This is a genomic window from Trujillonella endophytica (genome assembly GCF_900110555.1).
GTDB lineage: Bacteria > Actinomycetota > Actinomycetes > Mycobacteriales > Geodermatophilaceae > Trujillonella > Trujillonella endophytica.
On record NZ_FOEE01000020.1, the window covers coordinates 1 to 83242 of the forward strand.

Below are 83242 nucleotides of genomic sequence, written 5' to 3' on the forward strand. Positions count from 1 at the left end.
GCCATCGACGCCGTCGGCGACACCCAACGCAAAGCCGACGAAGCCATCGACGCCGTCGGCGACACCCAGCGCAAGGCCGACGCCGCCATCGGCGCCGTCGGCGGGACGATCGAGCGGGCCGGGGGCGCCGTGGGCCGGGCCGAGGCCGTGATCGCGCGGGTGGACCCGCTGCTGGCCGGTTTCGAGGGACCGCTGCGTCAGCTCGTCCCGGTCGTGCAGCGCCTCGCCGAGAGCCTGTCGGCGCAGGAGATCGAGGCGATGGTCGCGATCATCGACCGCCTGCCCACCCTGCTGGGACACCTGGACGACGATGTGCTGCCGGTGCTCAAGACCCTCGACGGGGTCGGCCCCGACGTGCACGACCTCGTCGACACGATGCAGGACCTGCGCCAGGTGGTGAAGGGCTTCCCCGGCTCCAAGCTGTTCCGGCGCCGGGGCGCCGAGGAGATCGCCGAGGACGACCAGGAGGAGGGGGAGGCGGAGGAGCGGGCCGGGTCCTGAGCCGGCCCGCCCCCCTCGCTCACGTCTCGGTCGGGTAGCCCAGCGCACGGACGACGTCGCCGATGCGCTCGTAGGTCTCGCCCTCGGGCAGCCGGCGCAGCTCGTCGATAACGGCGTCGGGGGCGCGGTGGTCGAGCGCCGCCTCGACCAGGGCGGGACCGCTGCTCGGGAAGTCGGCCCGGTCCAGCCAGCGCGCGAGCTCGGCCCGGGCGAGGACGGCGTCCCCGGTCGTGCCGGCCGGCACCCCACCGACGAGCGTGCCGCTCGGGTCGGCCGTGAGGTCGGGGTCGCCCTCGGCGACGGGCTCGACCTCACGCCACTCCTGCGAGCGGGTGGCGTGGTCGGATCTGAGCATCCCCTGGATCTCGTGCTCGAGCTCCTCGTCGAGGCGGGGGTTGTGCTTGGTGCTGCGCGACGAAACGCCGGCGAACTGGTCGTCGCTCTCGCTCACGGGTGCCTCCTGTGTGCTGGTCGATCCGGGGATCCGGGGGATCACGTCTTCTTCAGCGCCGACGGCTTGTGCACCGCCGTCCCGCCGCTCTTCTCGCTCTGCACCTCGTACTGCGGGTCGTCCGAGCTCGCGCGGACCGTGCGGCCGGCCGCCTCTGTGTCCGTGGTGATCTTCTTCCGGACGGTGCCCTCCGCCTCGCCGCCGTGGCTCTTCCAGGTGACGTGGTCACCCTTCTGCAGGTCCTTCGCCATCTGGTCCTCCCGGTGCGGACGGGCCGGTGCCCGGCCCGTCCTCGTGCCGTGCCCCCCTGGTCGCCCGGACACACATCACCCGGGCGTGCTCCAGGTTCACCCCTGCGGGCGCTGCTCCCGACCGACCCTTCACCTAGCGTGGTCGTCGACGGGCGTGAGAGCCGGAAAACCGCGGATCGATGCGGGTCCTGCGACTACCCACGGTGATTCCGCCGTCCTCGATCGCCGGCTCGGTCGACTCCATTCCCCCGGGGTCGGCCGGGTCGGCCCACGTCCGGCCCGAGGCGCTGCACCGGGCGTGCGGCCGCTGCCTACCCTCTGCCGTGTGACTGCTCCCGACGACGGCCCGCGCGCCGTGGACGTGCTCACCGCCGTCGCGGTCGCCGTCCCCACGCCGACCGTGCGCCGGGTCACCCTCACCGGGACGGCGGAGGCGGTCGCGGCCGCCGGACCGACGGTGAACCTGCTGGTGCCACGCGTCGGCGATCCCGCCCCCCGGTGGCCGACGGTGGCGCGCGACGGCCGCGTCGTCTGGCCGATCGGCGCCCACGGGGTGGCCCTGCGCAGCTACACCGCCCGCCGGCAGGACCCCGCCCGCGGTGAGGTGGAGATCGACTTCGTGCTGCACGGCGACGGCCCGGCGGCGGCGTGGGCCGCGGCCGCCGCCCCGGGCGCTCTCCTCGGCATCGCCGGCAGCGGCGACCTCGGGATCCGGCCGGCCGCCTCCCTCCTGCTGGTCGGGGACGAGACCGCGCTGCCCGCGATCAGCCGGATCCTGGCCGAGGCCGCGCCCACGACGACCGGCCTGGCCCTCGTGGAGGTCGAGGGCCCGCGGGAAGAGCAGCCGCTGGCGGCACCGGCCGGTGTGACCGTCCGGTGGCTGCACCGCGACGGCACCCCGCCCGGGGAGGGCACGCTGCTCGCCGACGCGGTCGCGGCGCTGGAGCCGCCGGCCGCGGACGACGTGTTCGCGTGGGTGGCCGCGGAGTCCGCCGCCGTCCGGACGATCCGCGCCGACCTCCGCGCACGCTGGGGGCTCGGCCGCGCCGGGCACCACGCCATCGGCTACTGGCGCCGCGGCCGGGCGATGAGCCCCGCGGGCTGAGCCCGAACCGCCCGCGCGCCGTCGCCCCGTGCAGAAGCGCGGAATTGCACCGGGCAGAAGCGCGGAATTGCACGGCGCGGAAGCGCGGAATTGCGCGGCGGCGCGGCGTCCAGGGAGTTCACAGGTAGCGTCCAGTCCGGGCGCAGCCGCCGGACCGACCCTCGTGTCATGACGACGGCATCGGTGCGTTCTGTGGGAGGAGCCGTGCAGGGGACCCGGGATCAGGGCGGCTCCGCCGGGCGCGCGCCGGAGGCGCGGTTGCTCGTGGTGGACGACGAGCCCAACATCCGTGAACTGCTGTCGGCGAGCCTGCGCTACGCCGGCTTCGAGGTGGCGACGGCGGCCGACGGTCAGCAGGCGCTGGCCATGGCGGCGTCCTTCAGGCCCGACCTGCTCGTGCTCGACGTGATGATGCCGGGGCTGGACGGCTTCGGCGTCGTGCGCCGGCTGCGGGAGACCGGCCGGCACACCCCGGTCCTGTTCCTCACCGCCCGGGACGCGCCGGAGGACAAGGTGTCGGGCCTGACCCTCGGCGGGGACGACTACGTGACCAAACCCTTCAGCCTCGACGAGGTGGTGGCGCGGATCCGGGCGGTGCTGCGCCGCACCAGCGCGGGCGCCCAGCGGGCGGCGGAGGCGCCGCGGCTGACCTTCGCCGACATCGAGCTGGACGAGGAGTCGCACGAGGTGGTCAAGGCCGGCACCCTGATCGGCCTCTCCCCCACCGAGTTCAAGCTGCTGCGCTACCTGATGGCCAACGCCGGGCGGGTGCTGTCGAAGGCGCAGATCCTGGACCACGTGTGGAACTACGACTTCAACGGCGAGGCCAACGTCGTCGAGTCCTACATCTCCTACCTGCGCCGCAAGGTCGACACCACCGAGCCCCGTCTCCTGCACACCATCCGGGGGGTCGGCTACACCCTGCGGCTGCCGCGGGGCGCATGACGGGTCGTCCCGCGCCCGACCCGCGGGGCCCCCGGGTTCCCCTCCGGGTCACCCTCGTGGCGCTGATGGTCGCGCTGCTGAGCGTCGCCCTGCTGGCGACCGGCTTCGCCACCGCCTCCCTGCTGCGCGACTACCTGCAACAGGAGCGGGACGACGAGCTGCGCGGGACGGTCGCCAACCTCGGGGGGCCCGAGCTGATGGCTGCCTGCCTGCACACCGCCTATCCGCAACCGACGCCGTACTACATCGCGTGCGTGCTGCCGGACAGCGACGAGCCGGTGGTCATCGGCGCCCCCCAGGGGCAGGCCGACGGCGGGCTGCCGGAGCTGAGCGAGGACGAGGTCGAGGAGCTGCGGGAGGACCGGCGCCCGGTGACGGTGCACACCGACGGCGACGCGTGGCGGCTGGCGTCGAGGGAGCTGCGCGGCGGCTACACGCTGGTCGTCGGCGTCGACCTCGAGAGCGACGAGAAGGCGATCGCCCGGCTCGTGCGCATCGAGCTGTTCGTCGGGCTGGTGGTGCTGGCCGTCCTGGGCGCCGCCGGGTACATGCTGGTGCGCAACAGCCTGCGCCCTCTCGCCGAGGTGGAGCAGACCGCGCGGGCCATCGCCGCCGGAGACCTCTCCCGCCGGGTGCCGGCGGGGAACGAGCGGACCGAGGTGGGCCGGCTCTCGGCCGCGCTCAACGGGATGCTGGCCCGCATCGAGAGCGCGTTCTCCGCGCAGCGCGCCTCGGAGGAGCAGGCGCGCGGCTCCGAGGGGCGGATGCGCCAGTTCGTCGCGGACGCCAGCCACGAGCTGCGCACCCCGCTGACGTCGATCCGGGGCTTCGCCGAGCTCTACCGCCAGGGCGCCGTCCGCGATCCCGACGACGTCGGCCGGCTGATGCAGCGCATCGAGTCCGAGGGCGCCCGGATGGGCGTGCTGGTCGAGGACCTCCTGCAGCTGGCCCGGCTGGACCAGCAGCGACCGCTGACCGTCACCCCCGTCGACCTCGCGGAGGTGGCCGGCGACGTCGTCCACGACGCCCGCGCGCTGCAGCCGGACCGGCCGCTGGAGCTGGTCCTCGACCCGGCGCTGACCGAGCTCCCCGTGGTGCTGGGAGACGAGGCGCGGCTGCGCCAGGTCGTGGGCAACCTCGTCACGAACGCGCTGGTGCACACCCCCGGCGACGCCCGGGTGACGGTCACGCTCGGCGAGGAGGCCGGCCTTCCGGACCAGGAGGACGACGGCGGGTGGGTGGTCGTCACCGTCGCCGACGAGGGGCCGGGCCTGGCGGCCGGAGACGCCGCGCGGGTGTTCGAGCGCTTCTACCGCGCCGATCCCAGCCGCAACCGCGCGGCCGGGGGAACGGGCCTGGGCCTGGCGATCGTCGCCTCGCTGGTCGCCGCGCACGGCGGCACGGTCGACCTGACCACCGCGCCCGGACGGGGGTCCGTGTTCACGGTGCGCCTGCCGCGCAGCGGTCCGCCGGAGCCGCCCGGAGCGCCCGCGGGCACCGGGGTCCCCGCCTGAGCCCGCAGCCCCGCTGGCTACCGTCGGAGACGTGAGCACGCACCCCGAGGAACCGCCCTACGACGCCGAGCTGATGGCCGCCGTCACCGACCTGGGCGAGGCCCTGCGGGGGCTGGTCGACGCATCGGTGCGCACCGACGTCCCCGCCGCCGACCTGCGCGCCGCCGCGGCCGGCGCGCGCGAGCTGACCGAGCGGCTGGCGGCGAGCCGCCGGCCCGCCGGCCACCTCTCGCCGCTGGACGACGTGCTCGCGTTCCGCCAGGTCTTCAACATGGTCAGCGGGGTGGGCAGCGCGCTCGCTCCGCCGGTCGTCCTGCGCGTGGTCGACGGCGGCGTGATCGCCGAGACCGTCTTCGGGCTGGCCTACGAGGGGCCGCCCGGCTATCTGCACGGCGGCATGAGCGGTCTGGTGATGGACCAGGTCCTCGGCGGGGCCGCGATCCACGCCGGGTTGTGGGGGATGACCGCCCGGCTCGAGCTGGACTACCGGGGGCCGGTGCCGCTGGACACCCCCGTCGTCCTCGCCGCGCGGGTCGGCGAGTCCGCCGGACGCAAGACGATCGTCACGGGGAGCATCGCCCTGGCCGCGACTCCGGACCGCCCGCTGGTCGAGGCGCGCGGCGTCTTCGTCACGCCGCGCACCGAGACCGTCGACAGCTACTTCGCCGGTGTCACCGACGGCTCCGGCCGGCACACCCAGCCGGGCCGCAAGCCGGTGCAGATCCGGCCCACGGACGCCACCGCGCCCGTCGTGGCGCCGTGACCGACGTCGCGGTCGCCGTCGCGGCGGCCCGCGCCGCCGCGGAGGTCCTGCTGGAGCTGCGCGGGGGCGGGCTCACCGGCCGGGAGCTCGGCGACGCCGGGGACGCGGCGGCGCAGGAGGCCATCGCGGCGGTGCTGCGGCGCGAGCGGCCCGACGACGCCGTGTTCAGCGAGGAGGCCGCCGACGACCCGCGCCGGCTCGCGGCCGACCGGGTGTGGATCGTCGACCCGCTCGACGGCACCCGCGAGTACGGCGAGCCCGGCCGGGTCGACTGGGCGGTGCACGTCGCCCTCTGGGCCGCCGGCGGGCTGGGCGCCGCCGCCGTGGCCCTGCCCGGGCTGGACGAGGAACTCGTCACCGACCCCGCGCCGGCGCTGCCGGGGACCGTGACCGCTCGCCCGCGGATCGCGGTGAGCCGCAGCCGGCCCCCCGCCGTCGCCACCGCGGCCGCGCGGGCCGTCGGCGGCGAGCTCGTGCCGCTGGGGTCGGCCGGCTACAAGGTGACCGCCGTCGTCCGGGGCGAGGTCGATGCCTACGTCCACGCCGGAGGCCAGTACCAGTGGGACTCGGCCGCCCCGGTCGCCGTCGCCCTCGCGGCGGGGCTGCACGCGAGCCGGCTCGACGGCTCTCCGCTGCGCTACAACGCGCCCGACCCGTGGCTGCCCGACCTGCTGGTCTGCCGCCCGGAGCTGGCCGCCGACCTCCTGGCCGCCGTGCGCTGAGCGTCATGGCGGACACTGGTCGGGGAATCCCCTCCGATCCGGTGCGGTTGCTGCTGGATCGAGGTGCCTCCACCTGTCCGCCGTCCCCCAGCTCGGGAGCCTTGAGTTCGTGACGAGTCCTGACTACCGGCTGACGCAGCTGGAGACGCTGGAGGCCGAGTCCGTCCACGTCATCCGCGAGGTCGCCGCCGAGCTGGAGCGCCCGGTGCTGCTCTTCTCCGGCGGCAAGGACTCGATCGTGATGCTGGAGCTCGCCCGCAAGGCGTTCGCGCCGGCGCGGATCCCCTTCCCGGTGATGCACGTCGACACCGGGCTGAACTTCCCCGAGGTGCTGGACTTCCGCGACAAGCGGGTCGCCGAGCTCGGCGTGCAGCTGGTGGTCGCCTCCGTGCCCGACGCGATCGCGGCCGGCACGGTCAAGGAGGAGCCCAACGGCTCCCGCAACCGGATCCAGACGCCGGTACTGCTGGACGCGGTCGAGGAGCACGGGTTCACCGCGCTGTTCGGCGGCGCCCGCCGCGACGAGGACAAGGCCCGCGCCAAGGAGCGGGTGTTCTCCTTCCGCGACGAGTTCGGCCAGTGGGACCCGAAGAACCAGCGCCCCGAGCTGTGGGACCTCTACAACGGCCGCATCCACATCGGCGAGTCGCTCCGCGTCTTCCCGCTGTCGAACTGGACCGAGCTCGACATCTGGCAGTACATCGCCCGCGAGAACATCGCCATCCCGCCGCTCTACCTCGCCCAGGAGCGGGAGGTCGTCGAGCGCCAGGGGATGCTCTACGCGGTCAACGAGTTCATCCGCCCCCGCGACGGCGAGCACGTGTTCCGCGAGACGGTCCGCTACCGCACCGTCGGCGACGCGAACCTGACCGCCGCCGTCCGCTCGCACGCGGTCACGGTCGAGGAGGTCATCGCCGAGATCGCCGTGACCCGGATGACCGAGCGGGGCGCCACCCGCGGCGACGACAAGGTGAGCGACGCGGCCATGGAGGACCGGAAGAAGGAGGGTTACTTCTAGGTGCGCAGGCTGGAGGGCAAGGGCGTGCTCGTCGCCGGTGGCGGCGGGATCGGCGGAGCGCTGGCCGCGCGCTTCGCGAGCGAGGGTGCCGGCGTCGTGCTGGGGGACCTGGACCTCGCGGCGGCCCAGGTCGTGGTCGACCGGATCGTCGCCGACGGCGGCCGGGCGGTCGCGGTGCACCTGGACGGCGCCGACGAGGACTCGATCGCGTCGGCCGTCGCGACGACCGTCAGTGCCTACGGCGGGCTGGACGGTCTGCACGTCAACTTCGCCAGCTTCGTGGACAGCGCGGACGGCGTCGGCGTCGTCGACCTGCCGCTCGAGGTCTTCGACGAGGCGGTCCGGGTCAACCAGCGCGGTCACCTGCTGTGCACCAAGCTCGCGCTGCCGCCGATGATCGAGCGCGGCGGCGGGTCGATCGTCTACACCAGCTCCGCCGCCGCGTACCTGGGCGAGACGACCCGGCTGCCGTACGCCATGAGCAAGGCCGCCGGCCTCGCCCTCATGCGGCACGTCGCCTCCCGCTACGGCCGCAACGGCGTCCGGGCGAACGCGATCGCACCGGGGCTCATCGTGCACCCCCGGGCCCTCGCCGAGCTGCCGCCGGAGTTCGTCCAGAACGCGGTGAAGCGCACCTGGATCAAGTCCCGGCTCGGCGCTCCCGAGGACGTCGCCGCCACCGCCGCGCACCTCATGTCCGACGACGGCGCCTACATCACGGGCCAGGTGATCAGCGTCGACGGCGGCGCCACCCGTCGGGCCTGACCCCGGTCCCGCGGGACGCATCGACCGGCCCCCGGACGCCGTCGCCGCGGAGCCGGGGGCACCGTCGGGGATGATGGGCCGCATGAACGACCGAACCGAGGTGGACGGCGTCGTCGACGTCCACTCCGCCGTCGCCGAGCACGCCGCCGAGATCGCCACCGCGCGCAAGGACATCTGCCGCATCGCCACCGCCGGCTCGGTGGACGACGGCAAGAGCACGCTCATCGGCCGGCTGCTCTACGACAGCAAGGCCGTGTTCGAGGACCAGTACGAGGCGGTGGCCCGCGCCAGCAAGGGCGACTACGTCGACCTGGCGCTGCTGACCGACGGGCTGCGCGCCGAGCGCGAGCAGGGCATCACCATCGACGTCGCCTACCGGTACTTCAGCACCCCGCGGCGCACCTTCATCCTCGCCGACACCCCCGGGCACGTGCAGTACACCCGGAACATGGTCACCGGCGCCTCGACCGCGGACCTCGCCATCGTGCTGGTCGATGCCCGCAAGGGCCTGCTCGAGCAGAGCCGCCGGCACGCCTTCCTGGCCTCCCTGCTGCGGGTGCCGCACCTGGTCGTCGCGGTGAACAAGATGGACCTCGTCGACTGGTCGGAGGAGGTCTTCGAGCGGATCAGCGACGAGTTCAGCGCGTTCGCCGCGAAGCTGAACGTGCCCGACCTGACCGTCGTCCCGATCTCGGCGCTCAACGGCGACAACGTCGTCACGCACTCGCCGAACTCGCCCTGGTACGAGGGCCCGACGCTGCTGCACCACCTCGAGCACGTGCACGTGGCCGGCGACCGCAACCTGACCGACCCGCGGTTCCCGGTGCAGTACGTGATCCGGCCGCAGTCCGACGCCTTCCACGACTACCGCGGCTACGCCGGCACGGTCGCCAGCGGCGTGCTGCGCACCGGCGACGAGGTGCAGGTGCTGCCGAGCGGGCTGACGACGACGATCGCCGCAATCGACGGCCCCCGCGGCCCCGTCGAGGAGGCCTTCGCGCCCATGGCGGTCACCGTGCGGCTGGCCGACGACCTCGACGTCTCCCGGGGCGACCTGATCTGCCGGCCCGCCAACGCCCCGCAGGTGACCCAGGACCTCGACGCGCTCGTGTGCTGGATGGCCGACGAGCCGCTGCGGCCCCGCCAGCGGCTGGCGATCAAGCACACCACCCGCTCGGTGCGCGCCGTGGTCAAGGAGCTGACCTACCGGCTCGACGTCAACACGCTGCACCGCGAGCAGGGGGCCACCGAGCTCGGCCTCAACGACATCGGCCGGGTTCAGCTGCGCACCACGCAGCCGCTGTTCGTCGACGACTACCTGCGCAACCGGGTGACCGGCCGGTTCATCGTGGTCGACGAGGCGACGAACGCCACCGTCGGCGCCGGGATGCTGACCCCCGCCGGCTGACGGCGTCCGCCGCGGTCCGCCCCTGCGCGGCCCCGGAGCCGGGCTTCCCGGAGCCGGGCGGCGTCCCCCTCCCGCGCGGTCGTGCTCTGCCCACACCACCGGGCAGAGCACGAGCGCCGCGGCGGTGAGAGGGCGACCTCGCCCTTCGTGCTCTGCCTACCCGGGTGGGCAAAGCACGACGACCGCGAGACCGCCGGGGCCCGGCCCTGCCGCCGGCCGGACCGTGTGGTGGGCTCGTCGCGATGGCGCACGGGCGGGCGGGTCGATCGCGGCTGGGCACGTGGCTGCTGGTCGCCGCGATCGTCGCGGTCGCGCTCAACCAGCGCCCCGCCGTCGTCGCGGTGGCGCCGCTGCTGGCGGACCTGCGCGCCGACACCGGGCTCTCCTCGGCCCTGGCCGGGCTCCTGACCACGGTCCCGGTGCTCTGCTTCGGAGCGTTCGCTCCGGTCGCGCCCCGGCTGGCGCAGCGGGTCGGGCTGGAGACGGCGGTCGGCGCCTCGCTCCTGCTGCTCGCCGCCGGCATCGCGCTGCGGCTGCTGTCGCCCGTCGCCCTGCTCTACGCCGGCAGCCTGCTGGCCGGCGCGGCGATCGCCCTGGCCAACGTGCTGCTCCCGGCGTACGTGAAGCGGGAGTTCGCCCGGCCGGGCGCGGTGATGGGCGCGTACTCCGCCGCGCTCAACATCGGCGCCGGAGCCGGCGCCGCGCTGACGCTGCCGCTCGCCGACGCCCTGGACGTCGGCTGGCGCACCGCCCTGGGCCTCTGGCTGTTCCTCGCCCTCGGCGGCCTGGTGCTGTGGCTCCCGGTCGCCGGCACGGGCCGGTCCCGGCGCGGCGCCGACGTCCCGCCCGGCGGGTCCTGGTCGCTGCTCCGACACCCCCTGGCGCGCCGGGTGTGCGCGTTCCTCGCGATGCAGAGCGTGCAGTTCTACGCCGTCGCCGCCTGGCTGCCGACGCTGCTCGCCGACGCCGGGGTCCCGACCGGCGAGGGCGGCTGGCTGCTGGGGCTGTCCAACGTCGTGGGGGCCGCCGGCGCCCTGCTCGCCCCGGCGCAGGCGGGCCGGATGCGCGGCCAGCGGCCCCTCGTCGCCGTCGTGGTCGCTGCGTACGCGATCGGGCTCGCGGGGCTGCTGCTCTCCCCCGCCTCCGGGACGCTCGTCTGGGTCTGCGCCTGGGGCGTGGCGCAGGGGTCGGGCTTCGCGCTGGCGCTGACCCTCATCGTGCTGCGCAGCCCGACGCCGCTGGTGGCCGCGCGGCTCGGCGGGGTGGCGCAGTGCCTGGGCTATCTGGTCGCGGCGTCCGGCCCGCTCCTGCTCGGCGCGCTGCGCGACCTCACGCGCGGCTGGACGTGGCCCCTGCTCCTGCTGCTGGCCGCCGTCGTCCCGATGGCGTGGGCCGGGTGGGGAGCGGCCCGCGACGCCGTCCTGCCCGTGGACGAGCGCGCGCCGGAGCCGGTCAGCGCAGGCTGACCGGGAGCACCTCGAAGCCGCGCAGCGTGCGCAGGTCGCGGCGCACCGGGAGGCCCGCGATGCGCAGCCGCGGGAAGCGCTCGGACAGCGCGCGCAGCGCCACCTCCGCCTCCAGCCGCGCCAGGCCCGCCCCCAGGCAGTAGTGCACCCCGGCGGAGAAGGCCAGGTGCTCGCGGGCGTTGCGCCGGGTGACGTCGAAGCGGGCCGGCTCGGGAAAGACGTCGGGGTCGCGGTTGGCCGCGCCGAGCAGCAGCGTGACCCGCGTGCCGGGGGACAGCCGCCGGCCGGCAACCTCGACCTCGACCCGGGCCGCCCGGCTCGTGAGCTGGACCGGGCTGTCGAACCGCAGGGCCTCCTCGACGGCGTTCGCCCAGCCCGCCGGCTCGGCGCGGAGCGCGTCCCACTGGTCGCGGTGCGCGTCGAGCGCGACGACGGCGTTGCCGAGGAGGTTGACCGTCGTCTCGAAGCCGGCCCCGAGCAGGAGCAGCACGGTGGCGTGCAGCTCGCGCTCGGTCAGCGCCTCCTCGCCGGAGAGGCCCACCAGCCGGCTGACCAGGTCGTCGCCGGGGTCGCGGCGGAGGTGGTCGAAGTGGTCGCGGAGGAAGCCGTGCATCGCCCGCAGCCCGCGCTCGGCGGCCACGTAGCGCCGCAGTGGCAGACCGGGGTCCAGGGTGGCCGCGGCGGCCGCGCCCCAGCGCAGGAAGTCCGCCCTGCGGTCGGTGGGCACCCCGAGCAGCTCCGCGATCACCAGCACGGGCAGCTGCGCGGCGTAGCGGTCGACGAGGTCCACCGGGCCGTCGGCGCCGGTCAGGTCGTCGAGCAGCGCGTCGGCGGTGCGCCGGATCATCGGCTCGAACGCCGCGGTGGCCCGCGGGGTGAAGGCCCGGCCGACCAGCCGGCGGTACCGGGTGTGGTCGGGTGGGTCGACGACCAGCATGGACGGCCGCTCGGCGACGCCGCTGGCGTCGAGCTCGTCGGCGAAGCGCAGCGCCCGGCCGAGCAGGCCCGGGACGGCGGAGCCGTCGAAGCCCACCCCGAAGCGGTCGGAGCGCAGCACCTCCTGCGCCACCGCGTGCGACGCCGTCACCAGACCCAGGGCGCTGGGGACCAGGGGGCCCGCGGCACGGAGCCGGTCGTGCACCGCGTACGGCTGCTCGCGGAGGTCGCGCTCGCGCAGCATCCGCGCGACGGGGTCGCCGGCGCGGGCGGCGCGGGCCAGGAAGCGGCCGGGCAGCCCGTGCCGGAGGGCGTAGCGGGTCAGCGTCCGGGCGGGCCGTAGCAGCGGCGACGGCGCGGGAGCCGCTGCCGGAACCTGACGTGGGGCGGTCAGCGAGCTCACGGGCGACTCCTCCTCGGGCGGTCGACCGCGCGAGTCTGTCAGCCCCCTCCCGCGCCCCGGCGCCGCCCGGTCACTGCCGGACGGCGCCGTGTGGAGGATCGCTACTCGGTCGGGGCGGGAGCGGCGGAGGGGTCGCCGTCCCAGTCCTTGCCGGCGACGTCGGCGTGCTCGGAGGCGCTGTCGGTCTGCTGGGCGACGGTCTCGACCATCTCCTCGTCGGACAGGCCCTCACCGGCGCTGTGGGTACCGGGTTCGGTCATCGCGCGTCTCCTTACGATTGCGGGAACGGATCGTCCCTCCGGCCCTCCCCGGCGGCCGCCGGGGTCAAACCCCGAGCGCGTGGCGTCACACCCCCGGACCGCGTCCCCGCGATCAGCAGCAGCAGGCACGCCACGATCAGCGCCGGCTCGACCCCGAAGGCGGCGACCAGCCCGAGGTGGTCGGCGAGCAGGCCCAGCGAGTAGGGCGCCACGACGACCACGACCCCGCCGAGCAGCTGGGTGCGGGCGTTCACCTCGTCCTCACGGCCGGCCGCGGCGCCGAGGGCCAGGGCGAGCGCGAGCGGGTAGAGGTTCGCGACGCCCACCCCGGCCACGAACAGGCCGGCCACGGCCAGGGGCGGGGAGGAGGTGAGCCAGAACAGCGCGAAACCCCCGCCGGTGACCGCGAGGGAGGCGTACAGCAGCGGCGCGGTCCGACCGGGCCGGCGGGTCGCGCCCACGCCGCCGACGCGGCCGATCAGGAGCCCGAGGCAGTGCCCGCTCATCGCGGTCGCGGCGACGGCCGGGGACAGCCCGATCGCCCGGAGCTGCTCGGCGCCGAAGTACACGAGGCAGAACTCCACGGCCATGCTGCCGGCGACCAGGCCGGTGAACAGCCGCGCGGCCCGGGGAAGCCGCCCGTCCGCCCGCGCCGGCCCCGGGGTACGCCGCGCGGCCGGAACCGGCAGCACCAGCCGCCGGTAGCGCAGGTGCAGCACGAGCAGGCCCAGCGCCGGCAGGGCGAACGCGGCGCGCCAGCCGAGCGGGCCGGCCGCCAGCGCGCCGAGCAGCAGGGGCGCGAGGACGGCGCACGCGGCGGCGCCGATGTTGGCCTCGCCGAGCGCCCGCTCGCGCCGCGCGCCGTGCCGGTCGGACAGCACGGCCTGGACGACGGTGAGCAGCATCGTGCCGCCGAGGCCCAGCACGCCGGCACCGGCCAGCGTTCCCTCGACCCCGCGCCCGGCGACGAACAGCGCGGCCCCGGCGGCGGCCGCGACCGCTGAGGACCACAGCAGCGTCGCGCGGGAGAACCGCCGGGCGGCCGCGGGGAACACGGCCCCGGCCACGATCGAACCGCCGGACCAGATCGCGGTGTGGACGCCGATCAGCGTGTACGAGAAGTGCAGCTCCGCCCGCAGCAGCGACAGCGCCGGCCCGAAGGCGTAGAGCCAGAACGTGAAGCAGACCAGCGTCGCGTAGGACAGCACGGTGGGCGCGTCGCGGCGGAACGCCAGACCGGCGGCAGGGGCATCGTCCCCAGCGCTTGTGTATCGATACACAACTAGACTGTACGAGTGCCCCGGCCCGCCGACCACCCGGTTGCGCGGGCGACGATGCGCGAGGTGGCCCGCGCCGCCGGGGTGTCGCCGATGACGGTGTCCTACGTCTACTCGCGGCCCGAACGGGTCTCCGCCGAGACGGCGGCGCGGGTGCGCGCGGCGGCGCGTGCGCTCGCCTACCCCGGCCCGGATCCCACCGCCCGCTCCCTGCGCCGCGGCCGCGTCGGAACGCTCGGCGTGGTCCTGGGCGAGCGGCTGACCTACGCCTTCGACGACCCCCAGGCAGCCCGCTTCCTCGCCGGGGTCGCCGACGTGTGCGCCACCGAGGGGGTCGGCCTGACCCTGCTCCCGACGACCGGCGGACCGGGCGACGTCCAGCGCGTCGCCGAGGCGGGGGTGGACGGCTTCGTCGTGTGGACGACCAACGACGACGACCCGGTGCTGGACGCCGTCGCCGCCCGGGGCCTGCCCGCCGTCGTCCACTCCGGCCCGAGCGGGCGGGGCCTTCCGGTCGTCGGGATCGACGACCGCGCCGCCGCGGCGGAGGTCGGCCGGATCGCCTGGGCCGGCGCCCGGCGCCCGGTCGTGCTCGCGTTCCCGCTCGATCCCGGCCGCACCCGGCAGCTGCTGGAGGGACCCGACGTCGGGGAGATCCGCTTTCCGGTGACCCGGGCCCGCTGGGAGGGACTGCGGAGCGCGTGGACGGCCGACGGCCGGGCGCCGGGCCACCTCCGCCTCGCGGTGTGCCCCGTCAACGACGCGCGCGAGGGCGAGTCCTTCACGGCCGACCTGCTGGCCGGCGCCGCACCACCGGACGCGATCGCGGCGATGAGCGACGAGCTCGCGTCGGGCGCCCTGCGGGCCGCGGCCGCGGCGGGGCTCGCCGTACCCACGGACGTCGCCGTCACCGGCTGGGACGACGGCGAGGCCGCCGAGCGGGCCGGGCTGACCACCGTCGCGCAGTCGCTGCGCGAGCAGGGTGCCCACTGCGCCCGCATCGCGCTGGGCCGACCCCCCGCCTGGCCGGAGGTGCCGGGCTGGCGCGTGGTCGTGCGCGCCACCACCCGCCCCCTCGGGCACTAGGGTCGCAAGGAGGCCCTTGCCACCCGCCCACGAGGAGGCGCCCCATGTCCGATCCGCGGGAGCACGACGTGGAGATCGCCCACCCCGAGGCGCTGTTCGTGGACGGGGCCTGGACGGCGCCGGCCGGGACGTCGTCGTTCGAGGTGGTGGACGCGACGACCGGGACGCCGTTCCTGACCGTCGCCGAGGCCGGGCCCGCCGACCTGGACCGGGCGGTCGCGGCCGCGCGCCGGGCCTTCGACGCCGGCCCGTGGCCGCTGCTGGAGCCGGCGGAGCGGGCGGAGCACCTTCGGGCCCTGGCCGCCGGGGTGCGCGCCCGCGCCGACGACCTGGCCCGGCTGTGGACCCGGCAGACCGGGGTCGTGCACGCCATGGCCGCGGCGCTGGTCCCGGCGCTGGCCGCCGACTACGACGTGCACGCCGACCTGGCGGCCACCTTCGCCTTCCGGACGCCGGTCACCAGCGCGCTCAGCGGGGTGCGGGCCTGCCTGGTGCGCGAGCCGGTCGGCGTGGTCGGCGCCATCGTGCCGTGGAACGCGCCCCTGCCGCTGATCACCAGCAAGCTCGCGCCGGCGCTCCTGGCCGGCTGCACCGTCGTCCTCAAGGCCTCGCCCGAGGCGCCGGGCGAGGCCTACGTGCTCGCCGAGATCGCCGAGTCGATCGGGCTGCCGCCGGGCGTGCTGAACGTCGTGGCCGCCGACCGCGAGGTGTCGGAACGACTGGTGCGCGACCCCCGCGTGGACAAGATCGCCTTCACCGGCTCGACGGCGGCCGGCCGGCGGATCGCCGCCCTCGCCGGGGAGCGGATGGCCCGCACCACGCTGGAGCTGGGCGGCAAGTCGGCCGCGCTGATCCTGGACGACGCCGACCTCGCCACCGCGGCGCAGACCCTGGCCGGCGCGCAGTGCTTCCTGAGCGGCCAGATCTGCGGGGCGATGACCCGGCTGGTGGTGACCCGCGCCCGGCACGACGAGTTCGTGGACGCCCTGGTCGCCGCGGCACAGGTGCGGCTGGGCGACCCGTTCGACCCCGGCACGCAGATGGGCCCGCTGGCCACCGCCCGCCAGCGCGAGCGCGTGGAGACGCTGGTGGCCGCGGGCGTCGCCGAGGGCGCGGACGTCGTCGTCGGTGGCCGGCGCCCGTCCCACCTGGACCGCGGCTGGTTCTACGAGCCCACCGTGCTGCGCTCGGTCGACAACGGCTCGACGATCGCCCGCACCGAGGTGTTCGGCCCCGTCCAGTGCGTGATCGCCGTGCGGGACGAGGACGAGGCGATCGCCGTCGCCAACGACTCGGAGTACGGGCTGAACGCGGCGGTGTTCACCGACGACCCGGCCAAGGCGCTCGCCGCCGCCCGCCGGATCCGCTCGGGAACGGTCGGCTTCAACGGTGTCCGGGGCGGCCGTGGGCTGCCCTTCGGCGGGGTGAAGATGTCCGGCATCGGGCGCGAGGGCGGCCCGGAGGGGCTGGCCGGTTACCTCGAGCCCAAGACGGTCGTGCTGGACGGCGCCCCCTTCGACGCCGCCGCGATCGGCCTCCCCACCACCGGCTGAGGCGCAAGGGCGGTCTTGCGTCGCGGGCTAGGCTCCGGCCCACACGCAACGGCGCGGAGGGGTGGACATGAGCGGTGGGCTGCAGGGGAAGGTCGCGTTCATCACCGGGGTGGCCCGGGGGCAGGGGCGGGCACACGCCCTGCGCCTGGCCCGCGACGGCGCGGACATCATCGGGCTGGACTCGTGCACCGACATCGGCTCGATCAACTACCCGAACGCGACCGAGGCCGACCTCGCCGAGACGGTCCGGCTCGTGGAGGCCCTCGACCGGCGGATCGTGGTGTCCAGGGCCGACGTCCGCGACTACGCGGCGGTCACCGCCGCGTTCGCGAAGGGCTTCGCCGAGTTCGGCCGGGTGGACATCGTCATCGCCAACGCCGGTGTGCTGCGGCTCGGCCCGGAGTCCGACGACTTCCTCGCCGACTGGAACGACGTCATCGACACCAACCTGACCGGCGTCTTCCACACCGTCCGCGCGGCGCTGCCGGCGATGCGCGAGGCCGGCCGCGGCGGCTCGATCGTGCTGACCAGCTCGAGCGCGGGCCTCAAGGGGCTGGAGAGCATCGCGGCCAGCTCGATGGCCTACGCCGCGGCCAAGCGCGGGCTGGTCGCGCTGATGCAGACGCTGGCGAAGGTGCTCGGGCCGGAGTGGATCCGGGTCAACACGGTGCACCCGACCGGGGTGCGCAGCGGGATGACGCAGAACCCGGTCGCCGAGGCGATGATGGCCGCCGCCGCCGCGGGCAGGAAGACCGAGGTCTCGAACGCGGTGAACGTCCTGCCCATCACGATGCTCGAGCCCGAGGACGTCGCCAACGCGGTGGCGTTCCTCGTGTCGGACGAGGGCAGGCCGATCACCGGCGTCCAGTTCCCCGTGGACGCCGGGTTCGCCGTCCGGTGAGCGCGGCCGGCGTCAGCCGGCCGGCGAGAACCGCAGCGGGATGGACGCCGGACCGCGCGCCATGCGCCCGTCGTAGGTGACCTCGGCGCCGTCCGGGACCGAGAACGGACCCAGGCGGGCCAGCAGCTGCTCCAGCGCGATCCGCATCTGCAGCCGGGCGAGGTTGGAGCCGATGCACCGGTGCACGCCCGCCCCGAAGCTGAGGTGGCGGCAGTGCGGCCGGTCGAGCTCGATCTCCCCGGGGCGGTCGAAGACCTCGGGGTCGCGGCCGGCCGCACCGAAGATCAGGCAGACCTTGTCGCCCTTGGCGATGCGCTGGCCGGCGACCTCGACGTCCTCGGTCGCGGTGCGGAAGACGATGGGCAACGGCGACTGGGTCCGGACGACCTCCTCCAGGAAGCCGGGGACCAGCGACGGATCCGCGCGGACCCGCTGCTGCAGCTCCTGGTCGCGGGCGAGGGCCAGCATCGCCGAGCCGATGACGCTCGCCGACGTGCCGATGCCCCCCTGCACGAGGATCTGCAGCCCGGACAGCCGGTCGGAGTCGGTGAACATCCCGTCGTCGACCCCGTCGGCGCGACCGAGCTGCATGATCGCCTCGACGATGTCGCCGCTGCCGGGACGGGCCTCGCGCGCGGCGAACTCGTCCGCCGCCCAGGACTTGAGCTGCCCGACGGCCTCGATCAGCTTGCCCTGGTCCTCGTTCTCGAAGCTGATGACGTGGGCCGACCGCTCGGCCCGGACGAAGGCCTCGTCGGTGGAGTGCACGATCAGCCGGAAGAACACCGTGCCGGGGAACCTCCGGGCGAACTCGACGGCGATGTCGCACGACCCGCGCTCGACGAACGCGTCGATCAGCTCGTCGGCGATGGCCCGGATCGGGCCGTCGAGCCCGGCCAGCGCCTTGACGGCCAGGTGCGGGTTGACCTGCTTGCGGTAGGCGCGCTGGTCCGGCGGGTCGGTCTCCAGCGGCACGATGCGCGGCATCTGCTCGAAGGTCGCCCGCTGCAGCCCGACGCCCTCGGCGGAGCTGAACCGCTGCCAGTCCTGGGCGATCGCGAGGATCGTCTCCTGCGACGTGGCCGCCCAGAAGCCACCGCCGGTCTCCACCCACACCAGCGGCCCGACCCGCTGCAGGTCGGCCACCGCGTCCCAGAACGGCGGGCCCATCAACTCCGGCGCCGTGTGGTCGAACGTCAGGACGGGGGACGCCGGCCGTGTCGGTGCACTGGACATGAGGCCTCCGGGAGCTCAGCGCCGAGCATGCGTCCGCCCGCGATGCAAGGCTGGTCTTGCTACGGTCGCACGCCTCGTGCTAGACACGCAAGCGGCCCGAGTGGCCCAGATCACTGCACGGGAGTTCCGACCCAGACGACAGGAAACCCGCAATGGCTCGCACGTTCGACGAGATGATGCAGCTGGGGCAGGGCATCGCGCACCGGCCCGTGACGTTCCTGCCCGACCCCGAGCCGCAGCCGCGCACGTACCTCCTGTACTCGGTCGACGACCACGTCTGCGAGCCGGGCGACCTGTTCACCCGCCGGGTCGATCCCCGCTACGGGGACGACGTCCCGCACGTCGTCGGCAACGACGACGGGGCGCAGGCGTGGCTGGTGGCCGGCGAGCTGCGCACCTGGACCGGCGCGGACTCCACCGCCGGCCGCCGGATCGACGACCTCGACGACCTGCTGCGCAACCTCTGGTTCGCCGACATGCGGGCCGGCACGTACGACGTGCACGCCCGCATCCGCGACATGGACATCGACGGCGTCTACGCGACGGTCACGTTCCCCTCGATGGTCTGGGGCTTCTGCGGCCAGAAGATCTGGGGCCTCCCCGACCCCGCCCTCGCGCTGGCCTGCGTCCGCGCCTACAACGACTGGATGGCCGAGGAGTGGGCCGGTCCCTATCCGGACCGGATCATCCCCGCCTCCCTCTGCTACATGCGCGACCCGGTGCTGGCGGCCGAGGAGGTGCGCCGCAACGCCGCCCGCGGTTTCAAGGCCGTGCACTTCTCGGAGAACCCGGAGAAGCTCGGCCTGCCCTCGATCCACACCCGGCACTGGGAGCCGTTCTTCGCCGCGTGCGAGGAGACCGACACGGTGATCAACCTGCACCTCGGGTCGTCCTCCACGCGCCCCAGCGTCTCCAGCGACACCCCGGTGACGGTGACCGGCCTGCTCTGGCCGGCGCAGACGATGTCGGCCGCCGCCGACTGGGTCTACTCCCAGGTCGCGATCCGCTTTCCCCGGCTGCGGATCGTGCTCTCCGAGGGCGGCATCGGCTGGGTGCCGATGCTGCGCGAGCGCATGGAGCGCGCGGCGCAGACCCGCGGCGCCGTCATGGACTGGACCGGGGAGCTCAGCCCGGCCGAGCTCCTGATGCGCAACTTCTGGTTCTGCGCCATCGACGAGCCGCGCAGCATGGAGGCCCGCCACCACATCGGCGTCGACCGGATCCTGCTCGAGGTGGACTACCCGCACAGCGACACCAGCTGGCCGCACACCCAGGCCGCGGTCGACCGCATGCTGTCCGGGCTGCCGGCCGACGAGATCGCGCAGATGACGCACGGCAACGCGGCGCACGTCTACCGCCACCCGGTGCCCACCGATCCCGCGTGGGCCAGGTGAGCGGCGCGGGCAGCGGCGGGCCGACGCCGTGACCGACACCGGGGAGTGGGACCTCACCACCGACGTGGTCGTGGTCGGCAGCGGCGGAGGCGGACTGTGCGCCGCGCTGGCGGCGCGCTCGCACGGGCTCGACGTCCTGGTGGCCGAGAAGGCAGAGGTCGTCGGCGGCTCGACGGCGATGTCCGGGGGCGGCATGTGGATCCCGGACAACCCCCTCATGCGGGCCGCCGGGGCGCCCGACTCGGCCGACCGGGCGCTGACCTACTTCGAGGCGGTCGTCGGCGACGTCGGCCCGGCGTCCTCCCCCGAGCGGCGGCGCTCCTACGTCGAGAACGGGCCGCGCCTGGTGTCGTTCCTGCAGGACCTCGGCGTTCCGTTCCGCTTCGCCGACGGGTACGCCGACTACTACTCCGGCGCGCCGGGCGGTTCGGAGCGCGGCCGCACCATCGAGGCCCACCCCTACGACACCCGCGCGCTGGGCGACTGGGCGCCCCGGCTGCGCCCGGGCATGAGCACCGGCCTGGGGCTGATCGGCTTCGGCACCGAGCTGAGCGCGATGACGTACTACAACCGCCACCCCCGCAACCTCGCCGTGGCGGCGCGGGTCTGGCTGCGCACCCGGCTGGCGAAGCTGCGCGGCCGCCGGATGGTGGCCAACGGCGCCGCGCTGGTCGGGCGCCTGCTCGAGCTGGCCCTGGCCCAGGACGTGCAGGTCCGGACGCAGGCGCCGCTGCGCGAGCTCGTGGTCGCCGACGGCGCGGTGGTCGGCGTCGTGCTCGGCGGCGAGGACGGCGGTTCGACGCGGGTCCGCGCCCGGGGCGGAGTGCTCCTCGCCGCCGGCGGGTTCTCCCGCAACGCGGAGCTGCGCGCGACCTACGGCGGCAGCCAGGCGCGCTCGGCGCAGTGGTCGATCGCCAATCCCGGCGACACGGGCGAGGTGCTGCTCCAGGCCATGGCCGCCGGCGCCGCGACCGATCTGATGGACGAGGCGATCTGGCTGCCGATGGCCTGCCTGCCCGACGGCCGGCTGCCGGCCTACCCCTCGCGGCAGACCAGCGCCTTCGGCCGGGCCCGCTGGCGGCCGGGATCGATCATCGTCGACGCCGCGGGGCGCCGGTTCGCCAACGAGGCCGTGTCGACGTCGGAGCTGGCGCAGCGGATGTTCGCCCACGACGCCGAGTCGCGCTCGGTGCCCGCCTGGCTGGTTTTCGACGACGCCTTCCGCCGGCGCTGCCTGTTCGGTGCGGTGCCCGGGCGGTTGCCGCAGAAATGGCTGGACGACGGCTTCGTGCAGCGCGCCGGCAGCCTGGCCGAGCTGGCCCGGTTGTGCGGCATCGACCCCGACGGGCTGGCCGAGACCTGCCGGCGGTTCAACGGCTTCGCCCGGGACGGCGTCGACGCCGACTTCTCCCGCGGCGAGTCCGCCTACGACCGGTTCATGGGCGACCCGCGGCACGGCCCGAACAACTGCCTGGCGCCGGTCGAGCGCGGACCGTTCTACGCGGTCGCGGTCTACCCCTGCGACGTCGGCACCTGCGGCGGGGTGCTCACCGACGCCGACGCCCGCGTGCTGACGGCCGACGGCGTGCCGATCCCGGGCCTGTTCGCCACCGGGAACACCACGGCGAGCGTGCAGGGCCGCGCCTACCTGGGCGCCGGCGGGAGCATCGGCCCGACCTGCACGTTCGGCTACGTCGCGGCCAACACGATCGCGGCGCAGCGGGCCGAGACCACCAGCGCGGCATCGTGAGGAAAGAGGCCAACGTGGAGTCCAGCGACCGGGCGCCGGCAGCCCCGCTCACCTTCGCCGGCGACGTCGTCGTCGTCACCGGCGCCGGATCGGGGATCGGCCGCTCGCACGCCCTGGAACTGGCGCGCCGCGGCGCCCGGGTCGTGGTCAACGACATCGGGGTCGACCAGAGCGGCCGCAGCGCGGCCACCCCCGTCGCGCAGGCGACCGTCGACGCGATCGTCGCCGCCGGCGGCGAGGCCGTGGCCAGCCTGGACTCGGTCGCCGAGGCCGACGGCGCGGCGGCGATCGTGGCGACGGCGCTGGACACCTGGGGGCAGGTGGACGCCGTCGTGCACAACGCCGGCTTCTCCCGCGACAACCACTTCGAGCTGATGACGCCCGACGAGTGGCACAGCGTGCTCGACGTGCACCTCAACGGCTGCTTCTACCTCGCCCAGTCGGCGTACCGGGCGATGAAGGACGGCGGACGCGGCGGGCGCTTCGTGTTCACCACCTCCACCGGCGGGCTGCTGGGCGCCCCGCTGATGAGCAACTACGGCGCGGGAAAGATGGGCGTCGTCGGCCTGGCCCGCTCGATCGCGCTCGAGGGCGAGCGACACGGGATCAAGGCCAACGCCCTGTCCCCCGGCGCCGTCACGCAGCGGGCCGAGGACCCCCATGCCTTCCGCTTCGCCAACCGCGCCGACCCGATCGACCCGTCGACGCAGCCGGGCATGGACCAGCTCACCCCCGAGCGGGTCTCGCCGATGGTCGTGGTGCTGAGCCACCGCTCCTGCCCGGTCACCGGGCAGATCCTGATGGCGCGGGCCGGCTGGTTCGCCCGGGCGTGGGTCGCGGCCAGCCCGGGCTGGATCGCCGACCCCGGCGAGGTCGCCGCCGAGCAGCTCGTCGAGCACTGGGACGAGATCTACGGCGCCACCCCGTGCGCGGACGAGCTGCCGCTGGACGGCCCCGGCTGGGCCTCGCGCTTCATGTTCGAACGCGTCAAGCCGATGCTCGACGCCCAGCCCCGCGCCACGCCCTGACCCACCCGCCGGCCCCGAGAAGGAGACCCGTGCCGCCCTCGCGCAACATGCAGACCATCGACCGGCTGCGCAACCGCTCGAACTTCGACGACCTCACCAGCGACGAGGCGCACGCGGCGTCGCTGGCCGAGTACACCGAGGACTTCGTCGTCGTGGAGCCCCCGTCGCTGCCCCAGCGCGGCGAGCACCACGGCCGCGAGCAGTGGCTGGCGATGCACGAGATCATGCGCGCGACCTGGCAGCAGAAGCTGACCGTGGAGCACGCGTGGGACGTGCCCGAGCACGACGTCGTCGTCCTCTACTCCCGGATGGACTGGACCGCCAAGGAGACCGGGCGCTCAGCGATCTGGCCCACCGTGCAGGTCTTCCACTTCCGGGACGCCAAGATCTGCCGGGTCGAGATCTTCCACCAGGACACCCAGGTCATCCTCGACACCCTCGAGCCCCGCGAGGCCGCAGCGACCGCAGCCGGGGGCGAGCGCTGATGGCATCGGCCAACCTGCAGGCCTACGAGCAGTTGATGAAGGCCGCCGAGTTCGAGCACGACATCACCAGCGACCGGTCCCGCAACGCCATGTGGGACGCGTTCACCGAGGACTACGAGATCGTCGAGCCGCCCTCGCTGCCGCACGGCGGCGTGTACAAGGGCCGCGAGGAGTGGGCGCGCATGAACGCGAAGATGCGTTCGCTGTGGGCCCAGAAGGTGACGCCGCTGCACATCTGGGACCTGCCCGAGCAGGACCTCATCATCCTCTACACCGACATGGAGTGGACGGCGCACGAGACCGGCCGCACGGTGCGCTTCCCGGCCGTCGAGCTGCTGCACTTCCGCGACGCCAAGATCTGCAGGGTGGAGATGTTCCTCCAGGACACCAAGGTCATCCTCGACACGTTGGGGCCCGGTGCCGGCCGTCCGTAGGCTGACTCCGGTGACGACCGAGTCGCGGCCGCCGAGCACCCGCGAGCGCATCCTCGAAGCGGCCATGGACGTGTTCGCCGAGCAGGGGTTCACCGGCGCGACGATCAGCGAGGTCGAGCGCCGCGTCGGCCTCGCCGTGGGCACCGGCAGCCTGTACCGGCACTTCCCGTCCAAGGAGGCGCTGCTGGCGGCCGCCGTCGAGCGAGAGGTGACCCGCCTGCGCACCGAGATGGCCGCCGCCGAGGAGGAGGCCGAGCAGCACGTCGCCCCGGGCGACGAGGCCCAGCGCCGCCGCCGCGCCTACGAGCAGCGGCTGCACCACCTGCGGCGGTTCGACCGGCTCTTCCGGCTGATGCTCACCGAGGGCGAGCGCGTCCCGGAGCTGCGCCAGGCGATCTGGGCGGTGCTGCAGGTGCCGGTGAAGCCGGACCCGGACGACAGCGACGTGCTGCGCGCCATCGCCGAGTCCGCACTGGGCGGCTACCACCTGTTCTCGATCATGCAGGGGCGGCCCTACAACGGCGTCTCCGAGGACCGCTTCCTCAGCGCCCTGGTCGCGGTCACCACCGCCCCCTGACCGCAGGGCCCGCGGGAGGGCGCGAGGCAAGTATATCCTTGCACCACCACGTGCCTCGGCCACGACGGGAGATGCGGACATGGACGCGGTGCCCTTCCACGTCGGCATCACCACCGGCGACCTGCACGCCTCGATGGCCGACCTCGGCGACCACCTCCAGGTCACCTGGAGCGAGCCGTCCGCCCGCGAGGAGGTCTTCCACACCGTCGACGGCGTGCCGCAGCCCCGGCCGCTGTCGTGCGTGTCGAACGAGGGGCCGATCCACGTCGACCTGATCCAGGGCGCCCCGGGCACGATCTGGCACACCGACGCCGGGCCGCGCCTGCACCACTTCGCCTACTGGACCGACGACCTGGCGGGCGACATCGACCGGCTGTCCTCCCAGGGCTGGCGGCTGGAGCTCACCCGGCCCGACGGGCAGGGCCGCCCGACCCAGTTCGCGTACCTGGTCCGCGACGACGGCTTCCGCCTGGAACTGGTCGACGACGCCGGGCGCGCCGACTACGACGGCCGGCGCACCGCGCGGGGCTGACCGCTCAGACCGACCGGCCGAGCGTGCGCCGCAGGGTCACCGCCATGTGCTGCATCACCGGCTCGTTCCGGCCGAAGACCAGCGTCCTCGGCCGGAACGGCGCGCGCAGCCCCTCGCCCGCCTTCGCCGCCATCGCGTAGTCCTCGCCGTCCACCACCGTCTGGCACGCCCACCGCACCTGCTCCTCCAGCTCGGCGGCCTCCGCCTCCGTCGCCGGCGCCTCCCGGCGGTAGGCGTGGTGCAGCGCGACGGTCTCGTGCACCGAGTCGCCGGGGTGGACGGTGAAGATCTCGAGCCGGGTCCCGAAGACGACCGAGAAGCTGAGCCCCGGGAACAGGCGGTAGTTCAGGCTGATCTGGCCGTCGTCGACCGGGGCCCACTGCTCCTCGGGGGTGTCGCGCAGGGCGTCGACCGTGCGCATGGTGGAGGTCATCAGCGCGTGGTCGCCGTAGATGTCGGCGACCGAGGTGTTGCCGTAGACCAGGGGCCGCGCGGTCAGCTTGTGCAGGCTGGCGAAGTGGTAGGTCTCGCAGTGGGTGCCCCACACGACCTTCCAGTTCGTGGGCACGCGGTGCTCGTGCACCGCGGCGATCGACTGCCAGGTCTCGAAGCCGAACGAGGCGAACTGCTCGGCGAGCTCCGGGCCGAGGTAGCCGTCGATGGTGAAGGGCGCGTCGGGGTTGGCCGCGGCGAAGACCAGGCCGTACTTCTCCTCGGCCGGCAGCTCGATGAGGCCGCGCTCCTCGCGCCGCATGTCCGAGAAGCCCTCCGCGCCGGGGATGCCCACCAGCCGGCCCCGGGTGTCGTAGACCCAGGCGTGGAACGGGCAGGTGAACCGGCGCGTGCTGCCGCAGCCGGGCTCGACCACCCGCACCCCGCGGTGCTGGCACATGTTGAGGAACGCGCGCACCCGGCCGTCCTCGTCCCGGGTGAGCAGCATCGGCGTGCCGGTGGCGTCGAACGTCGTCCAGGAGCCGGGACCGGGGAGGTCGCAGCTGAGCCCGACGAACATCGGCGTGCGGTTGAACAGCACCCGACGTTCCAGCTCGTACTGCTCGACGGAGGTGTAGCCCTCGAGCGGCTCCTCCATCGTGGCGGGCGCCATGTCCGTGGTCCGCCCGTCGAGCAGGGCCAGCGTGCGGCGGCCCAGTTCGCGCTGCATCTCGAGCTTCATCGCTCTGCCTCCGGTTCGGAAAAGACGACCATCTGCGCGATCCGCCCGTCCGCGACGCGGACGACGTCGCAGCCGACCGCGACCGCGTTCGGAAAGGTCCAGCGGACGAGGCCACGGCTCCAGCCGTGGTGGGTCTCCGGCGGCCGCACGAGTTCGGCGGTGACGCCGTCGGGCCAGGCCGACGTGTACTCGGCGACGTGCGCGACCAGCGCGTCGCGCCCACGGACCACCGGCCGGTCGTCGGGCGGCACGAACTCGACGTCGGGCGTGCAGCAGGCCTCGAGGTGCGCCCGGCGGCGCGCCGGGTCCCGCGTCACCCAGCCGGCCGACCAGTGGGTGAAGAGCTGTTCGGGCTCCATGCGGCGGCTGCTCCCGGGGCGCGGTCGGTGGGCGGGTCAGTCGACGGTGTCGATCACGGCCAGCGCGGTGAACACGGGCACCGTCACCTCCGGCTCCACCAGGATCTCCACGAGCGTGCCCGACTCCGGCGCGACCACGATCACCGTCGCCTTCTCGGCCTCCACCTCGGCGATGTCCTCGTCCTCCACGACGGGGTCGCCCACGGCCTTGAGCCAGGTCAGCACCGTGCCCTCCGTCATGCCCATGCCGAACTGGGGCAGGTTGACCTCGACCCTCATCGGCCGATCAGCTCCCCGGCCGCCGCCGCGGTCGCCGCCGTGGAGGCGTTGCGCAGGACCGCCCGGACGGCGGCGTGGATGCGTTCGGGGGTCGGGTACATGAGGCGCTCCAGCACGGGACTGAACGGCGGGTGCACGTCGGGAGCGGTGACCCGGACGATGGGGGCGCGGAGGCTGTCGAAGCCCTCCTCGGCGACGCGGGCGGAGATCTCGGCCGCCGCGCCGCAGGTCCGGTGCGCGGGGTCGGCGACGACCAGCCGACCGGTCTTCGCCACCGAGTCGAGGATCGCGGCGGTGTCGAGCGGGACCAGCGTGCGCGGGTCGATGACCTCCACCTCGATCCCCTCACCCGCGAGGTGCTCGGCCACGGTCAGCGCGGCGGGCACGGCGTCCCCGATGGCGACCACCGTGACGTCGCTGCCCTCCCGGGCCACCGCCGCCCGGCCGATCGGCACGAGGTGGTCGCCGTCGGGCACCTCGCCCTTGCGGCCCCACAGCATCAGCGGCTCGAAGTACACGACGGGGTCGTCGTCCCGGATGGCGGACTTCAGCAGGCCGAGGGCGTCGGCCGGGGTGGACGGCACGACGATCTTCAGCCCCGGCACGTTCATCAGCTGCGGATAGGGCCGGTCCGAGTGCTGGGCGGCGGTGGCGTTGGCGTACTTCATCGCCGCGCGGAACACGATCGGGACGCTGGTCTGCCCGCCGAACAGGTAGCGGTTCTTGGCTGCGTGGTTGACCAGCTGGTCCCACGCCACGTACATGAGGTTGGAGATCGTGTAGTCGACGATCGGCCGGAGGCCGGTCATCGCCGCGCCGATCGCCGCGCCGGTGAAGCCCTCCTCGGAGATCGGCATGATCGGCACCCGATCGGGCCCGAACTCGTCGACGAACCCGTTGGTCGGCATCGTCCAGAACCGCGCGTCCTCGCAGAAGACGACGACGGCGGGGTCGCGGCGCATCTCCTCGAGCATCGCCGCGCGGATCGCGTCGCGGTAGCTCATCGTCCTCATCGCGCGGCTCCTGCCACCGGGACGGCGTCGCGCCGCGGGCTCGGCTCGATCGGGGTGGCCCAGAGGTCCTCGTACAGCTCCTCCGGCGCGGGCATCGGGCTGCGCTTGGCGAAGGTCACCGCGGCGGCCACCTCCGCGGCGACGTCGGCGTCGAGCTGGTCGAGCAGCGCCACATCGACCCCGGAGTCGAGCAGCCGGGCCCGCAGCAGGTCGATCGGGTCGCGGGTGCGCCACTGCTCGAGCTCCTCGACGGCCCGGTGGCCGAGGTCGAGGGTGCCGTACTCGGCGTGGTCGCGATATCGGTAGGTCCGGGCCTCGACGAGGGTGGGGCCGCCGCCGGCGCGCCCGCGCTCGACCGCCGCCGACACCGCTTCGTGCACGGCGCCGACGTCCTGCCCGTCGACCTCGATGCCGGGCATGCGGTAGGCCGCTGCGCGCGCGGCGATGCTGTCGGCGGCCATCGTGTCGGCCAGCGCCGTCGACATCGCGTAGAGGTTGTTCTCGCAGACGAAGACCACGCCCAGGTTCCAGGCGGCGGCGAGGTTCAGCCCCTCGTGGAACGAGCCGATGTTGGCCGCGCCGTCACCGAAGAAGGCCAGCGCCACCTGGTCGGTGCCACGGACGCGGGCGCTGTAGGCGGCGCCGACGGCCTGCGGGATGCCGGCCCCGACGATCGCCGTCTCGCCCAGGCTGCCGACCGAGAAGTCGGCGAGGTGCATCGAGCCGCCCTTGCCGCGGCAGACCCCGGTCGCGCGGCCCATCAGCTCCGCCATGAGCGGCCCCATGTCGGCACCCTTGGCGATGGGGTGCCCGTGCGAGCGGTGGTAGCCGACCATGTAGTCCTCGCGGCGCAGCGCCAGGCAGGAGCCGACGATCGCGCCCTCCTGCCCGATGCAGATGTGCACCGAGCCGGCGATGCCCTGCCCCTTGCGGACGATGCTCATCGCGGCCTCTTCGAAGCGGCGGATCCGCACCATCCGCCGCAGCGCGTCCAGCTGCAGGTCGGTATCCATGCCACGTCCGTCCCGGGGGTCGAGGGCGATGCAAGAACAACCTTGCGTACCGGTCGGGCGATGTCAACGCGGCGGCCGCCTCGCAGGGGCCCGGCCCGAGCGGCGTGAGGGGCGGGGTCCTTCGTCAGGCGAGGGCGGCGTCGATCGCCTTGTAGATCCGCTGCTCGGAGACCGCGCGGGCCGTGCCCAGCTGCTGGGCGAACAGCGCCACCCGCAGCTCCTCGATCATCCAGCGCACCCGGGTCACCGGGTCGTCCGGAGCACCGCTCGGCGGGCGCTGCCGGCGTGCCTGCTCGTACTCCGCGGTCACCGCCTCGACCTGGTGCATCCCCAGCGCGTCCCGGACGGCGTTGGCGGGCAGCCTCTCCAGCCGGTGCGCCATCCCCGCGAGGTAACGGACGACGTCGGGCAGCCGGCGCCGGCCGATGGCGACGACGAAGCCCGTGTGCAGCAGGCCGGCCATCTGCCGGCGGAGGTCGGCGACGGCGGCGTCGGGCACCCGCCGGCCGGCCGCCCCACCCAGCGCCACGGCGACCTCGCGGGCCTGGGTGAGCACCGCTTCCACCCGGGTCACGGTGTCCTTCGTCAGCTGCGGCAGCTGCGCCTTGGCGGTCGCGACGAGCGCGCCGAAGGCGGCCTCCTCGCGCGGCGGGCCGCCGGCCGCGGTGATCAGCTCGTCGGCGGCGGCCTCCACGCAGTCGGCCACCAGGTCGGGGATCTCGCCGTCGGGGTTGAACTGCAGCGCCAACCGCGAGCGCGGGCCCAGCCCCTTGACCACCTGCCGGGCCGGGGACCCGGCGGCCAGCACGAGCAACCGGCGCACCCCCCGCCGGTGCAGCCGCAGGGCCTCGGCCTCGGTGGCGACGACCCGCACGCCGGCGGTCTCCCCCTCGTCGACGACCGCGGGGAAGGCGTCGACGACGTGGCCCCCGCGGCGGACCTCCACCGTCCGCGGCAGGTCGCCGATCGTCCAGGCGGTCAGCCCCGTGCGCTCCAGGTCGACGGCGGCCCGGGCCAGGCTCGCCCGCGCCTGCGGCGCCACCTCGGCGCGCAGCGCCTGCAGGTCCTTGCCGCTGGCCAGCGTCCGATGGCGGTCGTCGACCACCCGGAAGGTGGCGCGCAGGTGATCGGGCACCTGCGCGGGAGCCCACGCATCCGGCGGCACGACCGTCCCCGCGGAGCGCCGCAGCTCCCGCTCGAGCGCGGGCAGCAGCGGCTCGGTGAGCTCGATCCGCGGCAGGATCTCGCGGACCCGGTCGGGGATGGGCACCAGCGCGCGCCGCAACTGCTTGGGCAGCGTGCGCAGCAGCGCCGTCACCAGCTCCTCGCGCAGGCCGGGCACGGTGAACGCCAGCGAGCTGCTCGCCGTCCGCTCGGCGACGGCGTCCAGCACCGCCAGCGGGACGTCGACGGTGACGCCGTCCTCCGGCGCGCCGGGCGCGAAGGCGTAGGACAGCGGCAGCGTCAGCCCCTGCGTCAGGGGGACGGCGTCCGGGAAGTCCTCCTCGCGGACCTGCCCGGCGGCCGCGGCGTCGGTCAGGTCGTCCGGCGTCAGCGTCATCAGGTCCGGCGTCCGCCGCCGGGCCTCCTTCCACCACCGGTCGAAGTGCCGGGTGGAGACGACGTCGGCCGGGATCCGCGCGTCGTAGAGGTCGAACAGCGTCTCGTCGTCGACCCGGATGTCCCGGCGGCGGGCACGCTCCTCGAGCTCCGCGACCCGCTCGAGCGCACGCAGGTTCTCGGCCCAGAACCGGTGGTGCGTCGTCCACTCGCCCTGCACCAGCGCATGCCGGATGAACAGCTCGCGGGAGACGACCGGGTCGATCGAGCCGTACTGCACGCGGCGGCCCACGACGAGCGGCAGCCCGTAGAGGGTCACCCGCTCGGTGGCGACGACGGAGCCGCGCTTGGCGTCCCACCGCGGCTCGGAGTACTCGCGCTTGACCAGGTGGCCGGCCAACTCCTCGACCCGCTCGGGGTCGATCCGCGCGACCGTGCGGGCGAACAGCCGGCTGGTCTCGACGAGCTCCGCGGCGACCACCCAGCGCGGCGGCTTCCGCGCCAGCGGGGTGCCGGGCGCGATCACGAACCGGGCGTTGCGGACGCCGAGGTACTCCCGACCGCCGCGGCGCCGGTCGCCGTCCTTGGCCTTGCCGTCCTGGCGCGCGCCCTCCTCGATCTGCTGCCCGATCTGCGACAGCAGCCCGGCCAGCAGCGCGGTCGTGATGCCCCGCTCGTCGGGCTCGGGGGCCGGCTCGCCCAGCGTCATGCCGAGCCGGCGGACGGTGCCGCGCAGCTGGCCGTAGAGGTCCTGCCACTCGCGGATCCGCAGGTAGTGCAGGAACTCCCGCTTCACGGTGCGCCGGAACGCGCTGCCGGACAGGGCGTCCTGCCGCTCCTCCAGGTAGCGCCACAGGTTGAGCAGGGCGAGGAAGTCGGAGTTCTCGTCGGCGAAGCGGGCGTGCATCTGATCGGCTGCCTGCTGGTGCTCGGCCGGCCGCTCCCGCGGGTCCTGGATGGTCAGGCCGGCGGCGATGACCAGCACCTCGTCGAGCACGCCGCGGCGGTCGGCCTCGACGACCATGCGCGCGATCCGGGGGTCCAGCGGCAGCGCGGCGAGCGCCCGCCCGGTCGGGGTCAGCGCCCCGGCCGATCCCTCGGAGGCCCCGTCGAGAGCCCCCAGCTCGGTGAGCAGGGCGAGCCCGTCGGCGACCGCTCGGCGGTCCGGCGGGTCGATGAAGGGGAAGTCCGCGACGTCGCCCAGGCCCAGCGCTGCCATCTGCAGCAGCACCGCCGCGAGGCTGGTGCGCAGGATCTCCGGGTCGGTGTACTCGGGGCGGCCGTCGAAGTCGGCCTCGCTGTACAGCCGGATCGCGATGCCGTCGGAGGTGCGGCCGCACCGGCCGGAACGCTGCCTGGCCGAGGCCTGGCTGACCGGCTCGATCGGCAGCCGCTGCACCTTCGTCCGGGCGCTGTACCGGGAGATGCGCGCGGTGCCGGGGTCGACGACGTAGCGGATGCCCGGAACCGTCAGTGACGTCTCGGCGACGTTGGTGGCGAGCACGACCCGGCGGCCGGTGTGCGGCTCGAAGACCCGGTGCTGGTCGGCCGCCGACAGCCGCGAGTAGAGCGGCAGCACTTCCACGCCCGGAAAGCGGTCGGTCAGCGCGTCCGCGGTGTCCCTGATCTCCCGCTCGCCGGCGAGGAAGACCAGGACGTCACCGTGCCCCTCGCCGACCAGCTCGTCGACGGCGTCGCCGATGGCGGTGACCTGGTCGCGGTCGGGATCGGCGTCCGGGTCGTCGGGGTCCACCACGGGCCGGTACCGGATCTCCACCGGGTAGGTCCGGCCCGAGACCTCGACCACGGGGACCTCCGCGCCGCCGTCGTCCTCCCCCTGTGCAATTCCGCGGAATTGCCCAGGGGCACCTCCGCGGAATTGCCCAGGGGCGGCGTCACGGTTCTGCCCGGAGCCCTGCCCCTTCCCACCGAGGCCTGTGAAGTGCTTCGCGATCCGCTCGACGTCGATGGTCGCCGAGGTGATCACGACCTTGAGGTCGGGACGGCGGGGCAGGATCCGGGCGAGGTAGCCCAGCAGGAAGTCGATGTTGAGGCTGCGCTCGTGCGCCTCGTCGATGATCAGCGTGTCGTACTGGCGGAGCAGGCGGTCGTGCGCGATCTCGGCGAGGAGTACGCCGTCGGTCATGACCTTGACCAGCGTCGAGTCCGACACCTGGTCGGTGAACCGCACCTTCCAGCCGACGACGTCGCCCAGCGGACGGTCGAGCTCCTCGGCGATCCGCTCGGCCACGGTGCGGGCCGCGATCCGCCGCGGCTGGGTGTGCCCGATCCGGCCGCGCACCCCCCGACCGAGCTCGAGCGCGATCTTGGGCAGCTGGGTGGTCTTGCCCGACCCGGTCTCGCCGGCGACCACGACCACCTGGGAGTCGCGCAGGGCCGCGGCGATGTCGTCGCGCCGGGCGGAGACGGGCAGCTCGGCGGGGTAGGTGATCGGCGGGACGGCGGCGCGGCGGCGCGCGATCCGCTGCTCGGCGGCGACGAGGTCCGCGACGACCCGCTCGCGCTGGCGGGCCCGCGCCTCGGGGTCGCGGGTGCGCCGCGTGCCGTCCAGGCGGCGGGCCAGGCGGTGCTCGTCCTCGACGGTCAGCCCGGCCAGGCGCGCCCGGAGGTCGCCGGCGGCAGGAGCGTCGGCAGCCACGGTCGCTCTCCTCTCCGGTGCTGGTGGGGTCGCCCCCATCGGGTGGCGGGCGCGGTCCGGGCAGGAGTGAGGAACCTGTCCCCGGGTATCGGCACCCCAGGATCCCACTCCGCGCGGCGGGGCATCCGCCCCGCGTCCGGACGCGCCGCCGGACCCGGCGCGCAGCCGCATGCAGGGTGCAACCGGTTGTACGATGCATCTGTTTCCGGCGTCCGCCGATCCCTGCTGCCCCCGGGAGCGCTCGTGACCAGATCCGCCGGCGGCGACCGGCAGGCACAGCTGCGCACCATCGGCGAGGTGATGCCGCGGCTCGTCCGGCTGATCCACGCCTACAAGACCGCGACGACCGGGCAGAGCCGGGACCGGGCCGCGCACGTGCTGCTCTTCCCGCTCGTGCGCCTGGGCCCGCTCCGGCAGAGCGCGCTGGCCGACCTGGTGCATGCCGACCCGTCGACGATCAGCCGCCACGTCGCGATGCTGGTCGAGCACGGGCTCGTGCGGCGCATCGCCGACGAGACCGACGGCCGGGCCAGCCGGCTGGTCGTCACCGACGCCGGCCACGCCACGCTCGCGCAGCTGCGGGCCGAGCGCGAGGGACACCTCGCCCAGATCACCGCCGACTGGGACGACGCCGACCTGGCCACGTTCACCGCCCTCTTCGGCCGCCTCGTCGACGGGATGGCCGCCCTGCTGCCCGACGACGCCGCGCTCGCCGACGACCCCCCGCTCCCGGACGACGCCGTCCCCTCCGACCCGGAAGAGGCCCGATGACCCAGACCACACGGGGAACCGCCGCCCAGCGCAGCGAGGCCCGCGCGGCCGCCGCCGCGCCGGACGCCTCCGGCCAGTTCAGCCACCGCCAGATCGTCACGATCATCGTCGGCCTGATGGTGGCCATGTTCCTGGCCGCGCTGGACCAGACCGTCGTCTCCACGGCGATCCGCACCATCGCCGACGACCTGCAGGGTTACGACCTCCAGGCCTGGGCGACCACGGCCTTCCTGATCACCTCGACGATCACCACGCCCCTGTACGGGAAGCTGTCCGACATCTACGGCCGGCGGCCGTTCTACCTGTTCGCCATCGCGGTCTTCGTGGTCGGCTCGCTGGCGTGCTCGTTCGCCGCCTCGATGTACCAGCTGGCGGCCTTCCGGGCGGTGCAGGGCATCGGCGCCGGCGGCCTGATGTCGCTGGCACTGGCGATCATCGGCGACATCGTGCCGCCGCGTGAGCGCTCGAAGTACCAGGGCTACTTCATGGCGGTCTTCGGCACCTCCAGCGTGCTCGGACCGGTCATCGGCGGCTTCCTCGCCGGCCAGGACTCGGTGCTGGGCCTCACCGGCTGGCGCTGGATCTTCCTGATCAACGTGCCCCTGGGCCTGCTGGCCTTCGCCGTCGTCGTGCGCGTGCTGCACCTGCCGCACACCCGGCGCGACCACCGGATCGACTGGCCCGGCGCGCTCGCGCTGGTCACCTTCCTGGTGCCGCTGCTGATCGTCGCCGAGCAGGGCCGGATCTGGGGATGGGGGTCGCCCGCGGCGCTGGCCTGCTACCTGATCGGCGCCCTCGGCTTCGTCCTGTTCATCACCGCCGAGCGCGCCTACCGGGACGAGGCGCTGCTGCCGCTGCGGATGTTCCGCAACCGCACGTTCGCGATCGCCGGCATCGGCAGCGTCGTGATGGGCGCCGGCATGTTCGGCGGCATCCTGCTGCTCCCGCAGTACCTGCAGATCGTGCACGGCTCGAGCGCGACGGTCGCCGGCCTGCAGATGATCCCGATGGTCGCCGGCATCATGACCGGCGCCGTCAGCTCGGGCATCGCGATCTCCCGGACGGGCAGGTACAAGATCTTCCCGCTCGTCGGGATCGTCTTCATGGTCGTGGCGCTGGTGTCGCTGTCGTTCGTCGTCGAGGCCGACACCTCGATCTGGGTCCTCTTCCCGTTCATGGTGCTGCTGGGCCTGGGGCTCGGGTTCAACTTCCAGCCCGTCATCCTGGCGGTGCAGAACTCGGTCTCGCCGACCGAGATGGGCGTGGCCACCTCGTCGGTGACCTTCTTCCGGCAGATGGGCGGCACGCTCGGCGTCGCGGTGTTCCTGTCGCTGCTGTTCTCCCGGCTGCCCGTCGACATCGCCGAGGCGTTCCGCTCGGCCGGCCTCGGCGGCGCGGCCGAGTCCATCGACGTCGAGGGCGCCCTGAGCGACACGACGTCGATCTCCTCGGCGCCGCCCGCGGCGGTGCAGGCCTTCAAGGTCGGCTTCTCGGACTCCATCGACCTGGTGTTCCTCATCGCCGCCGGCGTGGTGGCGATCGGCTTCTTCGTGCTGCTGTTCCTGCCGCAGCTGGAGCTGAGCAACAAGTCGGGCATCCAGGCGCGGCAGGCCGCGGAGGGGACCGCCGGGGCCCCGGACGGCGACGACGCCGGGGAGCAGGCCACCCAGGCCGCCGGCGCCGCCGCGCCGACGTCCACGGCACCTCCGACGGGCCGCCCCGGCGGCGCCGGCACCGCCTGAGGTCGGTTGCCGAATCCGCCCCGAGTCCGGGCCCGCTCCACCCTGCCGGCGGGTTCCCGGCGTTGCCGGCGCGATGCGACCGGCACCGTCGGGAACCCGCCGGTATCGCGGCCGAGAGGGGCGCGGCGGTGACGCCGACGCGGGTCGGGTGACCGGCCTACGGTGGACGGCGTCCGATCCGTCGCCGTGCTGGAGGCACCGTGCCCGCGTCCTCGCTGATCCTCAACCGCCGGGACCTGGACTTCCTGCTCCACGAGTGGCTCGACGTCGAGAGCCTGGTCAAGCGCCCCCGCTACGCCGAGCACTCCCGCGAGACCTTCGACGCGGTGCTCGATCTCGCCGAGCAGATCGCCACCGAGCACTTCGCCCCGCACAACCGCACGGCCGACGAGAACGAGCCGCGGTTCGTCGACGGCCGGGTCGAGATGATCCCCGAGGTGGGGCGCGCCCTGGCGGTCTTCGCCGGCGCCGGGCTGCTGGCCGGCGAGTTCGACGAGCGCTTCGGCGGCATGCAGCTGCCGCACACGGTCGGCCAGGCGGTGTTCGCCTGGTTCAAGGCCGCGAACGTGGGCACCTCGGCCTATCCGTTCCTCACGATGGCCAACGCCCGGCTGCTCATCGCGCACGGCAGCGACGAGCAGGTCGAGACCTACGTGCGGCCGATGGTCGAGGGCCGCTGGTTCGGCACGATGGCGCTCTCGGAGCCCCAGGCGGGCTCGTCGCTGGCCGACATCACCACCCGGGCCGAGCGCCAGGACGACGGCACGTACCGGCTGACCGGCAACAAGATGTGGATCTCCGGCGGCGACCACGAGCTGACCGAGAACATCGTCCACCTCGTCCTGGCCAAGATCCCCGGCGGTCCGCCCGGCGTGAAGGGCATCTCGCTGTTCGTCGTCCCGAAGTACCTGGTGGACGCCGACGGCTCCCTCGGCGAGCGCAACGACGTCGTCCTCGCGGGGCTCAACCACAAGATGGGCTACCGGGGGACGACGAACACCCTGCTCAACTTCGGCGAGGGCGGGCACACCCCCGGCGGGCGGGCCGGAGCGGTCGGGTACCTGGTGGGTGAGGAGCACCGCGGCCTCACCTACATGTTCCACATGATGAACGAGGCCCGGATCGGCGTGGGGATGGGCGCGACCGTCCTCGGCTACACCGGCTACCTGCACGCGCTGGAGTACGCCCGGACGCGCACCCAGGGCCGCCCACCGGCGGCGAAGGACCCGACCTCTCCGGCCGTTCGGATCATCGAGCACACCGACGTCCGACGGATGCTGCTCGCGGCGAAGTCCTACGCCGAGGGCGGGCTCGCGCTCGGCCTCTACTGCGCGCGCCTGGTCGACGAGGAGCAGACGGCGGAGGCGCCCGAGGCCCGCGACCGCGCGCACCTGCTCCTGGAGATGCTGACGCCGATCGCGAAGGCCTGGCCCTCGCAGTACGGCCCGGTGGCCGACGACCTGGCCATCCAGGTGCACGGCGGGTACGGCTACACCCGCGACTACCCCGTCGAGCAGTTCTACCGGGACAACAGGCTGAACCCGATCCACGAGGGCACCAACGGCATCCAGGGCCTGGACCTGCTCGGGCGCAAGGTCCTCATGCAGGACGGCGCCGGGCTACGACTGCTCGGGGAGACGATCACCGCGACGACCGCGCGGGCCGCCGGCACGGCCTGGGCCGGCTTCGCGGCCGACCTCGACGCCGCCGTCGCCCGCCTCGGCGCGGTGACGGCCACGCTGTGGGGCGCCGGCGACCCCGCCGTCACCCTGGCCAACGCGACCGCCTACCTCGAGGCGGCGGGCCACGTCGTCGTCGCGTGGCTGTGGCTGGAGCAGGCCCTGGCCACCCGGGAGGAGAGCACCCCCTTCTACGAGGGCAAGCGCGCGGCCGCCCGCTACTTCCACCGCTACGAGCTGCCCGCGGTGCACACGCGGCTGGACCTGCTGGAATCCCTCGACCGGACGGTCCTGGACACCGACGAGACCTGGCTCTGAGCCGCGACACGCCCGCGCCCCGCGGCTCCGGGAGGAGCAGCGGGGCGCGGTGGGCGGGGAACGGTCCGGGGGACCGATCCGGGGATCAGGTCAGGCGGTTCCGGCGGTGACCGCCACCGGCTCGGGCGCGGACTGCGCCGCACGGGGGGCGCTCGCGGCGCGCTCGCGCTCGTAACGCGCTGTGCTGGAGGATCCCATCACGATCACCAGCCCGGTCAGCACCAGGAACCCGAGCAGGGTCACTGCCGGCCAGAACATCATCGTGCGAACTCCCCCTGTCGATCTCTTCTCTCGCCCGCCGCAACCGCGGGCGGCACGTCGTCGGGACCTGTGTCCCCCGTCGATCTACATCTCAATCGTCGATCTGTGATCGTTTCCTGACTGTTGGTGACACGACTCACATCGCCGCTGCGGCGCGGCACCGTCCTGCTCATCGCGGTCATGGTGTCCCGCCGCGCGGGATCGGCCGGTCCGACGGCGGTCCGGCGCGTCCCGGCCCACCGGCGCGTCCGGGTCATGGGTGCCGACATCGGCACTCCGCGTCACCGCGACACCCCGCCGGCGCGAATGGAACGCGACCGTCCGGGGCAATCGACGGCGAGCACGTTCGCAGACCCCGACCGGAGGACCCCCCCGATGGCCCGTTCCACCGGATCCCGCAGCGCGGCCACCACCGCCGCCGCCAAGGACACCCGCTTCTCCGGCAACGTCGCCGGCGACCCCGTCCCCCAGGACGACGCGGTCAGCTCGACCCGGTTCGACAACGCTCCCCGGGGAGCGGACCGCACGCCCACGACGATGGGCACCATCAAGCGCACCCTCAAGGAATTCAGCGAGGACCAGCTCACCGACCGCGCTGCGTCACTGACGTACTACGGCGTCCTCGCGCTGTTCCCCGCGCTCATCGCGCTGCTGTCGATCATCGGTCTGCTGACCGATCCCCAGCAGCTGTCCGACGCGCTGACGAAGGTCGTCCCGGCCGACGCCGCGGACACGCTGAACCCGGTCATCGACCAGATCGCCGGCAACACCGGCACCGCCGGGTTCGCGCTGATCATCGGTCTCGCCGCCGCCATCTGGTCGGCGTCGGGCTACGTCGGCGCCTTCACCCGCGCCGCGAACGTGGTGTACGAGACGCCCGAGGGCCGCAAGATCTGGAAGCTCAAGCCGCTCCAGCTGCTGATCACCCTGATCGGCGTCCTCATGGCCGCGCTCATCGTCGCGATGCTGGTGCTCAGCGGCCCCGTGGTGGAGGCCGTCGGCAGCGCGATCGGGCTCGGGGACACCGCGGTCAGCGTGTGGAACGTCGCCAAGTGGCCCGTGATGGTCGTCGTCCTCGCCCTGATGATCGCGATCCTGTACTACGCCACCCCGAACGCGAAGCTCCGCGGCTTCAAGTGGGTCAGCCCCGGCGCGGGCGTGGCCATCCTGGTCGCCGTCGTGGCGTCGGCCGCGTTCGCCTTCTACGTCGGCAACTTCGGCAGCTACAACAAGACCTACGGCGCGCTCGCCGGCGTCGTGATCTTCCTGATCTGGTTCTGGCTGATCAACCTGTCGCTGCTGTTCGGCATCGAGCTCGACGCCGAGATCGAGCGGACCAAGGAGCTCAAGGAGGGCGTGCCCGAGGCCCACAAGGAGATCCAGCTCGACGCCCGCGCCGAGCCCAAGCCCCGCCACACGAACTGAGCCGAGCGGAGTCGCTCGGTGACGGTTTCCGTTCCCCGGCGACTCCGCTCAGCCGTGCCGGGCCGGGGGCGTCCGCTCGACGAGCGCGGCGACCCCCGCGAGCCCCTTGCTGACCGCCTCCCCGACCGGCGCCAGCCGCGCCGGGCCCAGGCGGACGCCGGAGTCGATCAGGTCGCGGGTCCGGTCGATCACCGACAGCGGCAGGGTCGAGAGGGCGTTGCCCGGCGGACGGCGGGCCACCGTCGGATGCGGGCGCGTCGGGGAGATCCGCCGCACGAGCTCCCAGTGGCGACCGAGGCGGCGCAGCTCGTGCGGGTCGAGCCTCTCCTGCAGGCGGGGCAGCAGGAGGTCCTCCTCGTCGCGGACGTCCGCGCGCAGCACCTCCACCAGCCGCGCCAGCCGCGCCGGCCGCCGCGGATCGTCCGGCCCGCCCTCCTCCAGCGCCGCCACCAGGTCGCTGACCACCTGGTGCTCCTGCTCGATCCGCAGCGTGAGCGCCTCGCCGTCGGCCAGGACCCTCCGGGCGACGGGCCACAGGACCGCCTCCTCGGCGAAGGCGTGGGCGAACACCAGCCGGTCGATGCGCCGGAGCACCGCCTCCTGCCCCCGGCCGGTCGTGCCGTCGAGCTCGTGCAGCAGCCCGTCGAGCCGCGCGTGGTCACGGCGCTGCCTGGTGAGGACACTGCCGGGACCGCCGAGCTCGGACTCGGACTGATCGGCGAGGGTTCGGGGCACGGGAACACGACCTCTCGGTGCGGGACTGAACCGTCCGGTACTTCCCCGCGCCGGCGGGCCGCATGCCAGGGCCGGCGCCGGTTGCCCGCCCCGGCCCCGGGGGTAGGGCCACGGGGCCGCGGGCGACGGAGCCCGATCGCCCTCCAGGAGGCCCCATGACCCCGCCCGTGACCTCGGATTTCTACGAGCTCGAGGCGCTGCTCGACGACGCCGACCGGGAGCGGCTGTACCGGGTCCGCGACTTCATGGACACCCGTGTCCAGCCGGTGATCAACGACTACTGGACGCGCGGGGAGTTCCCGCACGAGCTGGTCCCCGGGCTCGCCGAGCTGGGCGTCGCGGGAGCGCAGTACTCCGGGTACGGCTCCCCCGGCCGCTCCTCGCTGTTCGACGGCATGGTCGCCATGGAGTTCTCCCGCGGCGATCCGTCGATCGCCACCTTCATGGGCGTCCACGGCGGCCTGGCGATGGGGACCATGCACCTGTGCGCCTCCGAGGAGCAGAAGGAGCGCTGGCTGCCGGCGATGGCGCGGATGGAGCTGATCGGCGCGTTCGGGCTCACCGAGCCCGAGCACGGGTCCGACGTCGCCCGGGGGCTGCAGACCACCGCCCGCCGCGACGGCGACGAGTGGGTGCTCACCGGCGAGAAGAAGTGGATCGGCAACGGCAGCTTCGCCGACCTGGTGATCATCTGGGCCCGCGACGACCGGACCGACGCGGTGCTCGGCTTCGTCGTCGAGAAGGGCACCCCCGGCTACTCCGCGGTCGACCTCAAGGACAAGATCGCGCTGCGGGCGGTGCAGAACGCGCACATCACGCTGGACGGCGTCCGGGTGCCCGAGGCCGACCGCCTGCAGGGCGCGAACTCCTTCCGGGACACCGCGCGGGTGCTGCGCGCGACCCGCGTGGGCGTCGCCTGGTCGGCCGTCGGGTGCGCGCGCGGCGCCTACGAGCACGCCCTGCGCTACGCGGAGGGGCGCGAGCAGTTCGGCCGGCCGATCACCGGCTTCCAGCTGGTGCAGGACCTGGTCTTCCGGATGCTGGGCAACATCACCGCCTCGGCCACGCTCTGCGCCCGCGCCTCCCAGCTGCAGGACTGCGGCCGGCTCCGCGACGAGCACGCCTCGATGGCCAAGGCCTACAGCACCATGCGGATGCGCGAGACCGTCGGCTGGGCCCGCGAGCTGATGGGGGGCAACGGCATCCTGCTGGAGAACCACGTGGGCCGGTTCGTCGCCGACGCCGAGGCCATCTACTCCTACGAGGGCACCCGCGAGGTCAACAGCCTCATCGTGGGCCGCGCCGTCACCGGCGAGAGCGCGCTGGTCTGAGCTCGGACCCTCCGACGGAGCGGCCCCTCGCTAGCCGGCGGCCTCCCACCACTGCGCCGCAGCCTCCGCGGGCGTCCGCCCGTCGAGCGCCACGACCCGGTTCAGCTCGACGAGGTCGGCGGTCGTCAGGCGCGCGCTGACGCCGTCCACGGTCGCCGCCAGCTCGTCGCCGGCGGCCCGGAGCACGTCGGTCGCGACGATCGGGACGACGTTCTCGTGCGGCTGCAGGCCGCGGTCGTCCTCGAGGAGGAGCAGGGACCGGTCGGTGAGGTGCGGATCGGTGGTCTCGAGCAGGCCGACGTCGATCCCTCCGGCCAGCAGCGTGTCCACGGTGGCCGCCCGCGACGGCATGCTGAGGACGGCGCCGAACTCCAGCCCGTACACCGCTCGCAGGCCGACCAGGCAGTGCTGCCGGTCGGCGCACTCCGGCGGACCGCCGAAGGTGAGGTCCGGGGCGAGCGCGGTGAGGTCGGACAGCCGGCTGATCCCCTGCTCGGCGGCGAAGCGCGCCAGCACGACGAACCCGTTCTGGTCCTCGGCGGCAGCGGCGGCGAGCACGGTCAGGCCCCGCGGGGCCAGGATCTGTGCGAGGTCGGCGTGCAGGTCGTCGACGCCGCGCCGCGCCGTGTCCGCGTCGGGCCGGAAGAACTCCCCCGCGGTGCCGAGGTACTCCACGACGACGTCGACCACTCCCTGCTCCAGCGCGGGCAGGACCACCTCCCGGGTGCCGACGCCGTGCTGCACCGCCACCTCCAGGCCGGCCCGGCGCAGCCCCTCGGCGTAGAGCTCCGCGAGGATCTGGTTCTCGGGGAAGTCGTAGGACGCCACGCGGACGGTGCCGGCCGGGACAGCCGGGGCGTCGTCCTCGGTGGTCGCGCACCCCACGAGCCCGGCGGTCAGCAGGAGCACGGCGGCGAGAGCGCGAGAGCGCATCGCGGACTCCTCCCCGGAGCCGGTGCCCGGGCCCCCCGGGCACCGCCACGCTAACGGCCCGACCGCCGCGGCGAACGGGACCAAGGGTCGTTGTCCCCGAACCCGATCGGGGGGACCATCGGCCGGCATGGCGGCAGCCACGCACGCGGCGGCGGGGCGGGTGTCGGGTGCGTCCACGTCCGAGCTGGGCGCGGCCCCGCGGCCCGCCCCGCCCGCGATCCAGCGCGTCCGACGCCGCCGCCGGCCGTCCGGGGAGGCCCCGCCCCTGCCGCGGCACCTCGCCACGTCGGGCAAGTTGTGGCTGGCCCTCAGCGGCGTCGTCCTCGCCGTGTGGGCCGTCGTCTTCGTCACCGACAGCATCGCCTACGTCGACGTCGCCGACACCCGGATCCTGCAGGCCGTCGCCGAGGTGCGCAGCGATCCGCTCACGCAGGTGGCGGAGGTGGCGGGGGGCCTGGCCACCTCCGGTGCCATCCACGTGATCTGGCTGGTCAACCTCGTCGTCCTGGTGCTGGTCCGGCGGTGGCGGCACCTGTTCGTCTGGCTCGTCACCGGGCTGGTGGTGGTCAACCTGACCGCGGTGGCGGCCGCCATGCTGCAGCGGCCGCGGCCCTTCGAGGTGGAGATCATCGGCCGGTGGTCGGGCTTCTCGATGCCCTCGCTGCCGGTCACGGTGCTGGCCACGTTCCTGGTCAGCACCCTCTACGCGCTGGTCCCCGCCGGCCGGCCCCGGGAGATCGGCAAGTGGGTGGTGTGCGCGCTGCTGGCGGCCACCGCCGCGTCCCGGCTGTACCTGGCCCAGGACCATCCGACCGACGTCGTGACCAGCGTGGTGCTCGGCGTGGCCGTGCCGCTGGCCGCCTTCCGCCTGCTGACGCCCAACGAGGTCTACCCGGTGCGCTACCGGCGCGGGAGACCGGCACACCTGGACGTGACCGGGGCCCGCGGCGCGGCGATCGTCCGCGCGCTCCAGGACCAGCTCGGCGTCGTCGCCACGAAGGTGGCGCCGTTCGCCCTGTCCGGGTCCGGCGGCTCGACGCCGCTGCGGATCACGGTCCGGGCGCACCCGTCCGCGGCGGCGGAGGAGAGCTGCGTCTTCGGCAAGCTGTACGCCGCCACGCACGTGCACTCCGACCGCTGGTACAAGCTCGGCCGCACGCTCCTGTACGGGCGGCTCGAGGACGAGAAGCCCTACCACAGCGTCCGCCGGCTGGTGCAGTACGAGGACTACGTGCTGCGGGTCCTGTGGGACGCCGGACTGCCCGTGCCCCATCCGATGGGCATCGTGGAGATCACGCCCGAGCGCGAGTACCTGCTGGTCGCCGAGTTCGTCCAGGACGCCGTGGAGATCGGTGACGCCGAGATCGACGACGCGATCATCGACCAGGGGCTGTCCGTGGTGCGCCGGCTCTGGGAGATCGGCATGGCGCACCGCGACATCAAGCCGGCCAACCTGCTCGTGCGCGACGGCACGCTGTTCCTCATCGATCCGGCCTTCGCCGAGGTCCGGCCCAGCCCGTGGCGGCAGGCCGTCGACCTGGCCAACATGATGCTGGTCCTGGCACTGCGCACCGACGCGGCACGGGTCTACGCGCGGGCCCGGAAGCAGTTCTCCGACGAGGAGATCGCCGAGGCCTTCGCGGCCACCCGCGGGCTCACCATGCCCTCCCAGCTGCGCCGCATGATCCGGGCCCAGGGCCGGGACCTGCACGGGGAATTCCTCGCGTTGCTGCCCTACCAGCTGCCGCCGGTGCCGATCCAGCGATGGACCCTGCGCCGCGTCGGGCTGAGCCTGATCACCGTCGCGGGGCTGGCCCTCGCCGTCGCCGTCGGCGTCGACCTCGTGGGTTCCCCGCTGTGAGCGCCCCGCGCGCGGGCCGGGCGCCGATCGCGCTGGGCGCCGTCGGCGCGCTCGTGCTCGGCGGGTGCGCCGCCGAGGAGGCCAGCGTCAGCCGCGAGGTGCCCGCGTGCTCCGACGACGACGGCGAGGCCGCCAACGGCGTCGTCCTCATGGCGCAGGCCGTGCCGAGCGCGACCTGGGTGCCGTGCGTCGAGGGCGTGCCGCTGGGCTGGGGGTTCGGCGGGCTCGACGCGGCCGGCGGATCGGCCCGGTTCTGGCTGGACTCCGACCGCGACGGCCCGCGCGCCATCGAGGTTCGGCTCGACGAGTCGTGCGACACCGCGGGCGCGACGGAGATCCCCACCGACCGGGAGGGGCTGCGCCGCCTGGAGCGCGTCACGCAGGTGACCCCGGAGTTCCACGGCAGGCGCTTCTACCTGTTCGAGGGCGGCTGCCTGACGGTCGTGTTCACCCTCGGCGGGGAGTACCGGGGCGAGCCCCTGGCGCTGGCCACTCAGGGGATCGGCGTCGTCAGCCGGGCGGACCTCTCCGCCCAGGTGCGCGGGGACACCGGCGGCCGGCTGGAGCTGGACCCGCCGGCCGACGACGACGAGGGGGCATCGCCGTGACGACCGCCCGCCCGCTGATCCCGCCGGAAGCCCCGGCCGGTGGTCCGCAGCGCACGACGCCGCGCTGGCGGCGGGTCGTCGCGCCGCTGCTCTCCCTCGCCCTGGTCGCGGCCGTGTTCGCCTGGTTCCTGCCGCAGTTCACCAGCCTCTCGTCGGTCTGGTCGGCGGTCACCGCCATGTCGTGGGCGGAGCTGACCGTGCTGGGCCTGGCCGCCGCGTGGAACATCGCGACGTACCAGTTCGTCATGATCACGACCATGCCCGGGCTCCGGCTCCGGGAGGCGACCGTCTCGACCACCACGACGACCGCGGTCTCCAACACCGTCGTCGGCGGGGCGGCCCTCTCCCTCGGCCTGACCTACGCGATGAACTCGTCCTGGGGCTTCTCCCGCTCCCGGACGTCGGTCTGCCTGCTGCTGTCCGGGCTCTGGAACAACTTCGCCAAGCTGGCGCTGCCGGTGCTCGCCCTCGTGCTGCTGGCCTTCTCCGCGCCGCCGACGCCCGGGCGGCTGGTGGCGGGGCTGGTCGGCGTGGCCGGGCTCCTGGTCGCCGTCGTCCTGCTGGGCCTGCTGCTGCGCAGCCGGGAGGGCGCCGCCCGCATCGGGATCGCCGCCGGCACCGTCGCGACCGCGCTGCGCCGCCCCCTGGGCCGGCCACCGGTGCAGGGCTGGGACCGGGCGACGACGAAGTTCCGCGACCGCACGGTGCTGCTGCTGCGGGCCCGCTGGCACTGGCTGACCCTGGCCACGGTGGTCAGCCACCTCTCGCTGTTCGCCGTCCTGCTGCTCTCGCTGCGCGCCGTCGGGGTGGACGCCGAGGAGGTCTCCGCGGTGGAGGCCCTCGCCGTCTTCGCGTTCGCCCGGCTGCTCACCGCCATCCCCTTCACCCCCGGCGGGCTGGGCGTCGTGGAACTGGCGCTGATCACGGGCCTATCCGCCGCCGGCGACGAGCGGGCGCTGGTGGCTGCCGCCGTCCTCGTGTTCCGGGCCCTGACCTACGTCCTCCCCATCCCCCTGGGCGTCGCCACCTACCTGTTCTGGCGGCACAACCGGTCCTGGCGGCGTCCGCCGAACTCGGCCCCGCGGACGGACCTGGTGCCGGAGGAGGCGTGAGGGCCCGCACGCGGGCCCTGCCCGGCCGCCTGGTGCGGACCGGCGGGGACGCCGCACTGCTCGCCGGCGGCGCGGTGGCGCTCGTCCTCGCGTCGCTGCCGGTCGAGGCGACCCGGGTCCCGGCCGCCGAGGCGGCGGTGTTCCGCGCCGTCAACGGCGTCGACGTGCTGCCGTTCGCCCTCGTGTGGCCGGTCATGCAGCTGGGGAACCTGCTCGTCGTGCCGGCCTCGGCCCTGCTCGCCGCCGCCTACCGGCAGTGGCGGCTGGCCGCGGGACTGCTGCTGGCCGGCGCCGGGACCTACTACGTCGCGAAGGTGGTCAAGCGCATCGTCGAGCGCGGCCGGCCCGACGGGTTGCTCACCGACGTCGTGATCCGGGGGGCGGCGGCGGCCGGCCGCGGCTACCTCTCCGGCCACGCCGCGGTCGTCGCCGCGCTCCTCGCGACGGCGTGGCCGTGGCTGGGGCGCCGCGGGCGGATCGCGGGGCTCGCCGCCGCGACGGCCGTGTGCCTGACGCGGGTGCACGTGGCCGCCCACCTGCCCCTGGACGTCGTCGCCGGGGCGGCACTGGGCGTGGCGGTCGCCGGCGGGGTCCGGTTGCTCCTGGGCCGGCCGCGGTGAGGCCCCGCGCGGCGGGCCCGGACCTCAGTCGAACAGGTCGGGCTGGTCGCGGCTGATCCGCTCCCAGATGGGCTGGAACTGGAACCAGCCGGCGAACTCGTAGCCGACCTGGCCGCGGGTCACCGTGGCCTCCTCGGGGCCGATCCGCCGCGGCGGGCTACCCAGCCCCGCGGCGGCGGCGTAGGCCGCGAGCTGCGCCTGCGCAGTGCGCTCCAGGGTGAGGAACCACCATGCCGCGCTGTCCACGGAGGCGCCGACGGTGAGCATGCCGTGGTTGCGCAGGATCACCGCCTTGTGCGGGCCCAGGGCCGCGCCGATCCGGCGGCCCTCCTCGGGGTCGAGCACGACGCCGGAGTAGCGGTCGTACACCCCGACGTCCTCGTAGAAGGCGCAGGCGTCCTGGGTGAGCGGCTCGATGGTCGTCTCCAGGCAGGACAGCGTCTTGCCGTACGGGCCGTGCGCGTGCGCGGCGGCCTGGACGTCGGGCCGCGCGGCGTGCACCGCGCAGTGGATGGCGATCGCGGCCCCGTTGACCGCCCGGTCGCCCTCCACCACCGCGCCGGACTCGTCGACGCGCACCAGGTCGCTGCTGCGGACCATGCTGAAGTGCATCCCGAAGGGGTTCACCCAGAACGTGTCGGGCGCCGCGGGGTCGCGCACCGTGATGTGCCCGGCCACGCCCTCGTCGAGCCCGGCGCGGCTGAACATCCGGAAGGCCGCCGCCAGCTTCGCCTTGCGGTGTGCCCGCTCCTCCTCGACGGAGGCGAACTCCGGCGGCATCGCCATCCGCAGCGGGCGGCCGGCGGCATCGGCGGAGGCGGCCCCCGCCGGCAACGGGGTGGCGGCCACCGGGGCGGCGGCGGGCCGGTCGGTCATCGTCACGTCGGATTCCTCCCGTCGGCGGCGTCGGTGCCGCTGTCCGCCTCGAGTGTGCCCCCGGACCGCGCCCCCGCGGCGGGTCGCGCCGCCACCGCGCCGGACCGCCGGGACAGTGGTTCAGTGGGCTGGGTCACAGCTGCCACCGGGCATCTCGAGGAGGCCGGCATGACGACGACGGTCCGCGGCACGACGCCCCCGAAGGGCGAGCCCGGCACCCCCGCCGCCCCGCGCGAGCTCGGCGGCTCCGCCTCGGAGGGGACGTCGGAGGCGGCCGCGGAGGCGATGACGGGGCTGGACATGGTCCTCGTCGACGGAGCCCGCGGGCCGCTGCGCCGGCTCGTGCCCCCGGTACGGACCGCGGCCCGCTTCGGCGCGACGCTGGCCCGCCGCCCCGATGCCGTCGCCCGGCGCGCGGGTGCGCTGGCGCAGGACCTGGCGCGGATCGCCGTCGGCCGCAGCGACATCGAGGCATCGCCGAAGGACAAGCGCTTCGCCGACCCCGCCTGGACGGGCAACCCGCTGCTGCACCGCGCCATGCAGGCGCACATCGCCGCGGCCCGCGTGGCGGTCGGGCTCGTGGACGACGCGGAGCTGGACTGGCAGGACGACGAGCGCATCCGGTTCTCGCTGACCAACCTGGTCGACGCCCTCGCGCCGAGCAACGTGCCCCCGCTGAACCCGTTGATGTGGAAGGCCGTCGTCGACACCGGCGGCCGCAACGTCATCCAGGGCCTGCGGCGGATGCTCACCGACGTCACCTCGCCGCCGCGCGTGCCGTCGATGGTCGAGCCCGACGCGTTCGCCGTGGGCGAGGACCTCGCGGTCACGCCGGGCGCGGTCGTGCTGCGGACGCCGGTCCTCGAGCTGATCCAGTACCGGCCGACCACCGAGCAGGTGCACGCCGTCCCGCTGGTGATGGTGCCGCCGACGATCAACAAGTACTACATCGCCGACCTCGCGCGCGGTCGCAGCATCGTCGAGCACTACGTCGCCGCCGGGCAGCAGGTCTTCATGGTGTCCTGGCGCAACCCGAGCGCCGAGCACGCCGACTGGGGCCTGGACGACTACGGGCAGGCCGTCCTCGACGCGATGGACGCCGCGCAGGAGATCACCGGCAGCGACCGCGTCGCCCTCCAGGCGTTCTGCTCCGGCGGCATCATCACGGCGATGCTGCTGGCCCACCTCGCCGCCACCGCCGACCTGGGCCGGGTCGCCTCGGCGAGCTTCGCCGTCACCGTCCTCGACTGGGCGCGCGCCGGCACGGTGTCGGCGCTCATGGACGAGAACGCCGTCCGGGAGGCCGTGGAGAAGTCCCGCAAGCAGGGGTACCTCGACGGAGCGATGCTGGCCGAGGTGTTCGCGTGGCTGCGGCCCAACGACCTCGTCTGGAACTACTGGGTCAACAACTACCTGCAGGGCAAGCCGCCGCCGGCCTTCGACATCCTCTACTGGAACGCCGACACCACCCGGATGACCGCCGGGCTGCACCGGGACTTCATCGACGTCGCGGTCCGCAACTCCCTGACCGAGCCCGGGGCTGCCGGCATGCTCGGCTCCCCCGTGGACATGGCCGCCGTCGACGTCGACACCTACGTGACCGCGGGCGTCGCCGACCACCTCTGCCCGTGGCAGTCCTGCTACCGCACCACCCAGCTGCTCGGTGGGCGCAGCCGCTTCGTGCTCTCGACGAGCGGCCACATCGCCTCGCTGGTGAACCCGCCGGGCAACCCGAAGGCAACGTTCCAGGTGGCGCCCGAGACCCCGGCGGACCCCGAGCGGTGGCTGGCCTCCGCCGAGAAGGTGAGAGGCTCCTGGTGGCCGGACTACACCGCGTGGCTGGCCGAGCGCAGCGGCGCCGAGGTGCCCGCCCCGCAGGCCCTCGGGTCGGCGGCGCACCCACCGATCGACGACGCACCCGGGAGCTACGTGCATGAATCGTGACCGTCTGCCCTCCGGGACCGGGGAGACCGTCGCCACCGTGTCGGCCGCCGGGCGCACCCTGCGGGTGTCCGTCCGGGAGGGCACCGACGCCGCGGTGCCGCCGCTGCTGCTGATGAACGGCATCGGCGCGAGCCTGGAGGTGCTGCAGCCCTTCGTCGACGCGCTGCACCCCCGGCGCACCGTGATCCGCTTCGACGTCCCCGGCGTGGGCGGCTCCCCCCGGCCGCTCGTGCCCTACGTCCTGGCCACCCTGACCCCCGTGGTGGCCGGGATGCTCTCCCGGCTGGGCCACGACCGGCCCGTCGACGTCCTGGGCCTGTCCTGGGGCGGGGGGCTCGCGCAGCACTTCGCCGTCCAGCACCGCCGGCGGTGCCGCCGGCTGGTCCTCGCCGCCACCGGCACCGGCTCGCTGATGGTGCCCGGCTCCCCCCGCGTGCTGGGCCGGATGCTCACGCCGCGCCGCCACCGCGACCCCGAGTACGCGCGGCAGATCGCCGGCACCATCTACGGCGGGAGCGTGCGCTCGGAACCCGAGCGGGCGGCGCGGGCGCTGCACGCGGCCACCCACCTGGGGCCCAGGCGCGGCTACTACTACCAGCTCGCAGCGAGCACCGGGTGGAGCAGCCTGCCGTTCCTGCGGCTCATCCGGCAGCCCACGCTGGTGCTCGCCGGCGACGACGACCCGATCGTCCCGCTGGCCAACGCCCGGATCATGGGCCGGCTCCTGCCCGACGCCCGGGTCCACGTGTACGGCGGCGGCCACCTGGCGCTGGTGACCGAGGCCCGGGAGCTGGCTCCCGTGGTCGAGGAGTTCCTCGACCGCGACTAGGGCGTCGTCGATCAGGACAGGCCGCACCCGCCGGTGAGGAAGCCCTGCCGGAACGAGTCGACGAGCTCGAACCCGTTGGCGTCGGACCCGGGCAGCACGTTGTCCCCCTCCCCGTAGCGCAGGAGGACGACGGCGGCCTCGTCCACGTCACCGGGGGAGAGCGAGTACCGGGCGCCGTCCACCTCGCCCTCGAGGAACTCCCGGGCGAGCCAGCCGGTCGTGCAGACCGCGCTGTCCACGGCCTCCTCGCCCTCGGTCGGCAACCCCAGCTGGGCGCGCACGGCCCGGGCGTAGGGCAGCGCGAGCAGCGTGACGACCGCGAAGTCACCGACCTCGTCGTGCGCCGGTTCGAGCAGCCCGGGCTCGTCGAAGCGGATCTCCCCGGTGGCGGCGCAGTACTCCACGTCGACCTCGGGCCCTTCGCCGGTGCAGGCCGAGCCCGACGGCTCGCCCTCCACGATCCGGGGCAGGTCCACCGAGCCACCCAGCGCCGGGACGCCGTCGAAGCCGGTGGTGAGCGCCTGCTCCCAGAAGCCGGCGAGCAGGTCGTCGGCGAAGCGGACCGCCTCCCGGTAGCTCAGGTCGCCGCCGTTGCGCTCCTCCTCGGGGCTGAACGGCTCCAGCGTGTACAGCCGGTCCTCGTCGAACGCCGCGCAGGCCACCGGCCCGTCGGCGTACCCCTCCTGGAAGGCGGAGAGCTGGTCGAACAGCGAGCCGTGCGCGCTGGGGTCGTCGGGGTCGCTGCCCGCCGGGTCACCGAAGTACAGGTAGCCCAGCAGGTAGTCGTCGAGCTCCGCCGGCCGGAGGGCGAAGTGCTGGGACTCGCCGTCGACGACCCAGCGGGTCCAGGCGCCGGCGAAGCACTCGGCCTGGGTCTCGGCGACGATCGACGGGTCGTCGAGGCCCGCCGCGTCCTGCACGGCGTGCGCCATCTCGTGCGCCATCACCTCGGCGACGATGAAGGGCCCGTAGTCGTCGGTCAGCTCCTCCAGCCAGGCCCGGTCGTAGACGATCCGGTCGTCGGGCGAGCAGTAGAGGGCGTTGTCGGCCAGTTCGTCGACGTCGTCGTCGAAGCAGGGGCTGCGCGGCAGGTCGTCGTCGTCGGTCTCGTCCGGGTCGATCGACCAGAAGCCGCCCTCCACCTCCCCGAACTCCCCGCCGTACACCTCGGGGAAGGTCACCGCCCAGTAGTCCAGGACGTCGGCCAGGGCGTTGCGCGCGATGCGGTCGGTCTCGTTGCCGTCCTCGGCCAGCCCGATCACCAGGTCGGCGTCCGTGGCGTCCATCCGCAGGCCGCCGGCCGGCGTGGCCACCCCGCCCACGGTGGTCGTGCAGGCGGTCAGCACGGTGACGGCCGCGGCCGCCACCAGCGTCGGGCGCACGCGCACGGGGACCACCTGTCGATCTGGCGGACGCTCGTGGGTCCGGCTGCGGAACCGACGCTGCCCGGCGCCCGGGACGCCGTCAACACCGGCGCCGCGCGTGTCGCCCACCCGGGGCCGCGCGGTGCCGCCGGTCAGGCGGAGAGCCCGGCGGGTACGGCGCCGATCAGGGCGCCGGCCTCCGCGGCCGGCAGCGGCCGGTGCAGCAGGTAGCCCTGGGCGCTGTCGCAGGACTCGGCGCGCAGGCGCTCCAGCTGCTCCGGCTCCTCCACGCCCTCGGCGACGACGGTCAGGCCGAACGTGTGGGCGGCCCGGATCATCAGCGCCACCAGCTCCTCGTGCCCCGGGTCGGTGGACCCGATGAAGCTGCGGTCGATCTTCAGCGTGTCGACCGGCATGTGCCGGAGCTGGCCGATCGAGGTGTACCCGGTGCCGAAGTCGTCGATGGCGATGCCCACGCCCATCTCCCGCAGCGTGGCCAGGTGCTCGTAGGCCATGGGGTCGCTGACCAGCACGGTCTCGGTCACCTCGATCACGAGCAGCGCGGGCGGCAGCCCGGAGGCGGCCAGCGCGTCGGCGACGTCGCTCACCACGCTGGGCTCGGCGAGGTGGCGGCCGGAGATGTTGACGGCGACGGTCGGCGCGGGCCCGCCGGCGGACGGCGGCGCGGCCCGGCGCCACTCGGCCAGCTGCCGGGTGGCCTCGTGCAGCACCCACCGGTCGATGTCGCAGATGAGCGCGGAGGCCTCGGCCACCGGCACGAACTGGTCCGGCGGCACCGCACCGACGCCCGGCCGGTGCCAGCGCACCAGCGCCTCGAACCCCGTGACGCCCCCGTGCATCACGTCGTGCACCGGCTGGTACTCCAGGCACATCTCGCCGGCGGCCAGCCCCGCGGCGATGGCGGCCTCGGTCTCGGCACGCGCGCTCAGCTGACGGCGGAGGTCGTCGTCGAAGACCTCCGCGCGGCCGCGCCCCCGGGCCTTCGCCCGGTAGGCGGCGGTGTCGGCCTCGGCGAAGAAGACGTCGGTGTCGGTGCCGCCGTCGCGGCTGACGGCCACGCCGATGCTCGCGCCGACGCGCACGTCGACGCCGTCGATGTGCACCGGCCGGCTGACGGCGGCGACGAGCCGCTCGGCCAGCAGCACGAGTTCCCGCTCGTCCTCGACCTGCTCGACGAGGACGACGAACTCGTCGCCGCCGAGGCGGCAGACGGTGTCACCGGCGCGCACGGCCGACAGCATCCGGGTCGCCGTCGCCCGGAGGACGGCGTCCCCGCAGGCGTGGCCGAACCGGTCGTTGACCGCCTTGAAGCCGTCGAGGTCCACGAACAGCAGTCCGGTCGTGCCGCCCGAGCGCTGCGCCCGGTGCAGCGCGCCGGCGACGGCCGCGACCGCCTGGGCGCGGTTGGGGAGCTCGGTGAGCGGGTCGTGCGTCGCCCGGTGGGCGAGGGCGACCTGCAGCTCCTCCCGCTGCCGGACGGAGGTGACCATCTGCTGCACCGAGGCGTGCACGACCTCCCCGAGCGGCCCGGGCAGGGGCTGGTCGAGCAGCCGGTCGTCGAGGTCACCACGGGCGACCGCGGCCGCCTGGTCCTGCAGGCGCCGGAGCGTGCGCACGGTCTGGCGCAGGGCCGCGGAGACGGTGCGCACCTCGCGCGGGCCGGCCACCTCGACGTCGACCAGCGAACCCTCGCTCACCCGGCCGGCGCGGTCGGCGAGTACGCCGAGCGCGCGGGTGATCCGCAGGGCGACGGCGGCCCCGGCGACGATGCTGAGCAGCACGAGCCCGAGGCCGAACTGCAGCGTCGACTCGAGGGCGCTCCGAGCGCTCCGGACGTCGCCCGCGGCGTGCTCCTCCAGGCTGCCCATGGCGCCGTCCACCAGCGCGGTCAGCAGCACGTCCCGCTCGGCTCCGCGCTCCATCAGAGCGATGAGGTCGGCGGGCGTGAGCGGGGACAGGGTGCCCTCGGCCTGGGCGGCGAGCATCGCGTCGAGCGAGGTCATGAGCGGGTCCACGTGCGCGGTCTGCCAGGCGAACGCGAGCTCCGGCTGCGAGAGGTCGCCCATCCGGCGCACCGCGTCCTGGTAGGCGAGCAGGGAGGCCTGGCCGGCGATCCGCGAGCCGGCCGACAGGTCGCCGGCGTCGAGCTGGGAGGCGAGGAACAGCGGGAACATGCGCGCCGAACTCTGGGCCAGCGTGGTCACGATCTCGACGTCCTGGATGGCGCGCAGCGTGGTCGCCGGGATCTCCTCGGCGCTCGCGGCGTCGGCCGCCTGCGCCTGCGCCTGCGCCAGGGAGTTGGCGACGTCGAGGTAGCGGAAGAAGACGTCCTCGACCGGCAGCTGGGCGGCGTCGAGGGATGCGCGCACCACGTGCAGGTCCTGCTCGGCGCGCCCGGCCGAGGCCGAGCCCGGCAGGTCCGACGGCAGGGCGGCGAGCGCCTCGTCCGTGGTCACCCGGGTGGCCTGCATCCCTCCGCGCGTCTCCTCGGCGACGCTGTCGACCACGGAGGCCGGCAGGCCCAGCAGCTCGGCCAGCGCCCGGTCGGCGATGACGGCGGACGAGAGGGCGGGCACGATCTCGTCCTCGACGCCGTTGCGGGCGACGTCCAGCTGGGCGAGGGCCTGCACCGCCTGCTCGGCGCGGCGCGCGCTCTCCACCTCCGACTGCTGGTCGCGGACGAGGTACGTCGTCAGACCGACGACGCCCACCTGCGGGATGAGCGCGAGGGTGGCCAGGTACAGCCACAGGGGAAGACCCCGTCGCGTCCGGCGGGTCGGCGTGCTCATGTTCCCGGTATCGGACCGTGCGGTACCGGGATTGAGGGGGTCTACTCCGGAGGGGGGAGGCCGGCGGCGCGGAGGCCGGTCAGCACCGGCCCGTACATCGTCGACTTGATCGCCGCGAGGACCGGGCCGGCGAGCCCGGCGTGCGCCGCGGCCCGTTCGATCGCCGTCGGGAGCACCGCGTCGGCCTCGACGGCGCGGTCGATGACGGCGGCGGCCGCGGCCTGCTCACCGCCGTAGCGGCGGCCGGTCACCATCGCCTCGTGCGCGACCTGCGGGGCGAGCCGGGCCTGGATGAGCGCGGCCATGGCCGGCGCGAAGGGCAGCCCCAGGGCGGCCTCGGGCAGGCACCAGAAGCCGCGGTCGGCCCGCATGACGCTGCTGTCGTGGGCGAGGGCGAGCATGGCGCCGCCGCCGAAGGCGTGCCCGGGCAGCGCGGCCACGGTGTACAGGGGCGCCGCCAGGACGCGGGCGAGGACCACCTCGATGCGGGCGCTGTAGCCCGCGCCCTCTTCGGGGTGGGCCAGCAGCCAGTCCAGGTCCAGCCCGTTGGAGTAGAAGCGGCCGCTGCCCGTGGTGACCAGGGCCCGCGCGCCGTCGGCCTGCTCCACCTCGTCGAGCGCCGCCTCCACTCCGGTCAGCCAGTCGAGGGTGAAGCGGTTCTCGCCGTCGCCGAGATCGAGGACGAAGACGTCGTCCTCGCGCGTCAGGTCGGGCACGGGGACCTCCGATCGTCGACCCGTCGGGCGCTCAGTCGGTGCCCGACTCCATCGCGGCCCGGTCGAGCATCTCCTCGTCGGCCGACACCTCGCCGCGGGAGGCGATGGTCTCGGCCCCGCCGGCGGTGAGCGCCCCGATGAGCCCGGTGGAGGCGGCCTGCGCGGCCCCGACCAGCGCCGGCTGCGCGCTGCCCACCATGCCCATCGCGGCGTACTGCTCGAGCTTGGCGCGGGAGTCGGCGATGTCGAGGTTGCGCATGGTCAGCTGCCCGATCCGGTCGGTCGGGCCGAACGCCGAGTCCGCCGTCCGCTCCATGGAGAGCTTGTCGGGGTGGTAGCTGAAGGCCGGGCCGGTCGTGTCCAGGATCGAGTAGTCCTCGCCGCGCCGCAGGCGCAGGGTGACCTCGCCGGTGACGGCCATCCCGACCCACCGCTGCAGCGACTCCCTCAGCATGAGCGCCTGGGGGTCCAGCCAGCGGCCCTCGTACAGCAGCCGGCCCAGCCGGCGGCCCTCGCTCTGGTAGGTCGCGAGGGTGTCCTCGTTGTGGATGGCGTTGACCAGCCGCTCGTAGGCGATGTGCAGCAGCGCCATGCCCGGGGCCTCGTAGATGCCGCGGCTCTTCGCCTCGATGATCCGGTTCTCGATCTGGTCGGACATGCCCAGCCCGTGCCGGCCGCCGATCGCGTTGGCCTCCAGCACCAGGTCGACCGCGGAGTCGAACTCCTTGCCGTCGATGGTCACCGGCCGGCCCTGCACGAAGCCGATCGTCACGTCCTCGGCGGCGATCTCCACCGCGGGGTCCCAGAAGCGGACGCCCATGATCGGCTCGACGATCTCGATGCCGGCGTCCAGGTGCTCCAGCCGCTTGGCCTCGTGGGTGGCGCCCCAGATGTTGGCGTCGGTCGAGTACGCCTTCTCGGTGCTGTCGCGGTAGGGCAGGCCGTGGGCGACCAGCCACTCCGACATCTCGGTGCGCCCGCCGAGCTCGGTGACGAAGGCGGCGTCCAGCCACGGCTTGTAGACGCGCAGCCCCGGGTTGGCCAGCAGGCCGTAGCGGTAGAAGCGCTCGATGTCGTTGCCCTTGAACGTCGAGCCGTCGCCCCAGATCTGGACGTCGTCCTCGAGCATCGCGCGCACCAGCAGGGTGCCGGTCACCGCGCGACCCAGGGGGGTGGTGTTGAAGTAGCCCCGTCCGCCGGAGCGGATGTGGAAGGCGCCGCAGGTCAGCGCCGCGAGCCCCTCCTCCACGAGGGCGGCCTTGCCGTCGACCAGGCGGGCGATCTCGGCCCCGTAGGCCTGCGCGCGCCCGGGCACCGAGGCGATGTCGGGCTCGTCGTACTGGCCGATGTCGGCGGTGTAGGTGCAGGGCACCGCGCCCTTGTCACGCATCCACGCCACGGCCACGGACGTGTCCAGCCCTCCGGAGAAGGCGATCCCGACGCGCTCGCCGACGGGCAGGGAACTGAGCACCTTGGACATGACTCTGATTATGCACGCCTATGCATGACCATGCACAAGCGCCCCGCCCTCCCCCGGGCAACTTCGCACTATTGCCCGGGGCAACTTCGCGCTTCCGCCCCCGGGGGCAACTTCGCGCTTCTGCACCGGGCAACTTCGCGCTATTGCCCGGCTGGTGCCGGCGGAGGGGTCCCTCAGGCGGCCCGGCGGACGACGTGGCCGCAGCCGCCGCCGAAGGACTCCACGGCGAACCCGCGGACGGCGAGGACGTCGGCGACCGCGCGGTTCATGACCTCGCCGACCGCGGCGTCGACGGCGGCACCGTGCACCTGGTCGACGGTCATCCGCTCGTGCTGGCGCCAGGTGACCACGATGCCGTCGAGGTCGGGCTCGCACGCCAGGCAGGCCCCGCCCAGGGCGCTGTCCTCTCCCGCGGCGTCGTGCAGCGGCAGTCCGGCCTCGGCGAGCGCGGCGGTCACCTCCACGACGAGCGTGGTCAGCGGGTCCTCGTCGTCGACGATGTCCTCCCACTCCGCGGGCAGCCGGCCCATCTGCTCACCGAGGTGGGCCAGCCACGCCCACTCCTGCGGCGAGGGCCGGCGCTTGACCCGGCCGTCGGGGCGGCGGACGCCGTAGACGGTCTCGACGGCGCCGGGCGCGTGCTCGGCGGCAGCCCAGCCGGCCTCCTGGCGCGTGGGGAACGGGCCGGCGACGACCGGACCGCGGCCGTCGTCCTCGACCTCGGTCAGCCACCAGCCCAGGGCCGTCGCGCCACCGATCGCGACACCACTGACGGGAAGACGACTCACGCTCTGCACCACTCCTCCTGTACCGGACCGGCGACGGGGAAGGCCGCTGGTCACCCCCGCGCCGGCCGGGGGCCGAGCGCTGGAGGTCCTCGAAACGTAGGGGCCGGTCCGGCGGCGATCCGCCGTCCGACCGGGGCGGCCCCCGGCGCGTCGCGCCACCGCTGCGCGGCGGACACGGGGAGTCGCTGACCCGCCCCGGAGTGCTGCACCCCGAGGCGGGTCTCGGTCACCGCGGACCCGGCGTGACCATCCAGCAGCCGCTGGAACCGAACGCCTCGACCTCGAAGCCCACGGTGCGCAGGAGGTCGGCGACGGCCGCGTTCATCGTGCGCTGGACCGCGGACTCCATCGCGGCGCCGCGCACCTGCTGCACGCTCATCCGGTTGTGCTGGTGCCAGGTGACCAGCACCCCGGCGTTCGCGGGACCCGGGCTCAGGCACACGCCACCGGCCGCGCCCTCGCCGGCACAGTCGTGCAGCGGCAGTCCGGCCTCGACCAGCGCGGCGGCGACCTCGACCACGAGCGTGGTGAGCGCGTCGTCGTCGGAGACGAGGTCGTCCCACTCGGTGGCCAGGCGGTCCAGCTGCTCACCGAGCTCGGCCAGCCAGGCGCGCTCGGCGGGCAGCTGCCGGCGGACCACCGTGCCGTCGGTCCGCTGCGAGCCGAAGACCACCCGGGTGGACTCGGCCAGGCCGAGGGCGAGCAGGGCCCAGTCCGCCTCGACGCGGTCGTCGTACGGACCGGCGACGGCGTGCTGCCCCGGCTGGTCGGCGTCGTCGTCGACCAGCCACCAGGCCGGCGGCGATCCCGCCTCGCCGAGGCGCTTGCCGGCGGGGTGGGTGGCGATCCCGACGGTGCCGGCGGACCCGGCACGGGCCTCCGCCGCGGCCTCGGCGGGCTCGGCGGGCAGGTGCCCGCCGGTGAGGGCGACGGTGTCGACCACGGTGGCGGCCAGGGCGTCGGCAGCCGGGACGGCGACGGCGGCGCGCTGCCGCTGCGCCTGCACGGCGTTGCGCTCGAACTCGTAGAGCGCGGTGGAGCGGGTCCCCAGCGCGACGACCAGCGCCGCGAGCACGAAGAAGCCGGCCAGCGTCACCGCGGGCCAGAGCAGGACGACGGTCTCACCAGGCACGCCAGGCTCCCTGCGGGCCGGCGCCCCACGAGGCGGCGCGCTGCGACGACGCGCGGGTCCAGGCCACTGCGCGGGCACCCGTGGTCCGCAGCGCGGGACCGACCGGTCGCCGCACCGCGGGTGTCGTACCGGGCGCCGGGTCCTCTGCCGAGAACAGTTCCAGCAGCGCGGTCAGCCCCGTCTGCTCGTCGGCGTCGACGAGTCGTGGTGGTGGGGTTGCCAGTGCTGGGGGCGCGTTCACGCGGGGCTCCTCGAGGGCGTCCGTCGCGGCCGGGGAAGTGCCGCGGACAGGACGAATACTGGGGTCCGCGCACCGCCGGACACGCGTGTCGGACACGGCACCGCAGGCGCCGTCACCCATTCGTTGTGCAGGCCGCCGGCGCGGTCGACGACCCGCCCCAGCCGCCGCCGTCTTGTCGACATCCGCACTGGTCACGAGCGTGGCGGGGCCCCGGAGGGCCGCGGTCACGCCGGCCGGCGGCCGCGCCGCGGCATGTCGCGGCCCCGGGCGGCGTCGGTGGCGGCGGGTAGGCGATCCGCGGGGCGTCGGACGTCAGCGGTCCGCGTCGCCGCGCAGGAGCCGCAGCCCGCCGAGGACCAGGGCGCCGGCGGCCCAGCCGAGCACGACCGGCACCGCCTCCGCCGTCGACAGCTGCGCGGGCTCGCCGGTCAGCAGGAACACGGCGGAGGAGCCGGGCAGCCACTCGGCCAGCGCCCTGGCCCACGCGAAGCCGGCGTTGCCCAGGAACAGCGGCAGGACGAACTCCAGCAGGACGACGGCGACGAGCGCACCCGCGGTCGAGCGCAGCAGCAGGGCCAGCCCGAGCGCGAGGCCGGCCCCGGCGCCGACGACGAGGGCGACCGTGGCCAGCAGCGTGCCGCCCTCCCCCGCCGGCAGCCCCAGCGCGGGGCCGTGCACCGCCCCGACCGCGAGCGCGGCCGCTCCCGCCACGAGCACGCCGAGGCCCGCGGTGGTGCCGACCACGACGAGCACGCGGGCACCGAGGAGGACGGGACGGCGCGGCGTCCACTGCAGGGTGGGCACGATCCCGCCCGTGGTGTGGTCGGCGGTCCCGGCGGTGAGCGCGAGGGCCAGGAGGGCGAACTGCGCGGGGACGACGGCGAAGGCGATCACCCCCCAGGCCGTGAGCTCCTCCGCCGGGTCGGCGGCCGCCTCGGACCCGGCCGCGACGCCGATGCCGGTGCAGACGACCGCAGCGGCGGCCAGGAACCACCACGTCGCGGCGACGGTCCACAGCCGCGTCCACTCGGCGGCGCACGTGCGGGCGAGCACCCGTCCGCCGGAGACCGGGCGGGCGTCGATCGGCAGGGCCGTCACCGCGCCGGCTCCGCCGTCCGGACCGGCGCGGGCGCGGTGGTGACGAACTCGGTGGCGACCCCGGTCAGCTCCAGGTAGGCCTGCTCCAGGGACGGGCGGACGTCGGACAGGTGCCACAGGGGGACGTCGGCGGCGTGGGCCAGCGCACCCACCTCCTCGGCCGTGGCGCCCTCGACCAGCAGGTCGCCGTCGCCACCCGGCGCCACCGTGAGGCCCGGCCGCCGCAGCGCGGCCGCGAGGTCGTCGGCCCGCGCGCCGCGGACCCGTACCTGCGGGCGCCCCAGGCCGCCGAGGATCTCCTCGGTCGTAGCGTCGGCGATGAGGCGGCCCCGGCCGATGACGACCAGTCGGTCGGCGATCTGCTGGACCTCGCCGAGCAGGTGGCTGGAGACCAGCACCGTCCGCCCCTCGTCGGCCAGGCGGCGGAGCAGGCCGCGGATCCACCGGACGCCGTCCAGGTCCAGGCCGTTGACCGGCTCGTCGAACAGCAGGACCCGGGGGTCACCGAGCAGCGCCGCCGCGATGCCCAGCCGCTGGCGCATCCCCAGGGAGTAGCCCTTCACGCGGCGCCGGGCGGCACCGCCGAGGCCGACCTCGTCGAGGACCTCCTCGACCCGGCGGAGAGGGATGCCGGAGGTGCGGGCCGCCACCAGCAGGTGGCTGCGGCCGGTGCGGCCCGGATGCAGCGCCCCCGGGTCGAGGAGGGCGCCCACCCGGCGCAGCGGCTCGGCGAGCGTCGCGAACGGCCGGCCGTCGACCAGCGCCTCGCCCGCGGTCGGCCGGTCCAGCCCCAGCACCATCCGCATCGTCGTGGACTTGCCGGCGCCGTTGGGCCCGAGGAACCCGGTCACCGCGCCCGGCTCGACGTCGAAGCTCAGGTCGTCGACCGCCAGCACCGTGCCGTACCGCTTCGTGAGCCCGCGGATCCGGATCACCGGTGCGCCTCGTGCGCGGCGGCGGGAACGCCGTCGGCGCCGGCGTCGGGCACCCACTCGAGCAGGTCCCCGGGCTGGCACTCCAGCACCCGGCACATCGCCTCCAGCGTGCTGAAGCGGACGGCCTTGGCCCTGCCGTTCTTCAGCACCGCCACGTTGGCCGGGGTGAGCCCGACGCGTTCGGCGAACTCGCCGACGCTCATCTTGCGCCGGGCCAGCTCGACGTCGATGCGGACGACGATGGCCATCAGATGACCGCTTCCATGTCGGTGCGCAGCGTGGTCGCCTGCCGCAGCAGCGCCCGCATGATGACCATGAGCAGGCCGACGACGGCGCCGATGAGCAGCAGGACCAGCAGCAGCGCCGGCAGCGCCGGGTCGTCGCTGACCTCGTCGACGATGAAGTAGTACGAGCAGACGAAGGTGCCGGCCAGCATCAGCCAGCCCGCGCCGATCGCCCACACGATCGCGTCGACCCACGGCAGCGCGTCGGCGCTGAAGATCCGGTCGTCGGTCACGAGGGTCAGCAGCTTCCACGTGCACACGACGACGGCCTGCACGCAGACGAGCCCCAGCACCGAGATCGTCAGCATCGCCGCCCGCATGAACCGCCGCTCGAGGGTCGGGTCCGCCAGGTCGGGCACCATCTCGGGCAGCGCCCAGATCTGCGCGGCCAGCAGCGCCAGGAGCACCAGCACGAGCAGGATCCGGAGCGGCAGGACCACTCGATTCATCCGCGACATGCATCGAGCTTCGGGTTCTTCCTATCGAATGTCAATCGATACGAACCGCGTGTCGGCAGATCGGGCGACCTCGGCGCCGGCGCGGGGCGGCGCGGGTGCTCGTCGTCCGTCGAGGGACGCGGCAGGATGCCGCAGGTGACCAGCAGATCCGCCGAGGAGGAGCGCCTGCGCGACCTCGTGCGGCTGCGGCGCGTGCGCGACCGGATCGACCGGGAGTACGCCCAGCCGCTGGACGTCGAGGCGCTGGCCCGCGGCGTGCACATGTCCGCCGGCCACCTCAGCCGCCAGTTCCGCGCGGCCTACGGCGAGTCGCCGTACTCCTACCTCATGACGCGGCGCATCGAGCGCGCGATGGCGCTGCTGCGCCGGGGCGACCTGACCGTCACCGAGGTCTGCTTCGCGGTCGGCTGCTCGTCCCTCGGCACCTTCAGCACGCGCTTCACCGAGCTCGTCGGCATGCCGCCCAGCGCCTACCGGCGGCAGGCGGCCGCTGGCGCGCCGGGGCTGCCGCCGTGCGTGGCCAAGCAGGTCACCCGACCGGTCAGGAATCGAGAAGCCCGCGCCCCCGAGCCCTCCCTAGCGTGATCGCCATGGACACCACCACGGACGTCACCATCCACCAGACCTTCCTCCCCACCGACGACCCGGAGGCCTCGCTGGCCTTCTACCGGGACACCGTCGGCTTCGAGGTCCGCCTCGACGTGGGCGCGGGCCCGATGCGCTGGATCACCGTCGGGCCCGCCGGCGGGAGCGGCCCCTCCGTCGTCCTGCAGCCGCCGGCCGCCGACCCCGGCGTCACCGACGAGGAGCGCCGGACCATCGCCGAGATGATGGCCAAGGGCACCTACGCCGGCGTCATCCTGGCGACCTCGGACCTCGACGCGACCTTCGAGCGGATGCAGGCTCGCGGCGCCGAGGTCGTGCAGGAGCCGGTCGACCAGCCCTACGGCGTCCGCGACTGCGCCTTCCGCGATCCCGCGGGGAACATGGTCCGCATCCAGGAGGTCCGGTGAGCAGCTCCCTGACGACCGACGCCCATCCCGCCGCCGGCGAGCACCCCGCCGACGACCACGACCTGATCCGCGTGGTCGGTGCGCGGGTGAACAACCTCCGCGACATCAGCCTCGAGGTGCCCAAGCGCCGACTGACCGTCTTCACCGGCGTCTCCGGATCGGGCAAGAGCTCGCTGGTGTTCGGCACGATCGCGGCGGAGTCGCAGCGGCTGATCAACGAGACCTACAGCGCGTTCGTCCAGGGCTTCATGCCGACCCTCGCGCGGCCCGACGTCGACGTCCTCGACGGCCTGACGACGGCGATCATCGTCGACCAGGAGCGGCTGGGCGCGAACCCCCGGTCGACCGTCGGCACCGCCACCGACGCCCACGCGATGCTGCGGATCCTGTTCAGCCGGCTCGGCACGCCGCACATCGGCCCACCCACGGCCTTCTCCTTCAACGTCCCGACCCGCAAGGCCAGCGGGGTGATGAGCACGGAGAAGGCCGGCGGCCGGGTCGAGAAGAACGTGGTGCGCGAGGTCGTCTACCTGGGCGGCATGTGCCCCCGCTGCGAGGGGATGGGCTCGGTCTCCGACTTCGACCTCGCGGCGCTCTACGACGAGAGCAAGTCGCTGGCGGAGGGGGCGCTCACGGTCCCCGGGTTCAGCATGGACGGCTGGTACGGCCGGATCTTCAGCGGTTTCGGCTTCGACATGGACAAGCCGATCGCGAAGTTCACGAAGAAGGAGCTGCACGACCTTCTCTACAAGGAGCCGACGAAGATCAAGGTCGAGGGCATCAACCTCACCTACGAGGGCGTCATCCCCAAGATCCAGAAGTCGATGCTCTCCAAGGACGTCGACGCGATGCAGCCGCACATCCGTGCCTTCGTGGAGCGCGTGATCACGTTCCAGCGCTGCCCGGAGTGCGAGGGCACGCGGCTCACCCCCGAGGCCCGGTCCTCGCGGATCGCGGGAAAGAACATCGCCGACCTCTGCGCGATGCAGATCAGCGACCTCGCCGACTGGGTCCGCGAGCTGCGCGAGCCCTCGGTGGCGCCGCTGCTGGCCGGGCTGCAGCACCTGCTCGACTCGTTCTCCGAGATCGGGCTGGGCTACCTCTCCCTCGACCGGCCCGCCGGCACCCTGTCCGGCGGCGAGGCGCAGCGCACCAAGATGATCCGGCACCTCGGCTCGTCCCTCACCGACGTCACCTACGTCTTCGACGAGCCCACGATCGGCCTGCACCCGCACGACATCCAGCGGATGAACGGCCTCCTCCTGCAGTTGCGGGACAAGGGCAACACGGTCCTCGTCGTCGAGCACAAGCCGGAGACCATCGCGATCGCCGACCACGTGGTCGACCTCGGCCCCGGCGCCGGCTCGGGAGGGGGCGTCGTCTGCTTCGAGGGTTCCGTGGACGGGCTGCGGGCCAGCGACACGACCACCGGCCGCCACCTCGACGACCGGGCGCGGCCGAAGGACTCGGTGCGGACGTCGACCGGTGCGCTGGAGGTCCGCGGGGCGTCGACGAACAACCTGCGCGACGTCGACGTCGACGTCCCGCTGGGGGTGCTGTGCGTCCTCACGGGCGTGGCGGGATCCGGGAAGAGCTCGCTCGTCGGCGACGCTCGCGGAGGCGAGAGAAGGACGAGTACCGGCTCGATCGTGGGCCGCGACGGCGTGGTCGTGGTCGACCAGGCCGCGATCCGCGGGTCCCGGCGGAGCAACCCGGCGACCTACACCGGGCTGCTGGAGCCCATCCGCAAGGCGTTCGCGAAGGCCAACGGCGTGAAGCCGGCCCTGTTCAGCTCCAACTCCGAGGGCGCCTGCTCCACCTGCAACGGCGCCGGCGTGATCTACACCGAGCTGGGGGTCATGGCGACCGTCGAGTCCCCGTGCGAGGAGTGCGAGGGCCGGCGGTTCCAGGCCGCGGTGCTGGAGTACACGCTGGGCGGCCGGAACATCGCCGAGGTACTGGCGATGTCGGTCGCGCAGGCGCGCGACTTCTTCGCGTCCGGCGAGGCGAGGACGCCGGCGGCGCACACGATCCTCGACCGGTTGGCCGACGTCGGGCTCGGCTACCTCACCCTCGGGCAGCCGCTCACCACGCTCTCCGGTGGCGAGCGGCAGCGCCTGAAGCTGGCGACGCAGATGGCCGACAAGGGCGACGTGTACGTCCTCGACGAGCCCACCACCGGCCTGCACCTGGCCGACGTCGAGAACCTGCTGGGCCTGCTCGACCGGCTGGTGGACTCCGGGAAGTCGGTGATCGTGATCGAGCACCACCAGGCGGTCATGGCGCACGCCGACTGGATCATCGACCTCGGTCCCGGCGCCGGGCACGACGGCGGCCGGATCGTCTTCGAGGGCACCCCCGCCGACCTCGTCGCCGCCCGCTCGACGCTGACCGGGCAGCACCTGGCCGACTACGTCGGCGCCTGACCCCGCCCGGACCGGCGTGCCGGGATCCACGTCATCCCGGGGCGCGCGGTGCGTCTCCTCCGGTGAGAGGCCGATCCCGACACCGAGGAGCACCCGCCAGTGACCGTCGACAGAGGCATCCCGAGTCCCCGCCACGACCCCGCGCACGACCCCGCGGCGTACCCGGTGGCCGCCTGGTCGGCGCAGACCTCCATGGAGGAGCGCCGGGAACTGCTCGAGCAGCTCCAGGTGGTCGACGTCCACCTCCAGACGGCGGCGTCGCTGGACAGCCGGGCCGACGCCTGCGGCAACGCCGTCCTGGCCCGCCTGCTGCACGACCGTGCCCGGCAGCACCGGCATTCCGCGGCGCGGCTGCGGGCGGCGCTCGCGGACCGGGGGCCGGCGTCGTGCCGGCCGCTGCGGCGCCGGTAGCGCGCTACGGGGCGAGGAACCCGCGGAAGGTCCGGAGGTAGTCGACGAAGGCCGGCGAGACGTCCTGCCCGGCGACGTGCGCGACGTCCACCGGCATCGGCACCGGCTCCCAGTCGGCGTCGCGGGCGAGTTGCGCGTACTCCCCGTGCAGGATCGCGGCGCGGCCGACGAACGCGAAGTCCGCGCCGCGCTCGAGGACCGCCGCGGCGTCGGCCGGCGTCCGCACCTTCCCCGCGGCGCCGAGCCGGGTCCCACCCCGGGGCAGCTCGGCGAACAACTCCAGCAGCGGCTGATCCTGGGCGTCGTCGTCGACCGAGTACTTGGTGACGTCCCACAGCGACAGGTCCAGGTAGTCCAGCTCGCCGCGGCCGAACAGCTCGGCAGCGAGCTCGCGCATCTCGAGGGTGCGCAGGCCGAACCGCTCCACCGACAGCCGCAGGCCGAGCTGGAAGTCCGGCCCGCACGCCGCCCGGATGCCCGCCAGCACCTCGAGCAGCAGGCGGGCGCGGTTCTCCGGGGAACCGCCGTAGGCGTCGGTGCGCTGGTTGGTCTCCGCGGAGAGGAACTGGGTGAGCACGTAGCCGTGCGCGCCGTGCACCTCCACGCCGTCGAAGCCCGCCCGCTCGGCCCGCACCGCCGCGGCGACGAAGTCCTCGCGCAGCCGGTGGACCTCGTCGAGCTCCAGCGCGCGGGCGCCCTCCACCTCGGAGGCGGAGACGCGGTCGGCGACGAGCTCGCGGTCGGCCCGCGCGCCGGCGTGGTGCAACTGGACGACGCCGAGCGTGCCGGTCGCGCGCAGGTCCGCGGCGAGGGAGGTCAGCCCGTCGAGGAAGTCGTCGGAGTGGATCGCCAGCTGCCCGCCGAAGCCCTGGCCGCTGGGCTGCACGTGCGAGGCGCAGGTCATCGTGAGCCCGAAACCGCCCCGGGCGCGGCGCACCAGCCAGGCGCGCTCGGCCTCGGACAGCCGGCCGTCGTCGTGGCTCTGCCGGTTGGTCAGCGGCGCCAGCGCCAGCCGGTTGGGCATGGGGCGGCCGCGCGGGAACGTCAGCGGGGCGAAGAGGTCGGGCACCGCCGCAAGGTAACCCGGGGGCGGGCGGGGACCGAGCCCGGCTACAGGCGCTGCTGCTTGCGGGCCACGACGACGAGGACGCCCAGGACGACGACCAGCGGCACCCAGCTCGGCAGGCCGAACCCGCCCAGGAGGACGGAGGCGACGAAGAGCACGAGCTGGAAGCCCAGCCAGATGCCCAGGGCGACGACGACCCAGAAGAGCACGGGCCGCTCCATCTGCAGACGGCGCAGGTAGTCCATGACAGCCCCTCGGTCGATCGGTGTCACCAGGCGAACGCCGCCGGGCGGCCCGGCGTTCCGCGCCCCTGCCCGCACCCCTCCGACGAGGGAGGCATTGCCTGCGGGAATGCCAGATGCCTACTCTGGGATCGCGTAATTGTGTTACAGCCCACTCGGCGATGGCAGCATGGGGCCCCGACCACCCCAGCGGCGAGCCCCGCGCCGCCCGACCGCACCACCCCCGGCCGGGGAACGGGCAGATCCGCCCCCACCACCCGGTGACCACTCGCTCCGGAATCCCGCGCTCGAGGGAGAGCCCCATGAACATGGACGACCTGATCCTGGTGAGCGTCGACGACCACATCGTCGAGCCGCCGTCGATGACCGACTACATCCGCGACCACGTGCCCGCGCGCTTCAAGGACCGCGCTCCCCGGGTCATCCGCCGTCCCGACGGCACCGACGCCTGGCTGATCGAGGGCCAGGAGATCCGCACGTTCGGGCTGAACGCCGTGGCCGGCCGGCCCAAGGAGGACTGGGGGCGCGACCCCGACACCTTCGAGGAGGTGCGGCCGGGCGCCTACGACGTGCACGAGCGGGTCCGCGACATGAACGCCAACGGGATCCTGGCCAGCCTGAACTTCTCCTCGTGGCCCGGGCTGGGTGGCCAGTTCTTCGTCACGAACGACGACAAGGAGTTCTCCGCCGCGATCCTGCGCGCCTACAACGACTGGCACATCGACGAGTGGTGCGGCTCGCACCCCGGCCGGTTCATCCCGCTGGCGCTGTCCGGGTTCGCCGTCGGCCCGGAATTCATGGCCGAGGAGATCCGGCGGGTCGCCGCGAAGGGCTGCCACGCCGTCTCGTTCCACCCCGAGCCGCACCGGTTCAACGGCATGCCCGACATCCACGGCGACGAGTGGGACGAGGCGTACCGCGCGTGCGAGGAGTCCGACACCGCGATGGTGTTCCACTTCGGCTCGGCGCCGAACTTCATGCCGCGCGCGCCGTTCGACGTCCTGATCCACACGATGCCGTTCGCCACCGGCATCTTCGCCAGCGAACTGCTCTGGTCGCCGATCCTGCGCAAGTTCCCGACCCTGCGCTTCTCGCTGGCAGAGGCCGGCATCGGCTGGGTGCCGTACTGGCTGGAGCGGGCGGACATCACCTACCAGAAGCACCACACCTGGACCGGTCAGGACTTCGGGGACAAGCTCCCCAGCCAGGTGTTCCGCGAGCGGGTCCTCACCTGCTTCATCGAGGACACCGTGGGCCTGGAGACCCGGCACCACATCGGGGTGGAGAACATCGCCTGGGAGTGCGACTACCCGCACTCCGACGCGACCTGGCCGCAGTCGCCGGAGATCCTGATGAAGTCCCTCGTCGAGGTGGGGCTGCCCGACGACGAGATCAACAAGATCACGTGGGAGAACGCCTGCGCGTTCTACCGGTTCGACCCGTTCGAGCACCTGCCCAAGGAGCAGGCGACGGTCGGGGCGCTACGGGCCCTGGCCACCGACGTCGACACCACGCCGAAGGCGCTGCACGGCGATCACCCCGAGATCATGGCCCAGATGCGGAAGATGCAGCGCGAGCAGACCGCGACCACGAACGGCCGCTGACCCCCGGACCCGCAGCGGCCCGCGCCCCCGCGAGGGGGTGCGGGCCGGTGCGGTCGGCGTCCGGGCCGTCAGGGGATCCCGCCGTCGACCCGCACGGTGGCCCCGGTGGTGTAGGACGACGCGTCGGACGCCAGGAACAGCGCCGCCCCGACGACCTCCGCCGGGGAACCGGCGCGCTGCAGGGCGTGGTCGGGGAAGATGCCGTCGCCGGTGCCCGTGTGCTCGGCCCACTCGAGATGCGGTCCCGTGGCGAACGGGCCCGCCATCAGCGTGTTCACCCGCACGGTCGGGCCGAGCGCGAGCGCGAAGGAGTCGGTCAGCGAGTTGAGCCCGGCCTTCGCTGCCGCGTAGGGCACGATCGCCGCGTTCGGGCGGATGGACCCGGTCGAGCTCACGTTGATGATCGAGCCCCGGCCGGCGGCGACCATCCGCGAACCGATCAGCGCGGTGAGCCGGAACGGCCCCTTGAGGTTGAGGTTGACCACCGCGTCGAACATCCGCTCGGAGACGTCGTCCAGCGACTCGTAGACCGGTGACATGCCGGCGTTGTTGATCAGGACGTCGACCTTGCCGAAGCGCTCGTAGGCCGCGTCGACCAGCCCGGGCAGCTGGTCCCAGCGCCCCACGTGCACGGCGTAGGGCAGGGCGGCCCGGCCCGTGCTGCGCTCGATCTCCTCGGCCACCTCCAGGCAGCTCTCCAGGGTGCGGCTGGCCACGACCACGTCGGCACCGCAGCGGGCCAGCGCCAGCGACATCTCGCGCCCCAGCCCCTTGCTGCCCCCGGTGACCACGGCGACCCGGCCGGTGAGGTCGAAGACCGTGTCGGCGTACCCCACCTCAGCGCCCCCCGTCGGACGGGGCGGCGGGCCCCGTTCCGTGCCGCCGACGTGCGTCGGCCGATCCTGCGGTCATGACGACTCCTCCTGCTCGAACACGGTCTCGTTGTCCGCGCCGGGCGCGGCGTACCGGCCCGCCCGCGGGGCGGGGGCGGCGGGCCACCGCGAGTGCGCGTCGACCACCCGGGCGACCCCGTGCGGGGGCAGGTCGACGAGGTGGCTGACGCCGTTGTCGACCCAGAACGGGTCGCGCAGCGGCAGCCGGTGCGGCACCACCCGGCAGGCCGGGACCCCCTGGCCGCCGAGCAGCGCGGTCGCGGACGCCACGGTGTGGCCCCGCAGCACGGTCGCCGCGCCGGCCGGGGAGTCGACGTCCAGCGCCTCGGCCATCCGGGCGGTGCCGGCGCCCTCCGGCGCCGCCACCGCGACCCACCCGTCGGCGCACGCGTAGTAGCGGTGCCCCTCGTCGGGACCGCGGAACAGCCGGCCCCCGCGGAGCGGGGGAGGCGAGCCGACCCAGGTGGTGAACTCGGCCGACTGGACGAAGGTCGCGGAGGCGGCCAGCGAGACCCACACCCGCTGGCCCCGGCCACCGATCCGGCGGGAGTAGAGCGCGGCGAGGCTGCCCAGTGCGCCCAGGGCACCGGTGGTGACGTCGTTGAGCGGGGCGCTGCAGACGACCGGCCCGCCGTCGCCGCCCTGGGCGTCGGCCATGCCGCTGAGCGCCTGCACGATCGGGTCGAACCCGGGGAGGTCGGCGAAGGCCTCGGCGTGGCCGAAGGCGGACACGTTGCAGTGCACCAGCCGCGGGAAGCGGGCCGCGTCGCCCTCCCCCAGGTCGAGCGCGGCCACCGCCCTCGGGCGCAGGTTCTCGACGAGGACGTCGGCCCGGGCCAGGAGGGTGTGCAGCGCGCGCACGCCGTCGGGGGCCTTCAGGTCGAGGACCACGGCACGCTTGCGCTGGTTCACCGCGAGGAAGGAGAGCTGGTAGGCGCGGTAGGTGTCGCCGCCCGGGGGCTCGATCCGCACGACGTCCGCGCCGAAGTCGGCCAGCAGGGTGGACACCATCGGTGCCGCCACGAACGACGCGGCGTCGACGACGGTGACGCCCTCCAGAGGCAGGCGGAGGCCGGCGGGGGCGCCGGCCGGGGCGCTGGCCGGGGTGTCGGCCGTGGTGTCGGGATCCGCCGGCGGCCACGGGCCGCGCGGGTCCGTCGGGACCGGCCGGGCCACCCCGCGCACCGCGGCCGGCGTGCCGGAGAACGTCACCGGGACGTCCGGCACGGTGACGGCGCCCAGCACGGGGTGCGGCAGGACGCGCAGGCCGCCGTTCTCCCGGACGATCGGACCCGCCGCCCACTCGGCCCGGGTCCCCACGGTGGTGCACGGCACCCGGGCCTCGGCGAACCGGGCGAGCCAGTATCCGCTGGGCTGCGAGGCGAACACCGGCTCCAGCTCGGCGGTCACCCTCCGGCACCCGCGGCCGACGTCCGCGACGGCCTGGAAGTCGCCGGCGACCTCGGGCAGCGCCATCACGTCGAGCCGGCCCAGCGCCTCGAGCGCCCGGAAGAACAGCTCGGGGGTCAGGGCCGCCAGGAAGACACCCAGCCCGTCGGCGCACCGGTAGATCCGCCAGTTCGGGATACCCGTCGACGAGCGGCTGGCCGTGAAGGGCAGGTCGCCGTTCAGCTCCGTGTACGTCGTGCCCACCAGGACGGCCGCGGCGTGCAGGCCCGTGACCACGCACGGCTGGGCGACGCCGTCGCGTTCCCGGCCGAGCAGCGCCGCCACCGCCGCTGCGGCACCGATCGCTCCGTGCAGGTGGGTGAGCCCGGCGACGACCGGGGCGACCGGGCTGTCGTCGTCGGCCGGGTAGAGCTGGGCCAGCCCGCCGAGGGCGGCAAGCAGCAGCGGATCCTCCGGCAGGTCGCACCACTCGCCGCGCTCCCCGTAGGGCGGCAGCCAGACGTGCGCGAGCTCCGGATGCCCCGCGCGCAGGGTGTCGGCGTCCCACCCCCGGGCCGGCAGCGACGAGGGCGTCTCGTCCACGAGGACCACGTCGGCCTGCCCCGCGGCCCCGGCGACGTCGTGGGCGGCGATCGGCGAGATCCGCTTGCCCCGGTCCCAGCACACCGCCGCCGGGCTCACCGGCTCCGGCGCCGCGTCCGGGTCGAGCCGGCGGACGACGTCCGCCCCCAGGTCGGCGAGCAGCATCCCGGCGATGCGGGCGGGCCGGCCCCGGGAGACCTCGAGGACCCGGACGCCGGACAGCGGCCCGGCCGAGGGCGTGCGCGGGTCGGACGCGGCGTCCCGCGACATGGGGCCACCTCTCCGCTCCGGGGTCACGACCCGGCCGACGTTTCCGCAGGACGTTCTGACTGTCAAGAACGGCGTTACGGCGGAGGGCCCGGAGCATCGGGCGGCGGGGTCGGCGCCATCCCGCCGGGCCGCCCGGACAGGGGGCGCATCGCCGCCATCTCCCGCTCGGCGGCCCGCTGCGCGACATCGGCACGACCGGCCGTGAGGAGGCGCTTGGTCGCGACCACGGCGCCGGGATCGAGCGCAGCGAGCGTAGTGGCGACGGTCGTCGTGCGGTCGACCAGCGAGGCGTCCGGGACGACGCGCCACACCAGGCCCATCTCGCGCGCCTCGTCGGCGTCGAACCACTCGCTGGAGAGCATCGCCCACATCGCCGCGTCCCAGCGCACGCGAGCGGGCAGGAGCGCGCTGCTCCCGGCCTCCGGGACGAGCCCCAGAGCCGTGAAGGGCAGCCGGAACCGGGCCGAGGCGGCGGCGAGGAGGAGGTCGCAGTAGAGCAGCAGGGTGCAGCCGACACCGACGGCAAGCCCGTTCACCGCGCCCAGCAGTGGCTTCTCGAAGCTCCGCAGCGTGGCGAGCAGCGCGTCGAACTCCGCCGCCGCCCCCTCTCGCGCCGCGCCGCCCGCCGGGTCCAGCAGCGACCGGTCCGCTCCGGAGGAGAACGCCCGACCGGCGCCGGTCAGCACGACCACCCGGACGCCGACGTCGGCCCGCGCCCGCTCGAGGGCCAGGCGGAGATCGCGGTAGTCCGCGGCGGTGAAGGAGTTCAGCCGCTCCGGCCGCTCGAGTCGCAGCGAGGACACGTGACCGTCGATGTGCTCGCTCAGCATCGGGCCGCTCCAGGTCGAAGGGTGTCGCGGATCACCCTGCCATGCAATTCTCGCGGCATGGAACGCACGTCAGAACGTTCTTCTACCGAGGGCGCGCCGCCCCCGGCCGTCGTCCGCGTCATGCCGACCACCGAGGAGCTCAGCGGCTTCTTCTGGACGTCGGGGCGGGACGGCGTACTGCGGCTCCTCGGCTGCGACGCGTGCGGCTACCTGATCCATCCACCGGTCGGGTACTGCCCCGCCTGCCAGGGCCGGGAGACCTCGCCGACCCCCGTCAGCGGCCGCGGCACGCTCTACTCGTTCACGGTCAACCACCAGCCGTGGGACGGCGTCGGCGACCTGTACGTGATCGGCCTCGTCGAGCTCGAGGAGCAACCCGAGGTGCGGCTGCTGACCAACGTCGTCGGCGTGGACCCCTCCGACGTCCGGGTGGGCATGCCGGTCGAGGTGGTCTTCGAGGACCACGACCCGGTCTTCCTGCCGCTGTTCCGGCCGGTGGCCGCGTGAGCGGCTTCGAGGCCGCGGCCGTCATCTCCGGGATCGGCCAGTCGGCGGTCGGCCGGCGGCTCGGTCGCGACGGGCTGGAGCTCACCATCGACGCCGCGCTGGAGGCGATCGCCGACGCCGGGCTGACCGTCGCCGACATCGACGGCCTGTCCACCTACCCGGGGGGCACGGGTGTCTACCCGGGGTTCTCCGGCCCCGGCACCCCCGCGGTGCAGGACGCGCTCCGGCTGGAGCTGAACTGGCACAGCGGCGGCATGGAGGGCCCGGCGCAGGTCCAGGCGGTGGTCAACGCGGTGATGGCGGTGTCCGCCGGCCTGGCCCGGCACGTCCTCGTCTACCGCACCGTCACCGAGTCGACGGCGCAGGGCACCGGCCGGCGGCCCGGCATCGGCGCGGGGACGCCGATCGCGTCGGGGGCCCAGCAGTGGACGACGCCGTTCCGGCTGCTGTCGGCCGCCAACCACCTGGCGATGTACACGCAGCGGCACATGCACGAGTTCGGCACGACCTCGGAGCAGATGGCCCAGATCGCGCTGAACGCCCGGCGCAACGCCGCGCTCAACCCGAAGGCGGTGTTCACCGCGCCGCTGACCCTCGAGGACTACCTCGACTCGCGGATGATCTCCACGCCTTTCCGGCTCTACGACTGCGACATCCCGGTCGACGGCTCCACGGCCGTGATCGTCTCCGCCGCCGAGCACGCCCGCGACGTCGACCACCCGGTGGCGCGCATCGAGGCGGTCGGCACCGCGCTGCGCGGGCGCCCGTCGTGGGAGATGTGGGACGACCTCACGACGATGCCGGCCCGGTCGGCCGCCGCGCACATGTGGTCGCGGACCGACCTGCGGCCGGCCGACGTCGACGTCGCCCAGCTGTACGACGGGTTCAGCTGGCTGGCCATGTCCTGGCTGGAGGCCCTCGGCTTCTGCGGGCACGGGGAGAGCGGCCCCTTCATCGAGGGCGGCGGCCGCATCGCTCTCGACGGTCCGCTGCCGCTGAACACGGCGGGCGGCCAGCTGTCGGGCGGCCGGCTGCACGGGTACGGGTTCCTGCACGAGGCCGTGCTCCAGCTGCGCGGCGAGGCGGGCGAGCGCCAGGTGCCCGGCCGGCCCGAGGTGGCGGCCGTCGGCAACGGCGGCGGCCCGCTGGCCGGCTGCCTGCTCCTCACCCGGTCCGCGTGACGGACGACGACGCACCGACCCCCGCGGGCCGGCGTCAGTAATGCCGTTCTTGACATCAAGAATGGCATGCGGAAATCTCGGCATGACTGCTCTGAGAGGACTTCCCGTGGAGAAGATCTGCGAGGGCCGCGTGGCCGTCGTCACCGGCGGCGGCCGCGGCCTCGGCCGTTCGCACGCCCTGGAGCTGGCCCGGCACGGCGCCCGCGTCGTGGTCAACGACCTGGGCGGCGGCCCCGACGGCACGGGCAGCGACCCGGCCGTGGCCGAGGCCGTCGCCGAGGAGATCCGCGCGGCCGGCGGCGAGGCCGTCGCCAGTGGGCACGACGTGGCCGACTCCGACGGCGCGCGGGAGGTGGTGCGGCTGGCGATCGACACGTTCGGCGGCCTCGACGTCCTGGTGAACAACGCCGGGATCCTGCGCGACCGCACCCTGGCCGGCATGAGCGACGAGGACTGGGACAGCGTGGTGCGGGTGCACCTGCGGGGCACGTTCGCGCCGTCCCGCGCGGCCGCCGCCTACTGGCGGGACCGGGCCAAGTCCACCGGCGCCGGGGTCGACGGCCGGATCATCTGCACCACCTCGCCGGTGGGGCTCTACGGCAACTTCGGCCAGACCAACTACATCGCCGCCAAGGGCGGGATCGCCTCCTTCACCCTGGGCGCCGCGCAGGAGCTGGCCCGGTACGGCGTCACCGTGAACACGATCGCGCCGACCGCCGCGACCCGGCTGGTCCTGGCGCTGATGACCGACGAGCCGCCCGCGGAGTTCGTCGCGAAGTTCGACCCCGGCTTCGTCTCCCCCGTCGTCGTGTGGCTGGCCAGCCCGCAGAGCGCGGCGGTGACCGGCCGGATCTTCGACGTCCGCGGCAACCGGGTCGCGCTCGTCGAGTCGTGGCGGATCGGTGCCGAGATCCTGCGCGACGAGCCGTGGGATCCCGCCGCGCTCGGCGAGGTCGTGTCCGACCTCGTCGCGAAGGCCGCTCCCACCCCCGACATCAGCGGCTACGTCCAGCCGCAGGAGGGATGAGGTGCCGCTGAACCTGGACGCCGTCGGCCAGGAGTGGGACGCCGGGGTCGGCTCGTGGACCTCGAAGGACGCGCTGGTCTACGCGCTCGGCGTCGGCGCCGGTGCGCTCGACCCGCTCGACGAGCTCGAGTTCACCACCGAGAACAGCCACGACGTGCCGCAGCGGGTGCTCCCGACCTTCGCCGTGGTCGCCGGCGGGCTGAACGGGCAGGGGTCGGGCGCTGCGCCGTCCCTGGGCGACTTCCCGCTGCAGGCGATCCTGCACGCCGAGCAGTCGGTGACCCTGCACGGCACCCTGCCCGTCGAAGGCAGCGTGCGGCTCACCTCGTCGATCAGCGGCATGTACGACAAGGGCCGCGACGCGCTGATCGTCATGGAGACGCGGGCGCGGGACGCGGCGACGGACGCGCCGCTGTACGACACCAGCGCCACGATCTTCGTCCGCGGCGAGGGCGGCTTCGGTGGTGACCGGGGCCCGAGCACGCCCTGGTCGGTGCCCGAGCGGCCGGCGGACTCGGTGGTCGCCTACCCCACGCGCCCGGACCAGGCGCTGCTCTACCGGCTGTCCGGGGATCGCAACCCGCTGCACTCCGACCCGTGGCTGGCCCGCCAGGCGGGGTTGGACCGCCCGATCCTGCACGGCCTGTGCACCTACGGCTTCACCGGGCGCGCCCTCCTGCACGCGGTGTGCGACTCCGACCCGGCGCGCTTCGGCGGCATGTCGGCCCGGTTCTCCGCGCCGGTGCTGCCCGGGCAGGAGCTCACCGTGCACGCGTGGAGGGAGGAGGGTCGGTGCCTGTTCCAGACCCGGGTCGGCGACACCGTCGTCCTCGATCGCGGCGTCCTCGCCCTGGCCGATCCGCGCTAGGGTCCCGCCGCCCCGCACTGCTCACGCCCCTCCACCCGAACGGGAGACCCGGATGAGTCGCATGCCCCTGGTCGACTACCTGGTGCTCGACGACGAGCCGCACCTGGTGGCCGCCGAGTGCACCGCCTGCGGTGCCCGGTACTTCGACCGGCGCAGTGCCTGCGCGCACTGCGGCGGCGTGGAGTTCGGCTCGGCGGACGTGCCGACCGAGGGCGTGCTGACGACGTTCACGATCGTGCAGTTCGCCGCCGCGGGGGTCGAGGTGCCGTTCGTGGCCGGCGTCGTCGACTGCGGCGGCACCAGCGTGCGGGGGAACGTCGTGAACACCCCGCCCGACCCCGAGCACGTCACCCTGGGCATGCGGGTGCGCCTGACCACGGTGCCGGTGGGCACCGACTCCGCCGGGATCGAGGCCGTCGGCTACGGCTTCGAGCCTGTGTAGGACCCCCTCGCCCCCCACCACTCGCACGCTCGCGGCGGGCCCCTGCGAGAGGGCCGCCGAGACGAAGGGCACGATCATCAGGGAGGCCGCCATGGCGGAGAACGTGTGGATCCTCGGCATCGACATGACGAGGTTCGGCCGGCACAAGGACAAGGACACCCTCGACCTGGGCTCGGAGGCGGCCCTGGGCGCACTGCGCGACGCCGGCGTCGGCATCGGCGACATCGGCGTGCTCGCGGCGGGCAACCTCATCGGCGGCAACGGTTTCGGCCAGCTCCTGCAGAAGCAGATCGGGCAGACCGGCATCCCCGTCTACAACGTGGCCAACGCGTGCGCCACCGGCGCCACGGCGCTGCGGGTCGTGGTCATGGCGATCAAGTCCGGCGAGGTCGACACCGGTCTGGCCGTGGGCGTGGAGAAGCTCTCCGGCGCCGGCCTGCTGACCGGCAACGCGCGCAAGGAGGAGGGCGGGCACTGGGTCCGCGACGGCCGCTACGGCGCGGTCGCCCCGCTCGACGGCCGGGTGGGCACCGAGATCATGCCGGGCGTCTTCGCCCAGATCGGCATGGAGTACGGCTACAAGTACGGCGGCGTGGACTTCGAGCTGTTCGCCCGCATCTCGGAGAAGAACCACGCGCACTCGACGCTGAACCCGAAGGCCGCCTACCAGAAGCGGTTCACCCTCGACGAGATCATGAACGACGTCATGATCGCCTACCCCAACACCCGGCCGATGTGCTCGGCCAACTGCGACGGCGCCGCCGCGGCGGTGCTGGTGAGCGAGACCAAGCTGCGCACCCTGAGCCTGGAGCAGCAGCGCCGCGCGGTGAAGATCAGCGCCTCGGTGCTGACCAGCGACCCCTGGACCGAGGGCTGCCAGGTGCTGCCCGACATCAACACCCTGACCCGCCGGGCAGCGACCACCGCGTACGAGCAGGCCGGCATCGGGCCGGCCGACCTGGACCTGGTCGAGCTGCACGACTGCTTCGCCACCGCCGAGCTCGTCCACTACGACAACCTGGGGCTGTGCGAGCCCGGCGGCGCCGCCGACTTCTTCCGCTCCGGGGCGACGTGGCGCGACGGCAGCACCCCCGTGAACGTCTCCGGCGGCCTGCAGTCCAAGGGCCACCCGGTCTCGGCCACCGGCATCGCCAACGTCTGGGAGGTCGCGACCCACCTGCGTGGAGAGGCCGGCCCCCGCCAGATCGAGGGCGCCCGCGTCGGCCTCGCCCACGTGATCGGGCTGGGCTCCGCCTGCGGCGTCCACGTGCTGGAGCGGGCCGCGGCCTAGCGACGAGGGGCGTTCCGCGCGCGGGACCAGGCGGAACCGGCTTCTGTAGGATCGGAAGACGATGACGGACCCGGGTGCAGGACCGGTGGAGCCCGCCGACGACGTGGTGGTCGAGCGGCTGGTGGAGAGGGCGCTGGCCTCGCGCGGCGCCGCGTACCAGGATGAGATCCGCCGCCTGATGGACGCCGGCCTCGCGGTCATGGTCCGGGGAGGCGCCGCCGCGGCTCCCCGCGTCGCCGACATCGTCGCCGAGGCGAAGGTCTCCAACGAGACCTTCTACCGCTACTTCCCCACCAAGGGCGCGCTCATGGCGGCCGTGCTGGACGCCGGGACCGAGCGCCTGCGCAGCTACCTCACCCACCACATGGCGAAGGAACAGACCCCCGAGGGCAGGATCCGGCGCTGGGTCGACGGCATCTTCACCCAGACCCGGGAGGACCTCGGCACGGTCGCCCGCGCGGTGCTGGTGAACGCCTCGATCTCGGGGAGCGGGGCGCCGGCGGGGCGCCACTTCGCGACCACGACCCTGGCCGCCCTCCTGCACGAACCCTTCGCCGCGCTCGGCAACCCCGACCCCGCGATGGCGAGCATGCTCGCCGCGCACGGGACGCTGGGCATCATGGCCGACCACGTGGACGCGGGCACCCGCCCCAGCGACGAGCAGCGCGAGCGGATCACCGGGTTCTGCATCGCGACGGCGAGGGCCTGGGCCACCCCCTCCGACTGAGTCGCTCTCAGACGGCCGTCGCCACGAGGCTCGCCACCAGCACCAGCGGCAGGGAGACGACTGCCCCCAGCGAGGTCGCCATCGTCAGGGTCTTCAGGCTGCCCTTGGTGGACAGGTCGAGCAGCGTGCTGAACATCCAGAAGAAGTTGCTGTTGACGTGCAGCGCGAACATCGCGCCGGACGCGATCGCCAGGGCGATGACGACGGGATCGACCCCGAGCGAGCCCACGATCGGCGAGATGATGCCCGCGGCGGTGATCGCCGCGACGGAGACCGAGCCGATCGCGAAGTGCAGCACCGCGGCGATGAACCACGTGAGCAGGATGCTGAGGATGACCGGCGCGTCCGCGTCGGCGGAGAACAGGTCGACCAGCGTCTCGTCCATGCCGCTCTCGGCGATGACGGCGCCGAGGGACCCGCCGACGCCCGTGACCAGCAGGATCTCGCCGGTCGTGCGGAAGCCGGCGGTGAGGACCTCGCCGGTCGCCTCCGCCCCCATCGACGGGCGGACCGTGCAGAAGGCGATCAGAAGCCCCACGAACAGGGCGATGTTGGCATCACCCAGGAAGACGACGACGGGGTTGGAGACCTCCGCCAGGTCGAGGATCGCCCCGGTGGCGATCAGCACCAGCGGCACCAGGATGGGGAGCAGCCGGACCCACAGGGGCAGGCGGGCGGCGCGCTCGGCGCGGGGCGCGTCGTCCTGGCCGTCGGTGTCGCCTTCGGCCGTCCGCACGAGCGCGTCGTGGTCGAGGTCGGTCTCCTCCTTCCAGAAGCCGCGGCCCAGCAGCAGCCGGAACAGGAAGGTGGTGACCAGGGCCGTCGTCAGGCCGATCGGCAGGCCGTACAGCAGGTAGGTGCCCAGCGGCACGTCCATCAGCCCGGCGATGGCCACCGCGGCGAGCCCCGGGACGACGAAGACGTAGCCGGCGAAGATGCCGATCGCCATCGCCCCGGCGAGCCACGGGAGGCCGTGGCGGCGGTCGACGGCCGGCGCCGACTCCTTGGCCATGGGCGCCGCCAGGACCACCTGCACGTCGACGTAGATGGACGGGAAGATCGTGGAGAGCGCGCCCGCGATCGCGTACGGCAGGCGTCGCCCCAGCCGGCGCGCGAGGATCTCCACCAGGTCGTCGAACGTGCCCATGGAGTGCAGCAGGGCCCCGATCAGCACACCGAACCCGATGAGCAGGCCGACCTCGGCCATGATCTCGCCGAACCCGCCCGTGATCTGGTCCACGGTGCCCTGGGCGCCCAGGCCGGTCGCGAGGCCCAGGTACACGCACGCCAGCAGCAGGGAGATCACCGGGTCGACCTTGACCCTGATGATGAGCACGATCGCGCCCACGATCGCGATGGCGGCGTGCAGGATCTCCATGGGCTTCCGATCTGTGCGGACGGTGTGGCGGCGACCACGCTATGGGATCTTCCGAGGTCCCACCGGGGGGCGCCGGGGCCGCCGGCCGGGTTCGCCCCGTCGCCGCCGACCGGCCCGGGTCGACCGGCATACTCCGGGGAGCGCTCGGGCGGGGCAGACCGTCGACGCCCGGGGGGCGGCGAGCGGACACCGGACGCAGGAGAAGGACGGCGTGACACTGACGAGCAACGGGGCGGCCGCGGGCGGCGAGCGCTGGGCGCCCGGACGGCACTTCGGCCTCCCCGTGCCGGCCGATGCCGGCACCCTGCTGGCGGACGGTCCGGGCTTCCTCACCCGGGCCTTCCGCGCCTCGGGCGCCCTGGCCGCCGACAACGCCGTCCGCGGCATCGTCGGGTGGGAGGAGTTCCACGGGGGCGGCACCGGGAAGAAGCTGCTGCTGACGGTGGCCTACGACAGCCCCGGGCCCGGCCTGCCGGAGGAGCTGTTCGTCAAGTTCTCCCGCAACTTCGACAACGAGCTGTGGGACAGCGGGCGCCACCACCTGGTCTCGGAGGTGGACGTCGCGATCCTGTCCCGGTCGCCGGACTTCCCCGTTCCCGTGCCCGCCGTCCTGTTCGCCGACGTCGACCCGGAGACCTCCACCGGGCTGATCGTCACCGAGCGCATTCCCTACGGCCGCGACGGGGTCGAGCCGCACTACCCCAAGTGCCTGGACTACACGGTGCCGGACCAGGTGGGCCACTACGCGGCCATCCTGCGGGGGCTGGCGCGGCTGTCCGGGGCGCACCGGGCCGGGCGGCTGCCCTCGGACGTCGACAGTCGGTTCCCCTACGACCGCGAGCGGGCGACGGCCCCGAGCGGGCGCCAGGCACCGGAGGCCAAGATCCTGCAGTGGGCCGGCCGGCTCTTCGACTTCGTCGACCGCTATCCGCAGCTCTTCCCGGAGCATGCGCGATCGGCGGCGTTCCGCGAGCAGTTCCTGGCCGACATCCCGGACGTGCTCGCCGCCGGTGACCGGATCACGAAGGTGCTCCACGGCAACCCGGACCTCATCGCCTTCGCGCACTGGAACGCCAACATCGACAACTGCTTCTTCCGGCCGGGACCGGACGGCCGCCTGGAGGCCGGCTTCCTGGACTGGGCCAACGCTGGGCAGCTCAGCGTGGCCCAGTCCGTCAGCGGCGCGATCAGCTGTGCCGAACCGTCGCTCTGGGACGACCACCTCGACGACCTGCTGACCGTGTTCATCGAGGAGTACGCGGCCAGCGGCGGACCGCAGCTGGACCTCGACGAGGTACGGCTGCACGTCCTGCTGATCGCCGCGTCCGGCTTGTCCCACTCGATGGGCGCTCCCATCGCCCTCGCCCGCGAGGTCGGGGACCTCGACGCGCTGGAGGGCCCCCGGGACCGCCGCCTCGTCGAGCACGAGAACGCGCGGATCCAGCTGCACATGACGACGAAGATGCTCAGCCTCTGGCGGTCCCAGCGGCTCGGGGACCTCGTCCGCGCGCTCTGATCGAGGAGCGTCCCGGCGTCGGCCCGGTCGTGCGGGCGGACGACGTCGCACGCGGGCGGAGGTCGTCCTGGGGACGACCGACCGCCATGCGCCGACGGCGAGCTCGCGGGTCCCGCGGGACCGGGAGGTCGGTGATCGAGCACCACCGGACGGTCATGGCTGGGTGCCCGTCCCGATGGGACCGAGCACGTCCAGCCAGGCCATCGCCTTGACGCTGTTCCCCACCGCCGTCAGGTGCTTTCCGTCGGGCACGGCCAGGTCGTAGGGAGTGCCGTCGAAGTCGCCGGCGGTGCCGAGCCAGCCCATCCGGTCGGTGAGGTCGAGCAGGGGGAGATCGCGCAGGTCGGCGATCTCGTACTGCGCGGCCAGGTACGGCGGCCAGCCGCTGTTGCCGGCGGGGGTGTGCGTCGCGACCAGCACGACGTTCGCCCCGCTGGCGAGGCACTTGTCGACGATCGCCAGCAGGTTCGTCTTGTACGTCGCCACCGGGACGGCCTGGTACATGTCGTTCGCGCCCAGCTCCACCAGGAAGGTGTCCACGTCGAAGTAGGAGGCGGCGGACATGACGTTGGCGCTGCCGAAGGACGCCAGGAAGTTCGCGGTCGCCGCACCCGAGATCCCGGCGTTCTCGACGACCACGCCGTCCGCGTGCCGGATGCCCACCCCGTAGACGAAGGAGTTGCCCGCGAGCTTGAGGACGAGGGTGTGCGCGCCGTCGGTGCCCGCGTCCAGCGTCATCGTCTTGTACGTGAGCGCACCGGTGGTGGTGTGGGAGACCGGAGCGCCGCCGTCGATCGCCGTGGTGAACCCGGTGACCGACTCGTTCGAGACGACCAGCTCCAGGTAGCGCCCCACGCCGCTGAACGTCAGGGTGGCCCCGGCCTGGCCCCTCCGCCATGGGACGTTGATGCTCTGGTCGGCCCACGTCCCGGCGTAGGTGACGCGCGGCTCGGGGGCGGCCGAGTACAGGTGGACCAGCTCGCCTGTACGGAACTTCGCCCGGGCGAACTGCTGGCGCAGCAGCGTGACCGGGTCGGAGGTGCCACGAGTCGTCCCGGTGCCCGCGGTGACCGAGTCGCCGAGGAAGCCGATGCGGGCGACTCCGGCGCCGAGGCGGGCCAGCGCCAGCGCGGCGCGGGTCCGACGGGTGTTGGCCCCCTTGAGGTTGTAGACGGACGTGGCCGAATCGAACTGGGGAGGCTGCGGCAGGACCGGCGCCGCGTCGGCGACCGAGCCGCCGACGACGCCGCCGACGGCTGCGATGCCCAGGCCGAGCGTGGCGCCCCGGGCGAAGAACGTCCGCCGCGACTTGCCGGAGCCGCCGCCCTGCTCGTCGCCGGGCCGGGCGGCGGACCGCTCGGAGGTGCAGGTCACGCTGGGGCTCCTTGGCCGGGTCTGCGGATGAGTGGGTGTGCCGACGTCGCGGTCCCGGGCCTCGACCACGGGCTGAGCGGACCCGCTCGGGCACGACGGACCACGAGGCGGGACGCAGTGGAGTCAGAGGGCTGCGGTGCCCTCCAGCGCCGTGTTGTCCGGGTCCCGGAAGTTCACGACGTGTGCGTACTCGGTGGTCCGGATCGGCGTCCACGTCGTGCCCGCAGCTGCCAGCCGCTCGACCAGCTCATCGAGGTCCGCCCGGCCGGCGTAGGTGAAGGACAGATGGTCCAGGCCGCAGCGCGTCTCGTCGAACGCCTCGCCGGCGCTCGCTGCGTGCTGCCGGAGCACCAGCACGGTGCCGTCCTCGAGCGTGCCGTAGGCGAACGTGGTGGTGTCGGTGGAGCCCCGCATCTGCTGCGTCCAACCGAGAACGGTCGAGTACCACTCGCTGCTCGTGTTCAGGTCACTGACCGTCAGGCCGACGTGCGAGATCCCCTGGATGCTCATGCCACCTCCCCGTGGGGCACGCACGCTATCGAAAGGCTTCCGGGAATGGGAACCCCGGCGGCCCGGTTCCCCGAAAACCGCGGGGCGCGGACCCGACGAGGGCGCGAACGGGCAACGTCGCTGGTCAACGCGCCGTATCGGTGGGCCCCGTGGTGTCCTGGCTCAAGACATCCCGGACAGATGTCTCGAGACATACCAGGACTGATGTCCCAGGTCATCCCGGACAGCCGGTCGAGGCTCGGCCATGTCCAAAGCCCGACTGGTCATCACCGCGATCGAGGTCGAGGGCCGGACGCCGGCTGAGGTCATCGCCGCCTATGGCGTCTCCCGGTCCTGGCTCTACGAGCTGCTCAAGCGCTACCGAGCCGAGGGTGAGGCCGCCTTCGCGCCGCGCTCCCGACGGCCCCACAAGTCACCGCGCGCCACGCCACCGGCGACCATCGAGCTGGTCCTGCAACTACGCAAGCAGCTGCGCGACACCGGACTGGACGCCGGCGCCGACACC

At 74.1% G+C, this 83242-nt stretch carries 79 protein-coding genes and 1 pseudogene; 45 read left to right on the forward strand and 35 right to left on the reverse strand.

Annotated features, from left to right (window positions below):
- Positions 1–501: pseudogene (locus BMY88_RS23995) on the forward strand (hypothetical protein); the annotation flags it as partial.
- A gap of 19 nt (positions 502–520) precedes the next feature.
- On the opposite strand, the gene BMY88_RS21565 reads toward BMY88_RS23995, so the two are convergent.
- Both BMY88_RS21565 and BMY88_RS21570 read right to left on the reverse strand, forming a co-directional pair.
- Positions 521–952 carry a DUF2795 domain-containing protein gene (locus BMY88_RS21565; protein WP_091948864.1) on the reverse strand — a complete coding sequence of 144 codons (432 nt, stop codon included), beginning with the start codon at positions 950–952 and terminating at the stop codon, positions 521–523.
- A gap of 41 nt (positions 953–993) precedes the next feature.
- A complete protein-coding gene (locus BMY88_RS21570; RefSeq protein WP_091948867.1) occupies positions 994–1203 on the reverse strand; it encodes a hypervirulence associated TUDOR domain-containing protein in 210 nt (69 codons plus the stop codon).
- Positions 1204–1528: 325 nt separating this feature from the next.
- Here BMY88_RS21570 and BMY88_RS21575 point away from each other — a divergent pair, with 325 nt between their 5' ends.
- The 9 genes from BMY88_RS21575 to BMY88_RS21615 all read left to right on the forward strand — a co-directional run bounded on the left by BMY88_RS21575 (position 1529) and on the right by BMY88_RS21615 (position 10909).
- On the forward strand, positions 1529–2308 hold the full coding sequence (locus BMY88_RS21575) for a siderophore-interacting protein (protein WP_091948870.1): 780 nt from the start codon (positions 1529–1531) through the stop codon (positions 2306–2308).
- A 204-nt stretch (positions 2309–2512) separates the two neighbouring features.
- Positions 2513–3253 carry a response regulator transcription factor gene (locus BMY88_RS21580; protein ID WP_091948874.1) on the forward strand — a complete coding sequence of 247 codons (741 nt, stop codon included), beginning with the start codon at positions 2513–2515 and terminating at the stop codon, positions 3251–3253.
- A gap of 65 nt (positions 3254–3318) precedes the next feature.
- On the forward strand, positions 3319–4767 hold the full coding sequence (locus tag BMY88_RS21585) for a sensor histidine kinase (protein WP_244524844.1): 1449 nt from the start codon (positions 3319–3321) through the stop codon (positions 4765–4767).
- 31 nt (positions 4768–4798) lie between these two features.
- Positions 4799–5530: a PaaI family thioesterase gene (locus tag BMY88_RS21590; protein WP_244524845.1), complete on the forward strand. Its 732-nt coding sequence runs from the start codon at positions 4799–4801 to the stop codon at positions 5528–5530.
- A complete protein-coding gene (locus BMY88_RS21595; protein ID WP_091948881.1) occupies positions 5527–6252 on the forward strand; it encodes an inositol monophosphatase family protein in 726 nt (241 codons plus the stop codon). Before BMY88_RS21590 ends, BMY88_RS21595 begins: the two co-directional genes overlap by 4 nt.
- Before the next feature lie 109 nt (positions 6253–6361).
- Positions 6362–7270 (forward strand): sulfate adenylyltransferase subunit CysD, encoded by a 909-nt coding sequence (gene cysD / locus BMY88_RS21600; RefSeq protein ID WP_091948883.1) that lies wholly within the window; start codon positions 6362–6364, stop codon positions 7268–7270.
- On the forward strand, positions 7271–8035 hold the full coding sequence (locus BMY88_RS21605) for an SDR family NAD(P)-dependent oxidoreductase (protein WP_091948888.1): 765 nt from the start codon (positions 7271–7273) through the stop codon (positions 8033–8035).
- 82 nt (positions 8036–8117) lie between these two features.
- Positions 8118–9443, forward strand: coding sequence for a sulfate adenylyltransferase subunit 1 (locus BMY88_RS21610; RefSeq protein ID WP_091949043.1), 1326 nt, complete (start codon positions 8118–8120; stop codon positions 9441–9443).
- 242 nt (positions 9444–9685) lie between these two features.
- Positions 9686–10909 carry an MFS transporter gene (locus tag BMY88_RS21615; RefSeq protein ID WP_091948891.1) on the forward strand — a complete coding sequence of 408 codons (1224 nt, stop codon included), beginning with the start codon at positions 9686–9688 and terminating at the stop codon, positions 10907–10909.
- Here BMY88_RS21615 and BMY88_RS21620 read toward each other — a convergent pair.
- The 3 genes from BMY88_RS21620 to BMY88_RS21625 all read right to left on the reverse strand — a co-directional run bounded on the left by BMY88_RS21620 (position 10896) and on the right by BMY88_RS21625 (position 13788).
- Positions 10896–12248: a cytochrome P450 gene (locus BMY88_RS21620; protein WP_244524846.1), complete on the reverse strand. Its 1353-nt coding sequence runs from the start codon at positions 12246–12248 to the stop codon at positions 10896–10898. The two genes, BMY88_RS21615 and BMY88_RS21620, sit on opposite strands and share 14 nt — an antisense overlap.
- Before the next feature lie 101 nt (positions 12249–12349).
- A complete protein-coding gene (locus tag BMY88_RS24000; protein ID WP_170861233.1) occupies positions 12350–12508 on the reverse strand; it encodes a hypothetical protein in 159 nt (52 codons plus the stop codon).
- A gap of 11 nt (positions 12509–12519) precedes the next feature.
- On the reverse strand, positions 12520–13788 hold the full coding sequence (locus BMY88_RS21625) for an MFS transporter (RefSeq protein WP_170861234.1): 1269 nt from the start codon (positions 13786–13788) through the stop codon (positions 12520–12522).
- 15 nt (positions 13789–13803) lie between these two features.
- Between BMY88_RS21625 and BMY88_RS21630 the strand changes: the two genes are divergently transcribed.
- From BMY88_RS21630 to BMY88_RS21640, 3 genes are all read left to right on the forward strand, one after another.
- Positions 13804–14871 (forward strand): LacI family DNA-binding transcriptional regulator, encoded by a 1068-nt coding sequence (locus tag BMY88_RS21630; RefSeq protein WP_211435771.1) that lies wholly within the window; start codon positions 13804–13806, stop codon positions 14869–14871.
- Between the two features lie 44 nt (positions 14872–14915).
- Positions 14916–16424, forward strand: coding sequence for an aldehyde dehydrogenase (locus tag BMY88_RS21635; protein WP_091948900.1), 1509 nt, complete (start codon positions 14916–14918; stop codon positions 16422–16424).
- Positions 16425–16491: 67 nt separating this feature from the next.
- Entirely contained in the window at positions 16492–17325 is an 834-nt protein-coding gene (locus tag BMY88_RS21640) for a mycofactocin-coupled SDR family oxidoreductase (RefSeq protein ID WP_091949049.1), read from the forward strand.
- Between the two features lie 12 nt (positions 17326–17337).
- Here BMY88_RS21640 and BMY88_RS21645 read toward each other — a convergent pair whose 3' ends face one another.
- Complete coding sequence (locus BMY88_RS21645) at positions 17338–18561, reverse strand: cytochrome P450 (RefSeq protein ID WP_091948903.1); 1224 nt, start codon at positions 18559–18561, stop codon at positions 17338–17340.
- Positions 18562–18713: 152 nt separating this feature from the next.
- On the opposite strand from BMY88_RS21645, the gene BMY88_RS21650 reads away from it, so the two are divergent.
- From BMY88_RS21650 to BMY88_RS21680, 7 genes are all read left to right on the forward strand, one after another.
- The gene (locus BMY88_RS21650) at positions 18714–19955 is read left to right on the forward strand and encodes an amidohydrolase family protein (protein WP_091948906.1); all 1242 of its coding nucleotides are present in this window, start codon (positions 18714–18716) and stop codon (positions 19953–19955) included.
- Positions 19956–19983: 28 nt separating this feature from the next.
- On the forward strand, positions 19984–21705 hold the full coding sequence (locus tag BMY88_RS21655; protein ID WP_091948910.1) for an FAD-binding protein: 1722 nt from the start codon (positions 19984–19986) through the stop codon (positions 21703–21705).
- 14 nt (positions 21706–21719) lie between these two features.
- Positions 21720–22733: an SDR family NAD(P)-dependent oxidoreductase gene (locus BMY88_RS21660; protein ID WP_170861235.1), complete on the forward strand. Its 1014-nt coding sequence runs from the start codon at positions 21720–21722 to the stop codon at positions 22731–22733.
- Between the two features lie 29 nt (positions 22734–22762).
- Positions 22763–23218 carry a nuclear transport factor 2 family protein gene (locus tag BMY88_RS21665; protein WP_091948913.1) on the forward strand — a complete coding sequence of 152 codons (456 nt, stop codon included), beginning with the start codon at positions 22763–22765 and terminating at the stop codon, positions 23216–23218.
- Positions 23218–23652: a nuclear transport factor 2 family protein gene (locus tag BMY88_RS21670; protein ID WP_091948916.1), complete on the forward strand. Its 435-nt coding sequence runs from the start codon at positions 23218–23220 to the stop codon at positions 23650–23652. Before BMY88_RS21665 ends, BMY88_RS21670 begins: the two co-directional genes overlap by 1 nt.
- A gap of 10 nt (positions 23653–23662) precedes the next feature.
- Positions 23663–24229 (forward strand): TetR/AcrR family transcriptional regulator, encoded by a 567-nt coding sequence (locus BMY88_RS21675; RefSeq protein ID WP_211435772.1) that lies wholly within the window; start codon positions 23663–23665, stop codon positions 24227–24229.
- Between the two features lie 79 nt (positions 24230–24308).
- Positions 24309–24761 (forward strand): VOC family protein, encoded by a 453-nt coding sequence (locus BMY88_RS21680; protein ID WP_091948920.1) that lies wholly within the window; start codon positions 24309–24311, stop codon positions 24759–24761.
- A 4-nt stretch (positions 24762–24765) separates the two neighbouring features.
- Here BMY88_RS21680 and BMY88_RS21685 read toward each other — a convergent pair whose 3' ends face one another.
- The 6 genes from BMY88_RS21685 to hrpA all read right to left on the reverse strand — a co-directional run bounded on the left by BMY88_RS21685 (position 24766) and on the right by hrpA (position 32818).
- Positions 24766–25935, reverse strand: a complete 1170-nt coding sequence (locus BMY88_RS21685; protein ID WP_091948923.1) for an aromatic ring-hydroxylating oxygenase subunit alpha — start codon at positions 25933–25935, stop codon at positions 24766–24768.
- Positions 25932–26294, reverse strand: a complete 363-nt coding sequence (locus BMY88_RS21690; RefSeq protein WP_091948926.1) for a nuclear transport factor 2 family protein — start codon at positions 26292–26294, stop codon at positions 25932–25934. Before BMY88_RS21690 ends, BMY88_RS21685 begins: the two co-directional genes overlap by 4 nt.
- A 36-nt stretch (positions 26295–26330) precedes the next feature.
- The gene (locus BMY88_RS21695) at positions 26331–26573 is read right to left on the reverse strand and encodes a biotin/lipoyl-containing protein (RefSeq protein ID WP_091948929.1); all 243 of its coding nucleotides are present in this window, start codon (positions 26571–26573) and stop codon (positions 26331–26333) included.
- Positions 26570–27586, reverse strand: a complete 1017-nt coding sequence (locus BMY88_RS21700; RefSeq protein ID WP_091948932.1) for an alpha-ketoacid dehydrogenase subunit beta — start codon at positions 27584–27586, stop codon at positions 26570–26572. The genes BMY88_RS21695 and BMY88_RS21700 overlap by 4 nt, the downstream gene beginning before the upstream one ends.
- Positions 27583–28599 (reverse strand): thiamine pyrophosphate-dependent dehydrogenase E1 component subunit alpha, encoded by a 1017-nt coding sequence (locus tag BMY88_RS21705; RefSeq protein WP_091948935.1) that lies wholly within the window; start codon positions 28597–28599, stop codon positions 27583–27585. Before BMY88_RS21705 ends, BMY88_RS21700 begins: the two co-directional genes overlap by 4 nt.
- Positions 28600–28723: 124 nt before the next feature.
- On the reverse strand, positions 28724–32818 hold the full coding sequence (gene hrpA, locus BMY88_RS21710) for an ATP-dependent RNA helicase HrpA (protein WP_244524847.1): 4095 nt from the start codon (positions 32816–32818) through the stop codon (positions 28724–28726).
- Positions 32819–33061: 243 nt separating this feature from the next.
- Between hrpA and BMY88_RS21715 the strand changes: the two genes are divergently transcribed.
- The 3 genes from BMY88_RS21715 to BMY88_RS21725 all read left to right on the forward strand — a co-directional run bounded on the left by BMY88_RS21715 (position 33062) and on the right by BMY88_RS21725 (position 37328).
- Positions 33062–33589, forward strand: coding sequence for a MarR family winged helix-turn-helix transcriptional regulator (locus BMY88_RS21715; protein WP_244524848.1), 528 nt, complete (start codon positions 33062–33064; stop codon positions 33587–33589).
- Positions 33586–35331: an MDR family MFS transporter gene (locus BMY88_RS21720; protein WP_091948941.1), complete on the forward strand. Its 1746-nt coding sequence runs from the start codon at positions 33586–33588 to the stop codon at positions 35329–35331. The genes BMY88_RS21715 and BMY88_RS21720 overlap by 4 nt, the downstream gene beginning before the upstream one ends.
- A gap of 200 nt (positions 35332–35531) precedes the next feature.
- Complete coding sequence (locus BMY88_RS21725; protein WP_091948945.1) at positions 35532–37328, forward strand: acyl-CoA dehydrogenase; 1797 nt, start codon at positions 35532–35534, stop codon at positions 37326–37328.
- A 90-nt stretch (positions 37329–37418) separates the two neighbouring features.
- On the opposite strand, the gene BMY88_RS24005 is transcribed toward BMY88_RS21725, so the two are convergent.
- Positions 37419–37589, reverse strand: coding sequence for a hypothetical protein (locus tag BMY88_RS24005; RefSeq protein ID WP_170861236.1), 171 nt, complete (start codon positions 37587–37589; stop codon positions 37419–37421).
- Positions 37590–37964: 375 nt separating this feature from the next.
- Here BMY88_RS24005 and BMY88_RS21730 point away from each other — a divergent pair, with 375 nt between their 5' ends.
- Positions 37965–39014, forward strand: coding sequence for a YihY/virulence factor BrkB family protein (locus BMY88_RS21730; protein WP_091948948.1), 1050 nt, complete (start codon positions 37965–37967; stop codon positions 39012–39014).
- A 48-nt stretch (positions 39015–39062) separates the two neighbouring features.
- On the opposite strand, the gene BMY88_RS21735 is transcribed toward BMY88_RS21730, so the two are convergent.
- Positions 39063–39749, reverse strand: a complete 687-nt coding sequence (locus BMY88_RS21735) for a hemerythrin domain-containing protein (protein WP_091948951.1) — start codon at positions 39747–39749, stop codon at positions 39063–39065.
- A 155-nt stretch (positions 39750–39904) separates the two neighbouring features.
- Between BMY88_RS21735 and BMY88_RS21740 the strand changes: the two genes are divergently transcribed.
- Positions 39905–41080, forward strand: coding sequence for an acyl-CoA dehydrogenase family protein (locus BMY88_RS21740; protein ID WP_091948954.1), 1176 nt, complete (start codon positions 39905–39907; stop codon positions 41078–41080).
- Between the two features lie 30 nt (positions 41081–41110).
- Here the strand turns inward: BMY88_RS21740 and BMY88_RS21745 are convergent, their stop codons facing one another.
- Entirely contained in the window at positions 41111–42013 is a 903-nt protein-coding gene (locus BMY88_RS21745) for an ABC transporter substrate-binding protein (RefSeq protein WP_091948957.1), read from the reverse strand.
- 127 nt (positions 42014–42140) lie between these two features.
- Here BMY88_RS21745 and BMY88_RS21750 point away from each other — a divergent pair, with 127 nt between their 5' ends.
- Genes BMY88_RS21750 through BMY88_RS21765 form a run of 4 tightly spaced genes read left to right on the forward strand, consistent with a single transcriptional unit; the run spans position 42141 to position 46214 of the window.
- Positions 42141–43874: a phosphatase PAP2 family protein gene (locus BMY88_RS21750; RefSeq protein ID WP_139220549.1), complete on the forward strand. Its 1734-nt coding sequence runs from the start codon at positions 42141–42143 to the stop codon at positions 43872–43874.
- Positions 43871–44482: a hypothetical protein gene (locus tag BMY88_RS21755; RefSeq protein ID WP_091948960.1), complete on the forward strand. Its 612-nt coding sequence runs from the start codon at positions 43871–43873 to the stop codon at positions 44480–44482. The genes BMY88_RS21750 and BMY88_RS21755 overlap by 4 nt, the downstream gene beginning before the upstream one ends.
- On the forward strand, positions 44479–45594 hold the full coding sequence (locus BMY88_RS21760; RefSeq protein ID WP_244524849.1) for a lysylphosphatidylglycerol synthase transmembrane domain-containing protein: 1116 nt from the start codon (positions 44479–44481) through the stop codon (positions 45592–45594). Before BMY88_RS21755 ends, BMY88_RS21760 begins: the two co-directional genes overlap by 4 nt.
- The gene (locus BMY88_RS21765; RefSeq protein WP_091948963.1) at positions 45591–46214 is read left to right on the forward strand and encodes a phosphatase PAP2 family protein; all 624 of its coding nucleotides are present in this window, start codon (positions 45591–45593) and stop codon (positions 46212–46214) included. The genes BMY88_RS21760 and BMY88_RS21765 overlap by 4 nt, the downstream gene beginning before the upstream one ends.
- Before the next feature lie 24 nt (positions 46215–46238).
- Here the strand turns inward: BMY88_RS21765 and BMY88_RS21770 are convergent, their stop codons facing one another.
- Positions 46239–47090, reverse strand: a complete 852-nt coding sequence (locus BMY88_RS21770; protein WP_091949066.1) for a class II aldolase/adducin family protein — start codon at positions 47088–47090, stop codon at positions 46239–46241.
- 168 nt (positions 47091–47258) lie between these two features.
- On the opposite strand from BMY88_RS21770, the gene BMY88_RS21775 reads away from it, so the two are divergent.
- The gene (locus BMY88_RS21775; RefSeq protein ID WP_211435774.1) at positions 47259–49034 is read left to right on the forward strand and encodes a PHA/PHB synthase family protein; all 1776 of its coding nucleotides are present in this window, start codon (positions 47259–47261) and stop codon (positions 49032–49034) included.
- Positions 49024–49863, forward strand: coding sequence for a poly(3-hydroxyalkanoate) depolymerase (phaZ, locus tag BMY88_RS21780; RefSeq protein WP_170861237.1), 840 nt, complete (start codon positions 49024–49026; stop codon positions 49861–49863). Before BMY88_RS21775 ends, phaZ begins: the two co-directional genes overlap by 11 nt.
- 11 nt (positions 49864–49874) lie before the next feature.
- Here phaZ and BMY88_RS21785 read toward each other — a convergent pair whose 3' ends face one another.
- From BMY88_RS21785 to BMY88_RS21830, 11 genes are all read right to left on the reverse strand, one after another.
- Positions 49875–51251 (reverse strand): neutral zinc metallopeptidase, encoded by a 1377-nt coding sequence (locus BMY88_RS21785; RefSeq protein ID WP_139220550.1) that lies wholly within the window; start codon positions 51249–51251, stop codon positions 49875–49877.
- 128 nt (positions 51252–51379) lie between these two features.
- Positions 51380–54037: a putative bifunctional diguanylate cyclase/phosphodiesterase gene (locus BMY88_RS21790; protein ID WP_091948968.1), complete on the reverse strand. Its 2658-nt coding sequence runs from the start codon at positions 54035–54037 to the stop codon at positions 51380–51382.
- A 41-nt stretch (positions 54038–54078) separates the two neighbouring features.
- Positions 54079–54753 carry an enoyl-CoA hydratase/isomerase family protein gene (locus BMY88_RS21795; RefSeq protein ID WP_091948971.1) on the reverse strand — a complete coding sequence of 225 codons (675 nt, stop codon included), beginning with the start codon at positions 54751–54753 and terminating at the stop codon, positions 54079–54081.
- 31 nt (positions 54754–54784) lie between these two features.
- Positions 54785–56233 (reverse strand): argininosuccinate synthase, encoded by a 1449-nt coding sequence (argG, locus tag BMY88_RS21800; RefSeq protein WP_091948973.1) that lies wholly within the window; start codon positions 56231–56233, stop codon positions 54785–54787.
- 173 nt (positions 56234–56406) lie between these two features.
- Positions 56407–57021 carry a hypothetical protein gene (locus BMY88_RS21805; RefSeq protein WP_139220551.1) on the reverse strand — a complete coding sequence of 205 codons (615 nt, stop codon included), beginning with the start codon at positions 57019–57021 and terminating at the stop codon, positions 56407–56409.
- A gap of 226 nt (positions 57022–57247) precedes the next feature.
- Positions 57248–58153 (reverse strand): hypothetical protein, encoded by a 906-nt coding sequence (locus tag BMY88_RS21810; protein ID WP_091948978.1) that lies wholly within the window; start codon positions 58151–58153, stop codon positions 57248–57250.
- A complete protein-coding gene (locus BMY88_RS23570; RefSeq protein WP_139220552.1) occupies positions 58143–58394 on the reverse strand; it encodes a hypothetical protein in 252 nt (83 codons plus the stop codon). The genes BMY88_RS21810 and BMY88_RS23570 overlap by 11 nt, the downstream gene beginning before the upstream one ends.
- Before the next feature lie 312 nt (positions 58395–58706).
- Positions 58707–59492 carry a hypothetical protein gene (locus tag BMY88_RS21815; protein ID WP_091948981.1) on the reverse strand — a complete coding sequence of 262 codons (786 nt, stop codon included), beginning with the start codon at positions 59490–59492 and terminating at the stop codon, positions 58707–58709.
- The gene (locus BMY88_RS21820) at positions 59489–60427 is read right to left on the reverse strand and encodes an ABC transporter ATP-binding protein (protein ID WP_091948984.1); all 939 of its coding nucleotides are present in this window, start codon (positions 60425–60427) and stop codon (positions 59489–59491) included. The genes BMY88_RS21815 and BMY88_RS21820 overlap by 4 nt, the downstream gene beginning before the upstream one ends.
- Positions 60424–60675 carry a helix-turn-helix domain-containing protein gene (locus BMY88_RS21825; protein ID WP_091948986.1) on the reverse strand — a complete coding sequence of 84 codons (252 nt, stop codon included), beginning with the start codon at positions 60673–60675 and terminating at the stop codon, positions 60424–60426. The genes BMY88_RS21820 and BMY88_RS21825 overlap by 4 nt, the downstream gene beginning before the upstream one ends.
- Positions 60675–61160, reverse strand: a complete 486-nt coding sequence (locus BMY88_RS21830) for a DUF2975 domain-containing protein (RefSeq protein WP_244524850.1) — start codon at positions 61158–61160, stop codon at positions 60675–60677. The genes BMY88_RS21825 and BMY88_RS21830 overlap by 1 nt, the downstream gene beginning before the upstream one ends.
- 144 nt (positions 61161–61304) lie before the next feature.
- Here BMY88_RS21830 and BMY88_RS21835 point away from each other — a divergent pair, with 144 nt between their 5' ends.
- The 4 genes from BMY88_RS21835 to BMY88_RS21850 all read left to right on the forward strand — a co-directional run bounded on the left by BMY88_RS21835 (position 61305) and on the right by BMY88_RS21850 (position 65019).
- Positions 61305–61754: a helix-turn-helix transcriptional regulator gene (locus BMY88_RS21835; protein WP_091948992.1), complete on the forward strand. Its 450-nt coding sequence runs from the start codon at positions 61305–61307 to the stop codon at positions 61752–61754.
- Between the two features lie 5 nt (positions 61755–61759).
- Positions 61760–62182, forward strand: coding sequence for a VOC family protein (locus tag BMY88_RS21840; RefSeq protein WP_091949075.1), 423 nt, complete (start codon positions 61760–61762; stop codon positions 62180–62182).
- Entirely contained in the window at positions 62179–64608 is a 2430-nt protein-coding gene (locus tag BMY88_RS21845; RefSeq protein ID WP_091948995.1) for an ATP-binding cassette domain-containing protein, read from the forward strand. The genes BMY88_RS21840 and BMY88_RS21845 overlap by 4 nt, the downstream gene beginning before the upstream one ends.
- Before the next feature lie 99 nt (positions 64609–64707).
- Positions 64708–65019 (forward strand): hypothetical protein, encoded by a 312-nt coding sequence (locus BMY88_RS21850; protein ID WP_091948997.1) that lies wholly within the window; start codon positions 64708–64710, stop codon positions 65017–65019.
- A 4-nt stretch (positions 65020–65023) separates the two neighbouring features.
- On the opposite strand, the gene BMY88_RS21855 is transcribed toward BMY88_RS21850, so the two are convergent.
- Complete coding sequence (locus BMY88_RS21855) at positions 65024–66088, reverse strand: NADH:flavin oxidoreductase (RefSeq protein WP_091949000.1); 1065 nt, start codon at positions 66086–66088, stop codon at positions 65024–65026.
- Positions 66089–66129: 41 nt separating this feature from the next.
- Complete coding sequence (locus BMY88_RS21860) at positions 66130–66330, reverse strand: hypothetical protein (RefSeq protein WP_091949003.1); 201 nt, start codon at positions 66328–66330, stop codon at positions 66130–66132.
- Positions 66331–66629: 299 nt separating this feature from the next.
- Between BMY88_RS21860 and BMY88_RS21865 the strand changes: the two genes are divergently transcribed.
- A complete protein-coding gene (locus BMY88_RS21865) occupies positions 66630–67931 on the forward strand; it encodes an amidohydrolase family protein (RefSeq protein WP_170861238.1) in 1302 nt (433 codons plus the stop codon).
- 68 nt (positions 67932–67999) lie between these two features.
- On the opposite strand, the gene BMY88_RS21870 is transcribed toward BMY88_RS21865, so the two are convergent.
- The 3 genes from BMY88_RS21870 to BMY88_RS21880 form a co-directional block, all read right to left on the reverse strand.
- Positions 68000–68767, reverse strand: a complete 768-nt coding sequence (locus BMY88_RS21870) for an SDR family NAD(P)-dependent oxidoreductase (protein WP_091949008.1) — start codon at positions 68765–68767, stop codon at positions 68000–68002.
- Positions 68768–68839: 72 nt separating this feature from the next.
- The gene (locus tag BMY88_RS21875; protein WP_091949011.1) at positions 68840–71086 is read right to left on the reverse strand and encodes a CoA transferase; all 2247 of its coding nucleotides are present in this window, start codon (positions 71084–71086) and stop codon (positions 68840–68842) included.
- 74 nt (positions 71087–71160) lie between these two features.
- Positions 71161–71916 (reverse strand): enoyl-CoA hydratase/isomerase family protein, encoded by a 756-nt coding sequence (locus tag BMY88_RS21880; protein WP_091949013.1) that lies wholly within the window; start codon positions 71914–71916, stop codon positions 71161–71163.
- A gap of 57 nt (positions 71917–71973) precedes the next feature.
- Between BMY88_RS21880 and BMY88_RS24205 the strand changes: the two genes are divergently transcribed.
- From BMY88_RS24205 to BMY88_RS21910, 7 genes are all read left to right on the forward strand, one after another.
- The gene (locus BMY88_RS24205; protein WP_211435776.1) at positions 71974–72423 is read left to right on the forward strand and encodes a Zn-ribbon domain-containing OB-fold protein; all 450 of its coding nucleotides are present in this window, start codon (positions 71974–71976) and stop codon (positions 72421–72423) included.
- Positions 72420–73604, forward strand: a complete 1185-nt coding sequence (locus BMY88_RS21885; RefSeq protein WP_211435777.1) for a thiolase family protein — start codon at positions 72420–72422, stop codon at positions 73602–73604. Before BMY88_RS24205 ends, BMY88_RS21885 begins: the two co-directional genes overlap by 4 nt.
- Positions 73605–73710: 106 nt before the next feature.
- Positions 73711–74631, forward strand: coding sequence for an SDR family NAD(P)-dependent oxidoreductase (locus BMY88_RS21890; protein ID WP_091949015.1), 921 nt, complete (start codon positions 73711–73713; stop codon positions 74629–74631).
- 1 nt (position 74632) lies between these two features.
- The gene (locus BMY88_RS21895) at positions 74633–75499 is read left to right on the forward strand and encodes a MaoC/PaaZ C-terminal domain-containing protein (protein WP_091949017.1); all 867 of its coding nucleotides are present in this window, start codon (positions 74633–74635) and stop codon (positions 75497–75499) included.
- A gap of 52 nt (positions 75500–75551) precedes the next feature.
- Entirely contained in the window at positions 75552–75941 is a 390-nt protein-coding gene (locus tag BMY88_RS21900; RefSeq protein WP_091949020.1) for a Zn-ribbon domain-containing OB-fold protein, read from the forward strand.
- A 91-nt stretch (positions 75942–76032) separates the two neighbouring features.
- Positions 76033–77232 (forward strand): thiolase family protein, encoded by a 1200-nt coding sequence (locus tag BMY88_RS21905; RefSeq protein ID WP_091949023.1) that lies wholly within the window; start codon positions 76033–76035, stop codon positions 77230–77232.
- A gap of 61 nt (positions 77233–77293) precedes the next feature.
- The gene (locus tag BMY88_RS21910) at positions 77294–77959 is read left to right on the forward strand and encodes a TetR/AcrR family transcriptional regulator (RefSeq protein ID WP_091949027.1); all 666 of its coding nucleotides are present in this window, start codon (positions 77294–77296) and stop codon (positions 77957–77959) included.
- A 7-nt stretch (positions 77960–77966) separates the two neighbouring features.
- Here the strand turns inward: BMY88_RS21910 and BMY88_RS21915 are convergent, their stop codons facing one another.
- Complete coding sequence (locus BMY88_RS21915) at positions 77967–79337, reverse strand: GntP family permease (RefSeq protein ID WP_091949031.1); 1371 nt, start codon at positions 79335–79337, stop codon at positions 77967–77969.
- A 211-nt stretch (positions 79338–79548) separates the two neighbouring features.
- On the opposite strand from BMY88_RS21915, the gene BMY88_RS21920 reads away from it, so the two are divergent.
- Positions 79549–80853 (forward strand): hypothetical protein, encoded by a 1305-nt coding sequence (locus tag BMY88_RS21920; RefSeq protein WP_091949033.1) that lies wholly within the window; start codon positions 79549–79551, stop codon positions 80851–80853.
- A gap of 153 nt (positions 80854–81006) precedes the next feature.
- Here the strand turns inward: BMY88_RS21920 and BMY88_RS21925 are convergent, their stop codons facing one another.
- Complete coding sequence (locus tag BMY88_RS21925; protein WP_091949035.1) at positions 81007–82227, reverse strand: SGNH/GDSL hydrolase family protein; 1221 nt, start codon at positions 82225–82227, stop codon at positions 81007–81009.
- A 123-nt stretch (positions 82228–82350) separates the two neighbouring features.
- Positions 82351–82737, reverse strand: coding sequence for a VOC family protein (locus tag BMY88_RS21930; protein WP_091949038.1), 387 nt, complete (start codon positions 82735–82737; stop codon positions 82351–82353).
- A gap of 244 nt (positions 82738–82981) precedes the next feature.
- On the opposite strand from BMY88_RS21930, the gene BMY88_RS21935 reads away from it, so the two are divergent.
- On the forward strand, positions 82982–83242 hold a 261-nt coding region (locus BMY88_RS21935), incomplete at its 3' end, for a helix-turn-helix domain-containing protein (protein ID WP_139220554.1).

Bases quoted from the DNA above. Each gene is read 5' to 3' on its own strand.
- BMY88_RS21570 (WP_091948867.1), bottom strand. From the start codon at position 1,203: ATGGCGAAGGACCTGCAGAAGGGTGACCACGTCACCTGGAAGAGCCAC.
- BMY88_RS21585 (WP_244524844.1), top strand. From the start codon at position 3,319: ATGGTCGCGCTGCTGAGCGTCGCCCTGCTGGCGACCGGCTTCGCCACC.
- BMY88_RS21610 (WP_091949043.1), top strand. From the start codon at position 8,118: ATGAACGACCGAACCGAGGTGGACGGCGTCGTCGACGTCCACTCCGCC.
- BMY88_RS21615 (WP_091948891.1), top strand. From the start codon at position 9,686: ATGGCGCACGGGCGGGCGGGTCGATCGCGGCTGGGCACGTGGCTGCTG.
- BMY88_RS24000 (WP_170861233.1), bottom strand. From the start codon at position 12,508: ATGACCGAACCCGGTACCCACAGCGCCGGTGAGGGCCTGTCCGACGAG.
- BMY88_RS21635 (WP_091948900.1), top strand. From the start codon at position 14,916: ATGTCCGATCCGCGGGAGCACGACGTGGAGATCGCCCACCCCGAGGCG.
- BMY88_RS21640 (WP_091949049.1), top strand. From the start codon at position 16,492: ATGAGCGGTGGGCTGCAGGGGAAGGTCGCGTTCATCACCGGGGTGGCC.
- BMY88_RS21645 (WP_091948903.1), bottom strand. From the start codon at position 18,561: ATGTCCAGTGCACCGACACGGCCGGCGTCCCCCGTCCTGACGTTCGAC.
- BMY88_RS21650 (WP_091948906.1), top strand. From the start codon at position 18,714: ATGGCTCGCACGTTCGACGAGATGATGCAGCTGGGGCAGGGCATCGCG.
- BMY88_RS21670 (WP_091948916.1), top strand. From the start codon at position 23,218: ATGGCATCGGCCAACCTGCAGGCCTACGAGCAGTTGATGAAGGCCGCC.
- BMY88_RS21680 (WP_091948920.1), top strand. From the start codon at position 24,309: ATGGACGCGGTGCCCTTCCACGTCGGCATCACCACCGGCGACCTGCAC.
- BMY88_RS21685 (WP_091948923.1), bottom strand. From the start codon at position 25,935: ATGAAGCTCGAGATGCAGCGCGAACTGGGCCGCCGCACGCTGGCCCTG.
- BMY88_RS21690 (WP_091948926.1), bottom strand. From the start codon at position 26,294: ATGGAGCCCGAACAGCTCTTCACCCACTGGTCGGCCGGCTGGGTGACG.
- BMY88_RS21695 (WP_091948929.1), bottom strand. From the start codon at position 26,573: ATGAGGGTCGAGGTCAACCTGCCCCAGTTCGGCATGGGCATGACGGAG.
- BMY88_RS21700 (WP_091948932.1), bottom strand. From the start codon at position 27,586: ATGAGGACGATGAGCTACCGCGACGCGATCCGCGCGGCGATGCTCGAG.
- BMY88_RS21705 (WP_091948935.1), bottom strand. From the start codon at position 28,599: ATGGATACCGACCTGCAGCTGGACGCGCTGCGGCGGATGGTGCGGATC.
- BMY88_RS21720 (WP_091948941.1), top strand. From the start codon at position 33,586: ATGACCCAGACCACACGGGGAACCGCCGCCCAGCGCAGCGAGGCCCGC.
- BMY88_RS24005 (WP_170861236.1), bottom strand. From the start codon at position 37,589: ATGATGTTCTGGCCGGCAGTGACCCTGCTCGGGTTCCTGGTGCTGACC.
- BMY88_RS21730 (WP_091948948.1), top strand. From the start codon at position 37,965: ATGGCCCGTTCCACCGGATCCCGCAGCGCGGCCACCACCGCCGCCGCC.
- BMY88_RS21740 (WP_091948954.1), top strand. From the start codon at position 39,905: ATGACCCCGCCCGTGACCTCGGATTTCTACGAGCTCGAGGCGCTGCTC.
- BMY88_RS21745 (WP_091948957.1), bottom strand. From the start codon at position 42,013: ATGCGCTCTCGCGCTCTCGCCGCCGTGCTCCTGCTGACCGCCGGGCTC.
- BMY88_RS21750 (WP_139220549.1), top strand. From the start codon at position 42,141: ATGGCGGCAGCCACGCACGCGGCGGCGGGGCGGGTGTCGGGTGCGTCC.
- BMY88_RS21770 (WP_091949066.1), bottom strand. From the start codon at position 47,090: ATGACCGACCGGCCCGCCGCCGCCCCGGTGGCCGCCACCCCGTTGCCG.
- BMY88_RS21775 (WP_211435774.1), top strand. From the start codon at position 47,259: ATGACGACGACGGTCCGCGGCACGACGCCCCCGAAGGGCGAGCCCGGC.
- phaZ (WP_170861237.1), top strand. From the start codon at position 49,024: ATGAATCGTGACCGTCTGCCCTCCGGGACCGGGGAGACCGTCGCCACC.
- BMY88_RS21790 (WP_091948968.1), bottom strand. From the start codon at position 54,037: ATGAGCACGCCGACCCGCCGGACGCGACGGGGTCTTCCCCTGTGGCTG.
- argG (WP_091948973.1), bottom strand. From the start codon at position 56,233: ATGTCCAAGGTGCTCAGTTCCCTGCCCGTCGGCGAGCGCGTCGGGATC.
- BMY88_RS21825 (WP_091948986.1), bottom strand. From the start codon at position 60,675: ATGGCCATCGTCGTCCGCATCGACGTCGAGCTGGCCCGGCGCAAGATG.
- BMY88_RS21830 (WP_244524850.1), bottom strand. From the start codon at position 61,160: ATGAATCGAGTGGTCCTGCCGCTCCGGATCCTGCTCGTGCTGGTGCTC.
- BMY88_RS21840 (WP_091949075.1), top strand. From the start codon at position 61,760: ATGGACACCACCACGGACGTCACCATCCACCAGACCTTCCTCCCCACC.
- BMY88_RS21860 (WP_091949003.1), bottom strand. From the start codon at position 66,330: ATGGACTACCTGCGCCGTCTGCAGATGGAGCGGCCCGTGCTCTTCTGG.
- BMY88_RS21865 (WP_170861238.1), top strand. From the start codon at position 66,630: ATGAACATGGACGACCTGATCCTGGTGAGCGTCGACGACCACATCGTC.
- BMY88_RS21875 (WP_091949011.1), bottom strand. From the start codon at position 71,086: ATGTCGCGGGACGCCGCGTCCGACCCGCGCACGCCCTCGGCCGGGCCG.
- BMY88_RS21880 (WP_091949013.1), bottom strand. From the start codon at position 71,916: ATGCTGAGCGAGCACATCGACGGTCACGTGTCCTCGCTGCGACTCGAG.
- BMY88_RS24205 (WP_211435776.1), top strand. From the start codon at position 71,974: ATGGAACGCACGTCAGAACGTTCTTCTACCGAGGGCGCGCCGCCCCCG.
- BMY88_RS21900 (WP_091949020.1), top strand. From the start codon at position 75,552: ATGAGTCGCATGCCCCTGGTCGACTACCTGGTGCTCGACGACGAGCCG.
- BMY88_RS21905 (WP_091949023.1), top strand. From the start codon at position 76,033: ATGGCGGAGAACGTGTGGATCCTCGGCATCGACATGACGAGGTTCGGC.
- BMY88_RS21910 (WP_091949027.1), top strand. From the start codon at position 77,294: ATGACGGACCCGGGTGCAGGACCGGTGGAGCCCGCCGACGACGTGGTG.
- BMY88_RS21915 (WP_091949031.1), bottom strand. From the start codon at position 79,337: ATGGAGATCCTGCACGCCGCCATCGCGATCGTGGGCGCGATCGTGCTC.
- BMY88_RS21930 (WP_091949038.1), bottom strand. From the start codon at position 82,737: ATGAGCATCCAGGGGATCTCGCACGTCGGCCTGACGGTCAGTGACCTG.